At 42.9% G+C, this 115,343-nt stretch carries 102 protein-coding genes, 6 tRNA genes, 1 other RNA gene, 2 pseudogenes and 1 riboswitch (2 of these 112 cut by a window edge); of the genes and pseudogenes, 78 read left to right on the top strand and 33 right to left on the bottom strand.

Annotation, left to right across the window (positions count from 1 at the left end; genetic code table 11):
• Together dinG and CFR83_RS00840 are read right to left on the bottom strand one after the other, a co-directional pair.
• Nucleotides 1–251, bottom strand: the 5' end (the start) of a protein-coding gene (gene dinG, locus CFR83_RS00845) for an ATP-dependent DNA helicase DinG (protein ID WP_165765028.1). It extends 1,846 nt beyond the left edge of the window; only the first 251 of its 2,097 coding nucleotides appear in the window; the start codon lies at nucleotides 249–251; its stop codon lies beyond the left edge, outside the window.
• Nucleotides 248–487 (bottom strand): GIY-YIG nuclease family protein, encoded by a 240-nt coding sequence (locus CFR83_RS00840; protein ID WP_088812029.1) that lies wholly within the window; start codon nucleotides 485–487, stop codon nucleotides 248–250. Before CFR83_RS00840 ends, dinG begins: the two co-directional genes overlap by 4 nt.
• Before the next feature lie 95 nt (nucleotides 488–582).
• Between CFR83_RS00840 and clpB the strand changes: the two genes are divergently transcribed.
• From clpB to CFR83_RS00805, 7 genes are all read left to right on the top strand, one after another.
• Nucleotides 583–3,177 (top strand): ATP-dependent chaperone ClpB, encoded by a 2,595-nt coding sequence (gene clpB, locus CFR83_RS00835; RefSeq protein ID WP_088812028.1) that lies wholly within the window; start codon nucleotides 583–585, stop codon nucleotides 3,175–3,177.
• Between the two features lie 45 nt (nucleotides 3,178–3,222).
• On the top strand, nucleotides 3,223–4,440 hold the full coding sequence (locus tag CFR83_RS00830) for an MFS transporter (RefSeq protein ID WP_088812027.1): 1,218 nt from the start codon (nucleotides 3,223–3,225) through the stop codon (nucleotides 4,438–4,440).
• Nucleotides 4,441–4,456: 16 nt separating this feature from the next.
• Complete coding sequence (gene rraA, locus CFR83_RS00825; RefSeq protein WP_088812026.1) at nucleotides 4,457–4,951, top strand: ribonuclease E activity regulator RraA; 495 nt, start codon at nucleotides 4,457–4,459, stop codon at nucleotides 4,949–4,951.
• Between the two features lie 231 nt (nucleotides 4,952–5,182).
• Nucleotides 5,183–6,481 carry an isocitrate lyase gene (aceA, locus tag CFR83_RS00820; RefSeq protein WP_088812025.1) on the top strand — a complete coding sequence of 433 codons (1,299 nt, stop codon included), beginning with the start codon at nucleotides 5,183–5,185 and terminating at the stop codon, nucleotides 6,479–6,481.
• A 99-nt stretch (nucleotides 6,482–6,580) separates the two neighbouring features.
• Complete coding sequence (locus CFR83_RS00815) at nucleotides 6,581–7,009, top strand: HIT family protein (RefSeq protein WP_088812024.1); 429 nt, start codon at nucleotides 6,581–6,583, stop codon at nucleotides 7,007–7,009.
• A 7-nt stretch (nucleotides 7,010–7,016) separates the two neighbouring features.
• Nucleotides 7,017–7,655 (top strand): endonuclease III, encoded by a 639-nt coding sequence (nth, locus tag CFR83_RS00810; protein ID WP_088812023.1) that lies wholly within the window; start codon nucleotides 7,017–7,019, stop codon nucleotides 7,653–7,655.
• The gene (locus CFR83_RS00805; RefSeq protein ID WP_088812022.1) at nucleotides 7,652–8,083 is read left to right on the top strand and encodes a DUF1841 family protein; all 432 of its coding nucleotides are present in this window, start codon (nucleotides 7,652–7,654) and stop codon (nucleotides 8,081–8,083) included. The genes nth and CFR83_RS00805 overlap by 4 nt, the downstream gene beginning before the upstream one ends.
• On the opposite strand, the gene rsxB is transcribed toward CFR83_RS00805, so the two are convergent.
• The 3 genes from rsxB to CFR83_RS00790 all read right to left on the bottom strand — a co-directional run bounded on the left by rsxB (nucleotide 8,084) and on the right by CFR83_RS00790 (nucleotide 11,508).
• The gene (gene rsxB, locus CFR83_RS00800) at nucleotides 8,084–8,761 is read right to left on the bottom strand and encodes an electron transport complex subunit RsxB (protein ID WP_088812021.1); all 678 of its coding nucleotides are present in this window, start codon (nucleotides 8,759–8,761) and stop codon (nucleotides 8,084–8,086) included.
• Nucleotides 8,754–10,139, bottom strand: a complete 1,386-nt coding sequence (locus CFR83_RS00795; protein ID WP_088812020.1) for a polyhydroxyalkanoate depolymerase — start codon at nucleotides 10,137–10,139, stop codon at nucleotides 8,754–8,756. The genes rsxB and CFR83_RS00795 overlap by 8 nt, the downstream gene beginning before the upstream one ends.
• Nucleotides 10,140–10,311: 172 nt before the next feature.
• Complete coding sequence (locus CFR83_RS00790) at nucleotides 10,312–11,508, bottom strand: amino acid aminotransferase (RefSeq protein ID WP_088812019.1); 1,197 nt, start codon at nucleotides 11,506–11,508, stop codon at nucleotides 10,312–10,314.
• Between the two features lie 49 nt (nucleotides 11,509–11,557).
• Here CFR83_RS00790 and uvrB point away from each other — a divergent pair, with 49 nt between their 5' ends.
• From uvrB to fdx, 9 genes are all read left to right on the top strand, one after another.
• Nucleotides 11,558–13,660, top strand: a complete 2,103-nt coding sequence (uvrB, locus tag CFR83_RS00785) for an excinuclease ABC subunit UvrB (RefSeq protein WP_088813145.1) — start codon at nucleotides 11,558–11,560, stop codon at nucleotides 13,658–13,660.
• 13 nt (nucleotides 13,661–13,673) lie between these two features.
• The gene (locus tag CFR83_RS00780; RefSeq protein ID WP_165765027.1) at nucleotides 13,674–15,725 is read left to right on the top strand and encodes a site-specific recombinase; all 2,052 of its coding nucleotides are present in this window, start codon (nucleotides 13,674–13,676) and stop codon (nucleotides 15,723–15,725) included.
• Nucleotides 15,726–15,862: 137 nt separating this feature from the next.
• Nucleotides 15,863–16,426, top strand: a complete 564-nt coding sequence (locus CFR83_RS00775; protein WP_088812017.1) for a Fe-S cluster assembly transcription factor — start codon at nucleotides 15,863–15,865, stop codon at nucleotides 16,424–16,426.
• Between the two features lie 57 nt (nucleotides 16,427–16,483).
• Nucleotides 16,484–17,704 carry an IscS subfamily cysteine desulfurase gene (locus tag CFR83_RS00770; RefSeq protein WP_207758556.1) on the top strand — a complete coding sequence of 407 codons (1,221 nt, stop codon included), beginning with the start codon at nucleotides 16,484–16,486 and terminating at the stop codon, nucleotides 17,702–17,704.
• 29 nt (nucleotides 17,705–17,733) lie between these two features.
• Nucleotides 17,734–18,117, top strand: coding sequence for a Fe-S cluster assembly scaffold IscU (iscU, locus tag CFR83_RS00765; protein WP_088812015.1), 384 nt, complete (start codon nucleotides 17,734–17,736; stop codon nucleotides 18,115–18,117).
• Nucleotides 18,118–18,119: 2 nt separating this feature from the next.
• Nucleotides 18,120–18,443, top strand: coding sequence for an iron-sulfur cluster assembly protein IscA (iscA, locus tag CFR83_RS00760; RefSeq protein ID WP_088812014.1), 324 nt, complete (start codon nucleotides 18,120–18,122; stop codon nucleotides 18,441–18,443).
• Nucleotides 18,421–18,942 carry a Fe-S protein assembly co-chaperone HscB gene (hscB, locus tag CFR83_RS00755; protein WP_243383297.1) on the top strand — a complete coding sequence of 174 codons (522 nt, stop codon included), beginning with the start codon at nucleotides 18,421–18,423 and terminating at the stop codon, nucleotides 18,940–18,942. Before iscA ends, hscB begins: the two co-directional genes overlap by 23 nt.
• A gap of 18 nt (nucleotides 18,943–18,960) precedes the next feature.
• A complete protein-coding gene (gene hscA / locus CFR83_RS00750) occupies nucleotides 18,961–20,826 on the top strand; it encodes a Fe-S protein assembly chaperone HscA (protein WP_088812012.1) in 1,866 nt (621 codons plus the stop codon).
• Between the two features lie 12 nt (nucleotides 20,827–20,838).
• On the top strand, nucleotides 20,839–21,177 hold the full coding sequence (gene fdx / locus CFR83_RS00745; RefSeq protein WP_088812011.1) for an ISC system 2Fe-2S type ferredoxin: 339 nt from the start codon (nucleotides 20,839–20,841) through the stop codon (nucleotides 21,175–21,177).
• 91 nt (nucleotides 21,178–21,268) lie between these two features.
• On the opposite strand, the gene lysS is transcribed toward fdx, so the two are convergent.
• From lysS to CFR83_RS00725, 4 genes are all read right to left on the bottom strand, one after another.
• Complete coding sequence (gene lysS, locus CFR83_RS00740) at nucleotides 21,269–22,798, bottom strand: lysine--tRNA ligase (RefSeq protein WP_088812010.1); 1,530 nt, start codon at nucleotides 22,796–22,798, stop codon at nucleotides 21,269–21,271.
• A 34-nt stretch (nucleotides 22,799–22,832) separates the two neighbouring features.
• Nucleotides 22,833–23,937, bottom strand: a protein-coding gene (prfB, locus tag CFR83_RS00735) for a peptide chain release factor 2 (RefSeq protein WP_108720852.1) whose coding sequence is annotated in 2 segments (ribosomal slippage) — nucleotides 22,833–23,855 and nucleotides 23,857–23,937 — 1,104 coding nt in all. Because the reading frame shifts where the segments join, the coding sequence is not laid out codon by codon here.
• Between the two features lie 9 nt (nucleotides 23,938–23,946).
• Entirely contained in the window at nucleotides 23,947–25,692 is a 1,746-nt protein-coding gene (gene recJ / locus CFR83_RS00730; RefSeq protein ID WP_088812009.1) for a single-stranded-DNA-specific exonuclease RecJ, read from the bottom strand.
• Complete coding sequence (locus CFR83_RS00725) at nucleotides 25,689–26,600, bottom strand: hypothetical protein (RefSeq protein ID WP_088812008.1); 912 nt, start codon at nucleotides 26,598–26,600, stop codon at nucleotides 25,689–25,691. Before CFR83_RS00725 ends, recJ begins: the two co-directional genes overlap by 4 nt.
• A 59-nt stretch (nucleotides 26,601–26,659) precedes the next feature.
• On the opposite strand from CFR83_RS00725, the gene CFR83_RS00720 reads away from it, so the two are divergent.
• The 11 genes and pseudogenes from CFR83_RS00720 (at nucleotide 26,660) to ftsB (ending at nucleotide 39,476) form a co-directional block, all read left to right on the top strand.
• Nucleotides 26,660–27,931 carry a lipoprotein-releasing ABC transporter permease subunit gene (locus tag CFR83_RS00720; RefSeq protein WP_088813144.1) on the top strand — a complete coding sequence of 424 codons (1,272 nt, stop codon included), beginning with the start codon at nucleotides 26,660–26,662 and terminating at the stop codon, nucleotides 27,929–27,931.
• A gap of 9 nt (nucleotides 27,932–27,940) precedes the next feature.
• Nucleotides 27,941–28,618: a lipoprotein-releasing ABC transporter ATP-binding protein LolD gene (lolD, locus tag CFR83_RS00715; RefSeq protein ID WP_088812007.1), complete on the top strand. Its 678-nt coding sequence runs from the start codon at nucleotides 27,941–27,943 to the stop codon at nucleotides 28,616–28,618.
• 1 nt (nucleotide 28,619) lies between these two features.
• Nucleotides 28,620–29,465, top strand: a complete 846-nt coding sequence (locus tag CFR83_RS00710) for a TatD family hydrolase (protein ID WP_341476329.1) — start codon at nucleotides 28,620–28,622, stop codon at nucleotides 29,463–29,465.
• A 46-nt stretch (nucleotides 29,466–29,511) separates the two neighbouring features.
• Nucleotides 29,512–31,947: a DNA internalization-related competence protein ComEC/Rec2 gene (locus CFR83_RS00705; RefSeq protein WP_165765026.1), complete on the top strand. Its 2,436-nt coding sequence runs from the start codon at nucleotides 29,512–29,514 to the stop codon at nucleotides 31,945–31,947.
• Nucleotides 31,948–32,010: 63 nt separating this feature from the next.
• The gene (locus CFR83_RS00700; RefSeq protein ID WP_243383364.1) at nucleotides 32,011–33,438 is read left to right on the top strand and encodes a circularly permuted type 2 ATP-grasp protein; all 1,428 of its coding nucleotides are present in this window, start codon (nucleotides 32,011–32,013) and stop codon (nucleotides 33,436–33,438) included.
• A 22-nt stretch (nucleotides 33,439–33,460) separates the two neighbouring features.
• Nucleotides 33,461–34,420, top strand: coding sequence for an alpha-E domain-containing protein (locus CFR83_RS00695; RefSeq protein WP_088812005.1), 960 nt, complete (start codon nucleotides 33,461–33,463; stop codon nucleotides 34,418–34,420).
• Nucleotides 34,421–34,471: 51 nt separating this feature from the next.
• A pseudogene (locus CFR83_RS00690) lies at nucleotides 34,472–35,188 on the top strand (proteasome-type protease); the annotation flags it as partial.
• A gap of 97 nt (nucleotides 35,189–35,285) precedes the next feature.
• On the top strand, nucleotides 35,286–36,935 hold the full coding sequence (locus tag CFR83_RS00685) for a CTP synthase (RefSeq protein WP_088812003.1): 1,650 nt from the start codon (nucleotides 35,286–35,288) through the stop codon (nucleotides 36,933–36,935).
• Nucleotides 36,936–36,963: 28 nt separating this feature from the next.
• Nucleotides 36,964–37,821: a 3-deoxy-8-phosphooctulonate synthase gene (gene kdsA, locus CFR83_RS00680; protein WP_088812002.1), complete on the top strand. Its 858-nt coding sequence runs from the start codon at nucleotides 36,964–36,966 to the stop codon at nucleotides 37,819–37,821.
• 17 nt (nucleotides 37,822–37,838) lie between these two features.
• Nucleotides 37,839–39,125, top strand: coding sequence for a phosphopyruvate hydratase (eno, locus tag CFR83_RS00675; protein ID WP_088812001.1), 1,287 nt, complete (start codon nucleotides 37,839–37,841; stop codon nucleotides 39,123–39,125).
• A gap of 39 nt (nucleotides 39,126–39,164) precedes the next feature.
• Entirely contained in the window at nucleotides 39,165–39,476 is a 312-nt protein-coding gene (ftsB, locus tag CFR83_RS00670; RefSeq protein ID WP_088812000.1) for a cell division protein FtsB, read from the top strand.
• 7 nt (nucleotides 39,477–39,483) lie between these two features.
• On the opposite strand, the gene hslO is transcribed toward ftsB, so the two are convergent.
• Nucleotides 39,484–40,464 carry an Hsp33 family molecular chaperone HslO gene (hslO, locus tag CFR83_RS00665; protein WP_088813141.1) on the bottom strand — a complete coding sequence of 327 codons (981 nt, stop codon included), beginning with the start codon at nucleotides 40,462–40,464 and terminating at the stop codon, nucleotides 39,484–39,486.
• A 36-nt stretch (nucleotides 40,465–40,500) separates the two neighbouring features.
• On the opposite strand from hslO, the gene CFR83_RS00660 reads away from it, so the two are divergent.
• The 5 genes from CFR83_RS00660 to CFR83_RS00640 all read left to right on the top strand — a co-directional run bounded on the left by CFR83_RS00660 (nucleotide 40,501) and on the right by CFR83_RS00640 (nucleotide 43,479).
• The gene (locus tag CFR83_RS00660) at nucleotides 40,501–41,712 is read left to right on the top strand and encodes a YbfB/YjiJ family MFS transporter (protein WP_088811999.1); all 1,212 of its coding nucleotides are present in this window, start codon (nucleotides 40,501–40,503) and stop codon (nucleotides 41,710–41,712) included.
• A gap of 24 nt (nucleotides 41,713–41,736) precedes the next feature.
• Nucleotides 41,737–43,149, top strand: a complete 1,413-nt coding sequence (gltX, locus tag CFR83_RS00655; RefSeq protein WP_088811998.1) for a glutamate--tRNA ligase — start codon at nucleotides 41,737–41,739, stop codon at nucleotides 43,147–43,149.
• Nucleotides 43,150–43,199: 50 nt separating this feature from the next.
• Nucleotides 43,200–43,275: transfer RNA gene (locus CFR83_RS00650), tRNA-Ala, on the top strand.
• A gap of 44 nt (nucleotides 43,276–43,319) precedes the next feature.
• Nucleotides 43,320–43,395 (top strand) — tRNA-Glu (locus tag CFR83_RS00645).
• Nucleotides 43,396–43,402: 7 nt separating this feature from the next.
• Nucleotides 43,403–43,479 (top strand) — tRNA-Asp (locus CFR83_RS00640).
• A gap of 75 nt (nucleotides 43,480–43,554) precedes the next feature.
• On the opposite strand, the gene CFR83_RS00635 is transcribed toward CFR83_RS00640, so the two are convergent.
• Nucleotides 43,555–43,935 (bottom strand): DUF779 domain-containing protein, encoded by a 381-nt coding sequence (locus tag CFR83_RS00635; RefSeq protein ID WP_088811997.1) that lies wholly within the window; start codon nucleotides 43,933–43,935, stop codon nucleotides 43,555–43,557.
• Between the two features lie 96 nt (nucleotides 43,936–44,031).
• A complete protein-coding gene (gene exaC, locus CFR83_RS00630) occupies nucleotides 44,032–45,555 on the bottom strand; it encodes an acetaldehyde dehydrogenase ExaC (protein ID WP_088811996.1) in 1,524 nt (507 codons plus the stop codon).
• A 354-nt stretch (nucleotides 45,556–45,909) separates the two neighbouring features.
• Here exaC and CFR83_RS00625 point away from each other — a divergent pair, with 354 nt between their 5' ends.
• From CFR83_RS00625 to CFR83_RS00615, 3 genes are all read left to right on the top strand, one after another.
• Nucleotides 45,910–47,067, top strand: a complete 1,158-nt coding sequence (locus CFR83_RS00625; RefSeq protein ID WP_165765025.1) for a helix-turn-helix domain-containing protein — start codon at nucleotides 45,910–45,912, stop codon at nucleotides 47,065–47,067.
• 159 nt (nucleotides 47,068–47,226) lie between these two features.
• Nucleotides 47,227–49,197 (top strand): ABC-F family ATP-binding cassette domain-containing protein, encoded by a 1,971-nt coding sequence (locus CFR83_RS00620; RefSeq protein ID WP_088811994.1) that lies wholly within the window; start codon nucleotides 47,227–47,229, stop codon nucleotides 49,195–49,197.
• A gap of 152 nt (nucleotides 49,198–49,349) precedes the next feature.
• Nucleotides 49,350–49,841: a glycine zipper family protein gene (locus CFR83_RS00615; protein WP_088811993.1), complete on the top strand. Its 492-nt coding sequence runs from the start codon at nucleotides 49,350–49,352 to the stop codon at nucleotides 49,839–49,841.
• Between the two features lie 83 nt (nucleotides 49,842–49,924).
• On the opposite strand, the gene CFR83_RS00610 is transcribed toward CFR83_RS00615, so the two are convergent.
• The 5 genes from CFR83_RS00610 to trxA all read right to left on the bottom strand — a co-directional run bounded on the left by CFR83_RS00610 (nucleotide 49,925) and on the right by trxA (nucleotide 55,324).
• Nucleotides 49,925–51,304, bottom strand: coding sequence for an MATE family efflux transporter (locus CFR83_RS00610; protein WP_088811992.1), 1,380 nt, complete (start codon nucleotides 51,302–51,304; stop codon nucleotides 49,925–49,927).
• On the bottom strand, nucleotides 51,294–53,030 hold the full coding sequence (locus CFR83_RS00605; RefSeq protein ID WP_088811991.1) for an ArnT family glycosyltransferase: 1,737 nt from the start codon (nucleotides 53,028–53,030) through the stop codon (nucleotides 51,294–51,296). Before CFR83_RS00605 ends, CFR83_RS00610 begins: the two co-directional genes overlap by 11 nt.
• Before the next feature lie 102 nt (nucleotides 53,031–53,132).
• A complete protein-coding gene (locus CFR83_RS00600) occupies nucleotides 53,133–53,399 on the bottom strand; it encodes a type B 50S ribosomal protein L31 (RefSeq protein ID WP_088811990.1) in 267 nt (88 codons plus the stop codon).
• Between the two features lie 153 nt (nucleotides 53,400–53,552).
• A complete protein-coding gene (rho, locus tag CFR83_RS00595; RefSeq protein WP_088811989.1) occupies nucleotides 53,553–54,815 on the bottom strand; it encodes a transcription termination factor Rho in 1,263 nt (420 codons plus the stop codon).
• Nucleotides 54,816–54,997: 182 nt separating this feature from the next.
• Complete coding sequence (trxA, locus tag CFR83_RS00590) at nucleotides 54,998–55,324, bottom strand: thioredoxin TrxA (protein WP_088811988.1); 327 nt, start codon at nucleotides 55,322–55,324, stop codon at nucleotides 54,998–55,000.
• Between the two features lie 109 nt (nucleotides 55,325–55,433).
• On the opposite strand from trxA, the gene CFR83_RS00585 reads away from it, so the two are divergent.
• Together CFR83_RS00585 and CFR83_RS00580 are read left to right on the top strand one after the other, a co-directional pair.
• Nucleotides 55,434–58,217 carry a PD-(D/E)XK nuclease family protein gene (locus tag CFR83_RS00585; RefSeq protein ID WP_088811987.1) on the top strand — a complete coding sequence of 928 codons (2,784 nt, stop codon included), beginning with the start codon at nucleotides 55,434–55,436 and terminating at the stop codon, nucleotides 58,215–58,217.
• Nucleotides 58,214–61,588 (top strand): UvrD-helicase domain-containing protein, encoded by a 3,375-nt coding sequence (locus CFR83_RS00580; protein WP_088811986.1) that lies wholly within the window; start codon nucleotides 58,214–58,216, stop codon nucleotides 61,586–61,588. The genes CFR83_RS00585 and CFR83_RS00580 overlap by 4 nt, the downstream gene beginning before the upstream one ends.
• Nucleotides 61,589–61,644: 56 nt before the next feature.
• On the opposite strand, the gene ffs is transcribed toward CFR83_RS00580, so the two are convergent.
• An RNA gene (gene ffs, locus CFR83_RS00575) (signal recognition particle sRNA small type) lies at nucleotides 61,645–61,742 on the bottom strand.
• Between the two features lie 39 nt (nucleotides 61,743–61,781).
• Between ffs and dnaX the strand changes: the two genes are divergently transcribed.
• From dnaX to rlmD, 9 genes and pseudogenes are all read left to right on the top strand, one after another.
• Nucleotides 61,782–63,431, top strand: coding sequence for a DNA polymerase III subunit gamma/tau (gene dnaX, locus CFR83_RS00570; RefSeq protein ID WP_088811985.1), 1,650 nt, complete (start codon nucleotides 61,782–61,784; stop codon nucleotides 63,429–63,431).
• 32 nt (nucleotides 63,432–63,463) lie between these two features.
• Complete coding sequence (locus tag CFR83_RS00565) at nucleotides 63,464–63,787, top strand: YbaB/EbfC family nucleoid-associated protein (protein ID WP_088811984.1); 324 nt, start codon at nucleotides 63,464–63,466, stop codon at nucleotides 63,785–63,787.
• 5 nt (nucleotides 63,788–63,792) lie between these two features.
• On the top strand, nucleotides 63,793–64,419 hold the full coding sequence (gene recR, locus CFR83_RS00560) for a recombination mediator RecR (protein ID WP_088811983.1): 627 nt from the start codon (nucleotides 63,793–63,795) through the stop codon (nucleotides 64,417–64,419).
• 70 nt (nucleotides 64,420–64,489) lie between these two features.
• Entirely contained in the window at nucleotides 64,490–65,284 is a 795-nt protein-coding gene (gene surE / locus CFR83_RS00555) for a 5'/3'-nucleotidase SurE (RefSeq protein ID WP_088811982.1), read from the top strand.
• Between the two features lie 51 nt (nucleotides 65,285–65,335).
• A pseudogene (locus CFR83_RS00550) lies at nucleotides 65,336–65,968 on the top strand (protein-L-isoaspartate(D-aspartate) O-methyltransferase); the annotation flags it as partial.
• Between the two features lie 18 nt (nucleotides 65,969–65,986).
• Nucleotides 65,987–66,790 (top strand): peptidoglycan DD-metalloendopeptidase family protein, encoded by an 804-nt coding sequence (locus CFR83_RS00545; RefSeq protein WP_088811980.1) that lies wholly within the window; start codon nucleotides 65,987–65,989, stop codon nucleotides 66,788–66,790.
• Between the two features lie 2 nt (nucleotides 66,791–66,792).
• Nucleotides 66,793–67,752: an RNA polymerase sigma factor RpoS gene (gene rpoS, locus CFR83_RS00540; RefSeq protein ID WP_088811979.1), complete on the top strand. Its 960-nt coding sequence runs from the start codon at nucleotides 66,793–66,795 to the stop codon at nucleotides 67,750–67,752.
• 22 nt (nucleotides 67,753–67,774) lie between these two features.
• The gene (locus CFR83_RS00535) at nucleotides 67,775–68,608 is read left to right on the top strand and encodes a 3'-5' exonuclease (RefSeq protein ID WP_088811978.1); all 834 of its coding nucleotides are present in this window, start codon (nucleotides 67,775–67,777) and stop codon (nucleotides 68,606–68,608) included.
• On the top strand, nucleotides 68,605–69,963 hold the full coding sequence (rlmD, locus tag CFR83_RS00530; protein ID WP_243383294.1) for a 23S rRNA (uracil(1939)-C(5))-methyltransferase RlmD: 1,359 nt from the start codon (nucleotides 68,605–68,607) through the stop codon (nucleotides 69,961–69,963). The genes CFR83_RS00535 and rlmD overlap by 4 nt, the downstream gene beginning before the upstream one ends.
• Nucleotides 69,964–70,012: 49 nt before the next feature.
• Here the strand turns inward: rlmD and CFR83_RS00525 are convergent, their stop codons facing one another.
• Nucleotides 70,013–70,714, bottom strand: coding sequence for a Bax inhibitor-1/YccA family protein (locus CFR83_RS00525; protein ID WP_088811976.1), 702 nt, complete (start codon nucleotides 70,712–70,714; stop codon nucleotides 70,013–70,015).
• Nucleotides 70,715–70,990: 276 nt separating this feature from the next.
• Here CFR83_RS00525 and ndk point away from each other — a divergent pair, with 276 nt between their 5' ends.
• The 13 genes from ndk (at nucleotide 70,991) to CFR83_RS00460 (ending at nucleotide 84,792) form a co-directional block, all read left to right on the top strand.
• Entirely contained in the window at nucleotides 70,991–71,416 is a 426-nt protein-coding gene (ndk, locus tag CFR83_RS00520) for a nucleoside-diphosphate kinase (protein WP_088811975.1), read from the top strand.
• Nucleotides 71,417–71,428: 12 nt separating this feature from the next.
• On the top strand, nucleotides 71,429–72,586 hold the full coding sequence (rlmN, locus tag CFR83_RS00515; protein ID WP_088813140.1) for a dual-specificity RNA methyltransferase RlmN: 1,158 nt from the start codon (nucleotides 71,429–71,431) through the stop codon (nucleotides 72,584–72,586).
• The gene (gene ispG, locus CFR83_RS00510; RefSeq protein WP_088811974.1) at nucleotides 72,583–73,830 is read left to right on the top strand and encodes a flavodoxin-dependent (E)-4-hydroxy-3-methylbut-2-enyl-diphosphate synthase; all 1,248 of its coding nucleotides are present in this window, start codon (nucleotides 72,583–72,585) and stop codon (nucleotides 73,828–73,830) included. Before rlmN ends, ispG begins: the two co-directional genes overlap by 4 nt.
• Before the next feature lie 42 nt (nucleotides 73,831–73,872).
• The gene (gene hisS / locus CFR83_RS00505) at nucleotides 73,873–75,180 is read left to right on the top strand and encodes a histidine--tRNA ligase (RefSeq protein ID WP_088811973.1); all 1,308 of its coding nucleotides are present in this window, start codon (nucleotides 73,873–73,875) and stop codon (nucleotides 75,178–75,180) included.
• A gap of 11 nt (nucleotides 75,181–75,191) precedes the next feature.
• Entirely contained in the window at nucleotides 75,192–75,836 is a 645-nt protein-coding gene (locus CFR83_RS00500; protein ID WP_088811972.1) for a YfgM family protein, read from the top strand.
• Entirely contained in the window at nucleotides 75,836–76,969 is a 1,134-nt protein-coding gene (gene bamB, locus CFR83_RS00495) for an outer membrane protein assembly factor BamB (protein WP_088811971.1), read from the top strand. Before CFR83_RS00500 ends, bamB begins: the two co-directional genes overlap by 1 nt.
• Before the next feature lie 84 nt (nucleotides 76,970–77,053).
• A complete protein-coding gene (gene der / locus CFR83_RS00490) occupies nucleotides 77,054–78,412 on the top strand; it encodes a ribosome biogenesis GTPase Der (protein WP_088811970.1) in 1,359 nt (452 codons plus the stop codon).
• A 96-nt stretch (nucleotides 78,413–78,508) separates the two neighbouring features.
• Nucleotides 78,509–78,754, top strand: a complete 246-nt coding sequence (gene hfq, locus CFR83_RS00485; RefSeq protein ID WP_088811969.1) for an RNA chaperone Hfq — start codon at nucleotides 78,509–78,511, stop codon at nucleotides 78,752–78,754.
• Nucleotides 78,755–78,760: 6 nt separating this feature from the next.
• Nucleotides 78,761–79,984 carry a GTPase HflX gene (hflX, locus tag CFR83_RS00480; RefSeq protein ID WP_088811968.1) on the top strand — a complete coding sequence of 408 codons (1,224 nt, stop codon included), beginning with the start codon at nucleotides 78,761–78,763 and terminating at the stop codon, nucleotides 79,982–79,984.
• On the top strand, nucleotides 79,977–81,314 hold the full coding sequence (gene hflK, locus CFR83_RS00475; protein WP_088811967.1) for an FtsH protease activity modulator HflK: 1,338 nt from the start codon (nucleotides 79,977–79,979) through the stop codon (nucleotides 81,312–81,314). Before hflX ends, hflK begins: the two co-directional genes overlap by 8 nt.
• A gap of 12 nt (nucleotides 81,315–81,326) precedes the next feature.
• A complete protein-coding gene (gene hflC, locus CFR83_RS00470) occupies nucleotides 81,327–82,229 on the top strand; it encodes a protease modulator HflC (RefSeq protein ID WP_088811966.1) in 903 nt (300 codons plus the stop codon).
• On the top strand, nucleotides 82,229–83,395 hold the full coding sequence (locus tag CFR83_RS00465; RefSeq protein WP_088811965.1) for an ATP phosphoribosyltransferase regulatory subunit: 1,167 nt from the start codon (nucleotides 82,229–82,231) through the stop codon (nucleotides 83,393–83,395). The genes hflC and CFR83_RS00465 overlap by 1 nt, the downstream gene beginning before the upstream one ends.
• Before the next feature lie 50 nt (nucleotides 83,396–83,445).
• Entirely contained in the window at nucleotides 83,446–84,792 is a 1,347-nt protein-coding gene (locus tag CFR83_RS00460) for an adenylosuccinate synthase (RefSeq protein WP_088811964.1), read from the top strand.
• 65 nt (nucleotides 84,793–84,857) lie between these two features.
• Here the strand turns inward: CFR83_RS00460 and CFR83_RS00455 are convergent.
• Nucleotides 84,858–84,941 (bottom strand) — tRNA-Leu (locus CFR83_RS00455).
• 45 nt (nucleotides 84,942–84,986) lie between these two features.
• Nucleotides 84,987–85,062 (bottom strand) — tRNA-Asn (locus CFR83_RS00450).
• A 100-nt stretch (nucleotides 85,063–85,162) separates the two neighbouring features.
• Here CFR83_RS00450 and CFR83_RS00445 point away from each other — a divergent pair.
• Both CFR83_RS00445 and CFR83_RS00440 read left to right on the top strand, forming a co-directional pair.
• Nucleotides 85,163–85,513: a DMT family protein gene (locus tag CFR83_RS00445; RefSeq protein WP_088811963.1), complete on the top strand. Its 351-nt coding sequence runs from the start codon at nucleotides 85,163–85,165 to the stop codon at nucleotides 85,511–85,513.
• On the top strand, nucleotides 85,510–85,938 hold the full coding sequence (locus CFR83_RS00440; protein ID WP_088811962.1) for a GNAT family N-acetyltransferase: 429 nt from the start codon (nucleotides 85,510–85,512) through the stop codon (nucleotides 85,936–85,938). The genes CFR83_RS00445 and CFR83_RS00440 overlap by 4 nt, the downstream gene beginning before the upstream one ends.
• Before the next feature lie 4 nt (nucleotides 85,939–85,942).
• Here the strand turns inward: CFR83_RS00440 and CFR83_RS00435 are convergent, their stop codons facing one another.
• The 4 genes from CFR83_RS00435 to CFR83_RS00420 form a co-directional block, all read right to left on the bottom strand.
• Entirely contained in the window at nucleotides 85,943–88,168 is a 2,226-nt protein-coding gene (locus CFR83_RS00435) for a TonB-dependent siderophore receptor (protein ID WP_088811961.1), read from the bottom strand.
• A gap of 37 nt (nucleotides 88,169–88,205) precedes the next feature.
• A riboswitch (TPP riboswitch) is annotated at nucleotides 88,206–88,310 on the bottom strand.
• A 35-nt stretch (nucleotides 88,311–88,345) separates the two neighbouring features.
• The gene (locus tag CFR83_RS00430) at nucleotides 88,346–88,918 is read right to left on the bottom strand and encodes an AAA family ATPase (RefSeq protein ID WP_088811960.1); all 573 of its coding nucleotides are present in this window, start codon (nucleotides 88,916–88,918) and stop codon (nucleotides 88,346–88,348) included.
• Nucleotides 88,915–89,481 (bottom strand): nicotinamide riboside transporter PnuC, encoded by a 567-nt coding sequence (gene pnuC, locus CFR83_RS00425; protein ID WP_088811959.1) that lies wholly within the window; start codon nucleotides 89,479–89,481, stop codon nucleotides 88,915–88,917. Before pnuC ends, CFR83_RS00430 begins: the two co-directional genes overlap by 4 nt.
• A gap of 17 nt (nucleotides 89,482–89,498) precedes the next feature.
• Nucleotides 89,499–90,314, bottom strand: a complete 816-nt coding sequence (locus CFR83_RS00420) for an NUDIX hydrolase (RefSeq protein WP_088811958.1) — start codon at nucleotides 90,312–90,314, stop codon at nucleotides 89,499–89,501.
• Between the two features lie 84 nt (nucleotides 90,315–90,398).
• On the opposite strand from CFR83_RS00420, the gene CFR83_RS00415 reads away from it, so the two are divergent.
• The 3 genes from CFR83_RS00415 (at nucleotide 90,399) to CFR83_RS00405 (ending at nucleotide 91,721) form a co-directional block, all read left to right on the top strand.
• Nucleotides 90,399–90,839, top strand: a complete 441-nt coding sequence (locus tag CFR83_RS00415) for a Rieske (2Fe-2S) protein (RefSeq protein ID WP_088811957.1) — start codon at nucleotides 90,399–90,401, stop codon at nucleotides 90,837–90,839.
• 197 nt (nucleotides 90,840–91,036) lie between these two features.
• Nucleotides 91,037–91,288: a SemiSWEET transporter gene (locus CFR83_RS00410; protein WP_088811956.1), complete on the top strand. Its 252-nt coding sequence runs from the start codon at nucleotides 91,037–91,039 to the stop codon at nucleotides 91,286–91,288.
• A complete protein-coding gene (locus tag CFR83_RS00405) occupies nucleotides 91,281–91,721 on the top strand; it encodes a hypothetical protein (RefSeq protein WP_088811955.1) in 441 nt (146 codons plus the stop codon). Before CFR83_RS00410 ends, CFR83_RS00405 begins: the two co-directional genes overlap by 8 nt.
• 17 nt (nucleotides 91,722–91,738) lie before the next feature.
• On the opposite strand, the gene CFR83_RS00400 is transcribed toward CFR83_RS00405, so the two are convergent.
• The 3 genes from CFR83_RS00400 to CFR83_RS00390 all read right to left on the bottom strand — a co-directional run bounded on the left by CFR83_RS00400 (nucleotide 91,739) and on the right by CFR83_RS00390 (nucleotide 94,437).
• Nucleotides 91,739–91,813 (bottom strand) — tRNA-Arg (locus CFR83_RS00400).
• A 173-nt stretch (nucleotides 91,814–91,986) separates the two neighbouring features.
• Nucleotides 91,987–93,213 (bottom strand): MFS transporter, encoded by a 1,227-nt coding sequence (locus CFR83_RS00395; protein WP_088811954.1) that lies wholly within the window; start codon nucleotides 93,211–93,213, stop codon nucleotides 91,987–91,989.
• 3 nt (nucleotides 93,214–93,216) lie between these two features.
• A complete protein-coding gene (locus CFR83_RS00390) occupies nucleotides 93,217–94,437 on the bottom strand; it encodes a CaiB/BaiF CoA transferase family protein (protein WP_088811953.1) in 1,221 nt (406 codons plus the stop codon).
• Between the two features lie 36 nt (nucleotides 94,438–94,473).
• Between CFR83_RS00390 and CFR83_RS00385 the strand changes: the two genes are divergently transcribed.
• The gene (locus CFR83_RS00385; RefSeq protein WP_088811952.1) at nucleotides 94,474–96,465 is read left to right on the top strand and encodes a DNA topoisomerase IV subunit B; all 1,992 of its coding nucleotides are present in this window, start codon (nucleotides 94,474–94,476) and stop codon (nucleotides 96,463–96,465) included.
• Nucleotides 96,466–96,488: 23 nt separating this feature from the next.
• The gene (gene parC, locus CFR83_RS00380) at nucleotides 96,489–98,882 is read left to right on the top strand and encodes a DNA topoisomerase IV subunit A (RefSeq protein ID WP_088811951.1); all 2,394 of its coding nucleotides are present in this window, start codon (nucleotides 96,489–96,491) and stop codon (nucleotides 98,880–98,882) included.
• A gap of 11 nt (nucleotides 98,883–98,893) precedes the next feature.
• On the opposite strand, the gene CFR83_RS00375 is transcribed toward parC, so the two are convergent.
• Both CFR83_RS00375 and CFR83_RS00370 read right to left on the bottom strand, forming a co-directional pair.
• Entirely contained in the window at nucleotides 98,894–99,646 is a 753-nt protein-coding gene (locus tag CFR83_RS00375) for an enoyl-CoA hydratase/isomerase family protein (protein ID WP_088811950.1), read from the bottom strand.
• A gap of 5 nt (nucleotides 99,647–99,651) precedes the next feature.
• On the bottom strand, nucleotides 99,652–100,110 hold the full coding sequence (locus CFR83_RS00370) for a RidA family protein (protein ID WP_088811949.1): 459 nt from the start codon (nucleotides 100,108–100,110) through the stop codon (nucleotides 99,652–99,654).
• Nucleotides 100,111–100,335: 225 nt separating this feature from the next.
• Here CFR83_RS00370 and CFR83_RS00365 point away from each other — a divergent pair, with 225 nt between their 5' ends.
• Both CFR83_RS00365 and CFR83_RS00360 read left to right on the top strand, forming a co-directional pair.
• The gene (locus tag CFR83_RS00365; protein ID WP_108720851.1) at nucleotides 100,336–100,683 is read left to right on the top strand and encodes a c-type cytochrome; all 348 of its coding nucleotides are present in this window, start codon (nucleotides 100,336–100,338) and stop codon (nucleotides 100,681–100,683) included.
• 15 nt (nucleotides 100,684–100,698) lie between these two features.
• Nucleotides 100,699–101,040 carry a c-type cytochrome gene (locus CFR83_RS00360; RefSeq protein WP_088811948.1) on the top strand — a complete coding sequence of 114 codons (342 nt, stop codon included), beginning with the start codon at nucleotides 100,699–100,701 and terminating at the stop codon, nucleotides 101,038–101,040.
• 53 nt (nucleotides 101,041–101,093) lie between these two features.
• Here the strand turns inward: CFR83_RS00360 and CFR83_RS00355 are convergent, their stop codons facing one another.
• Entirely contained in the window at nucleotides 101,094–101,738 is a 645-nt protein-coding gene (locus CFR83_RS00355) for a GntR family transcriptional regulator (protein WP_088811947.1), read from the bottom strand.
• Between the two features lie 93 nt (nucleotides 101,739–101,831).
• Between CFR83_RS00355 and scpA the strand changes: the two genes are divergently transcribed.
• The 5 genes from scpA to CFR83_RS00330 all read left to right on the top strand — a co-directional run bounded on the left by scpA (nucleotide 101,832) and on the right by CFR83_RS00330 (nucleotide 109,102).
• Nucleotides 101,832–104,000 (top strand): methylmalonyl-CoA mutase, encoded by a 2,169-nt coding sequence (scpA, locus tag CFR83_RS00350; protein WP_088811946.1) that lies wholly within the window; start codon nucleotides 101,832–101,834, stop codon nucleotides 103,998–104,000.
• A 94-nt stretch (nucleotides 104,001–104,094) separates the two neighbouring features.
• Entirely contained in the window at nucleotides 104,095–105,036 is a 942-nt protein-coding gene (meaB, locus tag CFR83_RS00345; protein ID WP_088813138.1) for a methylmalonyl Co-A mutase-associated GTPase MeaB, read from the top strand.
• 48 nt (nucleotides 105,037–105,084) lie between these two features.
• Nucleotides 105,085–106,617 (top strand): acyl-CoA carboxylase subunit beta, encoded by a 1,533-nt coding sequence (locus CFR83_RS00340; RefSeq protein ID WP_088811945.1) that lies wholly within the window; start codon nucleotides 105,085–105,087, stop codon nucleotides 106,615–106,617.
• Between the two features lie 17 nt (nucleotides 106,618–106,634).
• On the top strand, nucleotides 106,635–108,632 hold the full coding sequence (accC, locus tag CFR83_RS00335) for an acetyl-CoA carboxylase biotin carboxylase subunit (protein ID WP_088811944.1): 1,998 nt from the start codon (nucleotides 106,635–106,637) through the stop codon (nucleotides 108,630–108,632).
• 8 nt (nucleotides 108,633–108,640) lie between these two features.
• Nucleotides 108,641–109,102, top strand: coding sequence for a VOC family protein (locus CFR83_RS00330; RefSeq protein ID WP_088811943.1), 462 nt, complete (start codon nucleotides 108,641–108,643; stop codon nucleotides 109,100–109,102).
• Nucleotides 109,103–109,183: 81 nt separating this feature from the next.
• Here the strand turns inward: CFR83_RS00330 and CFR83_RS08360 are convergent, their stop codons facing one another.
• Nucleotides 109,184–109,354 (bottom strand): hypothetical protein, encoded by a 171-nt coding sequence (locus CFR83_RS08360; RefSeq protein ID WP_165765024.1) that lies wholly within the window; start codon nucleotides 109,352–109,354, stop codon nucleotides 109,184–109,186.
• A gap of 192 nt (nucleotides 109,355–109,546) precedes the next feature.
• Between CFR83_RS08360 and aceB the strand changes: the two genes are divergently transcribed.
• Genes aceB through CFR83_RS00310 form a run of 4 tightly spaced genes read left to right on the top strand, consistent with a single transcriptional unit; the run spans nucleotide 109,547 to nucleotide 112,851 of the window.
• Nucleotides 109,547–111,124, top strand: coding sequence for a malate synthase A (gene aceB / locus CFR83_RS00325; protein WP_088811942.1), 1,578 nt, complete (start codon nucleotides 109,547–109,549; stop codon nucleotides 111,122–111,124).
• Nucleotides 111,125–111,865, top strand: coding sequence for a tRNA (adenosine(37)-N6)-threonylcarbamoyltransferase complex dimerization subunit type 1 TsaB (gene tsaB / locus CFR83_RS00320; RefSeq protein WP_088811941.1), 741 nt, complete (start codon nucleotides 111,125–111,127; stop codon nucleotides 111,863–111,865). It abuts the gene before it with no gap.
• Nucleotides 111,866–111,878: 13 nt separating this feature from the next.
• Nucleotides 111,879–112,358 carry a ribosomal protein S18-alanine N-acetyltransferase gene (gene rimI / locus CFR83_RS00315; RefSeq protein WP_088811940.1) on the top strand — a complete coding sequence of 160 codons (480 nt, stop codon included), beginning with the start codon at nucleotides 111,879–111,881 and terminating at the stop codon, nucleotides 112,356–112,358.
• Between the two features lie 4 nt (nucleotides 112,359–112,362).
• Entirely contained in the window at nucleotides 112,363–112,851 is a 489-nt protein-coding gene (locus CFR83_RS00310) for a DNA polymerase III subunit psi (RefSeq protein WP_088811939.1), read from the top strand.
• 18 nt (nucleotides 112,852–112,869) lie between these two features.
• Here CFR83_RS00310 and lplT read toward each other — a convergent pair whose 3' ends face one another.
• The gene (lplT, locus tag CFR83_RS00305; protein WP_088811938.1) at nucleotides 112,870–114,186 is read right to left on the bottom strand and encodes a lysophospholipid transporter LplT; all 1,317 of its coding nucleotides are present in this window, start codon (nucleotides 114,184–114,186) and stop codon (nucleotides 112,870–112,872) included.
• Nucleotides 114,187–114,236: 50 nt separating this feature from the next.
• On the opposite strand from lplT, the gene alr reads away from it, so the two are divergent.
• Nucleotides 114,237–115,343, top strand: the 5' portion of a protein-coding gene (gene alr, locus CFR83_RS00300; protein ID WP_088813137.1) for an alanine racemase. The gene runs 6 nt beyond the window's last position; only the first 1,107 of its 1,113 coding nucleotides appear in the window; the start codon lies at nucleotides 114,237–114,239; its stop codon lies beyond the right edge, outside the window.

Here is a 115,343-nt window from a genome sequence, read left to right as displayed (position 1 = left end):
AGTTTGCTAAAAACAATGGCTGGTATGAGATACCCTAAAGTTTTACCGACGCCGGTTTTCCCCTCGACAACCAAAATATTGTCACCGGTTCTTTCTTCTTTATGGCTTTTAGCGTGGCTTAGGGTATTGGCAATTTGAGCAAACATTTGCTCTTGTCCAGTCCTGACCTTAAAACCTGGCCAATTAGCTTGGACAGCTTTATAAAAGGTTTGGATTCTTTCTTGAATCTCGCCCAATTGATCGGTGCTCACGCAAAAAATCCTAATTTGAGGTTTTTCGGGAGCCTTTTAATGGCATTTTCTGCTTTTGAAGCTTCTGAACGGTTGTCAAAGGCTTGTTGAGCAAGTAATTTGACGGGGCCTCGGCCACGAGTATATTTGGCGCCAGTGCCGTTATTGTGAGCTTTAATACGGTTCTCCAGGTCATTGGTGATGCCAGCGTAGTAGCTTCCATCAGAACATTCCAAGAGATATAAACACCAAGACATACCTCTATGATAAAGCTAGCAATTTATTTGATCTAAATCACTTGAAATCTCAACTTTAGTGCCTACATACTAGATATTGAATATGGGAGATATCCATGCGATTAGATAAGTTAACAAGTAAATTTCAAGAGGCTTTGGGCGAAGCCCAAAGCTTGGCATTGAACGCTGACAATCAATATATTGAGTCTGAGCATGTCCTTTTAGCTATGTTGCAACAGGCTGACAGTACGGCAAAATCGTTAATCAGTCGCACAGGTGGCAATGTGGCCTCCTTAGAAAAATCCATTCAAGCCATGGTTGCAAAGCTACCTCAGGTGCAAGGCACTGGTGGGGATGTGCAAATTGGTAGGTCTTTAGCCGCTCATTTAAATTTAACTGAGAAAGAAGCTACTAAGCGTGGCGATGATTTTATTGCTGGCGAGCTATTTTTATTGGTCTTAACTGACGACAAAGGTGAGATAGGTAAGTCACTTAAGCTTGCTGGTATTACTCGTAAAACATTAGAGGCTGCTATTGAGGCAGTTCGTGGAGGACAGACTGTGAATAGTGCTGATGCTGAAAATCAACGTGAAGCGTTGAAAAAATATACTTTAGATTTAACGGAGCGTGCGCGCTTAGGTAAGTTGGATCCTGTGATTGGTCGTGATGATGAAATTCGTCGCGCGATTCAGATTTTGCAGCGCCGCACTAAAAATAACCCTGTGCTAATTGGTGAGCCTGGTGTTGGTAAGACAGCCATTGTTGAAGGTTTGGCGCAGCGTATTGTTGACGGTGAAGTGCCAGAAACTCTAAAAAATAAACGCGTATTGGTTTTGGATATGGCTTTGCTCTTGGCTGGTGCCAAATATCGTGGTGAGTTTGAAGAGAGATTAAAAGCAGTTCTTAATGATGTTGCCAAGGATGAGGGGCAAACAATTGTCTTCATCGATGAGATTCACACAATGGTGGGTGCAGGTAAAGCCGATGGAGCAATGGATGCGGGCAATATGTTAAAGCCTGCATTAGCTCGTGGTGAATTGCATTGTATTGGAGCGACTACTCTTGATGAGTATCGCCAGTACATTGAAAAAGATGCGGCTTTAGAGCGTCGTTTCCAAAAGGTCATGGTGGGCGAGCCTAGCGTAGAAGACACTATTGCAATCTTGCGTGGTTTACAAGAGAAATATGAGTTGCATCATGGTGTAGAAATCACTGATCCAGCGATTGTTGCTGCAGCTGAGTTATCGCATCGCTATATCACTGATCGTTTCTTGCCAGACAAGGCAATCGATTTGATTGATGAGGCTGCTTCTCGTATCAGAATGGAAATTGATTCAAAGCCAGAAGTGATGGATAAATTGGATCGCCGTTTAATTCAGTTAAAAATTGAACGTGAAGCTGTCAAAAAAGAAAAAGATGAGGCCTCTCAAAAACGTCTTGGGTTGATTGAAGAGGAAATCAAGCGTTTGGGTAAAGAGTATGCTGACCTTGAGGAAGTGTGGAAGTCTGAAAAAGGTGCAGCACAAGGCACTGCTTCAATTAAAGAAGAGATTGATAAAGTTAAGTCTGAAATCACTAAGTTACAGCGTGATGGCAAATTGGAAAAAGTCGCAGAGTTGCAATACGGCAAATTACCAGAGCTAGAAGGTAAATTGAAGTCTGCTGCCGTTGCTGAGGAAAAAGCTAGTTCTAGCAAAAATAAATTGTTGCGTACGCAAGTCGGTGCGGAAGAGATTGCCGAAGTGGTTTCGCGTGCCACTGGTATACCTGTTTCGAAGATGATGCAGGGTGAGCGCGATAAGTTATTACAAATGGAAACCTATCTGCACAATCGTGTGGTGGGGCAGGAAGAGGCAATCTCTGCTGTTTCGGATGCCATACGTCGTTCGCGCGCAGGATTGTCTGATGAGGGAAAACCTTATGGATCTTTCTTATTCTTAGGCCCCACTGGGGTTGGTAAGACTGAGTTGTGCAAAGCTTTGGCTGAATTCTTGTTTGATAGTGACGAACACTTGATTCGTGTTGACATGAGTGAGTTCATGGAAAAACACAGTGTGGCGCGCTTAATTGGAGCTCCTCCAGGTTATGTGGGTTACGAGGAAGGCGGCTATCTAACTGAGTTGGTGCGCCGTAAGCCTTACAGCGTGATTCTTTTGGATGAAGTTGAAAAAGCTCATCCAGACGTATTCAATGTGCTGTTGCAAGTCTTGGATGATGGTCGTATGACAGATGGTCAGGGTCGCACGGTAGATTTCAAGAACACTGTGATTGTGATGACCAGTAATTTAGGGTCGCAGATGATTCAATCTATGAGCGGCAAACCTCAGGACAAAATCAAAGAGGCGGTCATGGGAGATGTTAAAGAGCATTTCCGCCCAGAATTCTTAAATCGTATTGATGAGGTAGTTGTATTCCATGGTCTTGACCAGAAAAACATTGCATCAATCGCTAAGATTCAATTGAAACGTTTAAGTGAGCGTTTGGCGAAGATGGATATGGTTTTAGAGGTGAGCGATGCAGCTTTGGCAAGGGTCTCAGAAGCTGGCTATGACCCAGTCTTTGGTGCAAGACCTCTTAAGAGAGCTATTCAGCAATACATCGAGAACCCTGTTGCCAAGCTAATTTTGGAAGGTAAGTTTGGTCCTAAAGATATTGTGCCTGTGGATGTAGATAAGAAGGGCGCTTTTATGTTTGACCGAGTCGTTCACTAAAGCTAACTAAAAGCCCTTTTGGGCAAGTCGTAGTAACATCAGCCAATGACTATTCGCAAAGACGCGGAGGTTATTGGCTTAGTTAGCTTGGCCCATGGTACCTCTCATTTTTATCATTTAATACTTGCGCCACTCTTTCCTTGGTTGAAGGTTGAGTTCGGCTTGAGTTATGCCGAACTTGGTTTTTTGATGACCATGTTCTTTGTCATATCAACCATCATTCAGGCTGCTGCTGGTTTTTGGGTTGATCACTCGGGACCTCTTAAGGTGCTCTTCTTTGGGGTTGGTTCTTTAGCAGTTTCTGCGCTATTACTTGCAACAGCAGATGGCTACACTGGTTTATTAATTGGGGCTGCCATTGCTGGTATGGGCAATGGTGTATTTCATCCTGCTGACTACACGTTATTAAATCGAAGAGTTTCACCAGAGCGAGTGGCGCATGCGTACTCGATGCATGGGGTATCAGGTGCCTTGGGTTGGGCGGTGTCTCCAGCAGTGTTGGTGAGTGTTACGGCTCTAGCGGGATGGCGACAGGCTCTATTAGTGGCTGCTCTAATTGCTAGTGCAATTTTGATTTTATTGTTCGTCAGGCGACAAGTTTTGTTGGGTACAGATGAGCAAAGAGCTCATGAAGCGCACATCAAGAAGAATGGTTCACCATTCTCACTCAGTTTCTTAAAGTTAAGAACAGTGTGGCTTTGTTGGGGATTTTTTTTCTTGAGTGCTCTAGCGCTAAGTGGAGTGCAAAGTTTTGCACCAACGGCGATGCAAATACTCTATGACCTTCCTGTTGCATTAACAACCACTGCATATTCTTCTTATATGTTGGCTAGTGCTGGTGGCATGTTCTTGGGTGGTTTTATTGCAGCCAGAGCAAAGGCGCCTGATCGCATTATTGCCATTGGCTTCATTACGGCTAGTGCAATTTCTGTGTTGATTTCATTAACTTTGGTATCCGGCTCATCAATGATGAGCTTATTTACCTTGATGGGTTTTTGCGTTGGCATCTCTGGACCATCTAGAGATTTAATGATTCGAACAGCAACGCCCAAGGAAGCCTCTGGCAGGGTGTTTGGTGTTGTTTACTCTGGTCTTGATTCTGGTTTAGCGTTGGGCCCATTATTGTTTGGCTTGCTGATGGATTGGAGTTTGGTGCCAGGGGTCTTTGTACTAATAGCTGGCTTTTTGCTATCAGCCTTGCTCACCGCATATCGAGTAGGCGAAAATAATCGCACAGTGCAATTAAAAAATACATCAATCTAAGTTTGGGAGAGTTTTAATGAGTTTTGCGACCACAGATATTTGTGATGCTAATGAAGATCTAATTACTAAAGGTGAGTTACGCGTTTGTGCACCGGTATTCAAAGCTTATGGTGGCTTGAGTCAGTTTAAGGGTGCTGCTGTTACGTTAAAAGTTTTTGAAGACAATACTTGGGTAAGAACTCTATTGGACGAGCCAGGTCAGGGCAGAGTTTTAGTGATTGATGGTGGTGGTTCTATGCGCTGTGCCTTGGTTGGCGGCAACTTAGGTGTTTTAGCTGAGAAGAATGGTTGGGCAGGTATTTTGGTTAATGGTTGTGTGCGAGATACCCTTGAGCTGGCTGAATCTAAAGTTGGTATTCGTGCACTTGCAGCTCATCCTCAAAAGAGCGTGAAACGTAATGTTGGCGAGCGAGATCTTGTTGTTGATATCGCTGGTACAACGGTTAAGCCAGGAGACATGATTTACGCAGACGAGGATGGTGTGTTAGTTGCTGACCGTCCGTTAATTTAAGTAAATTCCTTGTAACCGTATTTAATTGCAAGCTATGAATTAGCTTTCCATAATATGGAATATTAAAAATAAGCCATTGATTCTAATGGCTTATTTTATTTGTAGTACGACAAATAAATACTTGCAATCTTCTGCACAAATACATAAACTCTTATATAAGACATAAGACACGAAAATAACTTTGGTATATGTCTTATGAACACATTTTTTGTTATTTACAGGGAGAGAAACATGTCAACACGTCAACAAGAAATCGATGCATTGCAAAAGGATTGGGATACAAACCCACGTTGGAAAGGTATTAAGCGTGGTTACACAGCAGCTGACGTAGTTCGTCTACGTGGTTCTTTCCAAATCGAGCACACATTGGCACGTCGTGGCGCAGAAAAACTATGGAACTTGGTTAATAACGAGCCATACGTTAACTGTTTAGGCGCTTTGACTGGTGGTCAAGCGATGCAACAAGTTAAAGCTGGTGTTAAGGCTATCTATTTGTCAGGTTGGCAAGTTGCTGCTGATAACAACACATACGCTTCTATGTATCCTGACCAATCTTTGTACCCAGTTGACTCAGTACCTAAGGTTGTTGAGCGTATCAACAATACATTCCGTCGTGCTGACGAGATTCAACACTCTAAAGGTATCGAAAAGGGTGACAAGGGCTACATCGATTGCTTCGCACCTATCGTTGCTGACGCTGAAGCAGGTTTCGGTGGTGTATTGAACGCATTCGAATTGATGAAGTCAATGATCAAAGCTGGTGCTGCTGGCGTTCACTGGGAAGACCAATTAGCTTCTGTTAAGAAGTGTGGTCACATGGGCGGTAAAGTGTTGGTTCCAACACAAGAAGCTTGCCAAAAATTGATCGCTGCTCGTATGGCTGCTGACGTTTGTGGCGTTCCTACATTGGTTATTGCTCGTACAGACGCTGAAGCTGCTGACTTGTTGACATCAGACTACGATGAAAACGACAAGCCATTCTTGACAGGTGAGCGTACTGCAGAAGGTTTCTACAAGACTAAGAAAGGTCTTGATCAAGCTATTTCACGTGCTATTGCTTATGCTGAGTACGCTGACTTGGTATGGTGTGAGACTGGTACACCTGACCTTGAATTTGCTCGCAAGTTTGCTGAAGCTGTTCACGCTAAGCACCCAGGCAAGATGTTGGCATACAACTGCTCACCATCATTTAACTGGAAGAAGAACTTGGATGATGCAACTATTGCTAAGTTCCAACGTGAACTTGGTGCAATGGGTTACAAATACCAATTCATCACATTGGCTGGTATCCACTCTATGTGGTACAACATGTTCGACTTGGCTCAAGACTACGTTGCACGCGGTATGTCTGCATACGTTGAAAAAGTTCAAGAGCCTGAGTTCGCAGCTCGTGACCGTGGTTACACTTTCGTTTCACATCAACAAGAAGTTGGTACTGGTTACTTCGACGAAGTAACAACAGTGATTCAAGGTGGTGCTTCATCAGTAACAGCTTTGACTGGTTCAACAGAAGAAGAGCAGTTCCACTAAGAAGTCATTAACTCTGGCGTATCACGCCTTAGTTGATCAGCCCGGCCACAAGCCGGGCTTTTTTATTGCGTAAAAATTAAAGTGAGCGAAAATAACGCCATGAATGCAAATTGCCCTTTATGTACAGCAGATGGTGGCGAGCTCATTTGGAAAAATGATGAGCTTCGTGTAATTTTGGCCAATGAGCCAGAGTACCCAGGTTTTTGTCGAGTAATTTGGAATACCCATGTTGCGGAGATGACAAACCTTGCAATTGCTAATCGCTCAGCTTTGATGCAGACAGTGATGAAGGTAGAGCAGGCGATTATTGAAGTGATGCAACCAGACAAGGTTAATTTGGCAGCTCTAGGTAATATGGTGCCGCACCTACATTGGCATGTGATTCCTCGGTATCAGCAAGATAAAACATTCCCAGGTTCAGTGTGGTCAAATCCTCTAAGAGATTCTCATGCGCAACATTTAGCAACGCAGTTCGCAAAAGTTCCAGCACTGAAACAAAAGCTTATTGACGTTTTGGGTACGCATTAAATTGGCGATGAATCCTGAAAAACGCCGAGCTTTTTTTGAGGCGCTCAAGACTAATAACCCGAAGCCCACCACGGAGCTTGAGTACAGCACCCCATTTGAACTACTGGCTGCAGTCTTACTATCTGCGCAAGCAACCGATGTTTCTGTAAATAAAGGGACGCGCATTTTATTTCCAATCGCTAATACTCCAAAAGCCATTTATGAGTTGGGTGAAAAAGGTTTAATTCCTTACATACAGCACATTGGCCTATATAAAACAAAAGCAAAACACCTGATTGAAACTTGCCGGTTGTTAATGGAGCGTCATGATGGTGAGGTGCCTGAGGATCGTGAAGCCTTAGAGGCTTTACCTGGGGTTGGTAGAAAGACAGCCAATGTGATTCTGAATACGGCATTTGGTCACCCAACCATGGCTGTTGATACGCACATATTCAGAGTCTCTAATAGAACTGGATTGGCTCCTGGTAAAGATGTTTTGGCTGTGGAAATGGCTTTACTAAAACGTGTGCCTAAAGATTTTTTAGTTGATGCTCATCACTGGTTGATTTTGCATGGCAGATATACATGTAAGGCCAGAAAACCTGAGTGTGGTCAATGCATCGTTGAGCCCTTATGTTCATTTAAAGAAAAGAATTTTTCAAAATGAGTTTATTTAATCCAAGCCGTGAAGAGGTGAGGCAGTTTTTTTGTGATGCTTGGAGTAAGCATCAAGCATCTGGTATTTTGACGCCGATGGAGTCAATAGCTGCACGCTGGATGGTCGAGCATCCTGAATATCATGCGCTTTTAAATAACCCTCAGCAAGCCCAAGAAGCTGAATACACTCCTGAAAAAGGACAAACCAATCCTTTCTTGCATTTATCGATGCATATGTCGATCACAGAGCAAGTGCAAATTGATCAGCCCCCAGGGATTCGTGAAGCGAGTAGACAGCTAACCATAAAGCTTGATTCAGAGCATGAAGCTCAACACAGAATCATGGAGTGTTTGGGGCAAGTTCTTTGGAGTGCGCAGCGTGATGGCACGCCGCCTGATATGGCTACTTACGTTGAGTTAATTAAGCGCTTGCTGTAATTACTTTAGCTTTTCTTTGGCTCTTGCCATGGCTGCTGCAATGATTGCACGCTTGCGTTCAATCTCACTTTTTTCAGCATCTGTGCTTGCATTCTCTAAATCAAGAGCTTTTGCCTTATTTTGTGCCTTTACAGCAAGACGTCTGGTGTTATCAAGTTCTTCGCGCTCTAAACGCTTTTGACGAGATTCATAACGATCTTTTGCAACATTGGCTTGATTCTCAGTCCAGGCATCCCAACCTGTCTTATCTCCTGTTACTGAAATCATGGTGATGCAGTCAACTGGGCAAGGGGGGATGCATAAATCACAACCTGTACACCAGTCTTTGAGTACCACATGCATTTGTTTTGATGCGCCAACAATTGCATCTACTGGGCATGCCTGAATGCACAATGTGCAACCAATACATGCTTTAGATTCGATCACTGCTACAGGTCTAGGGCGCTCCTCACCATTGGTGGGGTTGAGCGTTAAGGGCTCTTTATTCAATATTTTCGAAAGACGTACAACACCATCTAGACCACCTGGTGGACATTGATTGTGAGGAGCGTCTCCCGCAGCCATTGCCTTGGCATAGGCTCTACAGTCGGGATAACCGCACTTAGTGCATTGAGTTTGGGGTAGAGCAGCGAATAGACGGTCAAACAGGTCATTACGACCGTCTATTGTTTTAGGCATTCTTTGCAGCAGTTTTCTTCGCGGCTACTTTCTTAACAGCCACTTTTTTCACGGCAATTTTTTTAGCTGCTACTTTTTTAACCGCTTTAGGAGTTGCCTTAGGAGCTACTTTAGCGCTAGCTGTTTTGCTACCCTTAATGGCATGCTTGCGAATGAAAGCACCAATCTCTGGGTAAACGATTTCACGCCAACGACGGCCTGAGAAAATACCGTAGTGACCTGCACCTTTAACTTCAAAGTGTTGTTTCTTATTCTCAGCGATGTTCTTACATAAGCCATGAGCTGCTTTTGTTTGACCGCTACCAGAAATATCATCTAGTTCACCTTCTACTGTTAGTAGAGCAGTGGTTTTAATGTCTTGTGGCTTAACTAGCTTGCCACCAACAACCCATTTACCGGTTGGCAATGAGAAGTCTTGGAATACAGTTTTAATGGTTTGCAAATAGTAATCTGCATCCATATCTAAAACAGCGTTGTATTCGTCGTAGAACTCAATGTGCGCTTGCGCATCATCTTTATCGCCCTTAACCAAGTCTTGGAAATAATCCCAGTGTGACTGTAAATGGCGATCTGGGTTCATAGCAACGAAACCTGTGTGTTGCAAGAATCCAGGATATACACGACGTCCTGCACCTGGATGTGGAGGTGGAACGGTATACACAACATTGTTCTCGAACCATTCAAATGATTTATTGGTTGCCGTAGAGTTAACCATGGTTGGGCTCTTGCGAGCATCAATCGGACCGCCCATCATCGTCATAGTTCTTGGGGTGACTTCACCATTTGAGGCCATTAAAGAAATGGCACCCAACACAGGAACTGTTGGTTGGCAAACTGATAGAACGTTTAGGTCCTTTGCGCCAATCGCACGAATAAAATCTTGCACATAGTGCACATAGTCATCCAGTGTGAATGAGCCATCTTCTAATGGTACTAAGCGCGCATCAACCCAGTCAGTGATGTAAACCTTGTGGTTTTGTAACAGTGTACGAACTGTATCTCTCAACAGCGTTGAATGATGTCCTGACAAAGGAGCCACGATCAAAACTACAGGGTCTTCTTTGAGTTTTTTGATGACATTGACATCGTCAGAGAAACGTTTAAAGCGAACTAATTTACAGAATGGCTTATCAACCACCGTGAACTCATTAATAGCCACAGGTTTGCCATGGGCCACCACGGTCTTGATTCTAAATTCTGGTTTTTCGTACTCTTTACCTAGGCGATAGAGTAGTTCGTAGCCCGCAGCAATACGTGTTGCTGATGGTAAAAGTGATAGTGGGTTGCTTGGATTAACAAAGGTTTTAGCTGTAGCTTGTGCCCATGCTGTTAATGGTTGCAGCAAGGCTCTTTGAAACTCTTGATATTGATACAGCATTAACTAATCTCCCGAAATCTAAAAAAGGGTTCAAACACTACTTTTTGAACTCGTGTGCCATTTGACACTTTTTACACTAGGTTTGATTATCCTCAAAAATATCAATTTGTGCAATGCAACATTTTGGCGCATAAAGCACCAAAATGTTGTCTAAGACATTGATTCTAATGAGTTAAAGTACAGAGGCTACTGCCTTAGCTACACCGTCAATATTCTTGCTATTGAGGGCAGCTACACAGATTCGACCTGTAGAAACAGCATAAATGCCGAATTCAGCTCTTAGGCGTTCAACCTGGTCTGCTGTCAAGCCAGAATAGGAGAACATACCTCTTTGATCGTTAACGAAGCCAAAATCGCGTTTTGCACCAGCTTCAGCCAATTTGGATACCAAAGTGTTGCGCATCAATTTGATGCGGTCACGCATTTCAGCTAGCTCTTGTTCCCACATTGCACGTAGCTCTGGGTCATTGAGTACTGTTGCAACAACAGTACCACCATGAATCGCAGGATTTGAGTAGTTAGTACGAATAACTCGTTTTAATTGTGACATCACGCGAGTTGATTCATCTTTGCTCTCAGTCACAATTGATAGGGCACCAACACGTTCACCATACAAAGAGAATGACTTGGAGAATGAACTAGATACAAAGAAACAAAGGCCGGCATCAGCAAATAAACGCACAGCTGCACCATCCTCATCGATGCTGTCAGCAAAGCCTTGGTAAGCCATGTCTAAGAATGGAATGAGGTCTTTAGCTTTGCAAAGTGCCGCAACTTGTTGCCATTGCGCAGTTGTTAAATCAGCGCCAGTAGGGTTGTGACAGCATGCGTGAAGCAGAACAACTGACTTGGCAGGCAAAGCCTCTAAAGACTTGACCATGCCAGCAAAGTTAACGCCACGAGTCTCTGGATCGTAATAGGTGTAGTTCTGAACTGGGAAGCCAGCACTTTCGAAAATACCACGATGGTTTTCCCAACTAGGATCACTAATAGCAACAGTTGCGTTAGGTACCAAGCGTTTTAGGAAGTCAGCACCAATTTTTAGGGCTCCAGTACCGCCAACTGCCTGGGCTGTTACAACACGACCAGCTGTCAAAATGGCAGAATCTTTGCCAAATAGAAGATTTTGAACACCTTGGTTATAGGCAGCAATACCTTCAATGGCAAGATAGCCGCGAGCAGCAGATTTTTCCATCATTTGCTTCTCAGCAGCTTGTACTGCACGCAATAATGGAATCTTTCCATCGTCAGTGAAATAGACGCCAACCCCAAGGTTTACCTTGGTTGTACGGCTGTCCGCATTGTAGGCTTCATTAAGACCTAGGATAGGGTCACGTGGGGCAAGTTCAACGTTTGAAAAGAGGCTCATAGTATGAAATATGTTAGAAAGTTCAAGCAAGCCTAGAATGATAGCCGAGATGCCAAAAAAGCCAGTAAAAAAATTAGATTTGCAGAGTTCTGATTCCAGTGAAAACGTGATTCAATTCCCGGGGTCACCATTTCTCTTGCATCAACCATTTCCGCCAGCAGGTGACCAGCCTGAGGCGATTGCACAACTTGTTGAAGGTGTGGAAGATGGTCTGATCTACCAAACCTTGTTGGGTGTTACTGGGTCAGGTAAGACATACACCATGGCTAACACGATTGCACGTCTTGGTCGACCCGCCATCATTTTTGCTCCCAATAAAACTCTCGCAGCTCAGTTGTACAGCGAATTTAGAGAATTTTTTCCGCAGAATGCTGTTGAGTATTTTGTGAGTTACTACGATTACTATCAGCCAGAAGCGTATGTGCCAACTCGAGATTTATTCATTGAAAAGGATTCCTCGATCAATGAACACATCGAACAAATGCGTTTGTCTGCCACTAAAAGTTTGTTAGAGCGTCGCGACACAATCATTGTTTCAACCGTCTCTGCGATTTATGGTATCGGTAATCCAGGTGACTATCACCAGATGGTTTTAACGGTTCGTCAGGGTGATAAGTTAAGCCAACGAGATGTGGTGAGTCGTCTGATTGCTATGCAATACGAGCGCAATGATGTTGATTTCTCGCGTGGCACTTTTAGGGTGCGAGGGGATACGATTGACGTATTCCCAGCTGAGCATAATGAGTTAGCAGTGCGCATTGATTTATTTGATGACACGGTCGATAGCTTGCAATTCTTTGATCCATTGACAGGTCGGATACGTCAACGTATTCCGCGCTTTACTATCTATCCGGGTTCGCATTATGTCACTCCAAGAGAAACAGTTTTAAGAGCCATAGAGACAATTAAGGCTGAACTGCGCGAGCGTTTGGATTTCTATGTAAAAGAAGGCAAATTGGTTGAGGCGCAACGTTTAGAGCAAAGAACTCGTTTTGATATTGAGATGTTGTCAGAGTTAGGTTTTTGTAAAGGTATTGAAAATTATTCAAGACATTTATCAGGCGCTAAGCCAGGTGAGGCGCCGCCTACCTTGGTTGATTATTTGCCGCCAGATGCTTTGATGTTTCTAGATGAGAGCCATGTGTTGATTGGTCAGTTAAATGGCATGTACAACGGTGACAGGGCGCGTAAATCAACCTTGGTTGAGTACGGTTTCCGTTTACCATCTGCGATGGATAACAGACCGCTCAAATTTGAAGAATTTGAAACAAAAATGCGCCAAGTTATTTTTGTCTCTGCAACACCTGCGACATATGAAGAGGAGCATGCGGACAAAGTGGTTGAACAAGTGGTCCGTCCAACGGGCCTTGTGGATCCTGTGATTCATGTGCGACCAGCTAGCACTCAAGTAGATGATGTCTTGTCAGAAATACATGCACGTATCAAAGTTGGAGAGCGTGTATTGATTACGACTTTGACTAAACGTATGTCTGAGCAACTAACAGAATTTATGTCGGATAACGGCATCAAAGTGCGCTATCTACACTCAGATATCGATACGGTTGAGCGTGTAGAGATTTTAAGAGATCTGCGTTTAGGCGTCTTTGACGTTTTAATTGGTATTAACTTGTTGAGAGAGGGATTAGATATCCCTGAAGTTTCTTTGGTGGCTATTTTGGATGCTGATAAAGAGGGCTTCTTGCGTTCGGAACGTAGTTTGATTCAAACCATTGGTCGAGCCGCTAGAAACGTTAATGGCACGGCTATCTTGTATGCCGACAAAGTCACTGATTCAATGAAAAAAGCTATTGGAGAAACAGAGCGCAGGCGGGCTAAGCAAACAGAGTTCAATAAAATTCATGGAATTGAGCCTAAGGGTGTGGTTAAACGTATCAAAGATATTATTGATGGCGTTTATGACGTTGATGAAAAACGTCAGGAGCTAAAATATGCAGAAGAAAAAGCTCACTATGAAGATATGAGCGAAAAGCAGCTAGCAAAAGAGATTAAGCAGTTAGAAAAAATGATGGTGGAGCACGCTAAGAATCTAGAGTTTGAGAAAGCTGCGCAAGCAAGAGATCAACTCTTAAAATTAAAGGCTATGGTTTTTGGTGCTGAGTTACACGACACGATTCAATTAAACGGAAATTAGTGAGATGCTAGGTTTGAAAAATATACGACGTCTATGGTCGCTATGGAAAGACTCTGGAGATGCTTCATTGGCTCTGGATACTCTTTTAGTAGTGCCTGATGCATCCGCTAGTTTGGCTGAACGTAATCGTTGGTTAGTCGAGGTGGCGTACTGGTTGCGGCGTCAAGATAAAGCAGAGAAAGGCCAAGATAAGGCAAAGATTGGCGCGGTAGTTTTAGAGGGGCATCCAGAACACGTCCGTCTAAAGGCTTTTTTGAAATTATTAGAGCAGCGTTCAGACGTTAAGTTAAAAATTGCACGGTTACTCAGAAGTATCTTGCGAGATAACGATGCGCTCTCACTACTATGTGACACCGGTGTTGCTACCAAGCCTAGTTTTTTTGGAGAAATCTCTGAGCGCATTCGTCACAGATTAATTGCACCTCCGCCTAATCAACCAGAGTTAGCAGTTTTATTTGCTTTGGGATTCGTGGGTGAGCACGATGCATCTTGGGTACATGATTTGGATCGTGACACATTGATTGCTTTACATGATTTATTGCACTATCAAGAGCAGACGGTTGAGGCTTCGAATTTATTCAAAGATATTTCTGAAGCTATTCACATACTAATTAGTTACATTGGCGCATCTGGTCTAAGTTATTCAGTTAGATCTCGGCTTAGAGAGGTTAGTGGGCAGCACTCGCCGTTTTACAAGTTAGGTAGACTCGCTGAAGAAATTCTTAAGGATGAGCCACGTTTAAATGAGCACGTATATCAAGCATATCTAAAAGACTTTAAGGATGTGATTGATGCTTGTTACATTGCTTGTGATGATGTGTATTCTCATCTTGATGAGAATGGTGTGTCTATTGAAACTGTTTTCCAAGTTGAAACCATGCGCTTGCGTTTGGCTAGGGTTGAGATGTTGTTGCAGGCATGGTTGTATCGTGATCAATTACAAAATTACTCCACATTGGTTGCTAACTTAATTCTCACGGTACAAGGTCACCGTAGTGTGAAGCGTTTGGCTGAGCAGTCTTTTGCTTTGTTGTCTCGCAAGGTTGTTGAAAGAAGTGCTGAAGCGGGAGACCACTACATTGCAGGTACTCGCAAAGAGTATTTTGCGATGTTGAAAAAAGCCTTGGGTGGTGGTGCAGTTGTTTCTGGGACGGTGTACCTTAAATTCTTAATTGCCAATCTTGGTTTGGTTAGATTTTTTGAAAATCTACTTCTTGCCACTAACTACGCAGGTAGCTTTTTATTAATTCAGTTTGCCAATTTCACGTTAGCGACTAAGCAGCCTGCTATGACAGCGCCTGCATTGGCGCAACTACTTGACCAGACGCACACCAGTGAAGGTTTAAAAAACTTTGTTGATCGCTCTATGGCTCTGATGAGGTCCCAAGCGGCTTCTATTTTTGGTAATTTGGTCATGGTGGTGCCTTTGGTTATTCTCATTCAAGTGGCTATTCTTTTCATCATTGGCTCACCCACAATGAGTGCTATTAAGGCGCAAGCTATTTTGCAAACTGTTTCACCTTTTAGTGGAGCATTGATTTTTGCAGCCTTTACTGGCGTGTTACTTTGGTTATCTAGCCTGATTGCTGGTTTAGTTGATAACTGGTTTGTTTTGCATCGTATTCAGGATGTCATTTATTACAACAGAAGATTAAATATTGTTTTTGGACAGGAGCGTGCGGAGCGTTGGGCGCGTTGGTGGCGTGACAATATTTCTGTTGTTGCTGCAAATATTTCATTGGGCTTTTTGTTAATTTATGGCCCAGCTTTTATGGCTTTCCTTGGGTTTGGTCTAGATGTACGACATGTCACTTTGTCAGCAGGGCAGTTTGCTGCTGCGGCTACTGCGCTTGGTTGGAAGACTTTCTTGATGAGTGGCTTTTGGCTTGGTCTTGTTGGGATTCTATTAATTGGTGCTGTGAATGTTTTGGTGAGTTTTTCGTTGGCATTTAATATGGCGCTGAGATCCAGAGATTTGCCAGCATTAGATAGACAGCGCTTGTATAGGGCTGTTCGTGAGCGCATTAGAGCTGACTTTAAGTCATTAATATTTCCACCTAAATAATTGATTTAATTGGATTAATCCTGTTTAAGGGGGTATTTCGCTCTATTACCCGAGCATATTTATCAGGTATCTGATAAACTTGAGCTTAGAAGTCAGGTATTGCCCATATAAGTAATCCATTTAAGACGAGGTAAGACATGAGACTAACAACTAAAGGACGTTTTGCAGTCACTGCGATGATTGATTTAGCTTTGCGTGAATCACATGGCCCAGTAACTCTCGCGGGCATTAGTCAGAGACAAAATATTTCACTTTCATACTTGGAGCAACTATTTGGTAAGTTGCGTCGTTTTGACATTGTTGAAAGTACCCGTGGACCTGGTGGTGGATACACCTTGGCGCGAAGAGCGGATCAGGTAACTGTTGCTGACATCATTATTGCCGTTGATGAACCTCTTGATGCCACTCAATGTGGTGGCAAAGGAAATTGCCATGGCGATGAGGGTGGTAATGGTCGTTGCATGACCCATGATTTGTGGGCCAACTTAAATCAAAAAATGGTTGAGTACTTGAGTTCAGTCTCACTTGCAGATTTGGCAAGGCAGCAAGAAGGTCGTGTGCATAGTCATGAAGTGCGCGAAACCAAAGTAAAAGCTGAAATCCAAAAAGCTGGTAAGCCTGCTACAGATAAGTCTGACTCAGACATTAAGAAAAAGCCGTTGGCTAATTCAGTGTTCACTTTTGCACAGCAAATTAATTAAAACTAAAAAATACTGAGATAAGAGGAAATAATAATGTCATCACCTAAACCAGTACCTATGTTTAGTCCGGAGCATTTCCCGATTTACATGGACTATTCAGCAACAACACCTGTTGACCCAAGAGTTGTTGATGTGATGATTCCATATTTACGTGAGCAGTTTGGTAATCCTGCTTCACGCAGTCATGCATATGGTTGGAGTGCTGAGGAGGCAGTTGAAAATGCTCGCGCAGAAGTTGCTAAGTTAGTTGGTGCCGATCCAAGAGAAATCGTTTGGACAAGCGGTGCAACAGAAAGTAATAACTTGGCAATTAAAGGTGCCGCGCATTTCTATAAAGAAAAAGGTAAGCACATCATCACTGTAAAAACCGAGCATAAGGCGGTTTTAGATACCTGTCGTGAGCTTGAGCGCGAAGGTTACGATGTGACTTACTTAGATGTATTACCCAATGGTTTGATTGACTTTGAAGCATTCAAATCTGCTGTTCGTCCAGACACCATTGTTGTCTCAGTGATGTTTGTTAATAATGAAATTGGGGTAGTTCAAGACATCCCACGCATTGGTGAGTTCTGTCGTGAAAAAGGCATTGTGTTTCACGTCGATGCGGCTCAAGCAACTGGTAAGGTTGCTATTGATTTGCAAACGCTCAAAGTTGATTTGATGAGCTTCTCAGCCCATAAGACATATGGTCCGAAAGGTGTCGGTGCATTATTTGTACGTCGCAAGCCACGGATTCGTATTGAGGCTCAGATGCACGGTGGTGGTCATGAGCGTGGCATGCGTTCAGGCACATTGGCTACGCATCAGATTGTTGGTATGGGTGAATGTTTCCGTATTGCCCGTGAAGAGATGGCCAGCGAGAACGAGCGTATTCGCATGCTAAGAGATCGCTTATGGAATGGTTTAAATCAGATTGAAGAGGTTTACCTCAATGGTGACATGGATCAGCGCATTCCTCATAACCTCAATATCAGCTTTAACTATGTTGAAGGCGAGTCGATGATCATGGCTTTGAAGGATATTGCTGTGTCTTCAGGCTCAGCTTGTACCTCAGCATCATTAGAGCCGTCTTACGTTTTAAGATCTTTGGGTCGCAATGATGAGTTAGCGCATAGCTCAATTCGTTTCACAATCGGTCGTTTTACAACTGTTGAGGATGTTGATTTCACGATTGATCTAGTTAAGGGCAAGATCGCAAAATTGAGAGATTTATCACCACTTTGGGAAATGTACAAAGATGGCGTTGATTTAAATACGATCCAGTGGGCTGCTCACTAACAATCTATTGAATATATTCGGAGTTAAATATGGCATACAGTGAAAAAGTAATCGAGCACTATGAAAATCCACGTAATGTGGGTTCTTTTGAGAAGGGCGATGATCATGTTGGTACCGGCATGGTTGGTGCTCCAGCTTGTGGTGATGTGATGAAGTTGCAAATTCGCGTGAATGACCAGGGCATCATTGAAGATGCTAAGTTCAAAACCTATGGCTGTGGTTCTGCTATTGCTTCCTCATCGCTAGTGACTGAGTGGGTTAAGGGTAAAACTCTTGATCAAGCTTTAGAAATTAAAAATTCACAAATTGCTGAAGAGTTAGCTTTGCCACCAGTAAAAATCCACTGCTCAATTTTGGCTGAAGATGCAATTAAGGCAGCTGTGGCTGATTACAAAGAAAAACACTCAAAATAATTATGGCTATCACTCTGACTGAAAAAGCGGCCAAACACATCACTCGTTATATAGAGCGACGTGGTAAGGGTATTGGTCTGCGCTTAGGTGTGCGTACCACGGGTTGCTCTGGTTTGGCTTATCAACTCGAGTACGTCGATGAGGTTTTGCCTGAGGATACGATGTTTGAATCCTTAGGGGTGAAGGTCTATGTAGACCCGAAAAGTCTCGCTTATCTCGATGGCACAGAGCTAGATTATGTGCGTGAGGGTTTGAATGAGGGATTTAAGTTTCAAAATCCTAATGTGAAAGATGAGTGTGGTTGTGGCGAATCTTTCAGGGTTTGATGATTACTTTGCCTTATTCCAAATAAAGCCACAATTTAATATTGATAGGCAGGCTTTGGAGTCTGCTTATTTAACTGTGCAGAAACAAGTTCATCCAGATTTGCATGCGGCTGGTAGTGATGCTGAAAAGAGAGTTTCTATGCAAATGGCCACCTTGGCTAATAGTGCGTATAGAACTCTCATGAATCCTATTCAAAGAGGGTTATATCTTTGTACTAAAAATGGTGTTGATCCACAGCTTGAAACGAATACTGCAATGCCTGCCTCGTTTTTGATGCAACAAATGGAGTGGCGTGAGACTCTAGATGATGTGCGTAATGATGTTGTGGGTTTAGAACAGTTATATGGTGAAGTTGAGAAAACAAAAAATACTGTTTTAAAGGAAGTTGAGCAGGCAATTGATGATGAGAAGAATTTTGAGTTGGCTGCGCAAAAATTAAGAGCTTTGCTATTTATAGATAAATTTTGTGTTGAGCTTGAAGAAGCAATATCAGCATAACTATTAGTTAAAACATTTATGGCTTTATTACAAATCGCTGAACCTGGCCAATCGCTTGCCCCACATCAACGTCGTATTGCTGTGGGTATCGATTTAGGCACAACTAATTCACTCGTTGCGGCGATGAAAAATGCGTTGCCTGAGGTCTTGGCTGATGATCAAGGTAGAAAGTTATTGCCATCAGTGATTCGATACTTGCCAGGCGGAGCTACACAGGCTGGCTATCAAGCTATGCAGAACGCCAATGGCGATCCTAAAAATACAATTATCTCAGTGAAGAGATTCATGGGGCGTGGGCTAAAGGATGTTGCCCACGCTGAATCCATGCCTTATGAATTTGTTGATGCTCCTGGCATGCTGAAGTTAAAGACAATCTCAGGTGATAAAAGTCCAGTTGAGGTTTCTGCAGAGATTCTTGCGAGATTACGCCAGCGAGCAGAGGACTCATTCAATGATGAGATTGTCGGTGCTGTCATTACAGTACCTGCCTATTTTGATGATGCACAACGCCAAGCGACTAAAGATGCTGCCAAGTTGGCTGGCATCGAAGTTCTACGCTTATTGAATGAACCTACGGCTGCAGCAATTGCCTATGGTTTAGATAATGCATCTGAGGGTCTATATGCTGTTTATGACCTTGGCGGTGGCACATTTGATATTTCAATCTTGCGTTTAAGTAAAGGTGTATTTGAAGTATTGTCGACTGGCGGCGACTCAGCTTTAGGTGGTGATGATTTTGATCACCGTCTGTACTGTTGGGTCTTAGAGCAAGCCAAGTTACAGCTACTTTCAGATAAAGACACCCGTTTGCTATTGAGCGCGTCTAAAGATGTTAAAGAACAATTAAGTAAAAATCCTTTAGCTCGTGTACATGTGACATTGAGTGATGGCACAGTGGTTAATGTGGGCATCAGTCAGGCGCAGTTCTTTGAGTTGACTCAGCATTTAGTGAACAAAACTTTGATGGCTGCGAAGAAAGCCTTAAGAGATGCAGGTTTAAATGTTGAGGATGTTAAAGGCGTGGTCATGGTTGGTGGCGCTACGCGCATGCCTCATGTGCAACGTGCAGTGGGAGAGCTTTTCGGTCAAACCCCATTGACCAATTTAGATCCTGATCAGGTGGTAGCGATAGGTGCAGCTATGCAAGCTGACTTGTTAGCCGGAAATCAGCAGAAGGGCGATGAGTGGTTGCTGCTTGACGTCATCCCTCTGTCACTAGGCGTGGAAACAATGGGTGGTCTTGTGGAAAAGATTATTCCGCGTAATACACCAATTCCTGTGGCTAGAGCTCAAGATTTCACAACATTTAGAGATGGTCAAACAGCTTTAGCAGTTCATGTTTTGCAGGGTGAGCGAGAGATTGTTGATCACTGTCGCTCATTAGCGAGATTTGAGTTAAGAGGTATTCCTCCAATGGCTGCGGGGGCTGCACGTATTCGAGTAACTTATCAGGTGGATGCTGATGGTCTCTTATCAGTTACTGCTAGAGAACAGCAATCTGGTGTTGAGGCAAATATTAACGTTAAGCCGTCCTACGGATTATCTGATGGTGATATCACTTCGATGCTACAAGATAGTTTTAGCCATGCAGCAGATGATGTCCAGGCAAGAGCCTTACGTGAAGAGTTAGTCGATGCCAAGCGTTTGGTGGAAGCCGTTGAAGCTGCCCTTGCAGAAGATAAGCACTTATTAGAAGAAGATGAATTGGATGTGATTCATCGCAAATTAATTGCCTTAAAAGATCTTATTGAGACAGCTAAAGATACACAGGTACTCAGACGCTCTGTAGAGTCTTTATCCAAAGCAACCGATGATTTTGCTGCCCGTAGAATGAACGAGAGTATTAAAAAAGCACTTTCTGGTAAAAAAATAGAAGAAATTTAATAGGAAATAAAAATGCCACAAATTGTTGTTCTTCCTCATGCGGAATATTGTCCAGATGGTGCAGTGATTGAAGCGCCTTCTGGCACCAGTATTTGTGAAGCTCTCCTAGAGAATGATATTGAAATTGAGCACGCCTGTGAGATGTCCTGTGCATGTACAACTTGCCATGTGATTGTGCGTGAGGGTGGTGATAGCTTGAATGAGTCGGATGAACTGGAAGATGACTTGTTAGATAGAGCTTGGGGCTTATGTCCTCAATCAAGACTGTCTTGCCAAGCGATTATTGCTCAAAAGGATTTAGTGATTGAAATACCTAAATACTCCATCAATCATGCCAAGGAAAATCACTAACCTCATTGCTGGATTCATTTAAAAAAAGGGACCCAAAGGTCCCTTTTTACTTATTATGAAGCACTAATGCTTCAAGTAAATAGCGCTGTGATTAATCTTCTTTTCTCATGTGAGGGAAAAGAATGACGTCTCTGATGTTTGGTGAATCAGTGATTAACATCATTAGGCGATCAATACCGATGCCGCAACCGCCGGTTGGGGGCATGCCATATTCAAGTGCACGAATAAAGTCAGCATCAAAGTACATGGCTTCTTCATCACCAGCTTCTTTTTGCTCGACTTGTTTGCGGAAACGTTCGGCTTGATCTTCTGCATCATTTAGCTCTGAGAAGCCGTTGGCGATTTCACGACCAGTAATAAATAGTTCAAAGCGCTCAGTAATACCTGGACGAGTGTCAGATTCTCTTGCAAGTGGACTCACTTCGATTGGGTAATCGATGATGTAAGTCGGTTCCCAAAGATGTTCTTCAGCCGTTGCTTCGAATAGTGCTAATTGAAGTGCACCTAATCCTGCATTTTTTAGCGTTGGACCATTGATGTCCTCGCCAGCTTTTTTAAGCTCTGCACGGATAAACTCTTTGTCTTCTAATTGCGCAGCTGTGTATTCTTTCTTAGATAAAGGTGCGTATTTAAGAATGGCTTCTGCAATTGTTAAGCGCTGGAATGGCTTAGATAGATCAAGAGCTTTGCCTTGATAAGTTAGGACGGCAGTACCTTGCGCATCAATGGCGGCAGCGCGGATGAGCTCTTCAGTGAAAGTCATCAACCATTTGTAGTCTGTATAAGCTGCATAGAATTCCATCATCGTGAACTCAGGGTTATGTCTTGGACTGACACCTTCGTTACGGAAGTTTCTATTAACTTCAAATACACGTTCAAACCCACCCACTACTAAACGCTTGAGGTAGAGTTCTGGCGCAATACGCAAGAACATTTGCATGTCTAAAGCATTGTGGTGCGTGATAAACGGTTTGGCTGCAGCACCACCTGGAATAGGGTGGAGCATTGGTGTTTCAACTTCCATAAAGCCTGCGTCTTGCATGTGATGGCGGATTGATGCCATGGCTTTACTACGGGCAATAAATGTCTGACGTGTTTCAGGTGAAACAATTAAGTCCACATAGCGTTGACGATACTTCAGTTCTTGGTCAGATAGGCCGTGGAACTTATCTGGCAGAGGGCGTAATGATTTTGATAGTAAGCGTAGATCTTTAACAAGGATTGATAGCTCGCCTTTATTGGTTTTGAATACAACACCTTCGGCAGCAATAAAGTCACCCATATCCCAGTGTTTAAATGCATTATGTGCATCAGCACCTGCATCAGCATCATTGATGTAAAACTGGATTTGACCGGTGCGATCTTGAACTGTGGCAAAGCTGGCTTTACCCATCACACGCTTGAGCATCATTCGGCCAGCCACTTTAACAGTGATGTTTTTCTCAGCTAAATGTTCCTTGCTTAGTTCGCCATAGTGGGCATGTAAGTCATTAGCGTGATGGGTTGGCACAAAATCATTAGGAAAAGCCACGCCATTCTTGCGCAAGTGAGCTAATTTTTCTCTGCGCTCTGCAATGATGTGGTTTTCATCAACGATTGGATTTTGTTGTTCTTGGCTCATGATCTTTCCGGTGGAAATGAATATTGGTAATAGGTTAAACGCCTTGTTTTAGGCTGGCTTCAATGAATGCATCTAGGTCACCATCTAATACTTTTTGTGTATTAGATATTTCGACGCTAGTGCGTAGGTCTTTGATACGGCTTTGGTCGAGCACATAAGATCTAATTTGATGTCCCCAGCCCACATCACTCTTTGTAGCTTCTAATTTGTCTTGTTCAGCCTGACGTTTACGCAGTTCGTGTTCGTACAAGCGTGACTTCAACATGGACATTGCCTCAGCTCTGTTCTTGTGTTGGCTTCGGTCATTTTGGCACTGAACAACAATCCCTGTTGGTATGTGCGTTAAACGAACCGCAGAGTCAGTTTTGTTAATGTGCTGACCACCTGCACCAGAAGCGCGGTAGGTATCCGTGCGGATATCAGCCGGATTGATGTCAATCTCAATCGAATCATCTACCTCTGGGTAAACAAACACGCTGGTAAATGAAGTATGTCTGCCATTAGCGGAGTCAAATGGTGACTTGCGGACCAAACGATGAACGCCAGTTTCTGTTCTTAAGTGGCCATAGGCATATTCACCATCGACTTTTATGGTGGCGCTTTTAATACCTGCCACGTCGCCATCTGATACTTCAAGAACTTCTGCTTTAAAACCTTTGCGTTCGCAATAACGAATATATTGACGCAACAACATGCTGGCCCAATCACAGGCTTCGGTACCGCCAGCACCTGATTGAATATCAATAAAGCATGAGCTTGGATCCATGGGGTTGCTAAACATGCGTCGGAATTCAAGATCCTCAACTTGTTTACGCATGTTGGCTGTATCTGACTCAATAGAGCGGATGGTGTCGAAATCACCTTCCTCTTTGGCCATCTCTAGGAGTTCTTGGCTAGCTGTGATGTTATCGGTCAGAAAGTTAATCGTTCCAACCACGCCATCTAGTAGCTTTTTTTCTTTTCCCAGTGCTTGAGCTTGCTTGGGGTCATCCCAAATTTTGGGATCTTCTAGGGTTTGATTGACCTCGACTAAGCGTTCTGCTTTGTTATCGACGTCAAAGATACCTCCGAAGTTCGATCGTACGAGTACGGAGGTCTTCTAGGGTGTTACTAATGAGATTTAGTTGTTCTGCTTCCATGGTGCGCGATTATAAAGGTTCATCGAGAGCCTCTATGTGTAATTGCGCTCTAGCTACTCCTTGGTAATGGTCGGTAACTAGTCTGTAAGCCAATCTGGCGGGGTTTGGAAGGGGTAAATTTCTTGAAAACCAGATGCCATTGAGCGTCTTTGGATGGCTTGCACCATTAGATTTAATGGCCTTCAGTTGAAGTTTTAAGTGCTTATCCTGGATGAGTGTTTGGTTGAGAACTTCAAACTCGCCGACAAACACCGGAGCCGGAAATCCTTGCCCCCAAACTTCTGCAGCCAATAATGTTCCCAGTTCCGGTTCAATATAGTCTGGATTAAGGTTGCCATCATGAGCTAGTTGTCGCTGTAGGGTTTCAGCGGTCATTAAACTTTGGGCAATTTCTTCGAAGCATGATTTAAAAGTATCAAAGGACTGTTGATGAATAGTCAGCCCTGCTGCCATGGCGTGACCGCCAAACTTAAGGATTAAGTTAGGATGCTTTTTAGAGACTAAATCTAGTGCATCTCTTAGGTGAAAGCCAGTGATAGAGCGGCCGGAACCTTTGAGTACCGCTTCACCACCTTCTTCTCCAGGGGCAAATATCAGGGTGGGGCGGTGAAACTTCTCTTTTAGTCTAGAAGCGACAATACCAATAACACCTTGGTGCCATGATTCATCTGTAAGGCAAAGAGTCGCTTGTTCACCTACTTCTATATTTATAAGGCTAGCTAAAGCAGTTTCTTGCATGCCAGCTTCTATCGTGCGTCGTTCACGATTCATACGGTCCAACTCATGAGCTAAGCGAAGGGCATCTTCATGAGAGTCTGAAAGTAAACATTGAATACCCAAGGACATATCAGCCAGCCTGCCAGCTGCATTTAATCTAGGACCCAGTGTGAAACCAAGATCAAAGGTGCTTGATTTCGAGGGGTCTTTTCCTGCAGCTATGTATAAGGCTCTTATGCCTGGCTGCATTTGACCGCTTCTAATACGTTTAATACCATTTGAGACTAGAACCCTATTATTTCTATCTAGGGATGCCACGTCTGCTACTGTGCCCAATGCCACTAGGTCTAGTAGGTTTTCTAGTCGAGGTTGATTTTCAGCAGTGAAAGCACCTCTTTTACGCAGCTCAGCACGTAGGGCAATTAGTAAATAAAACATCACGCCTACACCTGCCAGAGCCTTACTTGGAAAGTTACACAGAGGCTGATTTGGGTTAACAATCCATGCGGCAGATGGTAATTGATCAGCTGGCAAGTGATGGTCGGTAACTAACACCTCTATACCTAATTCGTTAGCTTTCTCAACTCCTGCAAGACTGGCAATGCCATTGTCAACAGTAATTAGGATATCGGGTTGCTTGGGAAGTTGGGCTACTAGTTCAACAACCTCTGGTGTTAAACCGTAACCTAGTGTGAAACGGTTTGGCACGAAATAATCGATTTGAATATCCCAGGCTTGGCCTAACGCGCGTAGACCTCTCATCCCAACTGCGCATGCTGTGGCTCCGTCGCAGTCGTAGTCCGCAACAATCAATAATTTTTTTCTATTTTCAATGGCGTTGGCTAGGTATTCTGCGGCTGCTTCACAATTCTTGAGTTGAGATGGTGGAATTAAATGTTTTAGTTCAAGTGCTAATTCTTCGGGTTTCTCAACTCCCCGAGCGGCGAATAATTTTGATAACACAGGATGAACACCACTTTGTTCAAGGTAAGTGGCATTTCTCTCTGAGTAGCTGCGCTCAATAAATTGAATGGTCATGAGCGAAGCATATCTTGAAGTGGTGGAGTGATAGGTTTTTTCCAGGGACCAAAACCTTTTTTAGGAAATTGATCGATTGATATGTGGCGGGTTTTTTCTTGCCCCTCCGGAAAATCAACTAGAACAATCTCTTGAATTTGATTGCTGATTAAGGCGTTGCCAGCCATATTCCAAAGCTCTGTGATGCTTGGGTCGCTCAGAGATACAAGGGATAAGGTGTTAGCCAAGGCATTGCTAGTGAGTGATGAGGTGTGTTGCTTATTGAGGTGTCCTGCAAGGACACTTAAACAAGAGTTGGGACTGTGTAGTAAGTTCGCTTCTTGTAATAGATGGCTAGGTTTAATTTCAGAGAGTGTGCCAATGCCGCTTATCCAAATAGAATTAATTGGCAGCATTCCTTCAGATGCTCTTCGTTCATTAACTGGATGATTGAACCAAATCATTTGTATATCGTTTTGCCATTTGCGCCATTGACGCGCAACACCAGCAATAGTTGTATCGATAGGCATCCAGTGATCAATATTGCGTCCCTGGGCTTGTTCAGTGCTAACTGTTGATAGTGACTGAAGTGAGGGTGATTCTATAAACCAGCGATTTGCTTTGGGGCGATAAATAGCTACAGCCATTTCAGCAAAGATATCTTTAACTGAGTCAAAAAGAGCATCTGCCTCATCTTGTTGAAGCTCAAGTATTTCAGTACTTGTTAAGACTAAGTGATCTCTGGCGGCATGAATATGTACAGGCTCAATACGAGCTATGGGAGAGCTTTCAGCGATCTTGACACCATAGGACTGCAATTCAAGCGGAGCGCTAGAGTTACTGGGACCCAGCAAGAACTTTTCATACGCAAGACCTCGATCCAGTGATTCATGGTTTTGGTCATCTATGAGTGCAATCGTGTATTTCATAACCCTGATTTTAGGTGGCAATTAGACCTTCTGTCCAAGACCAAGCTAAACTCCTTGCTATGAGCATTTGGCCGATTGAACTAGAAATTGCATGGCGCTATACAAGCGCCAGGAGAAAAGCTGGGAAAAATAAAGAAACTGGCTCAAAAGACGGCTTTTTGTCATTTATTTCATCTGTGTCAATGTTAGGGATTGCCTTGGGAGTGGCAGCTCTCATTGTGGTCTTGTCTGTCATGAATGGATTCCAGAAAGAGGTGCGTGATCGCATGCTATCTGTTTTATCCCATGTCGAAGTTCACTCTCCATCAGGTTTAGGTGATTGGCAGCCATTAATCGCTAAAGTTGAGCAGAATTCACATGTCAAAGGATCTGCTCCAATGATTATGTCCCAGGCATTAATTACGCGTGGTGATGTTATGCGTGGGGTTGCGTTACGTGGCATCGATCCCGAGTTCGAAGGTAATGTCTCTGATATTCCAAAGCATTTCATACAAGGAAAAGTTGCTGGATTAAAGCCGGGTGAATTTGGCTTAGCTTTGGGAGCTGAGCTTGCTGGTATTTTAGGAGTTCAGCTTGGTGACCGAATTACCATCATGGTGCCGGAGGGTGATATTAATCCTGCGGGTGTGACGCCACGGATGAGGGCCTTTAAATTAATCGGCATTATTGATAGTGGCCATTATGAATTTGACAGCACTTTAGCTGTGGTTCATTGGAGAGATGCTGCTGCTTTATTGAGGTTAGATGGACCATCAGGTTTACGTCTTAAATTGGATGACATGCAAGTGGCAGCTCAGGTTGCTGATGAACTCTCATTAAAGTTGCCAGGCTTATGGGTCAAAGACTGGACTAGGCAGAATAAAAATTGGTTTGCGGCTGTGCAAACCGAGAAACGCATGATGTTCATTATTCTGACCTTAATTATTGCTGTTGCGGCATTTAACCTGGTTTCGACCTTGGTAATGACTGTGACAGATAAGCAAGGCGATATTGCAATTCTGAGAACTATGGGTGCTAGTGCAGGAATGATTCAGCGAATATTTTTTGCACAAGGTTTTATGATCGGTGCGCTAGGAACACTAGGCGGAATAGCCTTAGGTCTGCTGATCTCATTGAATATTGATGTGATCGTCCCAGTCATTGAAGCGATCTTTAGGGTTCAATTTTTACCAAGAGATATTTATTTCATTTCTAGATTGCCATCTGATGTCAGAAGTGGTGATGTGTTGACAGTTGGATTAATGGCATTTGGTTTATCTCTTTTAGCTACGCTATATCCAAGTTGGAGGGCAGCCAAAATTCAACCAGCCCATGCGCTGCGTTATGAGTGAGATGCTGATATGAATATGGCTTTAGTTGCTAAAAATATCTCTAAAACTTATGGTGAGGGTAGCTTTGCCGTACAAGTTTTAACAAATGTTAATTTAGACCTAGCTTCGGGAGAGAAGTTAGCTATTGTGGGTGCCTCAGGTTCAGGTAAGAGCACTCTTTTACATTTATTGGGCGGTTTGGATCACGTGACTCAAGGTGAGGTGTATTTGGCTGGTAAGTCATTAAAAAATCTTTCCGAGTCGCAGTTAAATGAAGTGCGTAATCAACACTTAGGATTTATTTACCAATTCCATCATCTTTTGGCTGAATTTAGTGCGCTTGACAATGTGGCTATGCCGTTACGTATCAGAGGTGTCTCTGCCCAGCAGGCTAGAGCTCTAGCAGAAGAAATGCTTGGTAAAGTAGGTTTAAGTCATCGCGTTGATCATCGGCCTGCAGCTTTGTCGGGTGGTGAGCGCCAAAGGGTGGCTGTGGCAAGAGCTTTGGTGACAAAGCCAAGTTGCGTCTTAGCAGATGAACCTACTGGAAACCTAGATGCAGAAACTGCCGACTCTGTATTTGATTTAATGCTAGAAGTAGCAAAAAATCAAGGCACTGCGTTTGTGATCGTGACTCATGATCCTTTGCGAGCAGCAAGATGCGATCGTGTTTTGCGTTTAAATCATGGTGTATTAAAGGCTATATAGAATGGCTTTGTGTTTAGATACTCATTGCCATTTGGATGCTGATGAATTTGCTGCTGATCGTGAAGGCGTTATAGAGCGAGCGGCTCAATCAGGAGTTTCGGGTGTATTAATTCCGGCAGTTCGGGCTAGAGACTTTCAAGCAGTACGAGCTTTGGCTAGTCACGCATCAAATACTTTGCCAGCCACGTGCTACACCTTGGGGATACATCCAATTTATACCCCTGAGGCTAAAGAATCCGATTTGATTTCTTTAAGGCAGTCTGTGATTGAAGCTATGGATGATCCGCGATTTGTGGGTATTGGCGAAATTGGCTTAGATTATTTTTTACCTGAATTAGATCCTCATCATCAAGCTTTCTTTTTTGAGGCTCAGTTAGATTTGGCAAAAGAATTTGAATTACCTGTGATCTTGCATGTTAGAAGATCTCAGGATGCAATTTTGAAAGCGCTCAGATCAAGAAAAATTACAGGTGGCATTGCCCATGCCTTTAATGGAAGTTTTCAGCAGGCTGAGCATTTTATAAAGCTTAATTTTGTGTTGGGCTTTGGTGGTGCCATGACTTTTCCTAGGGCCCTCCAAATTAGACGCTTAGCCAAAGAGTTACCATTTGAAAGCTTGGTTTTGGAAACAGATGCGCCTGATATTCCACCTGCATGGCTGGCACATCAAGAGCATCACCGCAATGAACCAGGTGAGTTACCTCAAATATCATCAGTATTGGCAGAAATACGTTCATCATTGATTACTCAAACACAGGCGGTTTGTTCAAGTAATGCTTTACGCGTATTACCTCGTTGGGCGAGCCTAATACAGGCCGGCCAGTTCGCTAACTCAAACCAACAATAGCTTCTTGCGTTTTTTATTAACGGCATTCATTGCCGGGGAATCTCTTTTGCTTTTTTTACCGCAGACACCAGATCAACGAGAGTGGCTTTGGTTGCTTTCAACTCTTGGTTTTTGTTTGTTATTAATCGCAGTCTTGCAATTAATAAAACATCAGATATTTAATAAAGTTTCTTTCTGGATTTGGGTGTGCGTCTTATTCATCCTCGGATTTATCTGGTCAGGGTATCTAACTCACCAGAGAATTCAGAATGATTTACCTAGTTATTTAGAGGGCGTGCCTCTACTGGTTGAGGGCGTAGTGGATGGCTTGCCAAGTCAGGGTAACCAGTCTTTACGATTTTCACTGGCTGTTGAATCAGTCGTGACTGATGATGAGTTGATTCAAATTGATTTTCAGCATTTCCCCAAACGTTTATCTTTGGGCTGGTATCCAGGTTGGCGAGGTGAAACAGTATTACCTGAGATTAGACCGGGGCAACGGTGGCGTTTACCTGTGGTGTTAAAACGTGCTCACGGATTAATGAATCCGCATGGATTTGATTTTGAGCGCTGGATGTTTCAGCAAAACTTAGGTGCTACAGGTTCTGTTAAAGCTTATGCGAAAGGTTTGCCTAGGTCATGGCAACCAAAACTTATTGACCAATTTGATCTCAGCTTTACAACAATCGTTGAGTTATCAAGATGGCATCTGCGAGAGCGTATTAAAAAATCTGCGCCAGAAAATGCGCCATACGTTGGTGTATTAATTGCATTGGTGATGGGGGAGCAAAATGCCATTTCACAGAAAGATTGGCGAGTGTTCAATGCCACTGGTATTGGACATCTTATTTCTATTTCTGGTTTACATGTCACGATGTTGGCAGGTATGGGCGCAGCTTTAGCAAATCGTTTGTGGCGCAGAAGATCATTACCAATGATATGTCCTGCGCAAAAAGTAGCAGCCTTGAGTGGTTTCGCAGTTGCACTGATTTACACGTGGCTAGCAGGCTTTCAGATACCAGCTCAGCGAACCATGTATATGGTGGGCGTTGTTGCAGTTGCGCTTTGGACCAATCGAATTACCAGGGCATTTGATATTTGGTGGTGGGCTTTATTTATCGTTATATTCTTAGACCCATGGGCTGCTTATACGCCAGGATTTTGGTTGTCATTTGGAGCGGTTGCAGCAATTCTATTTGCTATGCCAGGTCAGGATGGTTTATCTGAGTATGGCTATAGTCGCTCGCAAAAATGGTGGCAATCGTTCAAAGAGGCCAGTCGAGTACAGGCTGTTGTCACGATTGCGTTATTGCCGTTAACACTTTATTGGTTCTCTCAGGTATCTGTTGTTTCACCTTTAGCGAATGCGTTTGCTATCCCGCTAGTTAGTTTCATAGTTACCCCATTTGCCATGTTGGGAGCCGTACTTCCTGAGCCATTAAGTCATGCTTCATTATGGGTGGCACACACTTGTATGGAGTTTGTGGCTTGGTTCTTGGAGCCTATGTCCTCATGGTTTTGGTCCGTGGCATATTTGCCACAGCCAAATTTGTTTGTAATGGTGATATCTACTTTAGGAATCATTTATGCCATCCGACCTGGACCTCTATTGGCAAGTTACAGAGGGCGTTTGCTGGGGCTATGTTGTTGTGTGCCTCTGGTGTGGACTAAATCCAATGACCTGACCCATGGTGATTTCAAGGTAACTGTTTTGGATATTGGTCAAGGCACCGCTGTGTTGGTGGAAACGCAAACAAAGCGTTTGTTGTATGACACAGGACCTAAAACATCGCCTGAGTCTGATGCAGGAGACAGAAATATCCTGCCATTTTTACGGGGTGAGGGCATTTCATACATTGATCGTTTGGCTATTAGTCATAAAGATACAGATCATGTGGGTGGTGCGTTAAGCCTCATGAAAAGTATTGAATTTGGTGATTTGTTAGGAACTTTGCCGGAGTGGCATTTTTTGCTACGGCGAACAAGAGAGCTAAAGATCCCTTCATTGCCTTGTAAGGCCGGTCAAACTTGGTCTTGGGATGGTGTTTTATTTAAGGTTTGGCATCCCGGTAGTGAGATGACATTTGATGCCATGCACCATTCTGGGAAACCAAATGCACTAAGTTGTGTCATTGAAGTGAAGAGTCAACACTATTCTTTCTGGTTAACAGGGGATGTTGAGAAAGGTGGCGAGGCCATCATTGCTAATGAATATAAGCGTTCTGAGGGATTGGCATCTATTTTGCTTATACCGCACCATGGTAGTGCTACTTCTTCCTCTGAAACATTCTTGGACGCGTTGCAGCCCAATTGGGCTGTTGCTCAGGCGGGGTATCGAAATCGTTATCGACATCCTAATGCCAAGGTTGTGGGGCGGTATGTTGAACGAGGCATTCCGATTCTGGAAACTGTTCACACAGGTGCGCAGGTATGGGAATTCAGGGGTAGGGAGTTGCAACGACACCATTGGCGAGACTTACACAGAAGGTCTTGGCATCAATAACTATATTAATAGCTGCGGGAGTAATGCATGATGGTCATGGAGCGTAAATTACCATTTGATGAGATGGCTTTAGATGATCTTGAGAGAGATTTTAAAAACTCAACATTGGCTCGCCCACATTACAAACAATTCTCTCAATGGTTGAGTCAGCAGGGTGACCAGTACCTAAGTGCTAGACGTGAAGAAGCAGACTTAATGTTCCGCCGAGTAGGTATTACGTTTGCTGTGTATGGCGAAAGTGGGGGTACGGAAAGAACCATCCCGTTTGATATTGTCCCTAGAATTTTTCCTGCCTCAGAGTGGGGGCGCCTCGAAACAGGTTTACGTCAGCGAGTAACTGCTTTAAACATGTTCTTACATGATGTGTATCACGAGCAGCATATTCTCAAAGCAGGCGTGATTCCCAAAGAACAGGTAATTAATAACGCTCAATTTAGACCTGAAATGGTTGGTGTAGATGTGCCAATGAACATTTATGCCCACATTGCAGGTATAGATATTGTTCGCGCAACTCATGGTGAAAATACAGGCGAATTCTTTGTTCTGGAAGATAACTTGCGAGTGCCATCTGGGGTTTCTTATATGTTAGAAAACCGCAAGATGATGATGCGCCTCTTCCCTGAGTTATTTGCGCAGCATAGGGTGGCTCCTGTTGCCCATTACCCAGATCTACTGCTAGATACATTGCGTCAAGCGGCGCCAAATATGCATGCCAATCCAACCGTAGTTGTGTTGACCCCTGGTATGTATAACTCAGCATACTTTGAGCATGCATTTTTAGCGCAACAAATGGGCGTTGAATTGGTTGAAGGTAAAGATTTATTTGTGCAAAAAGATGTTGTCTACATGAGGACAACTCAAGGGGCTAAGAGAGTTGATGTGATTTATCGACGAGTCGATGATGATTTCTTAGACCCAGAAGTATTTAGGTCTGATTCAGCATTAGGCGCTGCTGGTTTATTGAGAGCTTATAAGGCCGGTAATGTGGCCATCTGTAATGCCATAGGCACTGGGGTTGCAGACGATAAGTCAATCTATCCATATGTTCCAGACATGATTCGTTTTTATTTGGATGAAGAGCCATTAATTTCAAACGTTCCAACATACATGTGTCGTAAACCTGATGATTTGAAGTATGTGTTGGACAACATGGCTGACTTAGTGGTGAAGGAGGTTCATGGTGCTGGTGGTTATGGCATGTTAGTTGGACCAGCTTCTACTAAGGCAGAGGTGGCTGAATTTAAGGAAAAAGTAAAAGCTCATCCAGAAGGCTATATCGCACAACCTACTTTGGCTTTATCAACATGTCCAACATATGTTGATTCTGGTATTGCGCCTCGCCACATTGACTTGCGACCGTTTGTTTTATCAGGAAAAGAAGTGCGGATGGCGCCTGGTGGTTTGACCAGGGTTGCTTTGAAGGAAGGTTCTTTGGTGGTTAATTCATCACAAGGTGGTGGTACCAAAGACACTTGGGTTTTAGAGCACTAATAAATATAAGGAGATATCAACCATGTTATCTAGAACAGCAGACCACCTATATTGGATGTCTCGTTACACAGAACGGGCAGAGAATACGGCTCGTATGTTGGATGTTAATTATCAAATGTCTTTGTTGCCGCAATCTGCTGAAGTGGCGGAACAGGCATGGAGATCTTTGTTAGAGATTTCAGAGTTAACTGCCGCATTTGACGCAAGCTATGTTTTGATGTCGCCAAGAGATGTGATTCATTTCATGGTGAGCGATATGAATAATCCATCTTCCATCATGCGTTGCTTGCAGGCTGCTAGAGAAAATGCAAGGGCCGTGAGAGGGTCGATGACTACCGAGTTATGGGAAACCATCAATACAACTTGGTTAGAGGCACAGAAGAAAATGCGTGATGGTATGTTGGATAGTGCGCCATCAGAATTTTTTGAGTGGGTGAAGTTCCGTTCACATCAAACCCGTGGTGTTCAACACGGCACTATGGTGCGTGATGAGGTATTTCATTTCATTCGTTTGGGTACTTTTTTAGAAAGAGCTGATAACACGGCGCGTCTGTTGGATGTTAAATCTCTGACAGCGGAAAATATGCGTGAGCAGGGGCATGATTCAGTAGATGATTTTTACTACTGGGCAGCCATTTTGCGCTCTGTCTCCGCATTCGAAATTTATCGCAAGGTATATCGTGATGTGATCACTCCTGAACGCGTAGCTGATTTATTGATTCTTAGATCAGATATGCCAAGATCATTGTCTGCTTGTGTGGGCGAAGTTGTGGACTTGCTTGGAAAAATTAAAAATTCTCAATCTAGTAAAACAATTACACAAGCCAGAAATTTACTGGCTCAATTGCGTGATGCACATATTGGAGAAATTTTGGACCAAGGTTTACATGCCTTCTTGACCGATTTCTTATTGAGGATTAATACGGTTGGTAGTGGTATTAGTCGCGACTTCTTGTTGCCTATGGAAGAGATGGCTGCATAAATTTATGCTTAATAGCTTCTTCCACTAGTTAAAAATTGAAAGTGTAGTTTCATGACTTATTGCGTTGCTGTACGTTTGGATCAGGGGTTGGTGTTTTTATCGGATAGTCGAACAAATGCTGGTGTAGATGCTGTATCTAATTTTAGAAAGATGGCCATTTTTAAGAAGGATGGCGAGCGTCTAATGGTCTTGATGTCAGCGGGTAATTTAGCTATCACGCAAGCTGTCAGACATTATTTAAATCATCCAGATCCAGACGGCCCAAGTATTTGGAATGCGCCAACTCTCTTTGAGGCTGCTCAGGTCGTTGGCGATATTGTTAGAAAAGTAAGGGATCGAGACGCCGAAGAACTAAAAAAATCAGGTATTGATTTCAATATTCACCTAATTTTTGGTGGGCAAATTAAAGGACAGGCTCCTTCAATTTTTCAGGTATACGCCGCAGGTAACTTCATCGAAGCGACTATTGAAACGCCGTATTTCCAAATTGGTGAGGCTAAATATGGCAAACCAATTTTGGATAGGGTCATTACTCAAGCTACCCCATTAAAAGAAGCAGCCAAGTGCGCTCTTATTTCTATGGACTCCACAATTAAATCAAATATTTCGGTTGGGTTACCGCTAGATTTATTAATTTATCCAAAAGATGATTTGAGGACAGATCACTTATTGGTGATTGATGAGAAAAACGAATATTTCAAGATGATTCACGAAACTTGGGGAAAAAGGTTGCGCCAAGTTTTCTCAGAAATTGAAGATCCAGTCTGGTAAAGGGTTTGTAGCCTGATATTTTCGGCAAAGTTGTTTTTTTGAGCATTCTTTTTGGGTATCGGTATAATTGCGTATTACCCACTAAGCATATTCGATGACTAAATTCATCTTTGTTACTGGTGGTGTGGTTTCTTCCTTAGGGAAGGGTATCGCAGCCGCCTCCTTAGCCGCCATTCTCGAATCGCGCGGCCTAAAAGTCACCCTCTTAAAATTAGACCCATATATCAACGTCGACCCAGGTACGATGAGTCCTTTCCAGCACGGTGAGGTATTCGTTACTGAGGATGGTGCTGAAACCGATTTGGATTTGGGGCACTATGAGAGGTTTGTTTCTGCCAAGATGCGCAAGAGCAACAATTTCACCACAGGTCAGATTTATGAGTCAGTGATTCGTAAAGAGCGTCGTGGTGAATACCTTGGTAAAACTGTTCAAGTCATTCCTCATATCATCAATGAAATCCAGAATTTCGTGGAGCGTGGTGCTACAGCTAGTCATGATGGTCAGGCAGATGTAGCTATCTGTGAAATTGGTGGCACGGTAGGTGATATTGAGTCTTTGCCATTCTTGGAAGCTGCTCGTCAGATGAGTTTGAGATTGCCGCAAGGTGATACCGCTTTCGTTCATTTGACTTTGGTGCCTTATATTGCAAGTGCAGGTGAGTTGAAGACAAAGCCTACACAGCACTCTGTACAAAAATTACGCGAAATTGGCATCATGCCAACAGCATTGTTATGTCGTGCTGATCGTCAAATCCCAGAAGATGAGCGTGCAAAAATTTCCTTGTTTGCCAATATGCGTGAGCAAGCTGTTATTTCTGTATGGGATGTAGATACGATTTACAAGATTCCACAAATGCTTCATGAGCAAGGTTTGGATGAATTGATTTGTCAGGAATTGCGGATCAATGCTAAACCAGCTGATTTATCTGTATGGAATGGCTTAGTACACAGCCTAGAAAATCCAAAGCATGAAGTAGTGATTGGTATGGTTGGTAAGTATGTTGATTTGACTGAGTCATACAAGTCATTGATTGAAGCATTGCGTCATGCTGGCATTCATAATGAAACAAAGGTAAGTATTCGTTACATTGACTCTGAGAATTTAGAGCATGGAGATGTTTCTAGCCTTGCTGGTTTAGATGCTATTTTGGTGCCAGGTGGCTTTGGTAAGCGTGGTACTGAAGGAAAGATTGCAGCGATTAAACATGCTCGTGAGAACAAGATTCCTTACTTGGGTATTTGTCTTGGTATGCAATTGGCAGTAATTGAGTTTGCTCGTCATGTTGCAGGCTTGCAAGGTGCTAATAGTACTGAATTTGAGCCAAATGGCCCGCATCCAGTAGTGGCATTGATTACTGAGTGGATGGACCGAGAAGGTCGTGTTGAGAAACGTGACGAGGGCTCTGATTTGGGTGGCACGATGAGATTGGGTTCTCAGCGTTGCCCTGTTAAACCAAACACACTTGCTGAAAAAATTTATGGCTCAGAGGTGAATGAGCGTCATCGTCACCGCTTTGAAGTCAATAATGTTTATGTGCCCAAGCTCGAATCTGCAGGCTTGGTGATATCTGCAAGAACACCTAATGAATCATTGCCTGAAATGATGGAATTACCATCATCAATGCATCCTTGGTTCTTTGGCGTTCAATTCCACCCAGAATTCACTTCAACACCGCGCGATGGTCATCCATTGTTCTCAGCATTTATTAAAGCGGCCTTAAGTCATAAGGGTATTACGGGGTAACCTGTTAATCAGAGTTAGGGAATTTGCCATGAAACTATGCGATTTTGAAATTGGTTTAGATAAGCGTTTCTTTTTGATTGCTGGTACTTGCGTGATTGAATCAGAGCAAATGGCTATGGATACAGCAGGTCAGCTGAAAGAAATTACTTCTGGTTTAGGCATCCCATTTATTTACAAGTCGTCTTTTGATAAAGCCAATCGTTCCTCTGGCACATCTTTCCGTGGTTTAGGCATGGAAAAAGGTCTAGAGATTTTGGCTAAAGTCAAAAAAGAAATTGGTGTGAATATTCTTACTGACATTCATGATATTGATGAAGTGAAACCTGTTGCTGCAGTAGTAGATGTTCTTCAAACACCAGCATTCTTGTGTCGTCAAACTGACTTTATTCGTGCTTGCGCGCAAAGCGGTAAGCCAGTGAATATCAAAAAAGGTCAGTTTTTGGCCCCAGGTGACATGAAAAACGTGATTGATAAGGCTAGGGCTGCTGCTAAAGAGGTTGGTTTGCCAGAAGACATGTTTATGGCTTGTGAGCGGGGTGCATCTTTCGGTTACAACAACTTAGTGTCTGATATGCGTAGTTTAGCCATCATGCGTGAAACGAATGCCCCAGTGGTTTTTGATGCTACTCATTCTGTTCAATTGCCAGGTGGTCAGGGTACAAGCAGTGGCGGGCAGCGTGAGATGGTTCCTGTGTTAGCTAGAGCAGCTGTGGCGGTGGGTGTGAGTGGCTTGTTTATGGAAACTCATCCAAACCCTGCCAAAGCATTGTCTGATGGACCTAATGCGGTGCCTTTAAATCGCATGAAAGATTTATTAGCTACTTTGGTAGCGCTGGATAACGTTGTTAAAACTGGCAACGTATTTTTAGAAAAAGATTTTCAATAATTGGTAAGGGAGAAGTCATGAGTGCAATCGTTGACATCATTGGACGTGAAATATTAGATTCAAGAGGCAATCCTACAGTTGAATGTGATGTATTGCTTGAGTCAGGTGTTATGGGTCGTGCTGCTGTGCCATCAGGCGCATCAACAGGTTCGCGCGAAGCTGTAGAGCTACGTGATGGTGAAGCTGGTCGTTATTTGGGTAAAGGTGTTTTAAAGGCTGTTGAAAACATCAATACTGAAATTGCTGAAGCAGTTATGGGTTTGGATGCCAGCGAGCAAGCTTTTCTTGATCGCACTTTGATTGATTTGGACGAAACTGATAACAAGTCACGTCTTGGCGCTAATGCTACTTTAGCCGTATCAATGGCTGTTGCACGTGCAGCTGCAGAAGAAGCTGGTTTGCCTTTATATCGTTATTTTGGTGGGTCTGGTGCGATGCAGTTGCCAGTTCCTATGATGAATATCGTTAATGGTGGTTCACACGCTAACAACAGTTTAGATATTCAAGAATTCATGATCATGCCAGTTAGCATGGGTAGCTTCCGTGAAGCATTGCGTTGTGGTGCAGAGGTTTTCCATGCATTGAAGAAAATCATTCATGATCAAGGTATGCCAACATCAGTTGGTGATGAAGGTGGTTTTGCTCCTAACTTTAAGAGCAATGAAGAGTGTTTGAACACTATTCTGAAAGCCATTGAGAAAGCTGGTTACAAGCCTGGTGAAGATGTATTGTTAGCTTTGGATTGTGCAGCTAGCGAATTCTATAAAGATGGTAAATATGACTTGTCTGGTGAAGGCTTGCAATTAACATCATCTGAGTTTGCAGATTACTTGGCAAACCTAGCCGATAAATACCCAATCGTATCTATTGAAGATGGTATGCATGAGGGAGATTGGGCAGGTTGGGCCACATTGACGGAGAAGTTAGGTAAGAAGATCCAGTTGGTTGGTGACGATCTATTTGTTACTAATACAAAGATTCTAAAAGAGGGTATTGAGAAAAACATCGCTAACTCTATCTTGATCAAAGTTAACCAAATTGGTACTTTGACTGAGACATTTGCTGCAATTGAGATGGCTAAACGTGCTAACTACACAGCAGTTATTTCACATCGCTCAGGTGAGACAGAAGACAGCACTATTGCTGACATAGCAGTGGGTACAAATGCTGGTCAAATCAAGACTGGTTCGTTGTCACGCTCTGATCGTATCGCCAAGTACAACCAATTGATTCGTATTGAAGAAGACTTGGGTGATGTGGCTAGTTATCCTGGCAGAGCAACTTTCTATAACTTACGTAAGTAATTTGTAGATTATCTTAAGAGACAGATAAGAGAGCCTATTATGCGTATTGTTGTTTACGGCATGTTGGCTCTCTTAGTCATTATTCAGTATCCTTTATGGCTTGGTAAGGGTGGTTGGCTTAGGGTCTACGAGCTAGATCGTCAAGTTTCTAAGCAAATGGAAAAGAATGATGCGCTAGCTGCTCGTAACGCTAAATTGGCTGGTGAAGTGAAGGACCTCAAAGACGGCACCAAGGCTATTGAAGAGCGTGCTCGTGCTGAGCATGGTATGAGCAAAGAGGGAGAGATCTTTGTTCAGGTTGTCCCTAGCAAAAAGCCTTCAGCTGATGAAGCAAATTCACAAAAGAAATAAATTTACATTAATGCTTTGAATTTGGCGCCTGTTTAATAGCGTCAATAATTGTTGGGCTTGCAAAAATTTGTTTGCAATCAACAGCATCAAATATGTAAATTTGCCCGCAAAAATCACAGTTGGTTTCGACATTAGATTTTTCTTCTAATATGCTGTTGATTTCATCTTCGCCTAACATCTTTAGCATGTCTGCCACTTTAATTCTTGAGCAACGGCAACCAAATTGAATGGGTCTTTGATCAAAGCTTCTAACGCCGTGATGAGATGACTCTTCTAAATAGAGTCTTTTCATTAGAACCTTAGGTTCAAGCTTAAGTAACTCTTCATTAGTGACGGTATCTGAGAGCATTTGAAGTCTTGACCAGCCCTCGGCAGCCACCTCGTCATCCATCTTCAGTTGGCCGCCCATGTTGGGAAGTTTTTGTAAGAGTAATCCACCGCAAGATTCTTCATCGCTAGCTAGCCAAAGTCGTGTTTCAAGCTGCTCAGAATCCCTCATGTAAATCGTGATTGCTTCAGCGATACTTTGTACTGGCTTACCGTCATCACTTAAGGCAACAATACCTTGGTAAGGATTTTGACCTGGTTGGCGATCTGCTGGATCGAGGGTGATAACGAGTCTACCTTTGCCATCAGGGTTAATTAGATCGGATAAACCAGCATTCTCTGGCAAATGAGATAAATCAATGTCTTCATTCATTTTGGCAGTAGCTCTGATCACTAAGTGCTCATTGCACTCAAGTACTAACAAGCGAATGGCACCATTACCCTGTGCTTGAATGATCATGCTACCGTTGAACTTTAAGGTTCCACAGAGTAGCACTCCTGCAGCCACAAGATCTCCTAGGAGTTTTTTAACGGCGGGCGGGTAGTCTTTGCGGGCCAAAATAGCTTGCCAAGAGTCTCTGATGTGAGCGATTTCACCCCTGACTGGAGCGCCATCAAATACAAAAACTTGGAGGGAATCTAGAGCATTTTTTTCTGTCATAACGTATATTGTAAAAACTTTATGAAATGACATGCTGTGTTTTCAAATAAACATCCATTTTTAACCGCTTTTTCACTCGCTTTAGGCTCAGCAATTGCGCTTGGTTTGGCGCGTTTTTCATATGGGCTTTTGTTGCCCGTGATGAAGGAAGATCTGGATTGGTCCTATCTAGTGGCTGGTGCCATGAATACAGCGAATGCTCTGGGATATTTCATTGGGGCGTTAAGCTCTCCTATGTGCATGCGAAAAATGTCTGTGCATCGATTTTTTATCAGTGCATCAATCATTACAGGGATTTTTTTATATTTATCGGGTTGCACGGATAACACGAGTCTTCTGTTCGTGCTGCGCGTGATTGCCGGCATAGCTAGTGCATGGATATTTGTTGCCGGCGGTGTATTGGTTTCTCAGTTAGGCAGCATTCATGCTAATCGCTCGGGCCTCTTGTTGGGAATTTATTACGGCGGTCCCGGTTTAGGAATTTTTATATCTACTTTGGCTGTGCCATTCTTCAATGAGTGGGGTATGAGCGCCAATTGGCAACATTCATGGCAGTTGGCTTGGTATGCATTAGGCGCATTATGTATTGCATTAACTGTTGTTCTAATTAGGCCTATTACCTCTATTCCTGCTATACCTCCTAAGCCAATCGGTCATTCAGGCACTCCTTTGCGGACTTATGTCCCAATCTTGGCTGGATACTTTATGTTTGGTGTTGGTTATATCGGTTATATGACATTTGTGATTGCTTTACTCAAGCAACTGGGATTGCCGTCAGTAACCATTAATATCTTTTATGCTGTGTTGGGTCTATCAGTCATGGCATCTTCTCGACTTTGGGCGCAGATGCTTGATCACTATAAAGGTGGTCAATCATTAGCAATTTTGAATACTTTATTAGGATTTGCATCCTTAATTCCAGCGTTGATGGCTATTTACGATGTGACATTAAATACATTGGCAATAGTGGGCATTTTTATTTCTGGGATTATGTTTGGTTGTGTGTTTTTGTCTGCTGTTGCATCAACAACTGCATTTGTAAAACACAATATGCCTCCGACCGATTGGGTTGGCGGTATTACGGCATTCACAAGTATTTTTGCAGCAGGGCAAATTGTTGGGCCAACTATCGCAGGGTGGATTTCAGATGGTCAGGGTGGTTTAGCCAGCGGTTTGTTATTTTCAGGATTGGCACTTTTATTGGGTGGATTATTGGCGACCAAGCAGAAGCCATTACTCAAAAAATAAGCTCTGAATCTTGTCAATGAGATAATGTCAGTTATGACAGTTAGAACACGATTTGCACCCAGCCCAACGGGCTTTATTCACCTAGGTAATCTAAGAAGCGCTTTGTATCCTTGGGCATTTGCTCGCAAGATGCAAGGGGATTTCATTTTACGTATTGAAGATACCGATCAAGAGCGCTCCAGCCAAGAGGCTGTTGATGTGATTATTGAGGGCATGAAATGGTTAGGCCTTGATATTGATGAGGGGCCTATTTATCAGATGCAACGCATGGATCGCTATCGTGAAGTGATTGCTCAAATGCTTCAAGATGGCTTGGCTTATTACTGCTATATGAGCGAGGAAGAATTAAATGCCTTGCGTGAGCAACAAATGGCCAATAAAGAAAAACCACGCTACAACGGTTTTTGGCGTCCAGAACCGGGGAAAGATTTACCTGCACCTCCTAGTGATGTGAAACCCGTGATTCGTTTCAAAAACCCGATTGGTGGCAGCGTTGTTTGGGATGACGCAGTGAAGGGTCGCATTGAAATTAGTAATGACGAATTAGATGATTTAGTTATTGCACGCCCAGATGGCACCCCAACATATAACTTTTGCGTAGTGGTAGATGATCTCGATATGAAAATCACCCATGTGATTCGTGGCGATGATCACGTTAACAATACGCCTCGTCAAATTAATATTCTTAAAGCTCTTGGCGGTCAATCACCAATTTATGCACATTTGCCAACTGTCTTAAATGACCAAGGTGAAAAAATGAGTAAGCGTAACGGAGCAATGAGTGTGCGTGATTACGAGCGTGAAGGGTACATGCCAGAGGCAGTGCTGAATTACTTGGCTCGTTTGGGTTGGTCTCACGGCGACGCTGAAGTATTTACCAAGGAACAATTCGTTGAGTGGTTTAATTTAGATCACTTAGGTAAGTCTCCGGCTCAACACAATCCAGAAAAATTACTTTGGTTAAATCATCATTACATTCAGCAAGCTGATGCAGCTGATTTGGCAAAGCGTGCATTACCTTTTGCGCAAAATTTGGGGATCAAAACTGACAATGGACCCGATTTTGTTGGTGTTGTTAACATCCTCAAGGATCGAGCCAATACGCTGATTGAAATTGCTGAGGGTGCAAAGTTGTTTTATATGGGCAGGCCAGAGCACTCTGCAGCTGATTTAGAAGTAAATGTTCCAGAGGCTATTAGACCTGCCATTTCTGACTTTATTACCGAATTGGAGGCAGGGGATGGTAGTAAGGCTGCTATTTCTGCTGCTTTTAAGGCTGTTTTAGCTAAACATGGCTTGAAAATGCCTGCTTTGGCTATGCCTGTACGCTATGCCATGTTTGCGACTACCCAAACACCGGCCATTGATGCAGTTATCTCATTGATTGGTATAGAGGAAACAAAAGAGCGCTTGCAAAGAAGTATAAAAATAGGCTAGAATTACGGTCTTGATTGCTTGAGCTTACTTATTTAAGATCATCTAATTAAGGGGCTATAGCTCAGCTGGGAGAGCGCTTGCATGGCATGCAAGAGGTCAGCGGTTCGATCCCGCTTAGCTCCACCAGAAGCAGTAGTAAAAGTAGCAAATTGTAGTACCGTAAGTCCAGGGTCCCCATCGTCTAGAGGCCTAGGACACCACCCTTTCACGGTGGGTACCGGGGTTCGAATCCCCGTGGGGACGCCAAGTTTTTGGAGCGGTAGTTCAGTTGGTTAGAATACCGGCCTGTCACGCCGGGGGTCGCGGGTTCGAGTCCCGTCCGCTCCGCCAACAAAAAAGCCCTTGTCTAATGACAAGGGCTTTTTTTATTAGCCCCACATGAATTAACTTGTTCTTTACTTGCTCTTAAGCAAGATCTTTCATCACTTGGGGTTCAATTTCTGCCCACTCTTCATCTGTAAATAGGCGAGAGCGCGTTAAAAATGCTCTGCCTGTATTGCCTTCAAGTGAAAATGTACCGCCACTACCTTCAGTTACATCAATGATGAGCTGGGTATGTTTCCAGTAGTCATACTGTAATTTGCCAATATAAAAAGGTACGCCACCAATTTCACCTAATTTGACGTCATAAGGCCCAATCGTCAAATCAGTCGGTAGGTAACAGTTGGCCGCACTGTTATCACAGCAACCACCAGATTGATGAAACATTAGTTCCTGACCATATTGAGCTTGTAGCTCTTTGATAAGCTCAAGTGCCTCAGGGGTTGCTACTACTCTTTCAACCATCATGATCTCCTTGTTATGTGATTACTCTACGGTAATTTTTCTTGAATAAAAAGGGGCGGATAAATCCGCCCCATGTTTTGCCACGCAATACTTGGATTAGAAGAATCCTAGTTTGCTTTCGCTGTAGCTAACTAACAAGTTCTTAGTTTGTTGGTAGTGGTCAAGCATCACTTTGTGAGTTTCGCGACCGATACCAGACTCTTTGTAGCCACCGAACGCTGCGTGAGCAGGGTATGCATGGTAGCAATTAGTCCATACGCGACCAGCTTTGATTGCGCGACCCATACGGTAAGCAACGTTACCATTACGGCTCCATACGCCAGCGCCTAGACCGTATAGTGTGTCGTTAGCGATTTCCAAAGCTTCAGCTTCATCTTTGAAAGTTGTTACAGCCAATACTGGTCCAAAAATTTCTTCTTGGAAAATACGCATCTTGTTGTGGCCTTTGAACAATGTAGGTTGTACATAGTAGCCACCATCAAGATCGCCACCCAAGCTAGCTTGTGCACCACCAGCCAATACTTGAGCGCCTTCTTGTTTACCCACATCTAGGTATGACAAGATTTTAGTTAATTGCTCTTTAGAAGCTTGAGCACCCATCATGCTGTCTGTGTCTAGTGGGTTACCGTGTTTGATAGCTGCAACGCGCTTAAGCACACGCTCCATGAACTTGTCATAGATGCTTTCTTGAATCAACGCACGTGATGGGCATGTACATACTTCACCTTGGTTGAACGCAAACAATACTAAACCTTCAATAGCTTTATCCAAGAAGCCGTCATCTTTGTCCATTACGTCAGCAAAGAAAACGTTTGGTGATTTGCCACCTAACTCTAAAGTAGCAGGAATCAAGTTATTTGCAGCAGCTTGTGCAATCACGCGACCTGTTGATGTTGAACCTGTGAAAGCAATCTTAGCGATACGCTTGCTTGTAGCCAATGGCATACCTGCTTCACGACCGAAACCGTTAACCACGTTTAAAACACCTGGTGGCAACAAGTCAGCAATTAATTCAACCAAAATTAAGATTGAAATTGGAGTTGATTCTGCTGGTTTTAGAACTACGCAGTTACCTGCGCCCAACGCTGGTGCTAGTTTCCAAGCAGCCATCAAAATTGGGAAGTTCCAAGGAATAATTTGACCAACAACACCCAATGGCTCATGGAAGTGATAAGCAACAGTGTTCTCGTCGATTTCTGACAATGAGCCTTCTTGTGAACGTAGGCAACCTGCGAAATAACGGAAGTGATCTGATGAAAGAGGGATGTCTGCATTCAGAGTTTCACGAATCGCTTTACCGTTATCCACTGTTTCAGCGTAAGCAAGAAGTTCTAAATTTGCATCGATACGATCCGCAATCTTCAACAAAATGTTAGAACGCTCTGTTACAGATGTTTTACCCCATGCATCAGCTGCTTTGTGTGCAGCATCCAATGCTAATTCAACGTCTTCTGCGCCTGAACGAGCAGCTTTTGTGTAAACCTTACCGCTGATCGGTGTAATAACGTCAAAATATTCACCCTTAACTGGTGCTGTCCATTTGCCACCAATAAAGTTGTCATATTTGGCTTTATATTGAATTTTTGCGCCTGCTGCGCCTGGTGCTGCGTAAATAGCCACGTTTCTCTCCTTTGAGTTTCATTAACCAATAATCTGCTCATTACATCTTGTGTAATGTAGTCATCGGAACTTTGATGGAGATGGGATTCATATTCAATCAGATGCATCGCAGCATTTTTCTATGAGGGCTTCAAAGGTTATAAATCAAGGGTATTTCCTGATGATTGAAGATTCAAAGTGTTCACATATGTAACAGGCTGGAAGCCTTAATTTATATATGTTTTTTTGATATTTAAAAGCTAAATTTATGGCTTTTTACTAATTTGTAAATGCACTTGTGCACTTATGATGATTGGTGTGATTTTTAGACCATCTCACATAGAATTCGAGCATTCAATCACAGTACTCCATTCCATGAACAATACTGATTTAAAGCAGTTAAGACGCAGCTGGCTGATGCAGGGAAGTATTCCTGAGAGTGCCCGTTTGGCAAATCTTAGTAAACCTGTTTTAAATTCATGGCAACGTTGCTTGCAGTTTGGTCTAGAGGCTAATCAGAAATCATTGCCCGAAAATATTTTGACTGGTTCTAATCTGTCAGCTCGGGTTGAGCAGCGTCAAGAGTTGATTCGATTAGTACAGCCAAACATGACCTATTTGCATTCATTGATTGCAGGTAGTGGTGGTATGGTTTTATTGGCCGATCAGCATGGTGTGATTGTCCATGCTATTGGTGATTCTGAATTTGTACCTAAAGCTGATCGTGTTCTGCTCACCAAGGGTGCATCTTGGTTGGAGCAACACAGAGGCACCAATGCAATTGGTACGGCGATAGTCGAAGGTGGTCCAGTAGTAGTCAATGGCGCAGAACATTTCTTTGAAACTAATTCATTTTTAAGTTGTGCTGCAGCGCCTATTTACCAGCCTGATGGCAAGGTTGTGGGCGTATTGGATATATCTTCAGATGCTAGAGTTTTTCATCCGCACACATTGGGATTGGTAAAAACCACAGTGCATTCGATTGAACGTCAATTGTTTTCTCAATCGCAAAATCGCTATGCGATGGTTATCTCAGTAGCTCCATCACCTGAGGGAATTTCATCAGTTATTAATGGCCTTATTGGAATATCTGAGGATGGTTTGATTCTTGGTATTGACCGATTTGCGATGGGCTACTTAGGTATTGGTGATATTGATATTAGTAGTTTGAAAATCCAGCAAATTGTTGATCATTCTTTGGGTCGAATGATGGATTACGGTAAAGGTAAAACAGCTGGAAATATTCATCAGCTCAATACCTATACAGGCCGACCATTATTTTTTAGTTTTCAGTACACAAAGTTAAGTCAATTTGATGCTGCCACTTCAACAATGAGTGATACTGCAATAGCCAAAGCTGAGCCGGATTCTATTGTTGAATCTATTGAAGAAAATGTCACTTTACGTGGGGTATCAAAGAAAGTGATTGACAAGACAATTGCGCAAAATAAAGGCAATATTTCAAAAGCGGCGCGTATCTTGGGTGTTTCTAGAACAACACTTTATCGTTATCTAAAATCTTCTACTGATTAATCAATTAGTCTTTGCAATATAAGCATTGCAGGCTAGATGCTGTGTGAGTTAGCTAAATCACTTTGTCAGTTAAAATCATGGGCTACATAATCTTTTGCGTCATACAGAGTGTTTGATGACGTAGAAATAACCCAGCAGTGGCTGGTATGACTGCTCATAATGATTACCTTAAATAACGTTTCTTTACGTCGTGGTGCCAAATTACTTTTAGATAAGGCGACGGTCACTCTTAATCCTGGTGAAAAGGTTGGCTTAGTCGGTCGTAATGGTGCTGGTAAATCAACACTATTTGCACTGTTAAATGGCTCGTTGCACGAAGATGGTGGTGATTGTTCAATTCCGAAGATTTGGCGTATGGCGCAAGTTGCGCAAAATATGCCAGAAACAGAGGAGACTGCTACTGATTTTGTTATAGCGGGTGACACAAAACTAATTGAATTAAGACAAGCTTTAGCTCTCGCTGAGTTGGCTGAGGACGGCATGGCTATGGCTCATGCACATGCTGATTTGGCGGATGCTGGTGAGCATGATGCAATTTCTAGAGCTCAATCTTTGATCTTAGGTTTGGGTTTTAAGGTTAGCGAACTGGATCAACCTGTTAATAGTTTCTCTGGTGGTTGGCGTATGCGTTTGCAGTTAGCTCGTGCGTTGATGTGTCCATCTGATTTACTGCTGTTAGATGAGCCAACCAACCACTTAGATTTAGATGCATTGGTTTGGTTGGAGGCTTGGCTTAAGCGTTATCCTGGAACCATGATTGTGATTTCTCATGATCGCGAATTTTTAGATGCTGTGACCAATGTCACACTCCATATTGAGCATGCCAAATTGAATAGGTATGGCGGCAACTATAGTTCTTTTGAAACAATGCGCGCTCAGCAACTTGAACTCCAGCAAGCATCATTCGCAAAGCAACAAGAAAAAATTGCTCATTTACAGAAATTCATTACAAGATTTAAAGCTAAAGCTAGTAAGGCTAAGCAAGCTCAAAGTAGGGTGAAGGCACTTGAGCGCATGGAAAAGATTGCTCCAGTTTTAGCTGATGCAGAATTTACCTTTGAGTTTAAAGAACCTCAAAATCTACCTAACCCGATGTTGGCTATTAGTGATGCAAGTTTTGGTTATCAGGTAGATGGTACAAACAAAATCATCATCAAAGATGTCAAAAAATCGGTATTGGCTGGACAACGCATTGGTATCTTGGGGGCAAACGGTCAAGGTAAGTCTACTTTGGTTAAAACTATTGCCAGAACGATGCCTCAGTTGGCTGGTGTCGTTACTGAGGGCAAAGGTTTAAATATTGGTTATTTTGCTCAACAAGAGTTAGATGTGTTGAGGTCTGAGGACAATCCTCTGGAACATATGATTCGCCTTGCGAAAGACTTGGGACCTAACGCTGCTGAATCTGGTAAAGAGCAAGATTTAAGAAATTTCTTGGGAACTTTCAATTTTGCTGGCGACATGGTTAAGCAGGCAGTTGGCACCATGAGTGGTGGTGAGAAGGCTCGCTTGGTATTGGCCATGATTGTTTGGCAACGTCCTAATCTATTGTTGCTAGATGAGCCAACTAATCATTTAGATCTTGCAACTCGAGAAGCTCTTTCTATGGCTCTCAACGAGTTTGAGGGTACTGTCATGCTAGTTAGTCATGATCGTGCCTTGTTAAGGGCTGTCTGTGATGAATTCTGGTTGGTTGGTCGTGGTGAAATCAAACCTTTTGATGGCGACTTGGATGATTACCAGCAATACTTACTAGATGAGTCAAAGCGCTTACGCGAAGAAGCAAAAACAATAACTGAAGTGGTTGATGTGACACCTATCGAGATTGATAAAGTTAAACCAGTGGTTAAGTCTAGCGAACAGAAAAAGTTAGATGCTGCCCGTCGTCAAGAGATCAATGCTTTAGTAAAGCCTATCAAAAAGAAGATAGAAAAAGCTGAAAAAGATATGGCTGATCTTAATCGTCAGAAATTTGATATTGAAACTCAATTATCGCAACCAATATCACCAGCTGAAATTGCTCAATTAGGTAAAAATCTTAAGTTAATCAATGAGAATCTAGCAACTATTGAAGAGCAGTGGTTAGAGTGGGTTGCTAATATTGATGAAATTGAAGCTAGCTTTAATTAATTAAAATTTCTTGAATTGTCATCTCCCAAGACTTTGACACGTTATAGGTATAAGTAAAGCTGTGTAGGTATATGTAGATTGATTTAAGATAGTCAAGGTAGCTAAGATAGTAAGAGTTACTCAAATCATTAGATAAATTGGAATAATGAAACATGGTAAATAGCAATTTTAAAAAACTCGGTCAAATCAGTGCATTGGCGATGGTAACCATTCTGATGGTTGGTTGTGCATCGACACCAGTTGGTCCAAGCTTAACTGTTATGCCAGCACCAGGTAAGCCATTTGATGTCTTTAAAAATGATGACAAAGAATGTCGTGATTACGCGCAAAACTCACTTAATACAACTGCTGACGAAATTGCTGCAAAGAACACAGCAAAAACAGCAGTTATTGGTGCTGCGCTAGGTGCAGTGGCTGGCGCAGTAGCAAATGGTGGTAGCTCTAAAAATGTTGGAACTGGTGCTGCGGTTGGTCTATTAGGCGGTGCGGCAATGGGTGCTACTGGTGGTAATGATGCTTCAAAAGAAGTCCAACGTCGTTATGACATCGCGTATCAGCAATGTATGTATTCAAAAGGTAATCAAGTTCCTGGTTATGCAATCCAAAAACCAGCTGATCCAGCACCACCTGCGCCTAAGAAATAATCTTTCTAAAATAAATGACAAGGCTTCTTCGGAAGCCTTTTTTTATTAGCTCATCAAATTAGAGTATTGCTTCAATACCGAAGTTACACTTCAACTGGGGGATGCTCTTTTTCAAAGCGTTTAGCGGTGTGCTTGAATAGGGTCATCAGAAGTGCTGCAGCAATTGCTAGGCTCATGCTGTTTGCAAACCAGAAACCTTGAGCCCCTTGAAGTAGTTCTGGAATATTGCCGGTTAAGTTAAAGCCCAATATATAACCGCCTCCCAATCCAACTCCCCATAGAGAGATGGCGTAGATCCACATTGGCCAAAATGCTACTCGGTAGCCGCGCAGAATAAATGCTGAAGTAACTTGTAGTGCATCAAAAATTTGGTAAAACGCTATAAATAAAAATAACGGAATTGCGGCCAATCTGACTTCTTCGGGCGGAGCATATAAGTCTAGTAGGGGGTATTTAAACTGCCAGACAAGTAAGCCCACCAGTACACAAATACTTGTTGTAAACATTAAAGATGACCAACCAATTTCTTTGGCCAAGGTAGGTTTGTCAGCTCCAATAGATTGTGCAACTAAAGTGGATGTGGCAATTGATAGTGATAGAGGCAGCATGTATAAAACCGTGCCTAAGTTAGCAACAATCTGATGTCCTGCAAGAGGTAATGTGCCAAGGCGAGCAATAAACAATGCCATGAAAGCGAAAGAGGTTACCTCTATCAAATAGCTCAATCCAATAGGTAGGCCCAGCTTTAACAAGGTGCTGATTTTATGTTTATCAGGCCAGCTAAAGCGTTGGTAGACGGCAAATATTTGATAGAACTTACCTTGATAGACAATCCACAGCGCTGCAATCAACCATAGCCAGTTAATTACAACAGTGGCGAGTGCGCATCCTGGGCCGCCCATTGGGTCGATTCCAAGGCCGCCATAAATCAGCCACGCATTTAGGGGTATCTTGAGAAGTAAACCGATAATTTGCAACCAAGTAATTACTGTGGGTTTTGAGACGGCATTATGAAAGGCTACTAGCACTCTCATGGCCATACTTGCAGGTAGCCCCCATGCAACGATTTGTAAATACAAAATCGCTTTTGCTTCGACTTCTGGGCTGGCATTGGCGATTGATAGCAATATTCCTGGGTTGGCTAATATGAGAATGCCAAAGAGGCTCAGGCCAAGGGATAGCCACCATCCTTGGCGGACTTCTTCACCGATTTCATCAAAGCGTTTAGCACCGAATAATTGGCCAGCAATTGGTGCTAGTGCTGAAACAACTCCAGTTAATCCAACATAGATGCTAATAAATACAGAACTAGCCATGGCAAGCGCAGCCAGATCATCAGCTGAGTAGCGAGCCACCATCGCTGTGTCCATCACGCCAAAGGCAATTACAGCTAACTGGCCTACCAGTAGTGGGCCAGCTAATCCTATAAGTTTTGGTATATCTCTTTGAAGTTTAGCGAGCATTGCCTGTGACTTTGTATAAGCGTAGTCTCTCGTTTCTGTCACTCACGCGTCGATCTTCCCAAATTAATTCTAGATTGATTCCAATCTTCTCGGCTGTTTGTCGTGCCATGCCTGGTTGGTTGCTAATCCATAAATCACAGCTTGCATCATCTCTAAATTTCAAAGATGTGAAATACACAAACGAACCAAGTTGACCATCTCCTAGATGAGTTGAGTTAATACACCGAGCATCTTTAGGTGTGGCAGCAACCAATCTCGCTGCTACAGATTGATAAGTTTTTGCATAGTTGATGGTTGGTAGCCACAAGGTCATTAATAAAACCCATGTGAGTGTTGTGCCTGATGCAGAAATCACCACAGCTCGCCAAATTACTTTGGGTGCTCTTGAAGTTCTCCATTTGACAACCATGACCCATAACGCTGTTGCAGCAATCGCTGCTATGAGAGCTAACCAATTTACTTCATGGATAAACCCTGGAACTTTTTTTGCCACATTTCTAGCAAGGCTTGCAGGGAAGTTGGTTGTCATGGCAAACCACATTACCCAAATAAAAGCACCAATAATCGTAAAGCTTAGTAGGGCTAACCAATCAATAAAGCTAATCACGCTACGTTTAATAATTGGTAAGCTAAAGCATGCCCAAATGACCATCGGTGGAATGATGATCAACAATGATTGTTCATTAAGTGCAGATAGGTGCGTTAAATAAATCAGCCCAGCAATAACCAAGCCTAGAGGTAGGGCCATATTAGGATTACGAATACCTCCTAATGGGTAATTAGTTCCCTTACGCCAAAACCAAATACTCCATAGTGCTAGCGGCCAAACAGGCCACGCATAAAGAGGTAGATTTCGTGCCAAGAATCCAACTGACTTACTTGAGGCGATAAATTGAATGCTATCGTTAGACCACCACTCATGCCATGCTTGCTTTATCAGTGGTGTCGGCAAATCAAACAACCACCACAAAGCAGGCCACAAGCCGATGCCAAGCACTGATCCTAACCAAGTCATGCCTAACCATTTAGCATTTGGTTTTACTTCGCAAATGGCTAATGAAATTAGCAAGCCGGCAAACATCACTACAAACAGCCAAAGTGATGCTGATAGTGCAATTACCGCTAAGCCAACACCAGTCCAAAAGCCACCTTGAATGGGTTTATCGAGACCACGTACTAAACCATAGAGTAGGGTCGTGACACCCAGTAATTGAGCGAGCGCTGGAGTTGTTTCATGTGCACGTGTTGCTAAACCAATACATGCCAAAAAAATCATCAGGGCACTATCAGCTAGTGTGCGACCGTAATCTCTCGGTTCTGGTTGTCCACCTAAAGCAAATGCTGTAGGTTGAACTTCTGGTCTTCGGCCTAATAGGTATGAGGCATGCCAAATAGCTGCACAACTTAAGAAAAAACATGCCGCCGAGTAAATACCAGCGGCGTTGCTTGCCCCGACTAATGGAGCAAAAGCTTTTATTAGTGCGCCACCAATCCAATACGGTAGCGGTCCTGCCAAGATATCTGACCGACCATCGATGTGTGGCAATAGCCAATCTTGCAGGGAACCATTTGCTAAGGTCCACATGGCGCCAAAGCCCGCAGCGTCGTCATTTTTCCACGGGTCCCTACCAAAAATGCCAATCAAGCCATAAATGGCTGTGATTAGAACCAACACATACCTAGGTAAGGTCGTTGTGGCAGCGGCAGTTAGTTTGATGGGTCTCATGTGTCTTAAATTGTGACCTGATTTTTAAACGATGAAAAGCATCTAAGTAAAAAAGGCAGCGTGAGCTGCCTTTTTATTGTCCGTATGGAGCAGGGGTGTTGCTTAGGCTGATTTTTTGCCTGTAGCTTTTGCGCCAAACTTTTGACGGAATTTCTCAACACGACCAGCAGTGTCCATAATCTTTTGAGTACCTGTGTAGAACGGGTGTGACTCAGAAGAAGTTTCAATCTTAGCCAATGGATACTCTTGACCGTCTTCCCACTTGATTGTTTCTTTAGTAACAATAGTAGAGCGTGTTTTGAAGCTGAAGTTGTTTGATACGTCTAAGAAAACAACTTCTTTGTAATCTGGGTGAATACCTTGTTTCATTTAAAAAGTCCTTAAGCTTGGTAGCCGCCTATTTTAATAAATAGGTACTTGCCTGAATTAAAACGAGAATTGTAGCAAAAAATACTAGATATGGGCTTAATTTGGCTAAAACTGACTGGAAAACCACGTTTTTCAGCCAGTTTTGATCAAAATTTAACCGCCACGGCGCATTAGTTCAAAGAATTCCGCATTATTTTTAGTGGATTTGAGCTTATCAACGATAAAGTTCATCGCTTCAATGTCATCCATGTCAGAAATAAGCTTGCGTAGTACCCAGATCTTCTGGAGAAGTTCTGGCTTGATGAGTAACTCTTCGCGACGTGTGCCTGACTTGTTCAAGTTGATAGCAGGGTAAACGCGACGTTCAGCAAGACGGCGTTCTAAGTGAACCTCCATGTTGCCTGTGCCTTTGAATTCCTCATAGATCAAATCATCCATGCGGCTGCCAGTCTCAATCAGAGCTGTTGCGATGATAGTTAGTGATCCACCTTCTTCGATATTACGTGCGGCACCAAAGAAACGCTTAGGTCTTTGTAAAGCATTGGCGTCAACACCGCCAGATAGAACTTTGCCTGATGAAGGTACAACAGTGTTGTAAGCACGGGCTAAACGAGTAATAGAGTCAAGCAAAATGATGACGTCACGTTTCATTTCCACTAAACGTTTAGCTTTTTCAATCACCATCTCTGCAACTTGGACGTGACGAACCGCTGGTTCATCAAATGTAGATGCAACGACTTCACCTTTAACTGAGCGTTGCATTTCTGTAACTTCTTCAGGGCGCTCATCAACAAGTAGAACGATTAGGACTGCATCAGGATGATTAGCAGAGATCGCATGGGCGATGTGCTGCATCATGACAGTCTTACCTGATTTTGGTGAAGCTACCAAAAGAGCACGTTGACCAAAACCAATTGGAGAAATCATATCGATGATTCGTCCAGTTAGATTCTCTTCAGCTTTGATGTCGCGCTCTAAATGCATTGGGCGATCAGGGTGAAGAGGCGTTAAGTTTTCAAACATGATGCGGTTTTTAAGCGCCTCAGGTGCTAGACCATTGATCTTGTCTACTTTAACTAGAGCAAAGTAACGTTCGCCTTCTTTAGGTGTTCTTACTTCACCTTCAATCGCATCACCTGTGTGAAGGTTAAAGCGACGAATCTGAGCTGGAGAAATATAGATGTCGTCTGTAGACGCCATGTATGAGGCCTCTGGTGAGCGTAAAAATCCAAACCCATCTGGCAGCACTTCAAGTACGCCATCACCAAATATAGTTTCGCCGCCTTTAGCGCGTTTTTTAAGAATGGCAAACATCAACTCTTGCTTACGCATACGTTGAGTATTTTCAATCTCTAGGCCTGCGGCCATTTCTAATAGGGCAGATACGTGTAGTGCTTTAAGTTCTGTGAGATGCATGTGTTTGGAATTAGGCTTAAGCCTTAAGAAAGAACAAGATTTTTGGAATTATTGACCTGAACAGGACGTTTGGTCATTGGTTGGGTGAATTCTACACCCTAAATTAAAAAAAGAGCAAATATCGTATTTTTGTAAAGCTAAAAGTAAAGGGGCTCAATTTATGAGCCCCTTCATGGTTAGGATTAGATATGGCTATCCAAGAATGCAGTCAACTGAGACTTAGACAAAGCACCCACTTTTTGAGCAGCTACCGCACCATTTTTAAACAAAATCAACGTAGGGATACCGCGGATACCAAATTGAGCTGGGATACCTTGGTTTTCATCAACGTTCATTTTTGCAATTTGAACCTTTTCGCCGTACTCCTTGGCAACTTCTTCAAGGATAGGGCCAATCATTTTGCAAGGACCGCACCACTCAGCCCAAAAGTCGAGCAATACTGGTTTGTCAGATTTCAAAACATCTTGATCAAAAGATGCATCGCTTACGTATTTAATGGCGTCGCTCATAGGAGTCCTTTAGTTAATTCTTTTAAATATTATTTAGTTTTTATGATTATTCATCACTTACAAGCAATATATTATCAATAAGCGCTTATTTGTGCATACTCTCTGATCCATGTCATATCGTCAACAACACCTTTTAGCCCCCAATCGCCTTGTTATTGAGGATTTGGCGAGTCTTATATGGAAAATCACCTTGGCTGAAGGTGAAAGTCCTTTGGTGTTGCTAAGTACCTCAGGGCCAGCATACGGTTTAAGGCAGGCTCTTGAACTTGCTCGTCCTACGGGTATTTCTGATCATTTAGTTTTTTTGCCACGTGTATTGGGTTTAGCTCAGTGGTTAAAAGAAACTCCAGGCCTCAGAAAAGAAGGTCCTATTAAGAGTGATTTAGAGCGCTGGTTTGAGGTTTATAAGACATTGTCTGATAGATCTCAATTGAGCCAGATGTTGCTTGGTAGTTCGGACGCTTCAAAATGGGCATTGGCTAAAAATATCATCGAAGTATGTGATCTTTTGTCTGATGCTACTTTGGGTATTTTTGATGACGTAGTTGACTCCGCACTGAACGATGCAGTGAAGAAGGCTTATCAAGGGGCTTCGCAACATATTGTTGAGTTTGAAACTCGGATTGTTCTAGCTTTTTGGGAATACTTAAGTACAAGCCAAGATCCCGTGGTTCGTCAAAGAAGGGCTATTGGTCTGAGGCTTAATGAGATCAAGTCGGGGGTTTCTCGTCAGCCACTTATATACATAGAAACAGCCAAAGGCACCCCGGGTTTTGAAAAATCAATCGCTCAGCTTTGGGATGCGTATTCTGATAAAGCATCATTTCATCACTGCATGATGGATCAATCTGCTGTTGCTTTATGGCCAGAGTGTATTAGTAATGAGGTGTCATCTAGGGATGACGCCGTTAAAGCAAACCGTGAGCAATATTTCAGTGAATTATCTAGAAACAACCGACATGTCTATAAAGCATCTGGTTTTGAGGATGCAGCATGGCAGGGAGCTGGGGCTATACAGGACTTATTGCAAGAAGGGCATCAACATATTGCTTTGATTGCTCAAGACCGCTTGGTTGCGCGACGCATCAGAGCCCTTTTAGCCCGTTTTGGTAAAGGCTTATCGGTTCATGATGAAACAGGTTGGAAACTTTCTACTACCAGGGCTGCTGCATCAGTCATGTCTTGGATAGATGTTCTTCGTCAAGCAAATGGGCCGACATCTATTGAGCTCATGGATTTTTTAAAGAATCCCTACATCAATTGGTCTACATGGGGACTTTCTGATGAACAAGCATCTGATTACCTGAGTCATCTAGAAAAACGTTTGATTCAGGCCGATGTAAGAGCATCTTGGGGCGGTATTTTGCTAGCACTTCAATCTCAAGATGTAGAAGTTGATGCTGTATCTAATCTCATTAAAAAGCTCCAGGAGCTTAGTCATAAATGGCAGATGTCTGAGCGAGCATGTAGTGAGTGGTTGGAATTTTTAGAGTCAGATTTAAAAGAGTTAGGAATGTTCGATGCCTTGACCAAAGATGTCGCGGGTCAGCAGTTGTTGCAGTCTTTGCAGCCTATGCAACTCTTAAATGAATATTCATTAAAGCAGTCTGAATGGCTCTCATTGCTATCGTCGATATTCGAAGATGCGAGTTATATTGAAAGTAATCCTCGCGCAAAAGCTAGTGTGACTATTTTGCCTTTAAGTGCCACTCGTTTAAGAAGATTTAATGCTTGGGTCATGGTTGGTTGTGACGATGGTCAGTTGCCATCTGTCTCTGACAGCCCGATGTTTTTGTCTGGTGAGTTGAAAAAAATCCTGGGGTGCAAAACACAGACCATGGAGTTTGAGCAGCAAGCCATGGACTTATCTCAGTTAATGATGTCTCACTCACATTGGCGAATGGTTTGGCAATCAAATGGTTCAGCGGGTGAGCCAAAGCAACCCTCGCCCTGGTTACAACGCCTATACGTCAATCATGCTGATTTATTAAAACAATGTATTGATGTAAAAGCTACTGCATATAAGCCAGTTACAGTTGTTCAGCCAGCGCCATTGTTGCCAACTGATTATGTAAAACCAGCCTCTATTAGTCCTAGTGCTTATCGTGCTTTGCGAGAATGTCCTTATCGGTATTACGTCACGCGTCTTCTTGGCTTGAGAGAGCAAAACACCTTAGATGTAGAGGTTGATTTGAGTCTTGTGGGGCAAGCATTACATGCTGCCTTGCGAGATTTTTATCATGGTCTTAAGACGCAAGCTATTGTTTCAGATAACCCATATGAAAAAGCTAAGCTACTGAAGCAACGTTTATTTGCAATTTCTAATAAACAGTTCAAACCGCTTTTAGAGGTTGATGGCCGTTGGTTGGCGGCGTGGATTGAGTGGGAAACATTAATACCTGATTGGATTAACTGGCATATGGAACGTGAAGAGGCTGGTTGGGTATTTCATGACGGTGAAAAGCCTGTGGGTTTTGACTTGCTGACTAGTTTTGGTTCAATCCGAGTTTCTGGATTTGTAGATCGTTTAGATATTCATCCAGAGCACGGTGTTGAGGTGATTGACTACAAATACAGTAGCAAAACCTCTATAAATAAAAAGAAAAGCAATATTGAAGATGACCCACAGTTAGTGATTTATGCAAAAGCAGTTGATGGTCATGATCTTGTTAACGGTCAGGCAGTTGCTGGTGCATCTTGGGTATCTATCAAGGAAGCTAAGACAGCTATTCAGGTTGAAGATTTATCTGAACATATGAATGAGTTGCCTGCGCAAATGATTGCCGATATAGAGGCTCTGTGGGGTGGTTCGCCAGTGGTGGCGAGTGCTCCGGATAGCGTTTGTCAATATTGTCAGGCTCGGGGCATTTGTCGTAAAGGAATGTGGTCATGACCGATCAACTAACTCATGATTCATGTAATCCTCATTTATCAGTCGTTATTGAGGCATGTGCTGGTAGCGGTAAGACGTGGCTATTGGTATCCAGAATTGTTCGTCTTTTATTGAGTGGCGCAAAACCTCGAGAAATTCTAGCGATTACATTTACAAGAAAAGCTGCCCAAGAAATGCGTGGGCGTTTAGATGAAGTCTTATTAAAGTTAGCTAATTGCCCTCATAACGAGTTACTAGATGAGTTAATGGCGCGTGGTTTGTCAGAGTCGGATGCCCAAAATTTAGCCCCGCGAGCTAGGGCTTTATTTGAAGAAGTCTTGTCTGACCCATATCCTTTATGTATAGAAACTTTCCATGGTTGGTTTAGTCATTTATTAAGGGGGGCACCTCTAAATTCTGGTGTCCCTCAAGGTCTTAATTTAAGAGATGACTTTAAGCGTTTACAAGATGAGTGTTTAGAGGATTGGTGGACTAGTTTGCCTACCAAAGAGAAAGGGCCCGTCAGATCTGCTTATGAGTTACTGGTTAAAGAATTAAAGGCTAAAAATGCTAATGACTTACTCATTGGGTCCAAAGGGTTTTTAACAGTAAAAGCCGAGTGGTTAAGTTATCTCACTGAGTGCCAAAAGAAGAGTCTTGATCCATTACGTTCGGTGATTGATCAATCTGATTTACTGGATATTCAGGATCCATTAAAAACTGCTTTAGATGACCCGGGTAATTTAGGTAATTTAATGTCGCTTGCTAGTTATTTGGAGAATGGCGGCAAAAGAGATCTTGGATACGCTAAAGCAATCAGTGATGGTTTAAAGAAACATTCTCATCAGTACGACTTGTCAGAAGTCGCAAACGCCTTAAAGCCTGCATTTTTGAATGGTGATTATGAGTGTTTGGCGCAACTATCGGCTTCTGGTGATTTAAAAAAATCTCTCAAAAAGCTATCTAACCCAGAAGAGTTAGAGCAGCAAATCAATAAAACTCGCCAGTATTGGGCACAAGTATTATTCGATCACTACCGTTGGATGGCTGATCATCGCGCACATGCAATTCATCAGGCTTGGGTAACTATTGGTATGGATATGCTTTCGCACTACCAAGCTAAAAAAGAATTGCTGCGGGTGCAGGATTTTTCTGATTTAGAAGCCTACACAGCTAAGTTGATGTTGAACTCTGACGTGGCTAATTATCTGCAAGCAAGGCTTGATGCGAAGTACAAGCATCTTTTAATTGATGAGTTTCAAGATACCAATCCACAACAGTGGCAAATTTTATTGTCCTGGTTAAGTGCTTATGGTGATGGCGAGGATAAGCCCTCTGTGTTTTTAGTGGGCGATCCAAAGCAGTCCATTTATCGTTTTAGAAGAGCAGATGTGCGCTTGTTCAAAGAAGCTAAAACGTATTTGGAGAATCACTTCAAAGCCAAGTTTCATCCATTTAATGCTACGCGAAGAAATAGTCCGGCAGTATTGGAGGCGGTTAATGCGGTGTTTCAGTTGCCTGATGTTCCAGAGGCCTATCCATTTGAAGAGCAAACGCGCAACCCACAAGCGAAAAACATCTACGGTAATGGCGAAGTCTTTCTCTTACCTTTGATTGAAGCCCCAAATATCACTAAGCACCCACATAGGAATGCGCTGATCAATCCTTATATTGACTCGGCTAAAGAGTCGAAAGCTAAGCAGAGTTATGCTGAGGCATTACAGGTGGCAAGACACATTCAACGGGTTAAAGCTAAAAAAAATGCTTCTTGGGGTGATTTCTTAATCTTATTAAGATCTAGAACTCATCTTTCGCATATTGAAAAAGCATTCAGAGATTGTGGGGTTCCATGCGATAGTCCAAGGCAGGGTGGGCTTCTTAAGACCTTAGAGGCGGAAGATATGATTGCCCTGTTGTCGGTGTTAATCACACCTACTGATGATTTATCTCTGGCTCAGGTTTTACGCTCCCCCATCTATGCTTTTTCTGATGAACAGTTGATGCAGTTAACAGCCTCAAAACTGTCTCATCAGCATCACTCATTCTGGCACCTCATAGGTCAGACTGAGAGTCAGCATCACCAAATTTACAAAGATATATTGAGTTGGATTGATTTAGCTAAACATTTACCTGTTCATGATTTGTTAGATCATATTTACGCGCAAACACAGTTGCGTCTGAGGTACGCTCAATTCGCTCCGCCTTTACAACGAGATCAAGTTCTTTCCAATTTGGATGCATTCTTGGCTTTAGCGTTAGATTTGGATGGTGGTCGTTATCCAAGCTTACCTAGATTTATTGCCGAACTTAAAAAAATCAAACGTGGCGCTGAAGAAGAGAGTCCAGATGAGGGTGAGTCAGTTGTTGATGAGGATGCTGATGAAGACGCCGCTTCCTCGGATGCTCGCGTGAGAGTTTTAACTATTCATGCGGCTAAGGGCTTGGAATCACGCTTTGTCATTTTGATGAACACTAATACCACCCGCAGTGGTCATGACAATGTAGGTGTCCTGATGAGTTGGATGCCAGGTGATCAAGGCCCGCAACATATATCTCCTATTTTTTCTGGTAAGCCTAAAGATCCTGCGCGCCAAGAACTTAGGGATCGTGAGGATGCAATTGCTGAAATTGAAAATTGGAACCTTTTATATGTGGCATTAACTAGAGCAAAAGAGGCTGTTTACATATCAGGTTTGGTAAATAAGAGTGATAAGCCAGTTGCTGCTAATGGTTGGTATGACAGGCTTGAGCGAGCTGGGGTTGATAAAATTGAAGAGCAAGATGGTGTTGCCACAGAGGTAATCAAATCTAGTGGCGATATGGTTGATAGCCATGAATTCTTTGATTTTGAGGTCGCTTGGCAAGGTGAGGCCGATGTATCAGTGCCATTTGACGAGGAGCTAATAACTCCTGAACAACAGAAAGTTATTGATTTAGGCGTTGCCTTTCATGCCATCATGGAGCATGTCATGAGAATGGGTATTCGACATGTCGAGGATTTACCCCCTAGTGATGAGCTCGTCTCTTGGTTGAATATTGATTCAAAATTAGCCAGTGATGCAAGACGATGTGCGGTGAATGTCTTATCTTCAGATTTTGCCGAAAAATTCTTCTTTAGTAACGAGATACAAAATGCTTGGGAAGAGTTAGATATCGCAAGTTCTGATGGTCGTTTATTAAGGATTGACCGATTGATTGAGTTACCTAATCAGCTATTGATATTGGATTACAAGCTTTCCATTCCTGAAGTAACTCACGAGTTATATCAAAAATATCAATTACAAATGGCAACATATAGGCAATGTGTATCAAAGCTACGACCTGATAAAGAGGTTAAATCCTATTTATTAAGTGGCAAAGGTGAGCTTTTGGAGATGAATGGTCCTAATTAGGGAAAAACCTAAAGGAAATATGTGGGTAAAAATAGACTGAAAAATGAGGTAAGTAGGTGGACGAGCCTGACCCTCGGCACTGGTAGTAATTGGGTTTGGCTGCTTCGTTCCCGACCTGACCAGGTTGCCAAGCCACCATGCGAGGAGGCCCGTCCTCTGACATTCTACTGCCTTCTACTTGTAGAATGACAATATGACTGCATTAGCATTAGCCCGAAAGTGGCGCCCGAGAGATTTTTCAACCCTAGTTGGCCAAGAGCACGTGGTCAAAGCATTGACTCATGCCTTAGATCAGCAGCGTTTACACCATGCTTGGTTATTTACTGGTACCAGAGGTGTCGGTAAGACAACTATTTCACGTATTTTGGCTAAAGCCTTAAATTGCACTGGTGCTGATGACCAGGGGCAAATGACTTCTCAACCATGTGGTCAATGCCCAGCTTGTACAGAGATCGATGCTGGCAGATATGTTGATTACATCGAGATGGATGCTGCAAGCAATCGCGGTGTTGATGACATGGCTCAGTTGCTTGAGAAAGCCATGTACGCACCAAGCAGTGCACGTTTTAAGGTTTATATGATCGACGAGGTTCATATGCTAACTGGGCATGCATTTAATGCAATGCTCAAAACGCTAGAGGAACCACCGCCACACGTTAAATTTATTCTTGCAACAACTGATCCACAAAAAATTCCAGTAACAGTTCTATCTCGCTGTTTGCAATTTAATCTAAAGCAAATGCCTATTCCTGCAATTGTGGAACATTTGCAAAAAGTTTTAGAGGCAGAATCTGTCCCATTTGAAATTGGTGCGCTACGTATTTTGGCCAAAGCTGCGCAAGGTTCTATGCGCGATGCTTTGTCTTTAACTGATCAAGCCATAGCCTATGCAGCTGGCCCAGTGAGTGAATCAGCGATCAGAGCAATGTTAGGCACGCTAGATGAAACATATCTAATTAGAGTCTTGGATGCTTTGCAGTCAAGAGATGGCGAGACTTTAGTGAAGATTTCCGATGAGATGGCGGAGAGAAGTCTTTCATTTTCTTTGGCTTTGCAAGATTTGGCATCCTTGTTGCAAAAGATTGCCTTGGCTCAAACAGTTCCGTCTGCAGTCTTGGATGATTGGCCTGAGGCGAGTGATGTACGTCGTTTAGCCGCTTTATTTGGTAAAGAAGAGGTTCAGCTGTACTACCAAATCGCGATTACTAGTCGGCCAGATTTATCCTTAGCTCCAGATGAGCAAGCGGGCTTTACGATGGCTCTTCTTAGAATGTTGGCATTCAAGCCAGGCGATGGTTCTGGTTCTCCAAAGTCAGCAGGTCCAGCAAAAGCCTTGAGTGGTCCGGCTGCAGCAAAAGCTGCGGCAGGCTTGTCTGCCCCTCAGGCAGCTCCAGCTAAGACCGCTTCAGTAACGACTAAACCAGTAAATACATCAGCAACAGCAGTTAGTTATAACCAAGATGATCCAGATTGGCAGGCTTGGATGAAAGCTTTACCTGTCCGAGGATTGGTGCAGCAATTAGCATTTCAAACTGAGCTACAGAAGTGGGATGAACAAGGTGGCAACATCAAAGCAACAGTGATTGTTGGTATGCCTCAGTTGGCAAGTACCGAAAGTGTTAATCGACTTCAAGATGCTTTATCTACCTATTTAGGCAAGCAAGTGAAAATTTTGATTGAGACAGGTAAGGCAACTCAATCAATTGCTGCTGTTGAGGCGAAGATTAAACAAGAAAAGCAAGAGGGTGCGGAAGAGTCTGTTGCAAACGATGATTTTGTGAAAAGTATTCAGGCTGAGTTCGGTGCAACGGTTGTGCCTGGCAGTATTAGGCCAATTCAATAAGTATTAGTAGTTTTTGTTAGGGGATTAAGAAAATGATGAAAGGCAATATTGCTGGTTTGATGAAGCAAGCTCAGCAGATGCAAGAGAACATGAAGCGTGCCCAAGCTGAATTGGAAGCTTTGGAAGTTGTTGGTCAAGCAGCTTCAGGTTCTATCAAAGTGACTATGACTGGTAAGCACGTGGTTAAGCGCGTTGAAATTTCTGAAACAGCTATGGATGATCGCGAAATGTTAGAAGACTTGCTAGTTACTGCATATGCAGATGCTTATCGTCAGGCCGAGGAAGTTTCTAATAAAAAAATGTCTGGTGCTACGGCAGGTATGCCAATGCCACCAGGATTCAAATTGCCGTTCTAATTAGCATGGCAGATAACCGCTCACCGGACCAGGCACAGGATGCTCTATCGCGCATGGTGCAAGCTTTAAAAGCTTTGCCAGGTGTTGGTCCTAAGTCAGCGCAACGCATGGCGTTTCATTTGCTGCAACATGACCGTAATGGAGCTGCAGTACTGGGGCAGAGTTTGCTAGATGCGGTGAACAATATTCACCATTGCACTTTATGTAATACCTTTTCTGAGTTAGAAGTTTGTACAACTTGTGCTGATGAGCGCCGTGACCCAAGTATTTTATGTGTGGTTGAAACGCCTGCTGACCAACTGATGGTTGAACAGACTCTGACTTATCGTGGCTTATATTTTGTGTTGATGGGAAGGCTATCTCCGCTAGATGGTTTGGGCCCAAATGAAATACATCTAGATCGCTTAATTGAGCGAGTTGAGAAAAGCAAAGAGCCTGTTAAAGAAGTGGTTTTAGCAACCAACTTCACCAGCGAGGGTGAGGCGACTGCCCATTACATTGGTGAAATCATGAAGGCTCGAGGCATTAAAGTTTCTAGAATTGCGAGGGGTGTACCTGTTGGTGGAGAGCTAGAGTATGTTGATGCAAGTACTTTAGCCAGAGCGATGATGGATCGACGCTCAGTTAGTTGATAAAAAAGATTAAGATAGAGGCTTCCAAGTACCCAAGCTATATGCTTGGCATTCTTTCCACTGAGACCTTATGCACATATTAATTGCCAACGATGATGGTTATTTAGCCCCTGGGTTGCTTGCGCTCGTTAACGCTTTGCGCCCCTTGGGTAAGGTTACAGTGATTGCGCCTGAGCAAAATCATAGCGGTGCATCTAACTCACTGACTTTGTCTCGGCCTTTAACTGTTAATCGTGTGGTTGGTGGTGAAAGAGATAATTTCTTATATGTCAACGGTACGCCAACAGATTGTGTGCACGTTGCATTGACTGGTTTATTGGATTCAAAACCAGATATTGTGGTTTCGGGAATTAACCAGGGTGAGAATATGGGTGAAGATGTTCTTTATTCAGGTACGGTTGCTGCAGCTATCGAGGGAGTTATGTTTGGTATTCCAGCGATAGCTTTTTCTCAGGTTGATAAGGGTTGGTCTGGTATTGATGATGCTGCCAAGGTTGCCAGAGATATTGTTCTCCAACAAATTGAACAACCTGTGGATGGTCATTTAATGAGTGATGGTATTAATCTGCCTAAGCCTACATTGCTGAATGTAAACATCCCTAATCGCCCGTATGAGCAATTAAAAGCTTGGCGCGTGACTAGGTTAGGTAATCGCCATCATTCTCAGAACGTAATCATGCAAAACAACCCTCGTGGTGAGCCAATATATTGGATTGGTCCTCCAGGTGTTGCCAGAGATGCAACTGAGGGAACGGATTTTCATGCGATTGAGCATGGCCAAGTTTCAATCACGCCTTTACAGTTAGATTTATCGCACACGCGCATGCGTGCGCACATGATCGATGCTAACTGGAATAAAAACTAATATAGATAAGTAAGTCATAGGTTACTAGTGGTTAAAAAAGATCCAATTCACGATAAGGCGCGTATTCAGTTGGCGGAGAAGGTGGCTGCTAGCGGTGTGCGCCATCGTCAGGTGTTAGAAGCTATTGCTACTGTACCAAGACATGCTTTTGTTGATGAGGCTTTGGATACCAGAGCCTATGAAGATTCTGCACTACCGATTGGTCATCAACAAACAATTTCTAAACCTTCTGTGGTAGCCCGCATGGTGGAGTTATTGCATAAACCCAAGAAAGAGTTAGGCAAGGTTCTTGAAATTGGCACCGGTTGTGGATATCAGGCTGCTATCCTTAGTTTGGTTGCAGCTGAGGTCTACTCGATTGAGAGAATTAGACCTTTACATGATCAGGCTAGGGCTAAGTTAAGACCATTCCGAATTCCGAATCTTCGCTTGGTATATGGCGATGGTATTCGTGGTTTGCCTCAAGCAGCTCCATTTGATGGAATTATTTTGGCAGCAGCTGGTTTAGGTATTCCTGATCCTCTGTTGGATCAATTGGCTATTGGTGGTAGATTAGTTGCACCGGTAGCTAAAAGTGAAGAGGAGCAGCAGTTAGTAGTCGTTGAGAGGGTGAGTTCGCAGCGCTATCAAAGAACTGTTCTTGAAGAAGTATTTTTTGTGCCCTTACAATCAGGTACTGTCTAATTAATATCGTAAGAATTTATGACTTTGACTCGTTTTTTGATGATAGTTTTACCAGTTTTGGCTGTTTTATTTCAGTCAGGATGTGCTACGCGCTTGTCGCCTGCACCAGTTGTTGATCGCTCAAGTGGTCGCAGCGCTGAACCAGTAGAGCCTGGCTATTATCGAATTAAACGTGGTGACACATTATTAAGAATTGCTCTTGATCATGGGCAATCTCATCGTGATATAGCTGAGTGGAACAATATTGCTGATCCTAACCTCATTGAGGTTGATCAAGTGATTCGTATCACGCCACCTAAATCGGCCAAAACAGCTAGTACCAAAATTGAAGTAAAGCAGGAAAAGCCGGTAACAGTTAAAGAGGCGCCAAAGCCTATAGACAAGCAACCTAATAAAGAGGATAAGTTGGCTAAGCAGGAAGCCGTGCCTGAAAAGACCAAACCTGATACTCCAACTGATTTAGGTATACGCTTATCTTGGCCTTCAAAGGGTGAAGTGATTGAACGTTTTGATGAGGGTAAGTCAAAAGGTATTGGTATTGCTGGTAAACCTGGTGATGCAGTTCAATCTGCAGCTGATGGTAAGGTGGTTTATGCTGGTAACAGTCTAAGAGGTTACGGTAATTTAGTGATTGTTAAACATGACAACACCTATCTCACAGCCTATGCTCACAATAAAACTCTCTTGGTAAAAGAGGGGGATATGGTGAAGAAGTCTCAAAAGATTGCGGAGATGGGGAATACTGATGCTGACCGTGTGAAGTTACATTTTGAGCTTCGCAAAAATGGCAAACCCGTTGATCCTATCGCTTACTTACCATAAAGATGTCTTTACCAGCAGACTCAGATAACAGTTCATCTAATGACTTTTCTGATCTGGATGACCTAGCGAATCAAGAAATTGATGCTGATGAACTCAAGCAAGTTTTAGCTGCTGAGTTATCTGCTGATTTGGTGCAGCGTTATTTGCAGCAAATATCTAGCAAACCTTTATTTACTTCCGAGCAAGAGTTACTGGTTGCCACTAAGGCGAAAGATGGTGATTTTGCTGCTCGTCAGGCAATGATTGAGCACAATCTACGCCTGGTTGTAAGTATTGCAAAAACTTATATGAATCGAGGTTTGCCATTTCCAGATTTAATCGAGGAAGGTAATCTTGGTTTGATGCATGCCTTGGATAAATTTGAGCCGCAAAGAGGTTTTAGATTTTCTACTTATGCCACCTGGTGGATTAGGCAAAGCATTGAGAAGGCTTTAATGAGTCAAGTCCGCACAGTCAGGTTGCCTGTGCATGTGATTAGAGAGATTAACCAGGTATTAAGGGCTAGGCGTTACCTAGAGCAAGCGCTAGCCTCTGAGGGGCGAAGTCCTGATATTGATGACATAGCGAGTTTGACTGGTAAAACAATTGAAGACGTGGCTGATGCTTTAGCAATGGCAGAGCACACAACTTCTCTAGATGCTCCTCGTGACCTGGATCCAGGTTCTAGTTTGTTAGATCTAATTTCAGATGAGCGTAGTGCGGGCCCAGATCAAGAGGTGGAAAAATCACAAGTTGAAGAAAAGCTGAGAAGTTGGTTAAAGGGTTTGAAAGATGATCAGCGCAAAGTGATTACTAGGCGCTACGGCTTGGACAATCAAGAGCCAGCCACTTTAGAAGAGTTGTCAAAAGAAGTGGGTTTATCTAAAGAGCGTATTCGTCAGATACAGCAAGAAGCTTTAGTTAAACTTAAAAAATATTTACAGAGTCATGGTCTTGATAAAGACACTGTGTTGGATGATTGAGCTCAGATAAGAAAGATAATTCATGGCAGGCGTTTTAGTTTTTGATATTGAAACAATTCCAGATGCTGCAGGAATACGACGTTTAGAAGGTATTCCAGACAGTGTTAGCGATTTAGACGTTGTGACACAGGCTTTAGCTGATCGCAAGGAAAAAACCGGTTCTGAGTTTATGCCGCTACATCTTCAAAAGGTGGTGGCGATTTCATGCGTGATTCGTCGTACAACTAGAGACGGCTCGCCACAATTTAAAGTGGGTAGCTTGGGGGATGCGAATAGTTCTGAAAAAGAAATTATTCAAGCATTCTTTGATTTGATTGAAAAATATACGCCGCAGTTGGTCTCTTGGAACGGTAGCGGTTTTGATTTACCTGTATTGCACTATCGAGCATTGCTTAATGGAGTTGTTTGCTCTCGTTATTGGGAAATGGGTGAGAGTGGTGATAGCGACAGTCGTGACTTTAAATGGAATAACTACATCAGTCGTTATCACATGAGGCACATTGACCTCATGGATCTTTTGGCAAAGTTTTCCGGAAGAGCCAATGCGCCACTGGATGCGCTAGCTAAATTGTGTGGCTTTCCAGGAAAAATGGGGATGGATGGCGGTCAGGTATGGCAAGGATTTTTGGATGGAAAAATCAAGGAAATCCGTGATTACTGCGAGACTGATGTTGTTAATACCTATTTGGTTTACTGCCGTTTTCAAAGAATGCGTGGTGGAGTATCTCCAGAGGAATACCAAGAGGAGTTACAGTTTGTTAAGAGTGAACTCTTGAAAGAATCGAAAACTCCTCAAGGTGCTTTTTGGCAGGGGTATTTAGATAATTTTTCTGAAGATTCTCAAGATATATTGTGACTAGAGTAGTTGTTGAATCCTTAAATCTGGAGGCGCAGGGTGTCGCTCGACCTCTGGACGAATCTGGCGTTCCGGGTAAGGTTGTCTTTATTGATGACGCGCTGCCTGGTGAGGATGTTGAGTTTCAGTCATACAAAATTAAAAGTAAATTTGAGTTAGCAAAGCTAACTCATCTTTATAAATCGTCGCCTAGTCGTATCACTCCTCAATGCCCCTCGTTTAAAGAGTGTGGTGGTTGCTCTATGCAACATTTAGACCCTAGAGCTCAATTGGCTATGAAGCAAAGGGTATTAGAAGATAACTTGAGGTACTTAGGTCGTATCAAGCCTGAAGTATTGTTGAGGCCGATTTCTGGGCCTGCTTGGGAGTATCGATATCGCGGCCGTTTATCTATCTTCAAGATTCCAAAGGGTAGGGTGTTGGTCGGCTTTCATCAAAAGAAAGGTAGTCGCATCACTGACATGTTGTCTTGCGATATTTTGCCTAAGCATGTTTCTGATCTTTTGCCACGATGGAGAGACTTAATAGGACAAATTTCTATTTCTGGAAAGTTGGCGCAACTAGAGTTCGCAATCGGTGAAGGTGATGCAGTTGGATCTCTTAAAACAGTATTTGTTTTAAGGCATCTTGAGCCATTAAATAAAAACGATCAGCAGTTGATCAAAAATTTTGCTGAAATTCATCGTGTAGATATTTGGTTGCAACCAGAGGGCTTAGATAGTGCCTATCCATTTGCACCACCTACTAGCCAACTTTGCTATCGCTTGCCTGAGTTTGATATTGAAATGCCATTCAAGCCTACTGATTTCACGCAAGTAAATCATCAGGTGAATCGTGTGTTGGTTAGCAAGGCTATTCGTTTATTAGACCCAAAACCAGAAGATAGAGTGTTGGATTTATTTTGCGGTATTGGTAATTTCACATTACCTCTGGCACGTCGTTGTGCAAAGGTCTATGGTATTGAAGGTAGTGATAGTCTAACTAAGAGAGCCAAAGATAATGCTATTCACAACCAGCTTGGCGATCGGGTTGATTTTGCTTGCGCTAACTTATTTGAAGTAACTCCACAAATCATTCAATCGTGGGGTCAAGCAAGTAAATGGTTAATTGACCCACCTCGTGATGGAGCAATGGCATTGGCAACAGCCATGGCTGAAATAGTTAAATCAGGCAATCAAGATCAGTTGGCTTGTTTGCCATCGAGAATAGTCTACGTCTCTTGTAATCCTGCCACCTTGGCACGTGATGTGGGCATCCTGACAGCTCAGGCTGGTTATCGTTTGAAGGCGGCTGGGGTGGTAAATATGTTTCCACATACCTCACACATTGAATCTATCGCCGTATTTGAGCGATAAAAAAGGCCTGCATCTGCAGGCCTTTTGCTAGTAATTAAGTCGTTATGACTTAGTCTCTATCTCCACCAAAGATACCCAATAATGCTAGTAGATTACTAAACACGTTGTATACGTCGAGGTAAATGCTAAGTGTTGCAATCACGTAGTTTGTTTCGCCACCGTTGATCACACGTTGAACATCAACCAAAATGAAGGCTGAGAAGATCGCAATTGCTACAACGCTAATTGTGAGCATCAAAGCTGGCATTTGAAGCCAGATGTTTGCCACTGATGCAAGCAACAAAAGAATCACGCCAGCAAACAACCATTTGCCTAGACCTACCGAAAGATCTTTTTTGACGCTGCCAGCTAATGTAGCCATACCTGCAAAAATTACAGCAGTACCGCCAAAGGCTGTCATGATTAGGCTAGCGCCATTGCTAAAACCCAAAATCGAGCCGATAAGGCGAGAAAGCATCAACCCCATAAAGAATGTAAAGCCAAGTAATAGGACAACACCTAAACCTGTGTCTTTATTCTTTTCGATTGCCCAGAAAAATCCAAATGCAATTGCCATGAATGCAATCAAACCAATGAATGGGCTACCAGCAAATAGTGAAAAACCTGTTGCAACACCAATCCATGCGCCCAAAATTGTAGGCACCATCGACAATGCTAAAAGGGCATAGGTGTTACGTAACACCCGGTTGCGGACTTGAACGCTCGCTGTCGCGCTACCGTGCCCAAAACCATAAGTGTTTAAATCGCTCATTAGAACTCCTTCATGTATTAAACATAACTTGCCCACCACTGGGCTCGTACTGATAAGTATAGACATTTCATATGAATTTCAAGGGCAAATTTGATTGTTGATAGGTAAATAGGGGTGTTTTTAGAGCAATTTTTAGCTTATGACCTTATTTTTAAGGAATATTTCTGGAGACTTTTCCTTAAAAATCAATGCTTTTACCTATTTTCTGGCTGAGAAAAGTGCCTTGAACACTGTATAATTTGGGGTTTTTAATCTATCTATCAATGGAGTTTAGTAATGGCAATTGAACGCACCCTTTCTATCATCAAACCAGACGCAGTAGCTAAGAACGTTATTGGTCAAATTTACGCACGTTTCGAAGCAGCTGGCTTGAAAGTGGTAGCTTCAAAAATGGCTCACCTTTCACGTCAAGAAGCTGAGCAGTTCTATGCTGTTCATAAAGAGCGTCCTTTTTTCAAAGACTTGGTTGATTTCATGATTTCAGGTCCAGTGATGATTCAAGCTTTGCAAGGTGAGAACGCTATTGCTAAGAATCGTGAATTAATGGGTGCTACTGATCCTAAGAAGGCAGATAAAGGCACAATTCGTGCTGATTTCGCTGACAGTATTGATGCTAACGCTGTGCACGGTTCAGATGCTCCTGAAACAGCCGCTGTGGAAGTTGCATTCTTCTTCCCAGGCATGGAAATCTTTTCACGCTAATACTTCACATTGATTGACTCACGCATCAACCTGTTGAACTTTGATCCTGAGGGATTGTGCGATTACATCGCATCCCTCCAGGAGAAGCCGTTTCGTGCAAAACAGTTGATGCGTTGGGTGCATCAAAGAGGTGAGGCTGATATCGCTCAGATGAGCGATTTGGCTAAAACATTCAGAGCAACGTTGGCTGAAAAAGCCTGCGTTTCTGCTCTACCAGTTATCAGTGATCAGCAAGCTTCTGACGGTACACGTAAGTGGTTATTGGATGTTGCTGATGGCAATGCCGTAGAGATGGTCTATATCCCAGAGGATGATCGAGGCACATTGTGCATCTCATCTCAAGCTGGATGTGCTGTGAATTGCAGCTTTTGCTCTACAGGCAAACAAGGTTTTTCTAGAAATCTCACTTTAGGTGAAATCATTGGCCAATTATGGTTGGCTGAGCACACTTTGCGTAAAGAGCCTGGTGCAGTAAAGCGTATCGATGGCTACGATGGCACGGTGATCGATGAGCATGAGAGTCGCGTAATTTCAAATGTGGTGATGATGGGTATGGGCGAGCCACTGCTTAACTATGAGCCAGTGGTCGGTGCAATGCGTCTGATGTTAAGTGATAACGCATATGGACTATCAAGACGTCGCGTTACTTTATCCACTTCAGGTGTCGTGCCGATGATGGATCGTTTGGCAAATGATTTACCTGTTGCTTTGGCAGTTTCATTGCATGCACCAAACGATGCATTGCGTGATGAACTAGTTCCAATTAACAAAAAATATCCATTAAAAGAATTGATGGCTGCATGCATGCGTTACTTGCCATTTGCACCCCGAGATTTTTTAACGTTTGAATACTGTATGTTGGATGGCGTGAACGATTCTGATCAACATGCTAAAGAATTGGTAGATTTGCTAAAGAGAATTCCATGCAAGCTAAATTTAATTCCATTTAATCCATTTCCGGGATCTGGTTTACATAAATCTAGCCCAAGTCGAGTTCAGGACTTTGCTAAACGTTTGATGGATGCTGGAATCATTACCACTGTGCGTAAAACTCGTGGTGATGATATTGCTGCAGCTTGTGGTCAACTGGCTGGCGATGTTAAAGATCGCACCAATGTTAAGCAAAGAATGCAAGTGGTTAAGATTGATAAAGGGGTGACTCGTTCATGAGTTCGAGTGCTAATTCATTCTTAAAGCGCCGTATTAGTCGCCAGTCTGTAATTCAGTGGGCCGATAACGTTGTGACAGTGGGTGGTGATGCACCCGTGCGTGTTCAGTCAATGACTAATACTGATACAGCAGACGCTATTGGGACTGCAATTCAGGTAAAGGAACTGGCAAGAGCCGGTTCTGAAATTGTTCGCATCACAGTTGATACGCCTGCAGCCGCAGCTGCGGTGCCATCAATTCGCGATCAGTTGGATAAGATGGGGGTTTATGTACCGCTTGTAGGTGATTTTCACTATAACGGTCATACCTTGTTAAAAGATTATCCTGATTGTGCCCAAGCGCTATCGAAATATCGAATTAATCCAGGTAATGTAGGTCAGGGTGCAAAAAGGGATGTGCAGTTTTCTCAAATGATTGAGATGGCTTGTCGCTATCGTAAGCCTGTGCGCATTGGTGTTAACTGGGGAAGTCTTGATCAAGATTTGCTCGCCAAATTATTGGATGAAAATGCAGCCTCATCACATCCGAAAGAACTTCGTGAGGTTATGGCTGAGGCTTTAATTCAGTCTGCCTTGCAGTCTGCTGCCAGAGCAGAAGAGTTGGGTCTAGATGGAAATCAAATTACCTTGTCTTGCAAGGTAAGTGCTGTGCAGGACTTAATTGCTGTTTACAGGGATTTAGCTAAGCGTTGTGATTACTCTTTGCATCTTGGATTGACGGAAGCGGGCATGGGTAGCAAAGGTATTGTGGCATCAACAGCCGCTTTATCTGTTTTGCTGCAAGAGGGTATTGGTGACACAATTCGAGTTTCATTAACGCCAGAGCCAGGTGCTCCTCGTGAAAATGAAGTGATTGTGGCGCAGGAAATATTGCAAACTATGGGCTTACGTAATTTCACACCAATGGTGATCGCTTGCCCAGGTTGTGGTCGCACCACAAGTACTTATTTCCAAGAGTTGGCATCTCGTATTCAGACTTACTTGCGTCACCAAATGCCAATCTGGAAAAAAGATTATCCAGGTGTTGAAGCAATGAATGTGGCTGTCATGGGATGTATTGTGAATGGGCCTGGTGAAAGTAAGCATGCAAATATTGGCATTTCCTTGCCGGGTACTGGCGAATCTCCAGCGGCACCAGTATTTGTTGATGGCATCAAAGTGAAAACTTTGAGGGGCGACAATATTGCTGAAGAATTTCAAGTGATTGTTGATGAGTACGTTAAAAATACATACCGCGCCCAATAATTCATATTAATAAAACTATACGAGCAGATAACGAGTCAAAAAATGAGCCAAGAAAAACAATCAAAAATAACTGGCGTTAGAGGTATGAACGATATGCTTCCTGCTGAGGCCCCTTTATGGGCTCATTTGGAGCAATCAATACAAGGTTTGGTTCGTGCTTATGGTTATCAACAAATACGTACTCCGATTGTTGAGCAAACGGCTTTATTTAAGCGTGGTATTGGTGAGGTGACTGATATTGTTGAGAAGGAAATGTATTCCTTTGAAGATGCTTTGAATGGTGAGCAACTTACATTAAGACCTGAGGGTACGGCTGCAGCTGTAAGAGCAGTGATTGAGCACAACCTTTTATACGAAGGACCAAAGCGCCTTTGGTATACCGGCCCAATGTTCAGGCATGAGCGTCCACAACGTGGGCGTTATCGTCAATTCCATCAATTAGGTATAGAAGCCCTAGGTTTTGCTGGTCCTGATATTGATGCAGAAATAATTTTGATGTGCCAAAGACTATGGGATGACTTGGGTTTATTTGGCATTAAGTTAGAGTTGAATTCATTAGGGCAAGCTAATGAACGTGCTGCTCATCGCGAAGCATTAATTGAGCATTTCAAAAAACATGAAGCTGAATTAGATGAAGACGCAAAACGTCGTTTGCATACCAATCCATTAAGGATTTTGGATAGCAAGAATCCTGCAATGAAGCCAATTGTTGAGTCAGCCCCGCAGTTGCTTAGCTATTTGGGTGAAGAATCTTTGAAGCATTTTGAGGGCGTGCAAAAGTTGCTTAAAGCTAACAATTTGCCTTTCACGATCAACCCTCGACTTGTAAGAGGCTTGGATTATTACAATTTGACCGTATTTGAATGGGTAACCGATCAGTTGGGATCACAGGGAACGGTTGCTGGTGGCGGTCGTTATGACCCACTGATAGCTCAAATGGGGGGTAAACCGGCACCTGCTTGTGGTTGGGCCATGGGCATGGAGCGCGTGATTGAGCTCATGAAGGAGCAGAATTTAACTGCAGACTTAGATGCTGGTTGTGATGTCTATGTTTTGCACCAAGCTGGTGACACTTTGGAGCCGGCTATGGTAGTTGCTGAGCGTTTAAGATCAGCGGGTATTGAGGTCGTTTTGCATTGCTCGCCTGATGGTGGTGCTGCTAGTTTTAAGTCTCAAATGAAAAAAGCTGATGGTAGTGGAGCGGCATATGCCATTATTATCGGACCTGATGAATTGGCCGCAGGGCAGGCGCAGTTAAAAGATTTACGTCGTGATGGTCAGCAAATGACAGTTGCGTTGGATGGTTTGGTTGATGCTGTTATCAATCAGTTGGTTAGTATTTCAGAATAAGCGAATAAGACATGCACTTTAATTTAGAAGAACAAGAACAATTAGCGGAATTTAAGGCTTGGTGGAAACAATACGGCAACTGGTTAATCGGTGGCTTAATTGTTATTTTGCTTTCTTACTTTGTTTACACAGGTTGGGGCTGGTGGCAAAACCGTCAATCTGTTGGCGCAAGCAAGCTTTATGACACTTTATTAGTTGCTGCACAAAAACAAGATGTGCCAGCAGTTTTGCGTGCGGCTGATGATTTGCAACAGCAATTTTCATCAACTAGTTATGCTGGTATGGGTGGTTTAGTGGCTGCTCAAATTGCTAACGCTGCTGGTGATATGGCTGCTACCGAAAAGCAATTACGTTGGACGATGAATGATGCTAAAGCTGTTGCGCACAGGGATCTAGCCAGAGCACGCTTGATTTCATTATTGATTGATAAAAGTGATTTTGCTGACGCTGACAAAATAGCTGGCGCATCTGTGTCAACATCCTTCGAGCCTCTCATGTTGGAAAGACGTGGCGATGTACAGTTAGCTCAAGATAAGAATGCAGAGGCGCGCAAGTATTATCAAGAAGCTTGGACTAAATTGATGAAAAATCCAGAAGCTTCTGATGAAGCTAAACGTTTATTAAAAGTTAAATTAGATGCTGTAGGAGGTCTTTAATGCGTTATCCAATGATTCGCACTGCAGCAATACTGCTGTCTGCTATTACTTTAGTAGCATGCTCTAGCACCAAAAAACGTGAACCTGCTTCATTGACTAAAGTTGAGGACAAGATTCGTGTTGAGTCTGTATGGTCAACCAGTGTTGGTAAATCTGAGACTTTTGTTATGCGCCCAATATTGGCTGGCGATTACTTGTATACATCAGCAGGTAACGGTACGGTTACTAAAGTTGAGGTATTAACTGGTAAGAAGGTGTGGGAAGTTAAGGCACCAACAGATATTTCATCTGGTCCAGGTAGCGACGGTAATGTGGTGGTGGTTGGATCAACCAAGGGTGTTGTATATGCCTATGACTCAGATGGTCAAAAGATTTGGGAAGAAAAAGTTGGTAGTGAAGTTCTCACTGAGCCATTGGTTTTAGGTGGTGTAGCAGTTATTAGAACAATTGATAATCGTTTTGTTGCTCTAGATGCGAAAACAGGTAAACGCCGCTGGTCATATGTACGCCCACAAACCGCACTTGCTTTAAGAACAAGTTTTGCGATGGTGCCTATTGCATCTGATGCTTTCATTACTGGATTCTCTGGGGGCAAGATTGGCGTAATGGGGTTGGCTTCAGGAGGCGTGCTTTGGGAAGCTTCATTGGCTTACCCTAAAGGCTTCTCTGAAATTGAGCGCATGACAGATGTATCTGCAAGACCTACCTTATTAGGTCGTCGTTTATGTGCAGTGGCTTTCCAAGGCCGCATAGCATGTGGTGATATCAATAGTGGCACATTCACATGGTCTAAGGATTTCTCTAGCCATACTGGTACGGCTCAGTCTCAAGATTTTGTTTTTGCGGCTGACGAAAAATCTCATGTGGTTGCTTATAAAGCAGCTGACGGAGTTGAGGTGTGGCGCAATGAGACCATGACTTGGCGCGATGTTGGCGAACCCTTAGCGGTTGGTAAAGTGGTCGTGATGGGTGATAAGCAAGGTTACTTGCATTTCTTGGAGCAAACTACTGGAACCGCTCTAGCTAGGGTGCGTGTAGATAGTAGTGCGGTTGATGCAGCGCCGATCGTTGCTAGTGGTTTGTTAATTGTGCAAACACGTGGCGGATCTTTATCGGCTTATAGGCCTAACTAAGACATAGTAATAAGAATAAAAATATATATAGCAAGAATGATTAATTGGTAATCGTTCTTGCACTTAGAAAGCAGTTAATTATTTATGAAACCCGTCATTGCCATAGTTGGTCGACCAAACGTTGGTAAATCAACGCTATTTAATCGCTTGACTAGATCACGCGATGCGTTGGTGGCTGACTTTGCTGGCTTAACTCGAGACCGTCACTACGGTAATGGCCGTATGGGTGAGCGTGAGTTCATTTGTATTGATACGGGTGGTTTTGAGCCAGTTGCAAAGACTGGTATTTTGGCTGAGATGGCCAAGCAAACCAAGCAAGCTGTTGTAGAGGCTGACGTTGTTATTTTCTTGGTTGATGCGCGCCTAGGTATGGCGCCACAAGATCGAGTAATTGCTGATTTTTTACGTAAGACTGGCAGACCTGTCATTTTGGCTGTTAATAAGGCTGAAGGTATGGCCTATACAACTGTCACAGCGGATTTTTATGAGCTGGGCCTAGGTGAGCCGATAGCCATATCTTCGGCGCACGGTGATGGTGTGCGCGCCATGATTGATGAGGCATTAGATGCCTTGGGTATTCCAGATGAGCCTGAAGAGGATGACAAAACTGACAAGCCAATGCGTATTGCTGTGGTTGGCAGACCAAACGTTGGCAAGTCGACTTTCATTAACACCTTGATTGGTGAAGAGCGAGTCATCGCCTTTGATATGCCTGGCACGACCCGTGATGCGATTGATGTGCCATTCACACGTAATGGCAAGCCATATGTGATGATTGATACGGCTGGCTTACGTAAGCGTGGCAAAGTATTTGAAGCAATTGAAAAATTCTCTGTGGTGAAAACCTTGCAGGCAATTGCAGACGCCAATGTGGTCATTTTGATGCTAGATGCTCAACAAGATATTTCTGAGCAAGATGCGCACATTGCTGGTTTTATCGTTGATGCAGGCAGAGCGTTAGTTTTGGCCGTTAATAAATGGGACGGCATGGATGACTATGAGAAGGAACGGGCTAGAACAGATATTGCAAGAAAGCTACGTTTCTTAGATTTTGCGAATGTTCATCCTATTTCAGCAATCAAAGGGTTTGGTATCAAGGAGTTGTTCAAGGATGTAGATGCTGCCTATGCTGCTGCAATGTCTAAGTTGCCAACCCCTAAATTAACAAGAATTTTGGAAGAGGCGGTTGAATTCCAGCAACCTAAACGTGTTGGTATGTCCCGTCCTAAGATGCGTTATGCGCACCAGGGTGGCTCTAATCCACCAATTGTGGTGATACACGGTAATGCTCTTAGTGGAGTAACTGATAGTTATCGCCGTTATTTAGAGGGTCGCTTCAGAGAAGCTTTCAAACTTCGCGGTACACCATTACGTCTAGAATTCAAAACAGGTCAAAACCCTTTTGTTGACCAGGATAAAAATAAGAAAAAGAAGGGTAGGTAGCAATTTTTTGTAGCTTAGTTACACTCTTCACCGTTGATAACTATTTTTAAACCAGAGTAAGACTCCCTAATTAACAAAAAGAAAGAAGGAGCAGGCATGAACACTAATAAAGGCCAACTTTTGCAAGACCCATTTTTAAACGCTTTGCGTAAAGAGCATATTCCTGTATCTATATACCTTGTTAACGGTATCAAGTTGCAGGGTAATGTTGAGTCTTTTGACCAATACGTTATTTTGTTGCGTAACACTGTGACTCAAATGGTATACAAGCATGCCATTTCTACAGTGGTTCCTGCTAGAGCGGTGGAGTTCCGCGCTGACGAGGGAACACCAAGCGCTTAACTTTCTATGCAAGCAGTTAAAGCCGCTCTCATAGGTATTGATCCCGGTGGTAAACCTGACTTCGCCGATAGTATGGCGGAGTTAAGCTTGCTTGCGTCTAGTGCAGGCTCAAAGCCTGTGATGACGATGATCGCTAAGCGAGCCAAGCCAGATCCAGCGCTATACATGGGGTCAGGTAAGGCCACAGAACTTCGTGAGCAAATGGAGGCGAATGAGGTTGAGCTAGCTATTTTCAATCATGCCTTGTCACCAGTTCAGCAGAGAAATCTTGAGCGTCACTTAAAGTGTCACGTGATTGACCGCACGGGTCTAATTTTAGATATCTTTGCTCAGAGAGCTAAAAGTCATGTGGGTAAAACCCAAGTCCAGTTAGCGAATGTCAGATATCAAGTATCTCGCTTGGTAAAAGCTTGGAGCCACTTGGAGAGGCAAAAGGGTGGTATTGGTATGCGTGGTGGTCCCGGTGAGACTCAGATGGAGTTGGACCGCCGTATGTTGGAGAGCAAGGCTAAGCGTCTTCAGTTAGAACTCGAAAAACTGCAAAAACAACAGGCGACTCAACGAAGGTCTAGAGAAAAAGGCGGTGTTTTCTCAGTGTCTTTGGTTGGATACACCAACGCTGGTAAATCAACGTTATTTAACGCTTTAACCAAGGCAGGTACCTATGCGGCTGATCAATTATTTGCCACATTGGATACAACATCAAGACGTGTTTATTTACCAGAGATTGGTAACGCTGTTGTTTCAGACACAGTTGGTTTTATACGTGATCTGCCACATCAATTAGTTGAAGCGTTTAGAGCAACTTTGGATGAAACGGTTAGGGCAGATTTGCTGCTGCATGTTGTTGATGCATCAAGTTTTGACCGTGAGCAACAAATGATTGAGGTCGATAAAGTCTTGACAGAAATAGGTGCGGATCAAAGCCCTCAATTGGTTGTGGTTAATAAGATCGATCAAGTACCTGCTTTAATGGAGCGTGGACCTGTTTTACGTTATGACAGAAATGGCAAAGTAACAGCAATTTATATCTCTGCCAAAGAAGGTATTGGCTTGGATCTGCTCCGCGAAACATTGGCAGATTTAGCAAAGAACACTGATAGAATGAAGGCTCCTGTAGAGGAAGTTCCATCAGTGGCAGAAATGGATCCACAGGCCCCAGCGAAGCGCTGGGAATCTTTAGATGTTTTTCATACTCGTACAGGACTTTATTCTCCCAACGATGCGTAAATTACTACAAATATTCTCGGTTAATGATCCCGGTTGGGGTAATAACCATCAAGCTGATCCTAATCGTGGGCGTGATGAGAAAGATGCCACTCCGCCGAAACAGGAAGATAAGCCACGTCAACCTCAAAAGCAGGATGGTCCACCTGATTTAGATCAGTTGTGGAGAGACTTCAACAATCGTCTAAATGGATTATTCACCGGTAAGCGTCAGGGTGGTGGTAATAATCAACCTCCGAGCTCAAAAGGTCCAACTGGCGATGGTATGAAGCCTAGTTTTGGCGTTGGTATCGTTGCAACTATTGCAGTTGCTGTTTGGATTTTTAGCGGCTTTTTTATGATTCAAGAAGGTCAAACTGGTGTTGTTCTTCAGTTTGGTAAATATAGCTATACCACTCGTCCCGGTATTAACTGGCGCATGCCATGGCCGATTCAAACCCATGAAGTGGTGAACCTTTCATCAATTCGTTCGGTAGAAGTTGGTCGTGCCAATCTCATTAAGGCATCTAACCTTAAAGATTCTTCGATGTTGACCGAGGATGAAAACATCATTGATGTGAAATTCGCGGTTCAATATCGTCTAAAGGATGCTTCTGAGTATTTATTTAACAACAAAGATCCTGATGCATCTGTAGTTCAGGCTGCAGAAACTGCTGTGAGGGAAATTGTTGGTAAGAGCAAGATGGATAACGTTTTGTATGAGAATCGCGAAAAACTTGCGATTGACCTTAATGCTTCTATTCAGAAAATTTTGGATGGTTATAAAGCAGGCATATTTGTTACAAGCGTGACAGTTCAAAACGTTCAACCACCAGAACAGGTTCAAGCCGCTTTTGATGATGCGGTGAAGGCTGGGCAAGACCGTGAACGTTTAAAGAACGAAGGGCAAGCGTATGCCAATGACATTGTTCCAAAGGCTAAAGGTGCTGCTGATCGTTTGATGCAAGAGGCTGAAGGTTATAAAGCGAAGGTAATTGCAGTCGCAGAAGGTGATGCAACAAGATTTAAGTTAATTCAACCTGAATACGCAAAGGCTCCGCAAGTTACTCGTGAGCGTATGTACATTGATGTGATGCAAGAAATCTATACAAATGTAACCAAGGTGATGGTTGACCAGCGTAGCAACGCTGGTAGTTTGTTGTATTTGCCTTTGGATAAGTTGATTCAGCAGGTGACGCCAGGTAGTCCATCTGCTTTGGTGCCTACATCCAATACAGTCGCTAATACTCCGGCAGTAACAACTACGCCAGCGCCAGTATCAAATACAAGCAATACGAATCCTCCTGCCACTTCGGGTGATAGAAGAGATAGTTTGCGCAGTCGTGAGCGATAGGAGATTTATTAAATGAATAATCGTATTTTTCCTATGATCGCTGCATTCTTTGTGGTGATTGGCCTATTGTCCTCAACAGTGTTCATTGTTGATCAGCGTAAATATGCAGCCGTTTTTGCTTTTGGTGAATTAGTACGTGTGATTGAAGAACCTGGTTTGCAATTTAAATTGCCACCACCATTTCAAAGTGTGCAATTTTTCGAGCGTCGTATTTTGACAATTGATACACCTGATGCAGAGCGTTTTATTACCGCTGAAAAGAAGAATCTCTTGGTTGATTCTTATGTGAAGTGGCGTATTGTTGAACCGCGCCGTTTCTTTATTAGTTTCCGTGGTGATGAGCGTTTGGCTCAAGATCGTCTTAACCAATTGGTCAAGTCAGCGCTCAATGAAGAATTTACAAAGCGCACGGTTCGCGAGTTAATCTCTGAGCAGCGCGAGCAAGTCATGCAAAATATTCGCAAGAAGGTTGCTGAGGAAGCGGCTGATATTGGTATTGAGATTGTAGATGTGCGTTTGAAGCGTATTGATTTGCTAGCGGAGATTAGTGAGTCAGTATTCCGTCGTATGGAAGCAGAACGAAAACGTGTGGCCAATGAGCTTCGTTCTACTGGCGCTGCTGAGTCTGAGAAAATTCGTGCCGATGCCGAGCGTCAACGCGATATCATTCTATCTAGAGCATATCGTGATGCACAAAAGATCAAGGGTCAGGGCGATGCCAAAGCAACGGCTTTATATGGCGAAGCCTTTAACCGTGATCCACAATTTGCTCAGTTCTATCGTAGTTTGGAAGCTTACCGTAGTAGCTTTAAGACTAAGCAGGACTTGATGGTGATGGATCCTAATTCGGAATTTTTAAAATTTATGAAGAGCAGTCGTCCACAAGGCGCACCTTCAATACCGGCAGCTAAATAATGAATCGTTGGTTACTACCTGAGAATATTGCAGATGTTCTGCCTTCAGAGGCTAGAAAGATTGAAGAGTTACGTCGTATTCTCTTAGATCGTTTTCAGTCTTATGGCTATGAACTTGTCATGCCGCCTATGTTGGAGTATCTAGATTCTCTATTAACTGGTTCAGGACAAGATTTAAATTTAAAAACCTTTAAGTTGGTTGACCAGTTGTCTGGTCGAACTCTAGGTTTACGTGCAGACATTACTCCTCAAGTAGCTCGTATTGATGCACACCTATTAAACCGTCAGGGTGTTACGCGCCTTTGTTATGCCGGATCAGTTTTACACACACTTGCCGCACCAGGAACCAGCTCTCGAGAGCAGTTGCAGCTAGGTGCTGAAATTTATGGTCACGCTGGTTGGGAGGCTGACTTAGAGGTTCAAACCCTATTAAATGAGGTTTTGACCTTGAGTAACTTGGGTGAGATTACCCTAGATATGGCGCATGCTGGTATTTTGACGGGTATTTTGGGTGAGTATCACCCTAAGTCTGATGCTTTAGAGGCTCTTTACGCTGCACTTCAAGCGAAAGATTTGCCCGGTTTAACTCAACTGCTATCCGATTGGCCAGCAGCGATTAAGTCTGCCATTATCAGTTTGGCTGCTTTGAGTGGTTCGCCTAAGGAAGTTTTGCCTGCTGCTCGCAAAGCTCTACCTCAAACAAAGCAGGTAGCAGGTGCCTTAGATGATTTAGAGCGTCTTTGCCAGGCTATTTCTGGTTTACCTAACGCGCCTAAGCTTAATTTAGACCTGTCTGATCTTCGTGGTTACCAATATCACAGTGGTGTGATGTTTGCCGCTTACGTTGAGGGATTGCCTGCGGCTATTGCAAGAGGTGGTCGTTACGATATGGTTGGTGAAGCTTTTGGACGGTCTCGCCCGGCAACAGGTTTTTCTTTAGATATCATGACTTTAGCAAGACTATCTAAGATTGATTCTAGAAAAAATGCCATCCTAGCTCCCTGGTCTAATGACGAGCAATTGTCACAAGCCATTGCCGCTTTGCGTGCCAAGGGTGAGGTTGTTATTCAGCTTTTGCCTGGTCACGAGCAAGATGGGGAAGAATTTCACTGTGATCGCGAGCTTGTTGATCAAAAAGGTGCATGGGTAGTGATCACAAGAGCGTAAAATGCTCGTTTGCGCATTTTTCTAATTAATTATCTTTTTTCCTGGTTTATATGTCCGTACAGAAATTCGCCAGCAAGTCTGGCCGCAATGTTGTTGTAATTGGTACCCAATGGGGTGATGAAGGCAAAGGCAAGATCGTTGACTGGTTAACGGATCATGCAGAAGGTGTGGTGCGTTTCCAAGGCGGCCATAATGCTGGCCATACATTGATCATTAATGGTCAAAAGACAATTTTGCGTTTGATTCCGTCAGGCATCATGCGTCCAGGCGTAACTTGCTATATTGGTAATGGTGTTGTTTTGTCACCAGAAGCATTATTTAAAGAAATTGGTGAGTTAGAAGCTGCTGGCGTGGATGTTCGCTCACGTTTGAAGATTTCTGAAGCAACAACTTTAATTCTTCCTTATCACGTAGCTATTGACCATGCTCGCGAGGCTGCGCGCGGTAATGACAAGATCGGCACAACAGGTCGTGGTATTGGCCCAGCATATGAAGACAAGGTTGCTCGTCGTGCATTACGTGTTCAAGACTTGTTTTTCCCTGAGTCTTTTGCACAAAAACTCAAAGAGAATTTGGAATATCACAACTTTGTATTGACTCAGTACTTCAAAGCCCCAGCGCTAAACTTTGAAGAAGTAAGAGACAGTATGTTGGGTTATGCAGAGCAGCTACGTCCATTAGTGGCTGATGTTTCTAGCGATTTGGATGCGGTCCAAAAAGCAGGTAAAAACTTGTTGTTTGAGGGTGCTCAAGGTGCATTGTTAGATATTGATCACGGCACATATCCATTTGTAACATCATCAAACTGTGTTGCTGGTAATGCGGCTGCGGGTTCTGGTGTTGGTCCTGGTAGCCTACATTTTGTGTTGGGTATTACAAAAGCTTATTGCACACGTGTTGGTTCTGGTCCTTTCCCAAGTGAGTTATATGACCATGCGAACCCTAAGGCTCAAGATCCAATTGGTTTGCGTTTAGCTGAAGTTGGCAAAGAGTTTGGTTCCGTAACAGGTCGTCCTCGTCGCACAGGTTGGTTAGATGCTGCTGCATTGAAGCGTTCTATCCAGATCAGTGGTGTAACAGGTCTATGTATGACTAAGTTGGATGTTCTGGATGGTTTGAAAGAAATCCGTCTTTGCGTAGGTTACAACTTAGATGGTAAAAAGCTAGATGTATTGCCGCGTGGTTCAGATGCGGTTGCGCGTTGTGAACCAATCTATGAAACTTTCCCAGGGTGGTCTGAGAGCACCTTAGGTATTCAGAAATGGGATGAGTTGCCAAAGGCAGCACAAACCTATTTAAGACGTGTTGAAGAGGTGGCTTGTGTACCTATTGCCATGGTTTCAACAGGTCCAGATCGTAATGAAACCATCTTATTGCAGCATCCGTTTGAAGCTTAATAAGCTGATGCTCTAAAAACAAAAAAGGCGCTTTTAAGCGCCTTTTTAATTTGACTCAAATTTTATGGTGCCCCAGGAGAGACTCGAACTCTCACGCCTCTCGGCACCGGCTTCTAAGACCGGCGTGTCTACCATTCCACCACCAGGGCTAACAAAAAAGCTTCTAAATTGTACCTTAGAAGCTTTTTATTATTTGGCTCCTCGACCTGGGCTCGAACCAGGGACCTACGGATTAACAGTCCGGCGCTCTACCGACTGAGCTATCGAGGAATAGACGAAGATTATAGCCTGATTTTTATAAGATGCCAAATTTCCAGTAACTTTGCTCTAATATTTAGCCTCTACTTACTAAATTGACAGAGAGTAACAAATGCCTAGCTCAATACTGGGTCCAATTAGTTTCATTGGATTATTGGTTCTATCAAATGTGTTTATGACATTTGCTTGGTATGCACACCTTAAAAATTTATCAGACAAGCCATGGTGGATTGCTGCTTTACTAAGTTGGGCAATAGCTTTTTTTGAGTATGCATTACAAGTGCCTGCTAATCGAATTGGGTTTGAGCATTACGATTTGGCTCAATTAAAAATAACGCAAGAAGTAATTACCTTGGCTGTTTTTGTACCATTTTCAATCTTGTATATGGGCCAACCTTTCAAACTAGATTTTGTTTGGGCGGGATTGTGTTTGTTGGGCGCTGTTTACTTTATTTTTAGATGAGCGCAACTATTACTATCTCTGGTTGGGGTGAGGTTAAAGACCTCGTCAAGCCAATTCGTGTAAAAGTATTTGTTATTGAGCAAAATGTTCCAGAAGAGCTTGAATGGGATGAATACGATGAGACTGCTTGGCATGCGGTAGCAAAAGTAAATGAGCAAGTTGTCGGGACTGGAAGGCTGATACTTGATCAATCAAAAGCCAAGATTGGGCGCATGGCTGTCGATAAAAACTGCAGAGGTAAGGGCGTTGGTAGTGAAATACTAAAGGCTTTAATCAATCTGGGAAAAGAAAAGGGCGCACAAGAATTCATCTTGCACGCCCAAACTCATGCGATTGCTTTCTACGCCAAAGAAGGCTTTGAACCGTATGGCCCCATCTTTGATGAGGCCGGTATCCCACACGTAGAGATGCGTTTATATATTTAGAGCATTAGAAGTCTAATTTAGCTGTGGCTCTAAAGATGCGCGGAGCACCTGGAATTAAATATGAGTCCCCCATAAATTCTGGCGCATCTGACCAATATCTTTTGTTGAGAAGATTTTCTATGCCAACTCTAATCGTGGTTAAACCATATGAGTTTTTATAAGCTTGGGTGGCACCTAAATCAAACCGATGGTACGCAGGAATTTTCGCATCATTCTCTCTAGTAACATATTTACTGCCAACATAACGCCAGGTTCCATTTAGAGAAAGGCGTTCATAGCCAGGTACTCGATATATGGCAAATAGATTGCTACTAAAGGTGGGTACATTAGTTGAATGCTTGCCATCGTGAGGCCCACCTGAGCCTTCGATCTTTGTATCAATCAGAGTTGCTGATGCGTTGATGCTTGTTCGCTGAGTGATTGGGCCGGATAAATTAGCTTCTAAACCAGTATGAATTTGTTTTCCTGATTGCACATATGCATCATAGTAATTACCAAGCACTGTGGTGTACTCATAAGGCTTATCAATTCTGAATACAGCAATTGCTAATTGAAGATTGTTTTGGAAAAGAACCTTATTGCCAATTTCATATTGGTGAGTTTCTTTGATCTTCATGGGGTCAGCGTAGTTAGTGGCAATGATTGGGGCTTGACCACCTAGCTCAAGACCTTTGCTATAGCTGATATATTGAGTTGATCCCTTAAAGCCCTGATAACTAATACCTAAACTTGGTAAGAATTTTGTTTCTTCTGATTTTCCTGACTTAACAGCATAACCGTTCACCCAGTTTTCTGAAATATCAACAATTCGTGAGCCAATATGGAGTTTGTAGCCCTTAAAATTTTCTAGGCTGCTAATATTGTCTTGAAAATATATAGATCTTTGATTGTTTTTATATTGATAAAAATCAATAGGAGCAGATGTTGATGTTGTGTATATATTTGAAGTCCCATAGATGCTGCCTGGTGTGATTCCTCTACCGGGGTGTGCTGCAGTATTGTCACAGTAGTCAATAAGTTGAGCGCAATTGTTTATCCAATTCGGTTGCGATACTTTTCTATATTGAATAGAGCTACCAAATGTCAGGTCATGAATAATTTGACTATATGTTGATTTACCGGATAGCTCAAACTTTAATTCTTGATTTTGCCTAGTCTCATTTAGACTTCTGTAGTCGTAAATAATGAACTCACCATTACTATTAAATTTATTTGAATTAACCGGGTACTTCCATTCGGCAGCATCATAATAATTTGTTGGGCTACTCCAAGGAAACGCTAAATTATCATCTGTCTTAATCCGACTTATTTGATATCCACCGGTTGCTTTCCATCCGCTCTCAAGCTCTTGGGTAAATTTTGTTCCAAAATTGATTTGCTCGGTGACAACTGGTTTCTGCCAGGTTTGCTCAGCAGTGAGGTGCTTGTATGGATCTATTGGGGGTATACCATTTACTCCAAGTAATTGATATCCAGGCACCGAGTATTGAGAACGTTTTTGATAATCAATATCTGTTTCCCATTTGCTTCTCGCTGACGGTGAGATGTCGATTGCAAGACTTGCAAAGTTTCTATAGCCTGTAGCTGCTGCTACATAAGGCTTAAAATCTTCGTGTGCTAGATTAATTCTGTATCCAATAGGATTATCTGTGGTTTGTTTTCTGCCAATGTCTATAGCTTGTGAGAAAGATCCTTTTTCACCATAGCCCAATGAGAAACTATTTACATCTTGGTTTGCTCGTTTGGTTACGTAATTAATCAACCCTCCTGGCGATAGAATGCCAGCCTCAAGAGCGCTAATACCTTTAATGACTTCTACACGCTCTTTATTTTCAAGGGCAATATTGGCTTCGCTAGCCATAGCCATGCCATTGATCTTATATGCTGTAGCTGGATCAAGGGGAAATCCTCTGACTGAGAATGATTCATAGTAGCCAACAGGTGTGTAATTTCTTCCTACTGATGCATCATTAGTAATGACATCACTGGCTCTTTGAGCTATTTGAGCATCAATTTGTTCTCTGGTAATGGTTGAAATAGATTGGGTTTTATCCTGCCAGTTACCTTGTCCAAATCCCCATTGAATATTTCTAGTATTCAGAGCTTCTTGGTTGCTATCGGTTACCACCACAGGCGACAACTGAGTTTCACTTTGAGCAATTGCGTGATTAATAACAAACAGCAGGGCGCATGCACCTGCAATGTGATTTAGTTTTGGCATATAAGCCATCGTCAGTACTCCTTATATAAACGATGGCGAGTTGGGGATGCGATTTTGGACGCTTCCCTGCGCTCGCATTATCGAGATCAGGTTCAACGGGTATTTCTCACCCACACCGATAAAGCTTGATGCAGGACCCCGAGCTAATGTCTATAACTTCTAGACAGATGTAATTATAAGGATTTTTTAATTTTGAAGTTTTAGAAGCAAAGACCTGATGATTTTTTGGGTCTTTTTGACTCTTTCTGATGGAATACCGCTGATAGGCTCATATGGAATCTTTAGCTCATCCAATCTTGCTTTGAGGCGATAGTGAACCTTGGTTTGAGCTACGGGGCCATCTCTTTGCATACCATCTTCAATCCATGGGAAGTCTACTTGGGTGAAGAGTGTTAAATCATAGTCATGGTTGTGAGCAATTTCTTTTAAACCAGCGTTGCTGCCAGCGAAAACTACTTCGCTATAAATGGACGTTAATAGTGGGGCTGTATCGCAGAACAACAATACAACTGCTGCCTCTGGATTTGCTTCAATTAACTCTTTGGCTGTATCTTTTTCTGCCGCTTTTTGAGTAAGAGCAATATTGATTTGCTCTTCTGACTTTGGAGTTCTTTTTTCTTGATCAACAAAAGTTCTTAAATATTCGGATACGAAAGCGCTGGGGTAGTCCTTCTTAAAAGCCTCTGTTAAATCCTTAGCCAATGTTGTTTTACCTGTGCACTCGGCACCAATGATGGCAATCTTAAGAACATGAGTCATGTATTGGCTTTAACTTTCATCTGTTTGGACCATTGTCTCCATCCCAAGAGACACAACGCTATCAGTAGACCATACAACAGGGCAGTCAGATACAAATCCTTATAAACATAAAGGCCAATGTAAATAACATCCACAAAAGCCCATAACAACCAATTCTCAAGCCACTTCTGAGCGCTCATATATGTTGCCAATAAACTTCCTGCAGTTAAGAAGGCATCAATATTTGGCACATCGGAACTAGTGTGGTTTTTTAAGATGTATTGAATGACAAAAAACATCAATAACCAAGCTATGCCACATTTTGCAATAGAGTTGATGGAAGCTCTAGAGAAAGAGGGTTGGTTTGTTTGATGGTTCGTGTCTTTCTTGTGCCAAGTGATCCATGCGTATATGGCCAGGCCTATAAATACGAATTGAAGGGCAGCATCACCAAATAATCGGCTATCAAAGAAAACATAGCCATAAGCTGTTGAGCTTGCAATTGCTAATGGCCAAGTCAGAATTTTTCCATATGCATTTAATAGAACGCATGCCAGTGACAATATGAAAGCAATAATTTCCATCAGGCGTATGGGCGGTACTAAGCTTTTCTTAGAAGAAAATCTGCAGTTACAGCAGCAGCATCTGGTGTTAGCGCACCTTCTAAGATCAGGTTAGCAGCTTGTGTAAATGGAACTTTTATAAAATTTGCGACCTCGCCGTCATTATTTTTAGGGATAAAGTCTGAGGGGAGTTCTAAGTCATAGGTATAGAGACTTTCGTCATGAAGACCTTTTGGCTCCACAACGCGACTCACATGAATGTGGCCAACTGGTTCAACCAGACAAGCTAATTGTCTTGGAACGCTAGATTCTTCCCACAATTCTCTGATGACGCATTGCAATAGAGTCTCATCAGCACTAACACCGCCTGCTGCCAAGTTATCCAGCATGTTGGGGTCAGTAGCTTTGGTGGGGCTGCGAAGACCAAGCCAAATCTCTTGATTACTTGTGTATCCGTTGATATGGCAAGCTCTACTATGAAGACCTAGGGATCTAAAAGCAGCTCTTTCCATCCTAAATCGTTCATGACCTAGATGATCAAACCATGCAAATGACTCATTGCGCCATCCTGGTGCCAAACCTTCCTTTTTCAAAAATTCGGCTAATTCTTGAAGTTCTTGGCTAAGTAAATAGGGAGATAGTTTTTCAAGTTGTAAGTGCTCTCCAAAGCGAACAATGGCTGGAGTCTCTGCGTTAGCAATATACGTTTCGATTGTGTCAACATAATCGGGCTGAATATGGCCAATCACCTCAGTACCAAATCGAATGGTTTGCCAATTGGATGGAGCGGGTCTTAGAGCAGTCTCCAAGATCTCTTCTAGAGCAGCGCGTGTTGTGGCAGAAATCAATGACATGTCTACAATATTTATTAATATTGTTAGATTATCTGTCAAAGCGGACAATTTAGTCTAAATTTGCTTCAAAAATAAAGGGATGGCATGAGTTCAACGAGTGAAAATGATTCATCAAGTGATGATTTTGAGCCTTTGGTGCAGGCTGGACATGTTATTTGCTCAGCCGAAGCCGTAAAGGATCAGGACGAAGGCTTTCGTTTCATGGTCAGAACCTCCGACATTGCCAGTAAAGTAGGTTCTGTTGATCACCGCATTGATGAAACACTTCCAGCCTTTGTGATTCGGTACGATGGTCAAGTTCATGCTTATCTGAATCGATGTGCTCACGTCGCCATGGAATTAGACTGGCAGCCTGGTCAATTTTTTACTTTAGATAAAACTGCTTTGATTTGTGCTTCACATGATGCGCAATATCTCCCTGATACTGGGGAATGTATTTCAGGACCATGTCCGCATGGAGCAACTTTGATCAAGCTCGATATTGAAGAAAAAGATGGCAAGATTTTTCTCTGTCAAGCACTTTGAAACAAATATTTTTTCAGGTTGATATATTGTATTAGTGGGTTGCTTAAAATTTAAGCAGGTCAGCTCGACCATTGTTGAATAAGGATTTTTTAATTTTAATGAAGGAGTAGTCCACAAATTCTGTGGATAAGTTCTTTAAAGATTTCGCGGAAATATATTTTTTCCCCTATTGACAAAGAAGTAGAAAATTTTAATTGATGAGTTTAGAAAATATTCTTGGCTATGTTGCAGCGGCGCTGACTACCTTTGCATTTCTGCCTCAAGCTTGGCGTATTTATAAAACTAAAGATACAAATGCCATCTCATTCTGGATGTATTTGATTTTTAGTCTTGGCGTTTTCCTATGGTTGGTGTATGGTGTTTTTATCAGCGCTTGGCCTGTGGTTATTGCAAATGCGATTACATTATTGATATCGCTTTGGATTTTGTGGATGAAGATCAATGAATAAATTACTTGCAGCTCTATTTTGCATTTCTGTAACGCTCTTTTCTGGTTGTGCTTCAACGCCCATGACCAATGCAGATGGTGAGTCTATTCAGGATATTCAAACCAAGTTATTGGGTGATATGCCCATGCCTGGTGGCGCAAAGATTAATAATGAAAATACCTTGATCTTGGGTAGTGGTGACGGTTGGGCTGGAAGGGTTGCAATAATTGCCCAACAAAACTCAAATGAAACATTCACTTTCTTCCGTGATCAATTCCAAAAAGCTGGCTGGACCTTGGTTTCTTCAACCAAAACTAAAAATAGCATCTTAGTTTTTATCAAGAAAGACAGAACCGCTACGATTGAAATTGAAGATGCAGGTTGGATTGGCAGAACGAATGTGATGTTAACGGTCGCACCTCGTAGCACTGTCGTGCCTCCCGTAACAAAATAAGCGCAAACCAAGTAATTTGGTCCCGCCAACAGGAATCGAACCTGTGTCTACCGCTTAGGAGGCAGTTGTACTATCCACTGTACTATGGCGAGATCTGAAATAGGTCGCTAGCTTACCATCCGCAAAGAGTTAGCACTGTATTTGCGATGGTAACCATTAAATCTGGCTTCAAATAAGCTGAAAAGACCAATACCAGTGCAATTGCTGCCAGATTTTTAATGAGGATATGAGGTCGCAATATGTTCATGATGATTGATTTTGATAATTAGGCTTTTGCCAAAGCAGCATTTCTATCAATGGCATCTTCTTTGATTGGTAAATTAACTAGCGCCGCTAGAATACCCAACGCTATGGCAATGATCCAAACAATGTTGTAGGAACCTGTTTTATCAAATAAAACGCCTCCCAAATAGGCACCCATGAAGCTGCCAATTTGATGAGAGAAGAATGCAAAACCAGATAGCATCGATAAATACTTAACGCCAAAAATTTGAGCCACTATCCCATTTGTGAGGGGTACGGTGGATAGCCACAAAATACCCATGAGTGCAGCAAATAAGTAAGTTGTTAATGGTGATAGGGGAAGCAATAAGAACGCACCAATCACAATCGATCTTGAGCCATATATAAAGGCAAGTATGTAGTGCTTAGGCACTTTTTGCCCAAGGACACCTGCATAGTAGGTGCCCAAGACATTAAACAATCCCACTAATGCTAAAGCCAGTGTTGCCACTTGAGGGTGACCAACATCAGGATAGGTGGCAGACATGTCTTTGAGATAGGGCGCTAAGTGAACGCCAATGAAAACCACTTGGAATCCGCAAACAAAGTAACCAAGAATTAATAATTGAAAGCTACGTTGTTTAAACGCTTCGCTAATGGCTTCTGTAATTGTTTGCTGATGCCCTGATACTGCAGGCGCATGATTTTTCTCTCGCAAAATCCAACCTAGCGGCAACATCAGAGTAACTAGGATTGCTAGAATAACTAGAGCATTTTGAGGCCCAAAGTTGCCCAGCAATTCTTGTTCTAAAGGGATCATCAAGAATTGTCCAAATGAACCCATGGCAGCAGCAATGCCCATTGCCCAAACACGTTTTTCGGGTGGGCAGTTGCGACCAATCACTCCATATACAACGCTGTATGTTGAGCAGGCTAAAGCCAAACCTAAAATAACTCCCATACTCAGGACAAAAGCTAGTCCACTTACAGCTTGGCTGGCACCATACAGACCAATACAGTAAAGGCATCCGCCTAGCAGCATAATCTTGTATGCACCGAACTTGTCGGATAGGCCACCAAATAATGGTTGTGTTGCACCCCAGGTTAAATTTTGTAGGGCGATCGCCAAGGCAAATGTTTCTCTTCCCCAACCATTTGCTTGAGTAACGGGAAGATTAAATAAACCAAACCCATGACGTATGCCCATTGATAGAGTAACTAGCAGTCCTCCTGCAATTAGAACTCTTGTCAGGTTTAATTGATAAGTCATGACTTAGATGATGCCTTGTTCTTTTAAAGATTTGATTTGAGATTCGGTGAGACCTAATTTGCTTTGAAGAATCTCATGGGTGTGTTCACCCAGTAATGGTGGCGGGCGATGTTCCACCACTGGCGTTTCGCTTAATCTCATTGGGCTGCGAACTAAATTGACTTTGCCTGCCGTAGGGTGGGGCATTTCCATTTTGATATTGCGTGCGATGACTTGTTCGTTCTCAAAAACTTCTTTGAAGTTATTGATGGGCCCGCAAGGAACATTGGCAATATCCAATAGTTCAATCCATTCTTTTTTTGTTTTCTTTAAAACCATTTTTTGAAGAAGTGGATCTAACTCAGTGCGATGTCTAACACGCTCGGGATTGGTTGCAAAGCGAGGATCATCAGCAAGTTGAGGTTCATGCCCAGACTCCACAAAGTGTCTAAATTGACTGTCATTACCAGCAGCAACAATGATCCATCCATCAGATGCTTTAAAAGTTTGATAAGGGACTATGTTGGCACTAGCATTACCCCAACTTTTAGGCGGTACACCACTAGTTAAATAATTACTCGCTACGTTGCACATGGTGGCGATTTGTACATCTAATAGCGATAAATCAATGTATTGACCTACGCCGGTTCGATCTCTGTGAACAACAGCGGCAAGTATTGCTGAAGTGGCATACATGCCCGTGAAGATGTCAGCAATCGCAACGCCAGCTTTTTGAGGTCCTCCGCCAGGTAAATCTTCCTTTTCGCCCGTGACGCTCATAAATCCGCCCATACCTTGGACGATATAGTCGTAACCAGGGCGATGCGCGTAAGGGCCAGTTTGACCAAAACCCGTTATAGAACAATAAATTAGATCATTTTTTATGCCTTTTAGGCTCTCATAATCAAGGCCATACTTTTTTAATTGCCCAACTTTATAGTTTTCGATAACGATATCGCTCTGTAAAACCAGTTTTTTGATGATTTCTTGACCTTCTGGCTTCGAAATATCTACGGTAATTGATCTTTTATTCCGATTTATTGCTAAATAAAAGGCGGATTCTGTGGTTTCTTTGCCTTCAGAATTCCTTAAAAAAGGAGGGCCCCATTGGCGGGTATCGTCTCCCGTAATTGGCCTCTCAACCTTGATTACATCGGCTCCTAGGTCTGCTAGGTTCTGCCCACACCAAGGTCCTGCCAGTACTCGACTGAGGTCTAAAACGCGAAGATGATTAAGTGCTCCCATGGAAGTCATTTTCGCATGTGGATACAATTCTCCGCCATGGCAACAAAAAAATCAGATCAATACAGCGAATCGTCGATCAAAGTCCTAAAGGGCCTTGAACCAGTCAAACAACGTCCGGGTATGTATACACGGACCGATAACCCTTTGCATATGATTCAAGAGGTTATCGATAATGCTTCCGATGAAGCCCTAGGGGGCTACGGTAAGCACATCGTCGTCACCTTGCATACCGATGGTAGTGTGAGCGTGGAAGACGATGGCCGTGGTATTCCAGTAGGCATGCATCCTGAAGAGAAAAGGCCAGTAGTCGAGTTGGTATTTACGCAACTTCATGCTGGTGGCAAATTCGAAAAAGGCTCGGGCGGGGCATATGCCTTCTCTGGTGGTCTACACGGTGTGGGCGTATCTGTAACCAATGCCTTATCCAAGCGCATGGAAGTGACTGTTTGGCGTGATAAACAGATTTCGACATTGGCATTTGAAGCAGGTTTTGTGGTTGAACCACTCAAGACAAAAATTGCTCCAATGGGCGATCGACCGAATGGCACGCGCGTAAGAGCTTGGCCAGATGCTAAATATTTTGATAGCGCCCAAATTCCTCTCGCTGAGTTACAAAGACTATTACGCTCTAAAGCAGTTCTTTTGCCTGGCGTAAAAGTGACCTTAATTCAAGAAAAGGGTGGTGAACCACAAACTTGGTTATATACCCAAGGATTAAGAGGTTATCTAGATGAGGCAATGGCCCAGGGTGGTCATAGTCCGGTTGTGATCCCAGCGTTTGATGGCGAACACTTTGCAGATCCTAATCGACCAGGTGAAGATTCTTTTGCTGAAGGTGAGGGTGCCAGTTGGGTTGTGGCTTGGACTGAAGAGGGAGCTCCTGTTCGCGAAAGCTATGTCAACTTAATTCCAACGCCAGCGGGTGGAACCCATGAAAGTGGATTACGTGATGGCTTGTTCAATGCAGTTAAAAGCTTTATTGATATTCATGCACTTCAGCCAAAGGGTGTGAAGTTAATGCCGGAAGACGTTTTTGCTCGTGCATCATTCGTTTTGTCCGCCAAAGTTCTAGACCCACAGTTCCAAGGTCAGATTAAAGAACGATTGAATTCAAGAGATGCTGTACGACTAGTCTCTGGCTTTGTTAAATCAGCTCTGGATTTATGGCTTAACCAGCATGTCGATTATGGTCGTAAGTTGGCAGAGTTAGTGATTAAGCAGGCACAAGCAAGAACTCGTGCGGGTCAGAAAGTCGAAAAGAAAAAATCTTCTGGTGTTGCAGTCTTGCCTGGCAAGTTAACTGACTGCGAGAGTGAAGATATTGCCATGAACGAACTCTTCCTTGTGGAGGGTGATTCTGCCGGTGGCTCTGCAAAAATGGGTCGCAATAAAGAATATCAAGCAATCTTGCCCTTACGTGGCAAAGTGTTAAATACTTGGGAAGCCGAGCGTGATCGTTTATTTGCTAATAATGAAGTTCATGACATTGCTGTCGCAATTGGTGTTGATCCGCATGGAGCAACTGATGAGCCCGATTTGAGCAATTTGCGTTACGGCAAAATCTGCATCTTGTCAGATGCTGACGTCGATGGCGCTCACATTCAAGTGTTGCTACTGACCTTGTTCTATAAGCATTTCCCAAAATTGATGGAACGTGGTCATGTATATATCGCTCGTCCTCCATTGTTCCGTGTCGATGCGCCAGCTCGCGGAAAGAAACCAGCACAAAAACTATATGCTCTCGATGAGGGCGAATTAAGAGCTATTGAAGATAAGTTACGCAAAGATGGTTTGCGTGAAGGTTCATGGCAAATCAGTCGCTTTAAAGGTCTGGGTGAAATGAACGCTGAACAACTTTGGGACACAACTTTGAATCCGGATACGCGTAGATTGCTTCCTGTTACGGAGGGTGCGTTGGGCGAGGTAGAAACAGTTAAGACTATGGATATGCTGATGGGTAAATCCGAATCTGGTGCTCGCAAGAGTTGGTTGGAAGAGCGCGGCAATGAAGTTGAAGCAGATATTTAATCTACCGATATTTAGAAAAAATAATGAGTAAGAAAAAAAATAATCCAAATCAAGAGCCAGACCTGTTTGCAGATCTAGGAGATGAATCTTCTGAGCCTGTATCAGTAAGTTCTAGAGTCGTGCCGAGTTCTGCAGACGTTGATTCATTAACCTTAGCAACTTATGCGGAACGTGCATATTTAGACTATGCCATTAGCGTAGTTAAAGGTCGTGCTTTGCCAGAGGTTGCTGATGGGCAAAAGCCAGTGCAGCGCAGAATTTTATTTGCTATGAATGAAATGAATCTACGCGCAGATGCAAAGCCAGTAAAAAGTGCACGCGTAGTAGGTGATGTTTTAGGTAAATTTCATCCGCATGGCGATCAATCAGCCTACGATGCTTTGGTTCGTTTGGCACAAGATTTTTCGTTACGCTACCCATTAATTGATGGCCAGGGAAACTTTGGCTCTAGAGATGGTGATGGTGCCGCAGCGATGCGTTACACCGAGGCTAGACTTACTAAAATCGCCAGCTTGTTGCTAGATGAAATTGATGAAGGCACAGTTGATTTCATTCCCAACTATGACGGTTCAATGCAGGAGCCTAAGCTGCTACCAGCACGTTTGCCATTCGTTTTGTTAAATGGAGCGTCAGGTATTGCTGTTGGTATGGCTACAGAAGTGCCATCTCACAACTTAAAAGAAGTCGCTAGTGCCACCATTGCATTGATGAAAAATCCAAAATTAACTCATGATGAGTTAATGACTCATGTGCCGGGACCTGATTTCCCAGGTGGTGCACAGATTATTTCTTCACAAAGTGAGATTTCACAAATCTATCAAACTGGCAGAGGTAGTTTGAAGGTCAGGGCACGTTGGATGGTTGAAGATATGGCGCGTGGCCAATGGAAATTGGTGGTTACAGAAATGCCGCCAGGCACATCGACGCAAAAAGTGCTGCAAGAGATTGAAGAGCTCACCAATCCAAAGGTCAAGGTTGGTAAGAAAACACTCACAGCAGAACAAAATAATCTCAAGCAAACAATTTTGTCATTGTTAGATTCTGTGCGCGATGAATCTAGCAAAGATGCGCCTGTCCGTTTGGTTTTTGAGCCAAAGACTAAAAATATTGATGTCAACGAATTTGCAACAACACTACTTGCTCACACATCACTAGAATCCAATGCGCCAATTAACTTGGTGATGATTGGTAATGATGGTAGACCTCGTCAAAAGGGTCTCGGTGAGATTTTGCGCGAATGGATTGAGTTCCGTGTCGCAACAGTGACGCGTAGAACAGAACATCGTTTAGGTAAAGTTAATGACCGTATTCATATTTTAGAAGGCCGTCAGTTAGTTCTTCTAAATATTGACAAAGTCATCAAGATTATTCGTGGCAGTGATGATCCTAAAGCTGATTTGATGACTGCCTTTAAATTATCTGAGCGTCAGGCTGAAGATATTTTAGAAATTCGTTTGCGTCAGTTAGCTCGTCTTGAAGCGATTAAGATTGAACAAGAGTTAAATGAATTAAAGACTGAAAAAGATGATCTAGAGAGTCTGTTAAGTAGCGATGCGAACATGCGTAAACGCATTGTTAAAGAAATCGAAGCCGACATGAAGGCTTTTGGTGACGAACGACGCACCATGATTCAGGAAGAGAAAAAGGCAGTTGCTGAGGCAAAAGTCATCGATGAACCTGTGACAGTGGTGATATCTCAAAGAGGTTGGGTCAGGGCACGTCAAGGGCATGACCATGACCCACAACAATTTAGTTTCAAAGCTGGTGACGGTATGTATGGCACGTTTGAATGTCGTACGACCGATGTGGTGCTTGGTTTTGGTAATAATGGTCGTGTCTACACGGTTGCCGTTGCCGACCTGCCAGGTGCTCGAGGGGATGGTTCACCATTAACTGGCTTCGTTAACTTAGCTGCCGGCACACAAATGGTTGCTTACTATGCTGGTCACAATGATGATTTGCTCTTGTTATCAATGAGATCGGGTAATGGCTTCTTGGCTAATGTGGCAGATATGACAACACGTAACAAAGCAGGTAAATCCTTTGTTGGTGTGGATGCAAAATTTGCCCCTGGTGATGCTCCATTGGCACCCGCAAAAGTAGTTGAAGGCATGAAGAGTGTTGCTTGCTTATCAGAGGCGGGGCGCTTACTTGTATTCCCATTGGATGACTTAAAGCGTTTGCCAACCGGTGGTAAAGGCGTCATCTTGATGGATTTGGATAAGAATGAAAAGCTTCAATCTGCTATTGCAGTAGGTGACACAGGTGCTACCTTGTCCGGTTTGGGTAGAACTGGTAACCCAACAGAGGCTGCCTTGGATGCTAAAACGCTAAAAGCTTTTGCAGCTAATCGTGCTCGTAAAGGTCATGCATTAGAGCCAAAGTTAAAAGACGCCAAGTTAACAGCTGGTATCTAATTGGTGAGAACCTAGCGCCCCTTGAATATTGGGGCGCGTTTTTCCGCCCATGCAGTTCTGCCTTCTTGAAGATCCTCTGAATTTTGAGCTAGTGCAATGTCTCGATTAAGTTCTTCAACATTCAGTGTGCTGCTTGCGATTCTATTGATGTGCTTTTTCATTCCTAAGATAGCGAGCGGAGCCATTAGCGTTAGTTGTTGAACTAATTCTGCAATAGATGAATCTAAATCATCTGGGTTTACTAGTTGAGTTAGAAAACCAATTTCTTTCATTTCTGGGGCTTCAATCTTTTCTGCAGTGAGCAGTAGTCGTTTGGCCGTATCTACACCTAATCGAGATACGTAACGCATTAAGCCACGCTGATAGAAATGTATGCCTAGTTTTGCGGCGGGCATAAACATTTCTGCCGCTTGACTACCAACTCTAAAGTCACATGCAAGTGCTAAGTCTGTAGCTCCACCATACACACCACCTTGAATAGCAACAATAGTGATCGGTCGGCAATCCTCTAGAGCATTAACCACATCTTCAAACATGAGTGACTTATCTTTTGCTGACTCGTCTAGACTTGTGATGTCAAAGCCTGAGCAAAAATACTTGCCTGTGGATTTAACTATCAATGCAATAACGCTTGGGTTCTGATTCACCTCAGATATATGTTGCTGCAGTGATGCCAAGTCATCTACTGTTAAACGATTTGCAGACTCGGGGCTGTTGAGTGTAATAACAGCAGTCTTTCCTTGAATGCTTAGACTTGGCCTCAAGATATTTACTCAACCTCAGCAATTAGTTCGATTTCTACGCAAGCGCCCAGGGGAATTTGAGCTACACCAAATGCGCTACGCGCATGTTTACCTGAGTCACCGAATACTTCGAACAATAATTCTGAGCAACCATTAGTCACTAAGTGATGCTCAGTGAATGTGTCAATAGAGTTAACTAAACTCATGACCTTGACAATTCGCTTGACCCGGTCCAAATCTCCCAAGTGGGCTTGCATCGTTGCTATAAGATCAATAGCAATACTTCTGGCAGCGGCTTTTCCCTCATCGGTAGTCATGTTCAGCCCTAGTTTGCCTACTAAAGGTTTGCCATCTTTCTTAGCAATATGACCAGATAGAAATAGGGTGTTGCCAGTCTGGGCAGACATGACATATGCAGCTGCTGGAGCGCCAGCAGATGGCAGTTCAATATTTAACTCTTTTAATCGGGCAGCAATCTTAGACATTTAAATTCTCCATAACTATTCATTATTGTATTGCTAGCAAAAAGTTAAGCCTCAAGTTGTTGATTTTTTTCTACATGCTGACTGGTTTTACGGCGAAAAAGCCAATTGTTGGTCTAAAACTTGGTGAAAATACCTAAAAATTACTCTTTGTAAGCCATTTTCCCTTGCTCATCCGCTATACTCCCTTCGAACATTTTTTTTGATCTACCTCAATATTTGGTCACTATGAAAAAACTACTAACTGTTGCTGTTGCTGCCATGACATTGGCTGGTACTGTGAATGCTCAAACTGTGGGTAACGCTAAAGCTGCTGAACCTAAAGTTGCAATGTGTATTGGTTGCCACGCAATACCTGGCTACCGAATCAGCTATCCAGAAATCTATACCGTGCCTCTATTGGGCGGTCAAAACGCTGCTTACATCGTTTCTGCATTACAAGCATATAAAAAGGGTGAGCGTAAACATCCAACTATGCGTGGTATCGCAGGTACATTAACCGATCAAGATATGGCTGATATTGCTGAGTACTATGCTGCTCAAACTTCTGCCACAACTATTAATAAATTGAAATAAGTAGGGGAAGTCGACATGAAACGTATTTTGATTGCTATCGCAACGGCCTCTTTTGCTTTGACTACACAGGCAGCTGACCTTAAAAAAGGTGAGGAGTTGGTTAACAAGAGTGGTTGTATTGCTTGCCATGGTGAAGGTTTAAATAAGCCTTTGGCTCCTGAATATCCAAAATTGGCTGGTCAGCATGCAGATTACTTGTACGCTGCCTTGAAGGCTTACAAGGTAACTAATAATCCAAATATTGGTCGTAGTAATGCGATCATGGCAGGTCAAGTTGCACAATTCTCAAACAAGGATTTGCAAGATATGGCAGCTTATATTGCTAACTTGCCTGGCACATTGGTAATGAAGAAATAAGATTTTCTTTTTACTCGATTAAAAAAGCCGCTTCAAAGTGGCTTTTTTAATGTTTACTTGGCTGCAAGTTGCCCTTGGAGTAGGTGTTCCTTCATTAGCTTCTCAGACAAATCGGCGTCACGAGCGAGCAGGGCAGATAAGATCTTTCTGTGTTCAAGCAAGGAACTTTCCATTCTGCCTCGTTTGCTAAGTGAGTCTCTACGCTGCAATTTAAGAACCTTTCTCAGGTCATCAATCACTCGTTTCATCCAAGGGTTATTAGATATCTCTTGAAGCTTGTCATGAAACGATTGGTTAATAGCAAAGAATTGCTCTAAATCTCTATCTGCCGCAGCTCTTTCTAGTTTCATGTGAATAGAGTCCAGGGCTTCAAGCTGTCCTTCTGAAGCTTTTAGGGCGGTTTCTCGACATGCTTGCCCCTCAAGAAGGGCTAGCACTGTGAAAATTTGGTTCAAGTCTGACTTGCTGACCTCAGTAACATAGGCTCCGCGCCTCATTTTCATGGTTATCAAGCCTTCAGCAGCCAGTATTTTGATCGCTTCACGCATTGGGGTGCGGCTGATGCCATATTCTTTTGCTATGGCTTGCTCGTCAATCCATGAACCTGGAGCAAATTCATGAGAAAAAATACTTGTTCGCAGTCTCTCTGCGACTTCCTCGTACAATGGCCTTGGGCTTAGTAATAATTTTGAATTCATAATTATGAATTCATTAGACTACTTTTGTCAGGTATATGTCAAGCCTTCGAGGTTCAATATCAAGAATCAATTAATTGTGTCTGTGGAGAAATAATGAGTAAACCCACTAAAAGCCAGTGGCCTGAATTTTCAACTCCAAGCATGGAGGCATGGACTAAGGCAGCTACTAAATCAGCACCGAATGGAAATGTTGATGCATTAGGTTGGCAAACACCCGACGGTATTAAGTTAAAGGCTTTGTATACCGCCGCAGACACTGAAGGATTGCCATTCGCAAATACTTTGCCTGGGTTTGAACCATTTGTACGCGGTCCACAAGCTACGATGTACTCAGTACGCCCATGGACAATTCGTCAGTACGCTGGATTTTCAACAGCGGAAGAATCCAACGCTTTTTATAGAAAAGCTCTAGCAGCCGGTGGTCAAGGTGTATCAGTTGCATTCGACTTAGCAACGCACCGCGGCTACGACTCTGATCATCCTCGTGTAACTGGTGATGTTGGTAAAGCTGGTGTGGCAATTGACTCTGTAGAGGATATGAAAATTTTATTCAATGAGATTCCATTGGATAAGGTTTCAGTATCAATGACGATGAATGGAGCAGTTCTACCCATTTTGGCTGGTTATGTTGTAGCTGCTGAAGAACAAGGTGTTAGTCAGGACAAATTATCCGGAACTATTCAGAACGATATTCTGAAAGAGTTCATGGTGCGTAATACTTATATTTATCCACCAGAGCCATCAATGAGAATTATTGGCGACATCATTGAGTACACATCTCAAAAGATGCCTAAATTTAACTCGATATCTATTTCTGGATACCATATTCAAGAAGCAGGTGCTAATCAAGCCCTTGAGCTTGCATTCACAATTGCCGATGGTAAAGAGTACGTTAAAACTGCGCTTAGCAAAGGCTTGGACGTTGATGACTTTGCTGGACGCTTGTCATTCTTCTTCGCTATTGGTATGAACTTTTATCTTGAGGTTGCCAAGCTCAGAGCTGCACGATTGCTGTGGTGGAGGGTGATGAAGGAGTTCAACCCGACTAATCCTAAATCATTGATGTTAAGAACTCATTGCCAAACATCTGGCTGGTCTTTGACAGAACAAGATCCATATAACAACGTCGTAAGAACAGCGATTGAAGCTATGGCTGCTGTATTTGGCGGCACTCAATCACTACACACAAATTCGTTTGATGAGGCAATTGCTTTGCCAACTGAATTTTCATCACGTATCGCACGTAATACCCAATTGATCATTCAAGAAGAAACTCATATTACTAATGTGATCGATCCATGGGCTGGCTCTTACATGATGGAGAAGTTAACTCAAGACATGGCTGATCAGGCTTGGGAGATTATTCAAGAAGTTGAGTCAATGGGTGGCATGACCAAAGCAGTTGAAAGTGGCTGGGCGAAGTTGAAGATTGAAGCAGCCGCAGCCGAGAAGCAAGCATGTATCGACTCAGGCAAAGATGTGATTGTTGGTGTTAACAAGTACAAGCTTGCCAAAGAGGATTCAATTGATATCCTTGATATCGATAACAATAAAGTGCGTGATTCACAAATTGCGCGCCTAAAAGAAGTAAAAGCAAAACGTGACGCAGCGAAAGTACAAGTTGCGTTAGATGCGTTAACTAATGCAGCGGAAACAAACTCAGGTAATTTATTAGCCTTAGCAATTGATGCGATTCGTTTAAGAGCTACTGTTGGTGAAGTATCTGATGCTTTGGAAAAAGTTTACGGGCGCCATCGCGCCGATACTCAAAAGGTGACTGGTGTGTATGCAGCAGCTTATGACTCAGCAGAAGGCTGGGAAAAATTAAAAACTGAAATTGCTGACTTTGCTAAAGAGGCTGGTCGTCACCCACGTGTGATGATTGCTAAATTGGGGCAAGATGGTCATGACCGTGGCGCTAAAGTAGTTGCTACAGCATTTGCAGATTTAGGTTTTGACGTTGATATGGGGCCGTTGTTCCAAACTCCGGAAGAGTGCGCTCGCCAAGCAATTGAAAATGATGTACATGCCGTGGGTATTTCTACATTGGCAGCCGGTCATAAGACTTTGGTGCCAGCAATTATTGCTGAGCTTAAAAAGCAAGGCGCGGATGACATTATTGTGTTCGTGGGTGGCGTGATTCCTCGTCAAGACTATGAGTTCTTGTATGAGGCTGGTGTTAAGGGTATTTATGGTCCTGGTACACCTATCCCGGCTTCAGCAAAAGATGTTCTAGAGCAAATTCGTAAAGCTCAGAAATAATTGATAAAGAACTAGGGTGCAAGCAGAAGACCAAGCTCTCGTTGACGCAATTTGTGGACCAGGCTCTAAACCTGGTCCTGAGCAACGTCGTGCTATGGCTAAGGCGATTACTTTGCTTGAGTCAACTCGAGTCGATCATCGCTTGAGAGCTGATGATGTTTTAAATGCAGTCTTACCTAAAAGTGGCCAATCATTTAGATTGGGTATTTCAGGTGTACCCGGTGTTGGTAAATCTACTTTTATTGAAGCCCTAGGGTTGTATTTGATAGATAAAGGACACCGTGTTGCAGTTCTAGCGATTGATCCATCATCATCAGTATCGGGTGGTTCAATTTTAGGCGATAAGACCCGTATGGAGTTCCTCTCGGTTAATGAAAAAGCATTCATCCGACCCAGCCCATCATCTGGCAATTTGGGTGGAGTGGCTGAGAAGACCAGAGAAGCAATGCTTGTCGCTGAAGCTGCAGGCCATGATGTAGTGATTGTTGAAACAGTGGGAGTTGGTCAAAGTGAGACTGCTGTAGCAAACATGACTGATATGTTTGTTTTATTACAGTTACCTAATGCTGGCGATGATCTACAAGCCATTAAAAAAGGTGTCATGGAGTTAGCTGATTTAGTTGTTATTAACAAGGTTGATCTTGATCCAGATGCAGCAACTAGAGCTCAGGTTCAAATCATGAGCTCGTTAAGATTATTTAGTATGCACGGCAACCCAGATCATGCACATCATGATGAGACTCTTTGGCACCCTAAAGTCATGAAATTGAGTGCACTTAAAGCTGAAGGCATTACTGAATTTTGGGACACGGTAACTTCTTTTAAGAATATCCAGAGTAAGCACGGTCATTTATCAGACAGAAGAAGACAACAGGCCCAATCATGGATGTGGGAGCGAATTGAAGCTGGGTTGAAACAGAACTTTAGAGCTAATTCACAGGTTCAAAAACTGTTGCCTGAATTAACAGCGGCAGTCAATAACGGAACTGTTGCAGCATCTGTCGCAGCAAGACGTTTATTAGATTTAATGAAATAGAAGTAATTGTATTAATTTTGAAGATTGAGAAACAAGGGAGAGCATTCCATGCATGACATCATTAAACAGCTAGAAGCTAAGCGCGAGCAAGCTCGCCTTGGTGGCGGCCAAAAGCGTATCAATGCGCAACACGGCAAGGGCAAGTTGACTGCTCGTGAGCGTATCGAATTATTGTTAGACGAAGGCTCATTTGAAGAGTGGGATATGTTCGTTGAACACCGCTGCACCGACTTTGGCATGGCTAATGAATCTGTGCCAGGCGATGGCGTGGTGACTGGTTACGGCATGATCAATGGCCGTTTAACATTTGTCTACTCTCAAGACTTTACTGTTTTTGGTGGCTCATTGTCTGAGGCGCATGCTGAGAAGATTTGCAAAGTAATGGACCAGGCTATGAAAGTTGGCGCTCCTGTGATTGGTCTTAATGACTCAGGTGGTGCGCGTATTCAAGAAGGTGTTGCATCATTAGGTGGCTATGCAGAGATTTTTCAGCGTAACGTTTCAGCATCAGGCGTTATTCCACAAATCTCTTTGATTATGGGTCCAAGTGCTGGTGGCGCAGTGTATTCACCAGCATTAACTGATTTCATCTTTATGGTGAAAGATAGTTCATATATGTTTGTTACAGGCCCTGAAGTTGTTAAAACTGTGACTCATGAGGAGGTTACAGCTGAGGAGTTGGGTGGTGCAGTGACACACTCAACTAAGTCTGGTGTATGTGATCGAGCATTTGATAACGATGTCGAGGCAATTTTGATGTTGCGTCGTTTCTTTAACTACTTACCACTATCAAATAAAGAGAAGCCGCCTGTACGTAAAGCTGCAGATACTGCAGAACGTTTAGATTTTTCATTGGATACTTTGGTTCCAGATAATCCAAACAAGCCTTATGACATGCTTGAGTTGATTTTGAAGACAGTAGACGATGGCGACTTTTTTGAGATTCAACCGGATTACGCCAAAAATATCATTATTGGTTTTGCTCGTATTGAGGGACAAACAGTCGGTATCGTAGCTAATCAACCATTAGTTTTAGCTGGTTGTTTAGATATTAAGTCATCAATTAAGGCAGCGCGTTTCGTGCGATTCTGTGATGCATTCAATATCCCAGTAGTAACTTTTGTGGATGTTCCTGGTTTCATGCCTGGCACATCGCAAGAGTACGGCGGCATTATTAAGCATGGTGCTAAGTTGCTATATGCCTATGCTGAATGCACAGTGCCGAAAATTACAGTGATTACACGCAAGGCCTATGGTGGCGCTTATGACGTGATGGCATCTAAACATTTACGTGGTGACGTTAACTTTGCATGGCCTTCAGCAGAAATTGCTGTGATGGGACCTAAGGGTGCGGTTGAAATTATTTTCCGCGAGGAAAAAGGTGATCCAGCAAAATTGGCTGAGCGTGAAGCTGAATACAAAGCTAAGTTTGCCAACCCATTTGTTGCCGGTCGTCGCGGTTACATTGATGACGTCATCATGCCGCATGAAACACGTAAGCGTGTAGCGCGTTCTCTAGCAATGCTGAAGGACAAGGATTTAGAGAATCCATGGCGCAAACACGGCAACATTCCCCTCTAATCGATTAGGAAAAGAACATGTTTAAAAAGATTCTGATTGCTAACCGTGGTGAGATAGCTTGCCGCGTTATTAAAACTGCCCGCAAGATGGGTATTAAAACTGTTGCTGTTTACTCAGAAGCCGATAAAGATGCGCGGCACGTTGAGTTAGCTGATGAGGCCGTTTGTATTGGCCCAGCACCATCTCGCGAGTCATATTTAGTGATGGATAACATCATCAAAGCTTGCAAAGATACTGGTGCGGAAGCTGTTCACCCGGGTTATGGTTTCTTGTCTGAGAACGAAGCTTTTGCTAAGCGCTTAGAAGAAGAGGGCATCACTTTCATTGGTCCCAAGCATTATTCAATTGCTGCAATGGGTGACAAGATTGCTTCCAAGAAACTAGCTAATGAAGCAAAAGTTAACACCATACCGGGATATAACGATGCGATTGATACACCTGAGGCAGCTGTAGAGATTGCTAAGGGTATTGGCTATCCAGTGATGATTAAAGCATCGGCTGGTGGCGGTGGTAAGGGTTTGCGTGTTGCTTTTAACGATAAAGAAGCTTTTGAGGGTTTCTCAGCTTGTAAAAATGAGGCACGTAATAGTTTTGGTGACGATCGCGTATTTATTGAAAAGTTTGTTGAAGAACCACGTCACATTGAAATTCAAGTATTAGGCGATGGTCATGGTAATGCCGTCTACCTCTGGGAGCGTGAATGTTCTATTCAGCGTAGACATCAAAAAGTAATTGAAGAAGCTCCATCACCATTCATTAGCGAAGAAACTCGAAAAGCGATGGGTGAGCAGGCTGTTGCCTTGGCTAAAGCGGTTAAGTATCAGTCTGCCGGAACGGTTGAGTTTGTGGTTGGTAAGGATCAATCGTTCTATTTCCTAGAGATGAACACACGTCTACAGGTTGAGCATCCTGTCACTGAATCAATTACTGGTCTTGACCTTGTCGAGCAGATGATTCGTGTTGCAGCTGGTGAAAAATTGTCATTTGGACAAGCTGATATCAAGCGCAATGGCTGGTCAATGGAATGCCGTATTAACGCGGATGATCCTTATAGAAATTTCTTGCCATCAACTGGACGCTTAGTTAGATATCAGCCGCCTGAAGAAGTAAATGGTGTACGCGTTGATACAGGGGTGTACGAGGGTGGCGAAATCCCTATGTACTATGACTCAATGATTGCGAAGCTCATTGTGCATGGCAAAGATCGTTTAGATGCCATCACAAAAATGCGTGCAGCTTTAAACGAGTTTGTGATTCGCGGTATACATTCAAATATTCCCTTCCAAGCAGCTTTGATGCAGCACCCACGTTTTATTTCAGGTGACTTCAATACAGGCTTTATTGCTGAAGAGTTCCCACATGGCTTCCGCGCATCTGATGTTGTACCTGCCGATGATAAGTTGATGGATGCTTTAGCTACAGCAGTTCATCGTCGCTATTTAGATCGTGCTGCTGGAATTTATGGTCAGTTAGAAGGTCACGAAGTTAAGATTCCAACAGAGTTTGTGGTTGCCTCAGGTGAGCCAGGAAAAATGGACTATGTTGAGACATCTGTTAATGAGTCGTCACAAGGCTACGAAGTAAACGTAGCAGGTGAGATTTATAAAATTGATACGGATTGGAATCCTGGACAGATTATCTATAAGGCAATTGTTAATGGTAAAGCAATCTCTGCTCAAGTAGAGCGCGTTGGCTTGTACTATCGCATTCAGTTTGATGGAGTTCGAGTTGATAGCTTGGTGTTAACTCCAGCTGGTGCGGAAATGCAAAAGCTAATGCCATTTAAAGAACCGCCTGACATGTCCAAGTTCTTGTTATCGCCAATGCCTGGCCTTCTAGTCGATGTTGCTGTGACTGTTGGTCAGAAAGTGGAAGCTGGACAACGTCTTGCTGCTATCGAAGCAATGAAGATGGAGAACGTTCTTGTGGCTAGCCAAGATGGTGTGGTGGCAGAAGTAATGGCTGCTAAAGGTGAAAGCTTGGCCGTTGATCAGCAAATTCTTAGATTTGAGTGAGTTAATTAATGACTAAACCATTCAAAATTCTAGGCATTCAACAAGTTGCCATTGGCGGACCAGATAAATCTAAGCTCCAGAAATTATGGGTAGATATGTTTGGTTTAGAAATCACCGGTACATTTCAATCAGAGCGTGAAAATGTTGATGAGGACATTTGCGCAATGGGTAAGGGTGTTCATAAGGTTGAAGTGGATTTGATGCAACCGATTGATCCTGAGAAAAAGCCAGCAGTTCATGCAACACCACTCAATCATATTGGGTTGTGGGTTGATAACTTGCCTGTTGCAGTTGAGTGGCTCACTGCCAATGGAGTTCGCTTTGCGCCAGGCGGCATTCGTAAAGGTGCAGCTGGATACGACATCACATTTTTGCATCCCAAGGGAAATGAAGAATTTCCAATTGGAGGCGAGGGTGTGCTGATTGAATTAGTGCAGGCGCCAGCTGATGTGATTGCAGCGCTTAGTTAGTGACTTGTTCCTAATGCCTTAAAAACAAAAACCGCCTCAAAAAGGCGGTTTTTTGTATTTGTATTGTCTTAATTATTGTTCTTATGCATAGACCGGCATGTAAGTGAGGCCTTTTCGCCATTCTGCAAATGCAGCTAGCTTAGGCGGTAACTCTCTAATTGCTCCGATAAGCAATAAACCCTTGTTTTTATTCAATTCTTTGCACAAAACAAGAAATTCATCATCTGACAAGTGATTAAAACCGTATCTCACAAAAGGCTCCTATAAAGTTTCCTTATAGCTATAACGTATGAGTTTTTAGTTTGGTTGACGCAAATTAGATATTCTTTAAATTGCTGCCTAAGTCTATGAAACATTTTCAATAGCTAAGGCATAATGTCGTTTTTACAGTTTTAAGTAATTAGCCTTTAATAATCATAACTATTTGTTTTTTCAGGAGTTTTCATGTCAAACTTGCCACAAGGCATGGCTATCAATGCCGAAGTTACCCCAGAATTCGCTACTATTTTGACTCCTGAAGCTTTGGCTTTAGTCGCCAAACTTCATCGTGCTTTTGAGCCACGTCGTCAAGAATTGTTAAAAGCACGTGTTGAGCGCACAAAGCGCTTGGATGCTGGTGAAAAACCTGACTTCTTACCTGAAACAAAAGCTATCCGCGAGGGTGATTGGAAAGTTGCTCCAATTCCAGCAGCATTGCAATGTCGTCGTGTAGAAATCACTGGTCCAGTTGAAGCAAAAATGGTGATCAATGCTTTTAACTCAGGCGCAGACTCTTATATGACTGACTTTGAAGATTCCAACAGCCCTAGCTGGACAAATCAAATTCAAGGTCAAATTAATATGAAGAAGGCAGTTCGTCGTGAACTTAGCCTTGAGCAAAATGGTAAGAGCTACAAATTAAATGACAAGATTGCGACATTGCAAGTTCGTCCACGTGGCTGGCACTTAGATGAAAAACACGTAACTGTTGATGGTCAACGTGTTTCAGGCGGTATTTTTGACTTTGCATTATTTTTCTTCCATAACGCAAAAGAGCAGTTGGCACGTGGCGCTGGCCCATATTTTTACTTGCCAAAAATGGAGAGCCATTTAGAGGCACGTCTATGGAATGATATTTTCTGTATGACTCAAGATGAGTTAGGTGTTCCTCGTGGCACGATCAAAGCAACTGTTTTGATTGAGACTATTTTGGCCGCATTCGAAATGGAAGAGATTCTTTACGAATTACGTGAACATAGCGCAGGTCTTAACGCTGGCCGTTGGGATTACATTTTCTCTTGCATCAAGAAATTCAAAGTTGATCAGAACTTCTGTTTAGCAGATCGTGCCAAAGTAACAATGACATCCCCATTTATGCGTGCTTATGCATTATTGCTATTGAAGACATGTCATAAGCGTGGTGCGCCAGCTATGGGTGGTATGAGCGCGTTAATTCCTATTAAGAATGATCCTGAGAAGAATGCCATTGCTATGCAAGGCATCATTAATGATAAAAAACGTGACGCAGAAGATGGTTACGACGGCGGTTGGGTAGCTCACCCAGGTTTGGTTGAGCCAGCGATGGCAGAGTTTGTGAAGGTATTGGGTGATAAACCTAACCAATTCGAAAAACAAAAACCTGAAGTGAATGTTGTAGCTGCTGATTTGTTGAACTTCCAACCAGAAACACCAATTACTGAAGCTGGTTTGCGTATGAATATCAATGTAGGCATTCATTACTTAGGCGCTTGGCTTGCGGGTAATGGTTGTGTGCCTATCCATAATTTGATGGAAGACGCTGCTACAGCTGAAATTAGTCGCTCACAAGTGTGGCAATGGATTCGTTCACCAAAAGGTGTTTTGGAAGACGGCACAAAGGTAACAGCTGAGTTGGTTCGCAAGTTAATTGCTGAAGAGTTGCCAAAAGTTAAAGCAAGTGGTGCAACAGGTCATTGGGACCGTGCTGCAGAGATTTTTGACACAATGAGTACAAGTGAAAAATTTGAAGAATTCTTAACTTTGCCTTTGTACGAGGAAATCTAATTGACTATTTTGGCCATCGACACCTCGACACAGTGGTGTTCTGTGGCCTTAGTCGACCCAAAAGGGGGCTCGGGTAATCCGCAGTCCCCTTTGTCATTAGTAAGGCATGAAAATCTCGGGCCTGAGTCCGGTCAATATGCTTTAGATTGGGTAGAGCAACTACTCACAGAGGCTAATATTAATTTTAGAGATTTAGAAGCTGTCGCAGTTGGAATAGGTCCTGGTGCATTTACAGGTATAAGAATTGGTGTTGGTATTGCTCAGGGTATGGCTTTTGCTGCTGACTTACCTTGCTTGCCGATTGTTTGTCTTGATGCGGTTGCTTTAGAAGGTATTCAGAGCTTAAAGCTGGTTGCTGGTGAAACAATATTGGTCGCTGTAGATGCACGTATGAATGAAGTTTATTGGGCAACCTATATCGTGCTAAATAATGGTTTACCTGATCGTACTGGGGATATTTATTTGTCGTTACCCCAAGAGATTGATTGCCCAAATGATTCTTTTTATTTAGTTGGTAATGCAATTAGCAACTATGCAAGTGAGATGAGTGCGCTCTCCAATCAAGCATTAGCGGTTGATCCCAATGTGGTTCCACATGCCAAATCAATAGCCTCATTGGGTCTAGATATGCTGGCTAGAGGCATGCATGTGACTGCAGAGAATCTGCAACCAATCTACGTCAGAGATAAAGTTGCACAGACTATTGCAGAGCGTAGTGATGCTGCTTCAAAAAATATCTAGTTAGTTGATTGCTATGATTAATGTTCGACTTTTACCTATGGCAGTTAGGGATCTTGATGAAGTGATTGATGTCGAAAGTCATAGTCACGAGTCAACATGGACCAAGGGTAATTTTATTGATTCATTAAATGCTGGATACTGGGCTTACTGTTTACGTCGACTCGCTGATGATAACGAGGATTCTGATGAGTTGATGGCTTATTGCGTACTTTTGCCTGGGGTCAATGAGTTGGAGCTCTTAAACATCACTGTCGATCCCTCTTATAGAAAAAAAGGGTACGCACAAAGAGTTTTGGGAATTATGGAAGATCTTGCTTCATCGCGGTCAATGGAAAGTATTTTCTTAGAGGTCAGAGTTGGTAATAAGCCAGCTATTCAGTTATACAAGAAATTGGGCTATGAACAAGTTGGCTTGAGAAAGGATTACTATCCTTTAACCTCGGGCGGAAGAGAAGATGCCATTGTCATGAAAAAATCGTTAATAAAATCCTAAATATATGAGTCAAATTGATTATTTAAATGCCATGGGCATCAGTACATGGGTGGTTAAAGATGAAGATCTAGCCTCAAATAGAGAATTGACTCATGGAAGTGCGCCAACATCTATGCAACAGGTAGGTAATCATGAATCAAGCATGTGGACTTTTGTAGTAGATGAGTTGACCGATACTGGCAACATCTTATTTGACAAGATATTGGCTTCACTAATGCTTAGTTGCGCTACCGTACAAGTGGTTAGTAGTTCAAAAGTGCAAATAGAGGGCGTTAAGGGGCAAGTAGTTGTGGCAATGGGTGCAACCCTAGGTAAGACTCTTCTTGGCTTGTCAGAGCCATTTAACGAACTCAGAGGGGCAGTTCATTCATTAGAACAGAGCGGTAATGAGGTTCCTGTTGTATTAACTTACCATCCCGATCATTTATTGAAAAACCCTCTAGATAAAATTAAGACCTGGCAAGACTTAATACTGGCCAGGTCACTGGTATAACGCTAAATCTCAGGTGATTTAATGTTTATGTTCACCGATTAGGTGAAGAGAGTCATATTCCATTTGATTACGGTTATGCCACCGAATGATGTAGATCATTAATAGGCAAACAAAACTGCCAAATAAGACAATGACAAAGCTAACGGGAACCTCTAACCAAATTAGCAGTGAGTAAAGACAAAGCATTCCCAAGACAGATAGATTTTCATTGAAGTTTTGTACTGCAATAGAGTGACCAGCAGATAAAAGAACATGGCCACGATGTTGCAGTAGGGCATTCATTGGCACGACAAAGTAGCCTGACATCCAGCCAATGGTTATCAAGAATAAATATGCAATTAATAGATACAAGGGTAGGCTAATAATGCCAAGATTAATTGATATATCTGGTATTAGGTCTTTTCGGAAAATAGCCAAAACCATGACCAACGCACCCATTACCACGCCATAAATTAGAACATTGAGCGATTTTTTAAGTGGAACTCGCCATGCAGCCCATACAGCACCACCAGCCACACCAAAAGCAACAACCGCTTGTAGGATGGCACCTTCCGATAAATTCATGCCCAATGCAGATTCAGCCCACTTAAGGACAATAAACTGAAGCGTTGCTCCTGCTCCCCAAAATAATGTTGTTACTGCTAATGAAATTTGACCTAGGCGATCGGTCCAAAGAGTTCTAAAGCAGTGTTCAAAATCTTTGACCAGTCGAATTGGATTAGTTTCTTGTTGAGGATAAACGGCACCAGTATCTGGAATTTTTAGGTTAAAAGCTGCTGCAATTAGATAAATAAAAGCAATAACGCTTATTGCTGCCTCAGGGGCCGTATCAATGCCTGTATTAAAAACAGGTAAATCAAAAGATAATAAGTAAGTAGACAATTGATTCGAAATCAACATGCCACCAAACACCGTACCCAAAATAATGGAGCCTACCGTCAGTCCTTCTATCCAACCGTTAGCAGCAACTAATTTTTCAGGGGGTAATAACTCAGTCAAAATTCCATATTTCGCTGGTGAATAGGCGGCAGCTCCAAAGCCAACAATTGCATATGCCATCAGAGGATGCGCGCTAAATAGCATAGCTAGGCAGCCAACAATTTTGATGCTGTTGGTCCAGAACATGACATTGCCCTTTGGGCGAGAGTCAGCAAAAGCTCCCACAAAGGCTGCTAGAACTACATAAGATAGGACGAAGAAAAGCTTCAGGAGCGGCGTCATCCAAGCTGGAGCTTGAAGCTGGTATAACAGTGCAATGGCTGCAATTAAGAGCGCGTTGTCTGCGAGCGACGAAAAAAATTGCGCCGCCATAATTGTGTAAAAACCTGGTTTCATTCGTACAATTCAGTTATGAGTTGTCATTAAAACACGAAAGTGAGTATTTTCTGTCAAGACCGATCTATGCCCACATAAACTCTGATGCCATGCGCCATAACTTGGAGCGGGTCAGAGAACTCGTTCCTGGCTCAAAAGTATGGTCAGTTGTTAAAGCTAATGCTTACGGTCATGGCTTGGCTAGTGCTTTTGAGGGTTTAAAAACCACTGATGGATTTGCCCTGTTAGATCTCGCAGAAGCAAAGTTGTTGCGTGATATGGGTTGGCAAGGGCCCATTCTTTTGCTTGAGGGCTTATTTAGCCAAGAAGATATATTTCTAGTATCAGATCTTCATTGTGACTGCGTGGTTCACCATATTGATCAAGTTGATTGGTTAGAGGCTCTCAGTGAGGCAAAACATGGGGCAAGCAGCCATTTACCCAAAATTTATTTAAAAATGAATACTGGCATGAATCGACTGGGTTTCAGACCAAATGAGTACAAAGAGATTTATCACCGCTTACATGCCAGCGGCTACGGCATTTCTCATATGACTCACTTTGCAAATGCTGACTATGTAGATCGCTCTCCAAGCGTGGATGAGCAAGCTGAAATTTTTCATCAAGCAATCGAAGGATTTGAAGGGGATAGATCTCTTGCCAATTCTGCGGCTGTTTTGTGGCATCACCACATGTTTTTTTCGGATTGGGTAAGGCCTGGAATTATGCTTTATGGGGCATCACCATCTGGTAAATATGAAGATATTGAACATGCTAAGTTGCAAGCCGTGATGTCATTAAATTCAAAGATTATTGGTATTCAACATTTAGATGCGCATGAATCTGTTGGATATGGTTCAAGATATAAAACAGATGTACCTATACGTATTGGTATTGTTGCTTGCGGCTATGCAGATGGTTACCCAAGACATGCTCCAGACGGAACGCCTGTTTGGATTGCTGGCCCCAATGGACTTGCAGACGGGAAAGTTTGCCGTATGGCAGGTCAAGTATCAATGGATATGATTACAGTTGATATCACCGATATGCCTCATGTTGATGTTGGTACCGATGTTCAGTTATGGGGCAATTTTTTGCCAGTTGATGCAGTAGCTCAATCAGCAGGAACAATTGGTTATGAGTTGCTTTGCGCATTGGCGCCAAGAGTCCCTAGGACT

It is taken from the genome of Polynucleobacter victoriensis, from assembly GCF_900187875.1.
Taxonomy (GTDB): Bacteria; Pseudomonadota; Gammaproteobacteria; order Burkholderiales; family Burkholderiaceae; genus Polynucleobacter; species Polynucleobacter victoriensis.
Note: the sequence above shows the minus strand (reverse complement) of the source record. Positions and strands in the feature narration are given on the sequence as shown.

What these genes read in the sequence shown, in the direction of transcription:
- CFR83_RS00840 (WP_088812029.1), bottom strand. Translation starts at nt 487, where the DNA reads ATGTCTTGGTGTTTATATCTCTTGGAATGTTCTGATGGAAGCTACTAC.
- clpB (WP_088812028.1), top strand. Translation starts at nt 583, where the DNA reads ATGCGATTAGATAAGTTAACAAGTAAATTTCAAGAGGCTTTGGGCGAA.
- CFR83_RS00830 (WP_088812027.1), top strand. Translation starts at nt 3,223, where the DNA reads ATGACTATTCGCAAAGACGCGGAGGTTATTGGCTTAGTTAGCTTGGCC.
- rraA (WP_088812026.1), top strand. Translation starts at nt 4,457, where the DNA reads ATGAGTTTTGCGACCACAGATATTTGTGATGCTAATGAAGATCTAATT.
- aceA (WP_088812025.1), top strand. Translation starts at nt 5,183, where the DNA reads ATGTCAACACGTCAACAAGAAATCGATGCATTGCAAAAGGATTGGGAT.
- CFR83_RS00815 (WP_088812024.1), top strand. Translation starts at nt 6,581, where the DNA reads ATGAATGCAAATTGCCCTTTATGTACAGCAGATGGTGGCGAGCTCATT.
- nth (WP_088812023.1), top strand. Translation starts at nt 7,017, where the DNA reads ATGAATCCTGAAAAACGCCGAGCTTTTTTTGAGGCGCTCAAGACTAAT.
- CFR83_RS00805 (WP_088812022.1), top strand. Translation starts at nt 7,652, where the DNA reads ATGAGTTTATTTAATCCAAGCCGTGAAGAGGTGAGGCAGTTTTTTTGT.
- rsxB (WP_088812021.1), bottom strand. Translation starts at nt 8,761, where the DNA reads ATGCCTAAAACAATAGACGGTCGTAATGACCTGTTTGACCGTCTATTC.
- CFR83_RS00795 (WP_088812020.1), bottom strand. Translation starts at nt 10,139, where the DNA reads ATGCTGTATCAATATCAAGAGTTTCAAAGAGCCTTGCTGCAACCATTA.
- CFR83_RS00790 (WP_088812019.1), bottom strand. Translation starts at nt 11,508, where the DNA reads ATGAGCCTCTTTTCAAACGTTGAACTTGCCCCACGTGACCCTATCCTA.
- uvrB (WP_088813145.1), top strand. Translation starts at nt 11,558, where the DNA reads ATGCCAAAAAAGCCAGTAAAAAAATTAGATTTGCAGAGTTCTGATTCC.
- CFR83_RS00775 (WP_088812017.1), top strand. Translation starts at nt 15,863, where the DNA reads ATGAGACTAACAACTAAAGGACGTTTTGCAGTCACTGCGATGATTGAT.
- CFR83_RS00770 (WP_207758556.1), top strand. Translation starts at nt 16,484, where the DNA reads ATGTTTAGTCCGGAGCATTTCCCGATTTACATGGACTATTCAGCAACA.
- iscU (WP_088812015.1), top strand. Translation starts at nt 17,734, where the DNA reads ATGGCATACAGTGAAAAAGTAATCGAGCACTATGAAAATCCACGTAAT.
- iscA (WP_088812014.1), top strand. Translation starts at nt 18,120, where the DNA reads ATGGCTATCACTCTGACTGAAAAAGCGGCCAAACACATCACTCGTTAT.
- hscA (WP_088812012.1), top strand. Translation starts at nt 18,961, where the DNA reads ATGGCTTTATTACAAATCGCTGAACCTGGCCAATCGCTTGCCCCACAT.
- fdx (WP_088812011.1), top strand. Translation starts at nt 20,839, where the DNA reads ATGCCACAAATTGTTGTTCTTCCTCATGCGGAATATTGTCCAGATGGT.
- lysS (WP_088812010.1), bottom strand. Translation starts at nt 22,798, where the DNA reads ATGAGCCAAGAACAACAAAATCCAATCGTTGATGAAAACCACATCATT.
- recJ (WP_088812009.1), bottom strand. Translation starts at nt 25,692, where the DNA reads ATGACCATTCAATTTATTGAGCGCAGCTACTCAGAGAGAAATGCCACT.
- CFR83_RS00725 (WP_088812008.1), bottom strand. Translation starts at nt 26,600, where the DNA reads ATGAAATACACGATTGCACTCATAGATGACCAAAACCATGAATCACTG.
- CFR83_RS00720 (WP_088813144.1), top strand. Translation starts at nt 26,660, where the DNA reads ATGAGCATTTGGCCGATTGAACTAGAAATTGCATGGCGCTATACAAGC.
- lolD (WP_088812007.1), top strand. Translation starts at nt 27,941, where the DNA reads ATGAATATGGCTTTAGTTGCTAAAAATATCTCTAAAACTTATGGTGAG.
- CFR83_RS00710 (WP_341476329.1), top strand. Translation starts at nt 28,620, where the DNA reads ATGGCTTTGTGTTTAGATACTCATTGCCATTTGGATGCTGATGAATTT.
- CFR83_RS00700 (WP_243383364.1), top strand. Translation starts at nt 32,011, where the DNA reads ATGGCTTTAGATGATCTTGAGAGAGATTTTAAAAACTCAACATTGGCT.
- CFR83_RS00695 (WP_088812005.1), top strand. Translation starts at nt 33,461, where the DNA reads ATGTTATCTAGAACAGCAGACCACCTATATTGGATGTCTCGTTACACA.
- CFR83_RS00685 (WP_088812003.1), top strand. Translation starts at nt 35,286, where the DNA reads ATGACTAAATTCATCTTTGTTACTGGTGGTGTGGTTTCTTCCTTAGGG.
- kdsA (WP_088812002.1), top strand. Translation starts at nt 36,964, where the DNA reads ATGAAACTATGCGATTTTGAAATTGGTTTAGATAAGCGTTTCTTTTTG.
- eno (WP_088812001.1), top strand. Translation starts at nt 37,839, where the DNA reads ATGAGTGCAATCGTTGACATCATTGGACGTGAAATATTAGATTCAAGA.
- ftsB (WP_088812000.1), top strand. Translation starts at nt 39,165, where the DNA reads ATGCGTATTGTTGTTTACGGCATGTTGGCTCTCTTAGTCATTATTCAG.
- hslO (WP_088813141.1), bottom strand. Translation starts at nt 40,464, where the DNA reads ATGACAGAAAAAAATGCTCTAGATTCCCTCCAAGTTTTTGTATTTGAT.
- gltX (WP_088811998.1), top strand. Translation starts at nt 41,737, where the DNA reads ATGTCAGTTATGACAGTTAGAACACGATTTGCACCCAGCCCAACGGGC.
- CFR83_RS00635 (WP_088811997.1), bottom strand. Translation starts at nt 43,935, where the DNA reads ATGGTTGAAAGAGTAGTAGCAACCCCTGAGGCACTTGAGCTTATCAAA.
- CFR83_RS00625 (WP_165765025.1), top strand. Translation starts at nt 45,910, where the DNA reads ATGAACAATACTGATTTAAAGCAGTTAAGACGCAGCTGGCTGATGCAG.
- CFR83_RS00620 (WP_088811994.1), top strand. Translation starts at nt 47,227, where the DNA reads ATGATTACCTTAAATAACGTTTCTTTACGTCGTGGTGCCAAATTACTT.
- CFR83_RS00615 (WP_088811993.1), top strand. Translation starts at nt 49,350, where the DNA reads ATGGTAAATAGCAATTTTAAAAAACTCGGTCAAATCAGTGCATTGGCG.
- CFR83_RS00610 (WP_088811992.1), bottom strand. Translation starts at nt 51,304, where the DNA reads ATGCTCGCTAAACTTCAAAGAGATATACCAAAACTTATAGGATTAGCT.
- CFR83_RS00605 (WP_088811991.1), bottom strand. Translation starts at nt 53,030, where the DNA reads ATGAGACCCATCAAACTAACTGCCGCTGCCACAACGACCTTACCTAGG.
- CFR83_RS00600 (WP_088811990.1), bottom strand. Translation starts at nt 53,399, where the DNA reads ATGAAACAAGGTATTCACCCAGATTACAAAGAAGTTGTTTTCTTAGAC.
- rho (WP_088811989.1), bottom strand. Translation starts at nt 54,815, where the DNA reads ATGCATCTCACAGAACTTAAAGCACTACACGTATCTGCCCTATTAGAA.
- trxA (WP_088811988.1), bottom strand. Translation starts at nt 55,324, where the DNA reads ATGAGCGACGCCATTAAATACGTAAGCGATGCATCTTTTGATCAAGAT.
- CFR83_RS00585 (WP_088811987.1), top strand. Translation starts at nt 55,434, where the DNA reads ATGTCATATCGTCAACAACACCTTTTAGCCCCCAATCGCCTTGTTATT.
- CFR83_RS00580 (WP_088811986.1), top strand. Translation starts at nt 58,214, where the DNA reads ATGACCGATCAACTAACTCATGATTCATGTAATCCTCATTTATCAGTC.
- dnaX (WP_088811985.1), top strand. Translation starts at nt 61,782, where the DNA reads ATGACTGCATTAGCATTAGCCCGAAAGTGGCGCCCGAGAGATTTTTCA.
- CFR83_RS00565 (WP_088811984.1), top strand. Translation starts at nt 63,464, where the DNA reads ATGATGAAAGGCAATATTGCTGGTTTGATGAAGCAAGCTCAGCAGATG.
- recR (WP_088811983.1), top strand. Translation starts at nt 63,793, where the DNA reads ATGGCAGATAACCGCTCACCGGACCAGGCACAGGATGCTCTATCGCGC.
- surE (WP_088811982.1), top strand. Translation starts at nt 64,490, where the DNA reads ATGCACATATTAATTGCCAACGATGATGGTTATTTAGCCCCTGGGTTG.
- CFR83_RS00545 (WP_088811980.1), top strand. Translation starts at nt 65,987, where the DNA reads ATGACTTTGACTCGTTTTTTGATGATAGTTTTACCAGTTTTGGCTGTT.
- rpoS (WP_088811979.1), top strand. Translation starts at nt 66,793, where the DNA reads ATGTCTTTACCAGCAGACTCAGATAACAGTTCATCTAATGACTTTTCT.
- CFR83_RS00535 (WP_088811978.1), top strand. Translation starts at nt 67,775, where the DNA reads ATGGCAGGCGTTTTAGTTTTTGATATTGAAACAATTCCAGATGCTGCA.
- CFR83_RS00525 (WP_088811976.1), bottom strand. Translation starts at nt 70,714, where the DNA reads ATGAGCGATTTAAACACTTATGGTTTTGGGCACGGTAGCGCGACAGCG.
- ndk (WP_088811975.1), top strand. Translation starts at nt 70,991, where the DNA reads ATGGCAATTGAACGCACCCTTTCTATCATCAAACCAGACGCAGTAGCT.
- ispG (WP_088811974.1), top strand. Translation starts at nt 72,583, where the DNA reads ATGAGTTCGAGTGCTAATTCATTCTTAAAGCGCCGTATTAGTCGCCAG.
- hisS (WP_088811973.1), top strand. Translation starts at nt 73,873, where the DNA reads ATGAGCCAAGAAAAACAATCAAAAATAACTGGCGTTAGAGGTATGAAC.
- CFR83_RS00500 (WP_088811972.1), top strand. Translation starts at nt 75,192, where the DNA reads ATGCACTTTAATTTAGAAGAACAAGAACAATTAGCGGAATTTAAGGCT.
- bamB (WP_088811971.1), top strand. Translation starts at nt 75,836, where the DNA reads ATGCGTTATCCAATGATTCGCACTGCAGCAATACTGCTGTCTGCTATT.
- der (WP_088811970.1), top strand. Translation starts at nt 77,054, where the DNA reads ATGAAACCCGTCATTGCCATAGTTGGTCGACCAAACGTTGGTAAATCA.
- hfq (WP_088811969.1), top strand. Translation starts at nt 78,509, where the DNA reads ATGAACACTAATAAAGGCCAACTTTTGCAAGACCCATTTTTAAACGCT.
- hflX (WP_088811968.1), top strand. Translation starts at nt 78,761, where the DNA reads ATGCAAGCAGTTAAAGCCGCTCTCATAGGTATTGATCCCGGTGGTAAA.
- hflK (WP_088811967.1), top strand. Translation starts at nt 79,977, where the DNA reads ATGCGTAAATTACTACAAATATTCTCGGTTAATGATCCCGGTTGGGGT.
- hflC (WP_088811966.1), top strand. Translation starts at nt 81,327, where the DNA reads ATGAATAATCGTATTTTTCCTATGATCGCTGCATTCTTTGTGGTGATT.
- CFR83_RS00465 (WP_088811965.1), top strand. Translation starts at nt 82,229, where the DNA reads ATGAATCGTTGGTTACTACCTGAGAATATTGCAGATGTTCTGCCTTCA.
- CFR83_RS00460 (WP_088811964.1), top strand. Translation starts at nt 83,446, where the DNA reads ATGTCCGTACAGAAATTCGCCAGCAAGTCTGGCCGCAATGTTGTTGTA.
- CFR83_RS00445 (WP_088811963.1), top strand. Translation starts at nt 85,163, where the DNA reads ATGCCTAGCTCAATACTGGGTCCAATTAGTTTCATTGGATTATTGGTT.
- CFR83_RS00440 (WP_088811962.1), top strand. Translation starts at nt 85,510, where the DNA reads ATGAGCGCAACTATTACTATCTCTGGTTGGGGTGAGGTTAAAGACCTC.
- CFR83_RS00435 (WP_088811961.1), bottom strand. Translation starts at nt 88,168, where the DNA reads ATGGCTTATATGCCAAAACTAAATCACATTGCAGGTGCATGCGCCCTG.
- CFR83_RS00430 (WP_088811960.1), bottom strand. Translation starts at nt 88,918, where the DNA reads ATGACTCATGTTCTTAAGATTGCCATCATTGGTGCCGAGTGCACAGGT.
- pnuC (WP_088811959.1), bottom strand. Translation starts at nt 89,481, where the DNA reads ATGGAAATTATTGCTTTCATATTGTCACTGGCATGCGTTCTATTAAAT.
- CFR83_RS00420 (WP_088811958.1), bottom strand. Translation starts at nt 90,314, where the DNA reads ATGTCATTGATTTCTGCCACAACACGCGCTGCTCTAGAAGAGATCTTG.
- CFR83_RS00415 (WP_088811957.1), top strand. Translation starts at nt 90,399, where the DNA reads ATGAGTTCAACGAGTGAAAATGATTCATCAAGTGATGATTTTGAGCCT.
- CFR83_RS00410 (WP_088811956.1), top strand. Translation starts at nt 91,037, where the DNA reads ATGAGTTTAGAAAATATTCTTGGCTATGTTGCAGCGGCGCTGACTACC.
- CFR83_RS00405 (WP_088811955.1), top strand. Translation starts at nt 91,281, where the DNA reads ATGAATAAATTACTTGCAGCTCTATTTTGCATTTCTGTAACGCTCTTT.
- CFR83_RS00395 (WP_088811954.1), bottom strand. Translation starts at nt 93,213, where the DNA reads ATGACTTATCAATTAAACCTGACAAGAGTTCTAATTGCAGGAGGACTG.
- CFR83_RS00390 (WP_088811953.1), bottom strand. Translation starts at nt 94,437, where the DNA reads ATGGGAGCACTTAATCATCTTCGCGTTTTAGACCTCAGTCGAGTACTG.
- CFR83_RS00385 (WP_088811952.1), top strand. Translation starts at nt 94,474, where the DNA reads ATGGCAACAAAAAAATCAGATCAATACAGCGAATCGTCGATCAAAGTC.
- parC (WP_088811951.1), top strand. Translation starts at nt 96,489, where the DNA reads ATGAGTAAGAAAAAAAATAATCCAAATCAAGAGCCAGACCTGTTTGCA.
- CFR83_RS00370 (WP_088811949.1), bottom strand. Translation starts at nt 100,110, where the DNA reads ATGTCTAAGATTGCTGCCCGATTAAAAGAGTTAAATATTGAACTGCCA.
- CFR83_RS00365 (WP_108720851.1), top strand. Translation starts at nt 100,336, where the DNA reads ATGAAAAAACTACTAACTGTTGCTGTTGCTGCCATGACATTGGCTGGT.
- CFR83_RS00360 (WP_088811948.1), top strand. Translation starts at nt 100,699, where the DNA reads ATGAAACGTATTTTGATTGCTATCGCAACGGCCTCTTTTGCTTTGACT.
- CFR83_RS00355 (WP_088811947.1), bottom strand. Translation starts at nt 101,738, where the DNA reads ATGAATTCAAAATTATTACTAAGCCCAAGGCCATTGTACGAGGAAGTC.
- scpA (WP_088811946.1), top strand. Translation starts at nt 101,832, where the DNA reads ATGAGTAAACCCACTAAAAGCCAGTGGCCTGAATTTTCAACTCCAAGC.
- meaB (WP_088813138.1), top strand. Translation starts at nt 104,095, where the DNA reads ATGGCTAAGGCGATTACTTTGCTTGAGTCAACTCGAGTCGATCATCGC.
- CFR83_RS00340 (WP_088811945.1), top strand. Translation starts at nt 105,085, where the DNA reads ATGCATGACATCATTAAACAGCTAGAAGCTAAGCGCGAGCAAGCTCGC.
- accC (WP_088811944.1), top strand. Translation starts at nt 106,635, where the DNA reads ATGTTTAAAAAGATTCTGATTGCTAACCGTGGTGAGATAGCTTGCCGC.
- CFR83_RS00330 (WP_088811943.1), top strand. Translation starts at nt 108,641, where the DNA reads ATGACTAAACCATTCAAAATTCTAGGCATTCAACAAGTTGCCATTGGC.
- aceB (WP_088811942.1), top strand. Translation starts at nt 109,547, where the DNA reads ATGTCAAACTTGCCACAAGGCATGGCTATCAATGCCGAAGTTACCCCA.
- rimI (WP_088811940.1), top strand. Translation starts at nt 111,879, where the DNA reads ATGATTAATGTTCGACTTTTACCTATGGCAGTTAGGGATCTTGATGAA.
- CFR83_RS00310 (WP_088811939.1), top strand. Translation starts at nt 112,363, where the DNA reads ATGAGTCAAATTGATTATTTAAATGCCATGGGCATCAGTACATGGGTG.
- lplT (WP_088811938.1), bottom strand. Translation starts at nt 114,186, where the DNA reads ATGAAACCAGGTTTTTACACAATTATGGCGGCGCAATTTTTTTCGTCG.